The sequence below is a fragment of the Olegusella massiliensis genome (assembly GCF_900078545.1).
Lineage (GTDB): Bacteria > Actinomycetota > Coriobacteriia > Coriobacteriales > Atopobiaceae > Olegusella > Olegusella massiliensis.
Window position 1 is genome coordinate 692,058 of the sequence record NZ_FLLS01000002.1, and the last position, 115,343, is coordinate 807,400.

At 50.5% G+C, this 115,343-nt stretch carries 95 protein-coding genes, 10 tRNA genes, 1 pseudogene and 1 other annotated feature (2 of these 107 cut by a window edge); of the genes and pseudogenes, 31 read left to right on the forward strand and 75 right to left on the reverse strand.

The features are described 5' to 3' along the window. Positions 1–609: pseudogene (locus BN4314_RS08260) on the reverse strand (NAD(P)/FAD-dependent oxidoreductase); its annotated part reaches 447 nt to the left of the window's first position; the annotation flags it as partial. Between the two features lie 182 nt (positions 610–791). Here BN4314_RS08260 and BN4314_RS03335 point away from each other — a divergent pair. Continuing rightward, positions 792–1,226 (forward strand): hypothetical protein, encoded by a 435-nt coding sequence (locus tag BN4314_RS03335; RefSeq protein ID WP_068539785.1) that lies wholly within the window; start codon positions 792–794, stop codon positions 1,224–1,226. 178 nt (positions 1,227–1,404) lie between these two features. Here the strand turns inward: BN4314_RS03335 and rpsJ are convergent, their stop codons facing one another. The 21 genes from rpsJ to BN4314_RS03435 all read right to left on the reverse strand — a co-directional run bounded on the left by rpsJ (position 1,405) and on the right by BN4314_RS03435 (position 21,433). After that, a complete protein-coding gene (rpsJ, locus tag BN4314_RS03340; protein WP_021734654.1) occupies positions 1,405–1,713 on the reverse strand; it encodes a 30S ribosomal protein S10 in 309 nt (102 codons plus the stop codon). Positions 1,714–1,756: 43 nt separating this feature from the next. Continuing rightward, on the reverse strand, positions 1,757–3,856 hold the full coding sequence (fusA, locus tag BN4314_RS03345) for an elongation factor G (protein ID WP_068539787.1): 2,100 nt from the start codon (positions 3,854–3,856) through the stop codon (positions 1,757–1,759). 34 nt (positions 3,857–3,890) lie between these two features. After that, entirely contained in the window at positions 3,891–4,361 is a 471-nt protein-coding gene (rpsG, locus tag BN4314_RS03350) for a 30S ribosomal protein S7 (RefSeq protein ID WP_021734602.1), read from the reverse strand. 76 nt (positions 4,362–4,437) lie between these two features. Then, complete coding sequence (rpsL, locus tag BN4314_RS03355; RefSeq protein WP_021734454.1) at positions 4,438–4,809, reverse strand: 30S ribosomal protein S12; 372 nt, start codon at positions 4,807–4,809, stop codon at positions 4,438–4,440. Between the two features lie 113 nt (positions 4,810–4,922). Further along, a complete protein-coding gene (locus BN4314_RS03360) occupies positions 4,923–5,147 on the reverse strand; it encodes a hypothetical protein (protein ID WP_148424852.1) in 225 nt (74 codons plus the stop codon). Between the two features lie 404 nt (positions 5,148–5,551). After that, positions 5,552–9,973: a DNA-directed RNA polymerase subunit beta' gene (locus tag BN4314_RS03365; RefSeq protein ID WP_068539791.1), complete on the reverse strand. Its 4,422-nt coding sequence runs from the start codon at positions 9,971–9,973 to the stop codon at positions 5,552–5,554. A gap of 5 nt (positions 9,974–9,978) precedes the next feature. After that, positions 9,979–13,488, reverse strand: coding sequence for a DNA-directed RNA polymerase subunit beta (gene rpoB, locus BN4314_RS03370; RefSeq protein ID WP_068539793.1), 3,510 nt, complete (start codon positions 13,486–13,488; stop codon positions 9,979–9,981). A gap of 490 nt (positions 13,489–13,978) precedes the next feature. Beyond that, positions 13,979–14,359 (reverse strand): 50S ribosomal protein L7/L12, encoded by a 381-nt coding sequence (gene rplL / locus BN4314_RS03375; RefSeq protein WP_021626915.1) that lies wholly within the window; start codon positions 14,357–14,359, stop codon positions 13,979–13,981. Between the two features lie 82 nt (positions 14,360–14,441). After that, positions 14,442–14,963: a 50S ribosomal protein L10 gene (gene rplJ, locus BN4314_RS03380; RefSeq protein WP_068539795.1), complete on the reverse strand. Its 522-nt coding sequence runs from the start codon at positions 14,961–14,963 to the stop codon at positions 14,442–14,444. Between the two features lie 54 nt (positions 14,964–15,017). Continuing rightward, positions 15,018–15,151 (reverse strand) — a sequence feature (ribosomal protein L10 leader region). 282 nt (positions 15,152–15,433) lie between these two features. Then, positions 15,434–16,141 (reverse strand): 50S ribosomal protein L1, encoded by a 708-nt coding sequence (rplA, locus tag BN4314_RS03385; RefSeq protein WP_068539797.1) that lies wholly within the window; start codon positions 16,139–16,141, stop codon positions 15,434–15,436. A gap of 91 nt (positions 16,142–16,232) precedes the next feature. After that, on the reverse strand, positions 16,233–16,661 hold the full coding sequence (rplK, locus tag BN4314_RS03390) for a 50S ribosomal protein L11 (RefSeq protein ID WP_021734674.1): 429 nt from the start codon (positions 16,659–16,661) through the stop codon (positions 16,233–16,235). Positions 16,662–16,757: 96 nt separating this feature from the next. Further along, complete coding sequence (gene nusG / locus BN4314_RS03395; protein WP_068539799.1) at positions 16,758–17,306, reverse strand: transcription termination/antitermination protein NusG; 549 nt, start codon at positions 17,304–17,306, stop codon at positions 16,758–16,760. Positions 17,307–17,308: 2 nt separating this feature from the next. Continuing rightward, a complete protein-coding gene (gene secE, locus BN4314_RS03400; RefSeq protein WP_068539801.1) occupies positions 17,309–17,677 on the reverse strand; it encodes a preprotein translocase subunit SecE in 369 nt (122 codons plus the stop codon). A 91-nt stretch (positions 17,678–17,768) separates the two neighbouring features. After that, positions 17,769–17,844 (reverse strand) — tRNA-Trp (locus tag BN4314_RS03405). A 15-nt stretch (positions 17,845–17,859) separates the two neighbouring features. Further along, positions 17,860–18,009 (reverse strand): 50S ribosomal protein L33, encoded by a 150-nt coding sequence (gene rpmG, locus BN4314_RS08010; RefSeq protein ID WP_021734649.1) that lies wholly within the window; start codon positions 18,007–18,009, stop codon positions 17,860–17,862. A 303-nt stretch (positions 18,010–18,312) separates the two neighbouring features. Continuing rightward, positions 18,313–19,527, reverse strand: coding sequence for an elongation factor Tu (gene tuf / locus BN4314_RS03410; RefSeq protein WP_021734590.1), 1,215 nt, complete (start codon positions 19,525–19,527; stop codon positions 18,313–18,315). A gap of 92 nt (positions 19,528–19,619) precedes the next feature. Further along, a tRNA-Met gene (locus BN4314_RS03415) sits at positions 19,620–19,696 on the reverse strand. A gap of 37 nt (positions 19,697–19,733) precedes the next feature. Next, positions 19,734–19,809 (reverse strand) — tRNA-Thr (locus BN4314_RS03420). 3 nt (positions 19,810–19,812) lie between these two features. Then, positions 19,813–19,896 (reverse strand) — tRNA-Tyr (locus BN4314_RS03425). Positions 19,897–20,350: 454 nt separating this feature from the next. Continuing rightward, positions 20,351–20,425, reverse strand: a tRNA-Thr gene (locus BN4314_RS03430). A 75-nt stretch (positions 20,426–20,500) separates the two neighbouring features. Further along, a complete protein-coding gene (locus BN4314_RS03435) occupies positions 20,501–21,433 on the reverse strand; it encodes a 1-phosphofructokinase family hexose kinase (protein ID WP_068539803.1) in 933 nt (310 codons plus the stop codon). Positions 21,434–21,931: 498 nt separating this feature from the next. On the opposite strand from BN4314_RS03435, the gene BN4314_RS03440 reads away from it, so the two are divergent. The 8 genes from BN4314_RS03440 to nagA all read left to right on the forward strand — a co-directional run bounded on the left by BN4314_RS03440 (position 21,932) and on the right by nagA (position 28,651). After that, positions 21,932–22,372 (forward strand): PTS sugar transporter subunit IIA domain-containing protein, encoded by a 441-nt coding sequence (locus BN4314_RS03440; protein ID WP_068539804.1) that lies wholly within the window; start codon positions 21,932–21,934, stop codon positions 22,370–22,372. Continuing rightward, the gene (yajC, locus tag BN4314_RS03445) at positions 22,372–22,665 is read left to right on the forward strand and encodes a preprotein translocase subunit YajC (RefSeq protein ID WP_021734458.1); all 294 of its coding nucleotides are present in this window, start codon (positions 22,372–22,374) and stop codon (positions 22,663–22,665) included. Before BN4314_RS03440 ends, yajC begins: the two co-directional genes overlap by 1 nt. 59 nt (positions 22,666–22,724) lie before the next feature. After that, the gene (agaV, locus tag BN4314_RS03450) at positions 22,725–23,207 is read left to right on the forward strand and encodes a PTS N-acetylgalactosamine transporter subunit IIB (RefSeq protein ID WP_021734650.1); all 483 of its coding nucleotides are present in this window, start codon (positions 22,725–22,727) and stop codon (positions 23,205–23,207) included. A gap of 151 nt (positions 23,208–23,358) precedes the next feature. Then, positions 23,359–24,156 carry a PTS mannose/fructose/sorbose/N-acetylgalactosamine transporter subunit IIC gene (locus BN4314_RS03455; protein WP_021734580.1) on the forward strand — a complete coding sequence of 266 codons (798 nt, stop codon included), beginning with the start codon at positions 23,359–23,361 and terminating at the stop codon, positions 24,154–24,156. Beyond that, positions 24,146–25,216: a PTS system mannose/fructose/sorbose family transporter subunit IID gene (locus tag BN4314_RS03460; protein WP_021734521.1), complete on the forward strand. Its 1,071-nt coding sequence runs from the start codon at positions 24,146–24,148 to the stop codon at positions 25,214–25,216. Before BN4314_RS03455 ends, BN4314_RS03460 begins: the two co-directional genes overlap by 11 nt. 125 nt (positions 25,217–25,341) lie before the next feature. Further along, positions 25,342–26,070: a GntR family transcriptional regulator gene (locus BN4314_RS03465; protein ID WP_021734700.1), complete on the forward strand. Its 729-nt coding sequence runs from the start codon at positions 25,342–25,344 to the stop codon at positions 26,068–26,070. 115 nt (positions 26,071–26,185) lie between these two features. Further along, a complete protein-coding gene (agaS, locus tag BN4314_RS03470) occupies positions 26,186–27,355 on the forward strand; it encodes an SIS domain-containing protein (protein WP_021734688.1) in 1,170 nt (389 codons plus the stop codon). Between the two features lie 126 nt (positions 27,356–27,481). Then, a complete protein-coding gene (gene nagA / locus BN4314_RS03475) occupies positions 27,482–28,651 on the forward strand; it encodes an N-acetylglucosamine-6-phosphate deacetylase (RefSeq protein ID WP_021734622.1) in 1,170 nt (389 codons plus the stop codon). Positions 28,652–28,891: 240 nt separating this feature from the next. Here nagA and BN4314_RS03480 read toward each other — a convergent pair whose 3' ends face one another. Then, entirely contained in the window at positions 28,892–29,743 is an 852-nt protein-coding gene (locus BN4314_RS03480) for a class II fructose-bisphosphate aldolase (RefSeq protein WP_068539806.1), read from the reverse strand. Positions 29,744–30,083: 340 nt separating this feature from the next. Between BN4314_RS03480 and BN4314_RS03485 the strand changes: the two genes are divergently transcribed. Then, entirely contained in the window at positions 30,084–30,890 is an 807-nt protein-coding gene (locus BN4314_RS03485) for a DeoR/GlpR family DNA-binding transcription regulator (RefSeq protein WP_068539807.1), read from the forward strand. Positions 30,891–30,973: 83 nt separating this feature from the next. Here BN4314_RS03485 and BN4314_RS03490 read toward each other — a convergent pair whose 3' ends face one another. The 11 genes from BN4314_RS03490 to tatA all read right to left on the reverse strand — a co-directional run bounded on the left by BN4314_RS03490 (position 30,974) and on the right by tatA (position 43,191). Beyond that, positions 30,974–31,573, reverse strand: a complete 600-nt coding sequence (locus tag BN4314_RS03490) for an NYN domain-containing protein (protein WP_232309711.1) — start codon at positions 31,571–31,573, stop codon at positions 30,974–30,976. A gap of 1 nt (position 31,574) precedes the next feature. Then, positions 31,575–32,471, reverse strand: a complete 897-nt coding sequence (gene rlmB / locus BN4314_RS03495) for a 23S rRNA (guanosine(2251)-2'-O)-methyltransferase RlmB (protein WP_148424853.1) — start codon at positions 32,469–32,471, stop codon at positions 31,575–31,577. 39 nt (positions 32,472–32,510) lie between these two features. Beyond that, complete coding sequence (gene cysS / locus BN4314_RS03500) at positions 32,511–33,983, reverse strand: cysteine--tRNA ligase (protein ID WP_068539811.1); 1,473 nt, start codon at positions 33,981–33,983, stop codon at positions 32,511–32,513. Positions 33,984–34,050: 67 nt separating this feature from the next. Further along, positions 34,051–34,542: a 2-C-methyl-D-erythritol 2,4-cyclodiphosphate synthase gene (gene ispF, locus BN4314_RS03505; protein ID WP_068539813.1), complete on the reverse strand. Its 492-nt coding sequence runs from the start codon at positions 34,540–34,542 to the stop codon at positions 34,051–34,053. Between the two features lie 42 nt (positions 34,543–34,584). Further along, complete coding sequence (ispD, locus tag BN4314_RS03510) at positions 34,585–35,388, reverse strand: 2-C-methyl-D-erythritol 4-phosphate cytidylyltransferase (protein WP_021734761.1); 804 nt, start codon at positions 35,386–35,388, stop codon at positions 34,585–34,587. After that, positions 35,385–36,461: a DNA integrity scanning diadenylate cyclase DisA gene (gene disA / locus BN4314_RS03515; RefSeq protein ID WP_021734518.1), complete on the reverse strand. Its 1,077-nt coding sequence runs from the start codon at positions 36,459–36,461 to the stop codon at positions 35,385–35,387. The genes ispD and disA overlap by 4 nt, the downstream gene beginning before the upstream one ends. 690 nt (positions 36,462–37,151) lie before the next feature. Then, complete coding sequence (locus BN4314_RS03520) at positions 37,152–39,770, reverse strand: ATP-dependent Clp protease ATP-binding subunit (RefSeq protein ID WP_068540788.1); 2,619 nt, start codon at positions 39,768–39,770, stop codon at positions 37,152–37,154. Positions 39,771–40,000: 230 nt separating this feature from the next. After that, on the reverse strand, positions 40,001–40,594 hold the full coding sequence (locus tag BN4314_RS03525) for an HD domain-containing protein (RefSeq protein ID WP_068539815.1): 594 nt from the start codon (positions 40,592–40,594) through the stop codon (positions 40,001–40,003). A 126-nt stretch (positions 40,595–40,720) separates the two neighbouring features. After that, entirely contained in the window at positions 40,721–42,232 is a 1,512-nt protein-coding gene (gene lysS / locus BN4314_RS03530; RefSeq protein WP_068539817.1) for a lysine--tRNA ligase, read from the reverse strand. Positions 42,233–42,375: 143 nt separating this feature from the next. Next, the gene (gene greA / locus BN4314_RS03535; protein ID WP_021734488.1) at positions 42,376–42,849 is read right to left on the reverse strand and encodes a transcription elongation factor GreA; all 474 of its coding nucleotides are present in this window, start codon (positions 42,847–42,849) and stop codon (positions 42,376–42,378) included. 141 nt (positions 42,850–42,990) lie between these two features. Then, positions 42,991–43,191 (reverse strand): twin-arginine translocase TatA/TatE family subunit, encoded by a 201-nt coding sequence (gene tatA / locus BN4314_RS03540; RefSeq protein WP_021734732.1) that lies wholly within the window; start codon positions 43,189–43,191, stop codon positions 42,991–42,993. A 104-nt stretch (positions 43,192–43,295) separates the two neighbouring features. Here tatA and BN4314_RS03545 point away from each other — a divergent pair, with 104 nt between their 5' ends. Both BN4314_RS03545 and BN4314_RS03550 read left to right on the forward strand, forming a co-directional pair. After that, entirely contained in the window at positions 43,296–44,258 is a 963-nt protein-coding gene (locus BN4314_RS03545; RefSeq protein WP_021734619.1) for a spermidine synthase, read from the forward strand. 461 nt (positions 44,259–44,719) lie between these two features. After that, positions 44,720–45,937: a hypothetical protein gene (locus tag BN4314_RS03550; protein WP_021734455.1), complete on the forward strand. Its 1,218-nt coding sequence runs from the start codon at positions 44,720–44,722 to the stop codon at positions 45,935–45,937. Between the two features lie 326 nt (positions 45,938–46,263). Here the strand turns inward: BN4314_RS03550 and BN4314_RS03555 are convergent, their stop codons facing one another. After that, positions 46,264–47,454: a DUF389 domain-containing protein gene (locus tag BN4314_RS03555; RefSeq protein WP_021734757.1), complete on the reverse strand. Its 1,191-nt coding sequence runs from the start codon at positions 47,452–47,454 to the stop codon at positions 46,264–46,266. Positions 47,455–47,693: 239 nt separating this feature from the next. Here BN4314_RS03555 and BN4314_RS03560 point away from each other — a divergent pair, with 239 nt between their 5' ends. Further along, the gene (locus BN4314_RS03560; RefSeq protein WP_051333049.1) at positions 47,694–48,425 is read left to right on the forward strand and encodes an N-acetylmuramoyl-L-alanine amidase; all 732 of its coding nucleotides are present in this window, start codon (positions 47,694–47,696) and stop codon (positions 48,423–48,425) included. Between the two features lie 62 nt (positions 48,426–48,487). On the opposite strand, the gene BN4314_RS03565 is transcribed toward BN4314_RS03560, so the two are convergent. Together BN4314_RS03565 and BN4314_RS03570 are read right to left on the reverse strand one after the other, a co-directional pair. Continuing rightward, entirely contained in the window at positions 48,488–49,543 is a 1,056-nt protein-coding gene (locus tag BN4314_RS03565; RefSeq protein ID WP_068539821.1) for a zinc ribbon domain-containing protein, read from the reverse strand. 120 nt (positions 49,544–49,663) lie between these two features. Next, the gene (locus tag BN4314_RS03570) at positions 49,664–50,266 is read right to left on the reverse strand and encodes a class I SAM-dependent methyltransferase (protein WP_148424855.1); all 603 of its coding nucleotides are present in this window, start codon (positions 50,264–50,266) and stop codon (positions 49,664–49,666) included. Positions 50,267–50,625: 359 nt separating this feature from the next. Between BN4314_RS03570 and BN4314_RS03575 the strand changes: the two genes are divergently transcribed. Then, positions 50,626–52,482: an elongator complex protein 3 gene (locus tag BN4314_RS03575; RefSeq protein ID WP_068539823.1), complete on the forward strand. Its 1,857-nt coding sequence runs from the start codon at positions 50,626–50,628 to the stop codon at positions 52,480–52,482. A gap of 52 nt (positions 52,483–52,534) precedes the next feature. On the opposite strand, the gene BN4314_RS03580 is transcribed toward BN4314_RS03575, so the two are convergent. The 6 genes from BN4314_RS03580 to BN4314_RS03605 form a co-directional block, all read right to left on the reverse strand. Further along, positions 52,535–54,157: an amino acid ABC transporter ATP-binding/permease protein gene (locus tag BN4314_RS03580; protein WP_232309712.1), complete on the reverse strand. Its 1,623-nt coding sequence runs from the start codon at positions 54,155–54,157 to the stop codon at positions 52,535–52,537. Between the two features lie 32 nt (positions 54,158–54,189). Next, complete coding sequence (locus BN4314_RS03585) at positions 54,190–55,926, reverse strand: ABC transporter ATP-binding protein/permease (protein WP_021734498.1); 1,737 nt, start codon at positions 55,924–55,926, stop codon at positions 54,190–54,192. A gap of 123 nt (positions 55,927–56,049) precedes the next feature. Further along, on the reverse strand, positions 56,050–56,772 hold the full coding sequence (locus BN4314_RS03590; RefSeq protein WP_021734661.1) for a GntR family transcriptional regulator: 723 nt from the start codon (positions 56,770–56,772) through the stop codon (positions 56,050–56,052). 218 nt (positions 56,773–56,990) lie between these two features. Next, positions 56,991–57,067: transfer RNA gene (locus tag BN4314_RS03595), tRNA-Pro, on the reverse strand. A 17-nt stretch (positions 57,068–57,084) separates the two neighbouring features. After that, a complete protein-coding gene (locus BN4314_RS03600; protein WP_021734564.1) occupies positions 57,085–57,987 on the reverse strand; it encodes a 4-(cytidine 5'-diphospho)-2-C-methyl-D-erythritol kinase in 903 nt (300 codons plus the stop codon). Between the two features lie 2 nt (positions 57,988–57,989). Further along, entirely contained in the window at positions 57,990–58,286 is a 297-nt protein-coding gene (locus BN4314_RS03605) for a Veg family protein (protein WP_035097674.1), read from the reverse strand. A gap of 209 nt (positions 58,287–58,495) precedes the next feature. Between BN4314_RS03605 and BN4314_RS03610 the strand changes: the two genes are divergently transcribed. Next, positions 58,496–59,596, forward strand: a complete 1,101-nt coding sequence (locus tag BN4314_RS03610) for a M24 family metallopeptidase (protein ID WP_068539826.1) — start codon at positions 58,496–58,498, stop codon at positions 59,594–59,596. 240 nt (positions 59,597–59,836) lie between these two features. Here the strand turns inward: BN4314_RS03610 and rdgB are convergent, their stop codons facing one another. After that, complete coding sequence (gene rdgB, locus BN4314_RS03615) at positions 59,837–60,475, reverse strand: RdgB/HAM1 family non-canonical purine NTP pyrophosphatase (RefSeq protein ID WP_021734476.1); 639 nt, start codon at positions 60,473–60,475, stop codon at positions 59,837–59,839. 136 nt (positions 60,476–60,611) lie between these two features. Continuing rightward, positions 60,612–60,687: transfer RNA gene (locus BN4314_RS03620), tRNA-Val, on the reverse strand. A 47-nt stretch (positions 60,688–60,734) separates the two neighbouring features. Here BN4314_RS03620 and BN4314_RS03625 point away from each other — a divergent pair. The 3 genes from BN4314_RS03625 (at position 60,735) to BN4314_RS03635 (ending at position 64,734) form a co-directional block, all read left to right on the forward strand. Further along, positions 60,735–62,318, forward strand: coding sequence for a Mur ligase family protein (locus BN4314_RS03625; RefSeq protein WP_068539828.1), 1,584 nt, complete (start codon positions 60,735–60,737; stop codon positions 62,316–62,318). A gap of 34 nt (positions 62,319–62,352) precedes the next feature. Continuing rightward, entirely contained in the window at positions 62,353–63,285 is a 933-nt protein-coding gene (locus tag BN4314_RS03630; protein ID WP_021734624.1) for an HAD family hydrolase, read from the forward strand. Positions 63,286–63,474: 189 nt separating this feature from the next. Continuing rightward, on the forward strand, positions 63,475–64,734 hold the full coding sequence (locus tag BN4314_RS03635) for a 5-bromo-4-chloroindolyl phosphate hydrolysis family protein (RefSeq protein WP_021734537.1): 1,260 nt from the start codon (positions 63,475–63,477) through the stop codon (positions 64,732–64,734). Between the two features lie 122 nt (positions 64,735–64,856). Here the strand turns inward: BN4314_RS03635 and BN4314_RS03640 are convergent, their stop codons facing one another. After that, positions 64,857–66,047, reverse strand: coding sequence for a toxic anion resistance protein (locus tag BN4314_RS03640; protein WP_021734774.1), 1,191 nt, complete (start codon positions 66,045–66,047; stop codon positions 64,857–64,859). Positions 66,048–66,282: 235 nt separating this feature from the next. Further along, on the reverse strand, positions 66,283–67,497 hold the full coding sequence (locus tag BN4314_RS03645; RefSeq protein ID WP_021734609.1) for an iron-containing alcohol dehydrogenase: 1,215 nt from the start codon (positions 67,495–67,497) through the stop codon (positions 66,283–66,285). A gap of 260 nt (positions 67,498–67,757) precedes the next feature. Between BN4314_RS03645 and BN4314_RS03650 the strand changes: the two genes are divergently transcribed. Together BN4314_RS03650 and BN4314_RS03655 are read left to right on the forward strand one after the other, a co-directional pair. After that, entirely contained in the window at positions 67,758–68,903 is a 1,146-nt protein-coding gene (locus tag BN4314_RS03650) for a hypothetical protein (RefSeq protein ID WP_021734508.1), read from the forward strand. Beyond that, positions 68,900–69,889, forward strand: coding sequence for a hypothetical protein (locus BN4314_RS03655; protein WP_068539830.1), 990 nt, complete (start codon positions 68,900–68,902; stop codon positions 69,887–69,889). The genes BN4314_RS03650 and BN4314_RS03655 overlap by 4 nt, the downstream gene beginning before the upstream one ends. Before the next feature lie 50 nt (positions 69,890–69,939). Here BN4314_RS03655 and BN4314_RS03660 read toward each other — a convergent pair whose 3' ends face one another. Then, a complete protein-coding gene (locus BN4314_RS03660) occupies positions 69,940–70,191 on the reverse strand; it encodes a hypothetical protein (RefSeq protein ID WP_068539832.1) in 252 nt (83 codons plus the stop codon). Positions 70,192–70,345: 154 nt separating this feature from the next. Here BN4314_RS03660 and BN4314_RS03665 point away from each other — a divergent pair. After that, positions 70,346–70,420 (forward strand) — tRNA-Glu (locus tag BN4314_RS03665). A 56-nt stretch (positions 70,421–70,476) separates the two neighbouring features. On the opposite strand, the gene BN4314_RS03670 is transcribed toward BN4314_RS03665, so the two are convergent. The 5 genes from BN4314_RS03670 to mfd all read right to left on the reverse strand — a co-directional run bounded on the left by BN4314_RS03670 (position 70,477) and on the right by mfd (position 77,140). Further along, positions 70,477–70,561, reverse strand: a tRNA-Leu gene (locus BN4314_RS03670). A gap of 91 nt (positions 70,562–70,652) precedes the next feature. Further along, positions 70,653–71,663: a Ppx/GppA phosphatase family protein gene (locus BN4314_RS03675; protein ID WP_068539834.1), complete on the reverse strand. Its 1,011-nt coding sequence runs from the start codon at positions 71,661–71,663 to the stop codon at positions 70,653–70,655. Further along, positions 71,663–72,511 (reverse strand): FtsB family cell division protein, encoded by an 849-nt coding sequence (locus BN4314_RS03680; RefSeq protein WP_068539835.1) that lies wholly within the window; start codon positions 72,509–72,511, stop codon positions 71,663–71,665. The genes BN4314_RS03675 and BN4314_RS03680 overlap by 1 nt, the downstream gene beginning before the upstream one ends. A 172-nt stretch (positions 72,512–72,683) precedes the next feature. Further along, positions 72,684–73,619: a nucleoside triphosphate pyrophosphohydrolase gene (gene mazG, locus BN4314_RS03685; RefSeq protein ID WP_187369539.1), complete on the reverse strand. Its 936-nt coding sequence runs from the start codon at positions 73,617–73,619 to the stop codon at positions 72,684–72,686. A 35-nt stretch (positions 73,620–73,654) separates the two neighbouring features. Then, positions 73,655–77,140: a transcription-repair coupling factor gene (gene mfd / locus BN4314_RS03690; RefSeq protein WP_068539837.1), complete on the reverse strand. Its 3,486-nt coding sequence runs from the start codon at positions 77,138–77,140 to the stop codon at positions 73,655–73,657. Between the two features lie 31 nt (positions 77,141–77,171). Between mfd and BN4314_RS03695 the strand changes: the two genes are divergently transcribed. Continuing rightward, on the forward strand, positions 77,172–78,149 hold the full coding sequence (locus BN4314_RS03695) for a YitT family protein (protein ID WP_082911155.1): 978 nt from the start codon (positions 77,172–77,174) through the stop codon (positions 78,147–78,149). Positions 78,150–78,263: 114 nt separating this feature from the next. Here the strand turns inward: BN4314_RS03695 and BN4314_RS03700 are convergent, their stop codons facing one another. The 6 genes from BN4314_RS03700 to BN4314_RS03725 form a co-directional block, all read right to left on the reverse strand. Then, on the reverse strand, positions 78,264–79,106 hold the full coding sequence (locus BN4314_RS03700) for a phosphatase (protein ID WP_068539839.1): 843 nt from the start codon (positions 79,104–79,106) through the stop codon (positions 78,264–78,266). 41 nt (positions 79,107–79,147) lie between these two features. Then, positions 79,148–80,338 (reverse strand): pyridoxal phosphate-dependent aminotransferase, encoded by a 1,191-nt coding sequence (locus BN4314_RS03705; protein ID WP_068540795.1) that lies wholly within the window; start codon positions 80,336–80,338, stop codon positions 79,148–79,150. Between the two features lie 221 nt (positions 80,339–80,559). After that, complete coding sequence (gene ftsH / locus BN4314_RS03710) at positions 80,560–82,626, reverse strand: ATP-dependent zinc metalloprotease FtsH (RefSeq protein ID WP_068539841.1); 2,067 nt, start codon at positions 82,624–82,626, stop codon at positions 80,560–80,562. 61 nt (positions 82,627–82,687) lie between these two features. Beyond that, positions 82,688–83,239: a hypoxanthine phosphoribosyltransferase gene (hpt, locus tag BN4314_RS03715; protein WP_021734775.1), complete on the reverse strand. Its 552-nt coding sequence runs from the start codon at positions 83,237–83,239 to the stop codon at positions 82,688–82,690. A 32-nt stretch (positions 83,240–83,271) separates the two neighbouring features. Next, positions 83,272–84,852, reverse strand: coding sequence for a tRNA lysidine(34) synthetase TilS (tilS, locus tag BN4314_RS03720; protein WP_187369540.1), 1,581 nt, complete (start codon positions 84,850–84,852; stop codon positions 83,272–83,274). A gap of 130 nt (positions 84,853–84,982) precedes the next feature. Next, positions 84,983–85,408, reverse strand: coding sequence for an Hsp20 family protein (locus tag BN4314_RS03725; RefSeq protein ID WP_021734475.1), 426 nt, complete (start codon positions 85,406–85,408; stop codon positions 84,983–84,985). 260 nt (positions 85,409–85,668) lie between these two features. On the opposite strand from BN4314_RS03725, the gene BN4314_RS03730 reads away from it, so the two are divergent. Continuing rightward, positions 85,669–86,121: a hypothetical protein gene (locus tag BN4314_RS03730; protein ID WP_068539843.1), complete on the forward strand. Its 453-nt coding sequence runs from the start codon at positions 85,669–85,671 to the stop codon at positions 86,119–86,121. Between the two features lie 71 nt (positions 86,122–86,192). Here BN4314_RS03730 and BN4314_RS03735 read toward each other — a convergent pair whose 3' ends face one another. The 3 genes from BN4314_RS03735 to clpB form a co-directional block, all read right to left on the reverse strand. Further along, positions 86,193–86,435 (reverse strand): hypothetical protein, encoded by a 243-nt coding sequence (locus BN4314_RS03735; protein WP_021734596.1) that lies wholly within the window; start codon positions 86,433–86,435, stop codon positions 86,193–86,195. Positions 86,436–86,447: 12 nt separating this feature from the next. Then, the gene (locus BN4314_RS03740) at positions 86,448–87,869 is read right to left on the reverse strand and encodes a PASTA domain-containing protein (protein WP_068539845.1); all 1,422 of its coding nucleotides are present in this window, start codon (positions 87,867–87,869) and stop codon (positions 86,448–86,450) included. A 107-nt stretch (positions 87,870–87,976) separates the two neighbouring features. Continuing rightward, positions 87,977–90,583 carry an ATP-dependent chaperone ClpB gene (clpB, locus tag BN4314_RS03745; protein ID WP_068539847.1) on the reverse strand — a complete coding sequence of 869 codons (2,607 nt, stop codon included), beginning with the start codon at positions 90,581–90,583 and terminating at the stop codon, positions 87,977–87,979. A 317-nt stretch (positions 90,584–90,900) separates the two neighbouring features. Here clpB and BN4314_RS03750 point away from each other — a divergent pair, with 317 nt between their 5' ends. Then, positions 90,901–91,875, forward strand: a complete 975-nt coding sequence (locus tag BN4314_RS03750) for a type I phosphomannose isomerase catalytic subunit (protein WP_082911156.1) — start codon at positions 90,901–90,903, stop codon at positions 91,873–91,875. 29 nt (positions 91,876–91,904) lie between these two features. Here BN4314_RS03750 and BN4314_RS03755 read toward each other — a convergent pair whose 3' ends face one another. The 5 genes from BN4314_RS03755 to dnaK all read right to left on the reverse strand — a co-directional run bounded on the left by BN4314_RS03755 (position 91,905) and on the right by dnaK (position 96,749). After that, positions 91,905–92,519 carry an HAD family hydrolase gene (locus tag BN4314_RS03755; RefSeq protein WP_068539849.1) on the reverse strand — a complete coding sequence of 205 codons (615 nt, stop codon included), beginning with the start codon at positions 92,517–92,519 and terminating at the stop codon, positions 91,905–91,907. Then, on the reverse strand, positions 92,519–92,941 hold the full coding sequence (locus tag BN4314_RS03760) for a heat shock protein transcriptional repressor HspR (protein WP_021734705.1): 423 nt from the start codon (positions 92,939–92,941) through the stop codon (positions 92,519–92,521). Before BN4314_RS03760 ends, BN4314_RS03755 begins: the two co-directional genes overlap by 1 nt. Further along, positions 92,931–93,884, reverse strand: coding sequence for a DnaJ C-terminal domain-containing protein (locus tag BN4314_RS03765; RefSeq protein WP_068539851.1), 954 nt, complete (start codon positions 93,882–93,884; stop codon positions 92,931–92,933). Before BN4314_RS03765 ends, BN4314_RS03760 begins: the two co-directional genes overlap by 11 nt. A 105-nt stretch (positions 93,885–93,989) precedes the next feature. Continuing rightward, positions 93,990–94,829, reverse strand: a complete 840-nt coding sequence (locus tag BN4314_RS03770) for a nucleotide exchange factor GrpE (RefSeq protein WP_082911157.1) — start codon at positions 94,827–94,829, stop codon at positions 93,990–93,992. A 12-nt stretch (positions 94,830–94,841) separates the two neighbouring features. After that, positions 94,842–96,749 carry a molecular chaperone DnaK gene (gene dnaK, locus BN4314_RS03775; protein ID WP_068539855.1) on the reverse strand — a complete coding sequence of 636 codons (1,908 nt, stop codon included), beginning with the start codon at positions 96,747–96,749 and terminating at the stop codon, positions 94,842–94,844. A 462-nt stretch (positions 96,750–97,211) separates the two neighbouring features. Here dnaK and yfcE point away from each other — a divergent pair, with 462 nt between their 5' ends. From yfcE to BN4314_RS03805, 5 genes are all read left to right on the forward strand, one after another. Then, positions 97,212–97,769, forward strand: a complete 558-nt coding sequence (gene yfcE, locus BN4314_RS03780; protein ID WP_068539858.1) for a phosphodiesterase — start codon at positions 97,212–97,214, stop codon at positions 97,767–97,769. Positions 97,770–98,813: 1,044 nt separating this feature from the next. Further along, the gene (locus BN4314_RS03790) at positions 98,814–100,298 is read left to right on the forward strand and encodes a glycoside hydrolase family 32 protein (RefSeq protein ID WP_068539862.1); all 1,485 of its coding nucleotides are present in this window, start codon (positions 98,814–98,816) and stop codon (positions 100,296–100,298) included. A gap of 23 nt (positions 100,299–100,321) precedes the next feature. After that, positions 100,322–101,620 (forward strand): glycoside hydrolase family 32 protein, encoded by a 1,299-nt coding sequence (locus BN4314_RS03795; RefSeq protein WP_068539864.1) that lies wholly within the window; start codon positions 100,322–100,324, stop codon positions 101,618–101,620. A gap of 28 nt (positions 101,621–101,648) precedes the next feature. After that, positions 101,649–103,064: a sucrose phosphorylase gene (gene gtfA, locus BN4314_RS03800; RefSeq protein WP_068539866.1), complete on the forward strand. Its 1,416-nt coding sequence runs from the start codon at positions 101,649–101,651 to the stop codon at positions 103,062–103,064. A gap of 14 nt (positions 103,065–103,078) precedes the next feature. Beyond that, the gene (locus tag BN4314_RS03805; protein WP_068539867.1) at positions 103,079–103,978 is read left to right on the forward strand and encodes an HAD-IIB family hydrolase; all 900 of its coding nucleotides are present in this window, start codon (positions 103,079–103,081) and stop codon (positions 103,976–103,978) included. Between the two features lie 75 nt (positions 103,979–104,053). Here BN4314_RS03805 and BN4314_RS03810 read toward each other — a convergent pair whose 3' ends face one another. From BN4314_RS03810 to BN4314_RS03845, 8 genes are all read right to left on the reverse strand, one after another. Then, on the reverse strand, positions 104,054–104,860 hold the full coding sequence (locus BN4314_RS03810) for a Cof-type HAD-IIB family hydrolase (protein WP_068539869.1): 807 nt from the start codon (positions 104,858–104,860) through the stop codon (positions 104,054–104,056). A 40-nt stretch (positions 104,861–104,900) separates the two neighbouring features. Then, positions 104,901–106,424, reverse strand: coding sequence for a glycoside hydrolase family 32 protein (locus tag BN4314_RS03815; protein ID WP_068539870.1), 1,524 nt, complete (start codon positions 106,422–106,424; stop codon positions 104,901–104,903). 57 nt (positions 106,425–106,481) lie between these two features. Further along, positions 106,482–107,432, reverse strand: coding sequence for a carbohydrate kinase family protein (locus tag BN4314_RS03820; protein WP_021734647.1), 951 nt, complete (start codon positions 107,430–107,432; stop codon positions 106,482–106,484). 92 nt (positions 107,433–107,524) lie between these two features. Further along, entirely contained in the window at positions 107,525–109,489 is a 1,965-nt protein-coding gene (locus BN4314_RS03825; protein ID WP_068539873.1) for a PTS beta-glucoside transporter subunit IIBCA, read from the reverse strand. A gap of 363 nt (positions 109,490–109,852) precedes the next feature. Beyond that, complete coding sequence (locus tag BN4314_RS03830) at positions 109,853–110,845, reverse strand: LacI family DNA-binding transcriptional regulator (RefSeq protein ID WP_068539875.1); 993 nt, start codon at positions 110,843–110,845, stop codon at positions 109,853–109,855. 10 nt (positions 110,846–110,855) lie between these two features. Beyond that, the gene (locus BN4314_RS03835) at positions 110,856–111,812 is read right to left on the reverse strand and encodes a homoserine O-succinyltransferase (RefSeq protein WP_068539878.1); all 957 of its coding nucleotides are present in this window, start codon (positions 111,810–111,812) and stop codon (positions 110,856–110,858) included. Positions 111,813–111,932: 120 nt separating this feature from the next. Beyond that, complete coding sequence (locus BN4314_RS03840) at positions 111,933–113,546, reverse strand: helicase HerA-like domain-containing protein (RefSeq protein ID WP_068539880.1); 1,614 nt, start codon at positions 113,544–113,546, stop codon at positions 111,933–111,935. 304 nt (positions 113,547–113,850) lie between these two features. Next, positions 113,851–113,940 (reverse strand) — tRNA-Ser (locus BN4314_RS03845). Between the two features lie 138 nt (positions 113,941–114,078). Here BN4314_RS03845 and tadA point away from each other — a divergent pair. Further along, entirely contained in the window at positions 114,079–114,540 is a 462-nt protein-coding gene (gene tadA / locus BN4314_RS03850) for a tRNA adenosine(34) deaminase TadA (RefSeq protein WP_068539882.1), read from the forward strand. A gap of 281 nt (positions 114,541–114,821) precedes the next feature. Continuing rightward, positions 114,822–115,343: the 5' portion of a magnesium transporter gene (locus tag BN4314_RS03855; RefSeq protein ID WP_068539884.1), read on the forward strand. 1,314 nt of this gene lie beyond the right edge of the window; 522 of the gene's 1,836 nt are visible here — the first part of the coding sequence; it begins with the start codon at positions 114,822–114,824; its stop codon lies off the right edge, out of view.

The window sequence follows — 115,343 nt, forward strand, 5'->3', positions numbered from 1 at the left end:
AACACCAGCGGCGTTAATCACGCTGCGCGCGCTGATAACACCTTAGGGCACACTCAGCTCAAACGTCCCCGCCGATGTACGTGTAACGGCGGTCACCTGAGCGCGAAGGCGCAGTTCAACACCATTGCGCACGGCAACTTCTGCCATCGCAAGCGCAAACTCCCACGGATTGACAATAGCAGCAGAAGGTGCCCAAAGAGCCCCGACAACGGCATCAGACAGCTCAGGTTCTAGCTCATGTGCACGTGCGGCATCCACGAGTTCAATATCTGGCACACTATTGGCACAACCGCGCTGGTAGAGCGTCTCAAGGGTGGAGAGATCTGCTTCATTAAATGCAACAACAAGACTGCCGCATTGCTCATAACCAACATCAAGTCGCTTGCAGATATCACGCGCAAGTCTGACACCGCGCACATTTAGCTTACCCATCCAGGTGTCAGGGGCAGGATCATAGCCTGCATGAAGAATAGCGCTATTGGCTTTTGTCGTACCTGCTGCGACGTCGTTTTTTGCTTCCAAAATTACAACGCTTTGGTCGTAGCGCGACAATTCATATGCGCATGCGGCACCAATAACACCGCAGCCAATGATGGCGACATCGTACATGGCTCCCCCTCACAAGCGCTATGCAAAAGCACGATATAGTGCAGCACTATAATCTGCCATGCAAGCCATACCACTTCTCCACCTTTACTTAGAGCCGTCTTAATAGTGCTCCAATCAGTCGTTTTCTTTGTATACTTAATACTACGAGTGAATACACCTTTTCCGAAGGAGGTATCCCGCCAATGGCTGTTCAATTTATACCTCGGGTTAAACTTTTTGCTCCATTTGCAATTGCTTTAGCAATTCATTGCTATGCGCTTGCCACAAACGAGTTTGGTGGCACTTCACTCATCTATAGGACGCTTACGCTTATCTCGTGGAACGGACCTGTATCACTCCTACAGATTAGTGAGCTATTACAGCGTTTAATTTGTGTCTACTTTTCCTTTGTAGTATGGGAAGTGCTCAAAGACGAAAATGGTTTGCATCGCATAATAGCCGCCGTGGTACTACCGTACATCTACGCCTTAATTTGCGTAATACCTGCTGCATACATCGCATTGCCCAGTGTTCCTGTGGTGGTACGGTATGTCGCTATTGTTGCGGGAATAGCGCTGCTACTGCTTCTTGCCTTAACTTATAATCGTGAGGCCACTGACACTGAATTAGCTGTGTAGACACACGCTCTTTCGCTTGTACCTAAGGCATCCTGACCACCCGCCTAGCGGGTGGTTTTTTCTCACGCTGCTCACACATATGCATTGATGGTTAGCTCACCAGGCAGAACATAAGAAAAAGCCCCGCCTCTTTTTGGAAGCGGGGCTTTAGTGTACGAGCAAAATTACAGCTATCTACTTAGAGCTTGATCTCGATATCGACGCCTGCGGGAAGGTCGAGGCGCATAAGCGAATCAACGGTAGACGCGCCAGGATCAACGATATCAATCAGACGCTTGTGGGTAAGCATCTCAAACTGCTCGCGGCTGTCCTTGTCCTTATGCGGCGAACGAATGACAGTGTAGAGATTGCGTTCGGTGGGCAGGGGGATAGGACCTGCAACCTTTGCGCCGGTCTTTTGAGCGGTCTCGACAATAAGCTTGGCGGACTGGTCGACGACCTCGTGATCGTAGCCCTTAAGGCGGATCCTAATCTTCTGGCTTGACACTTTTGGTACCTCCATCGGTGAGCGTTATGCTCGGTCGTTGACTTTAAGAAGCGTTGCCGCCGTTCTTGGCGATAATTTCATCCCTTGTGCTCTTGGGGACGGGCTCGTAACTATCGAACTGCATGGTATAGCTTGCACGACCCTGAGTCTGAGAACGCAGGTCGGTAGCATAGCCAAACATCTCACCTAGAGGCACCTTGGCGCGAATGACCTTGACGTTGCTGCGGTCTTCCATGCCCTCAATCTTGCCGCGACGAGAAGAGAGATTGCCCATGACATCGCCCATGTACTGCTCGGGGGTCTCGACATCGACACGCTCAACGGGCTCAAGCAAAATGGGGTCAGACTGCTGCAAGGCCTTCTTGATAGCCATAGAGCCGGCGATCTTAAAGGCTGCCTCAGAGGAGTCAACCTCATGGTAGGAGCCATCAACGAGGGTAACCTTGATATCCTGAACGGGATAGCCAGCGATTACGCCGCTCTCGAGAGCTTCACGGATGCCCTTGTCAACAGAGGGAATGTATTCCTTGGGGATAGAGCCACCCACAGTTGCGTCGATGAACTCGTAGCCCTTGCCCTCCTCATTGGGCTCCATGTCGATGATGGCATCGCCGTACTGACCACGTCCACCAGACTGACGAACAAACTTACCCTGGACATGCTTGACCTCGTGACCAGCGGTCTCACGGTAGGCAACCTGGGGCTTACCCACGTTGCAGTCAACCTTGAACTCGCGGCGAAGACGGTCAACGATGATCTCAAGGTGCAGCTCACCCATACCAGCAATGATGGTCTGACCAGTCTCATGGTCGGTATGCACCTGGAAGGTCGGGTCTTCCTCAGCTAGCTTTTGCAGGCCAACGCCCATCTTCTCTTGCTCGGCTTTGCTCTTGGGCTCAACGGCAACGTCGATAACGGGCTTTGCAAACTCGATGGACTCAAGCACGATGGGGTGCTTCTCATCACAAAGAGTGTCGCCTGTCGTGGTGTTTTTGAAGCCAACGCATGCAACAATGTCGCCAGCGGAGCACTCTTCGCGGTCAACACGATCGTTTGCGTTCATCTCAAGAATGCGACCCAAGCGCTCGCGACCACCCTTGTTGACGTTGTAGACATAGCTACCAGCATCAGCACGGCCAGAATAGACGCGGAAATAGGTCAACTTACCCACATAGGGATCGGTCATAATCTTAAATGCCAAAGCTGCAAAGGGTTCCTTAAAATCAGCTTTGCGCTGCTCAACCTCGCCAGTTTTGGGGTTAGTACCCTCAGTTGCAGCGATATCAAGCGGGCTAGGCAGGTAGTCAACGACTGCGTCAAGCAGCTCCTGAATGCCCTTATTCTTGTAAGCAGAGCCAACAAAGACGAGGTTTAGATCGTTTGACAGGATACCTTTACGGAGAGCTGCCTTGAGCATATCGACGTCGATATCCTCTTCCATAAGGACTGCTTCCATAAGTTCATCGGAGTAGTTAGAAGCAGCATCAAGCAGCAGTTCGCGCTTCTCATTTGCCAGCTCAACGAACTCCTCAGGAATGGCATCCATAACCTCAGGATAAATCATGCCCTTAGCATCTTCCTTGAAGTCCCATGCCTCCATGGTGACGAGGTCAACGATGCCCCAGAAGTTGGACTCAGAACCCATGGGGATCTGAGCTGCAACGGCATTAGCACCCAGGCGCTCCTTCATCGTATCGATAGCATGGAAGAAGTCAGCACCCACGCGGTCGAACTTATTGATGAAAGCAATACGGGGAACGCCATAGTTGGAAGCTTGACGCCAAACGGTCTCAGACTGAGGTTGAACGCCTGCGACAGCGTCAAAGACGGCAACTGCGCCATCCAAAACACGCAAAGAACGCTCTACCTCGGCGGTAAAGTCAACGTGACCTGGGGTGTCAATAATCTGAATGACGTGATCTTTCCAGAAGCATGTAGTTGCAGCGGAGGTAATGGTTACACCACGCTCCTGCTCCTGCGCCATCCAGTCCATGGTTGCTGCACCCTCGTGGACCTCACCGATCTTGTGGGTTTTGCCCGTGTAATACAGAATACGCTCGGTAGTGGTGGTTTTACCTGCGTCGATGTGCGCCATGATGCCAATGTTGCGCAACTGCTCGAGGCTATATTTGCTTTTAGCCATAAAAGAATGCTCCTCAGTATCTTATCGACGCGGATTAGAAGCGATAGTGCGAGAAGGCACGGTTGGCTTCTGCCATCTTGAAAAGATCCTCGCGACGCTTGACGGAAGCGCCAACGCCATTGGAGGCGTCAATGATCTCGGCAGCCAAGCGCTCGGCCATGGTCTTCTCCTTGCGAGCGCGGCTGAAATTGACCATCCAACGGATAGCAAGGGTGGTTGCGCGACGGGAGTTAACCTCCATAGGCACCTGATAGGTAGCGCCACCCACGCGCTTGGGCTTGACCTCAAGGGTCGGGCGGATGTTGTCCATAGCCTTCTTGAAGACTGCAAGAGCATCCTCGCCAGCTTTCTCCTGGACAAGGTTAAATGCACCATAGACAATGCGCTCAGCAGTGGCCTTCTTGCCATCAAGAAGCACCTTGTTGATTAGCTGAGTAACGAGACGGTTGTTGTAAACGGCGTCAGGCTGGACCTCACGACGAATAGCTGCTGCACGACGCGGCATGTGAATCTCCTAAGCGACGAAACGAATGCTAATAGGTGGCTGGATGCATGATGTAGTCCCAGCCGTGGGCTCAAAACTACTTTGCGCGCTTTGCGCCATAGCGAGAACGAGCCTTCTTGCGGTTCTGAACAGCTGCGCAGTCGTAAGCGCCGCGGACAATCTTGTAACGGACACCAGGAAGGTCACGAACACGGCCGCCACGGATTAACACAATGGAGTGCTCCTGGAGGTTGTGGCCCTCGCCAGGGATGTAAGCTGTGACTTCGATGCCGTTGACAAGACGGACACGAGCCACCTTACGAAGTGCCGAGTTAGGCTTTTTAGGGGTGGTAGTGAAGACACGGGTGCAAACGCCGCGCTTCTGGGGATTATGCTGGAGGGCGGCGTTTTTTGACTTAGCATGCTGCTGTACGCGACCCTGACGGACGAGCTGGTTGATTGTAGACAAAGCTCTCTCCTTCGTACCCAATCGAAATCTACAAGGCTAACGCGGTATGCGTCGCCATTTTTATTCAAGGGCAGGGCAGCACCCCCATCCCTGGATTGACGCAAGGAGTAAATCTACGCTGATATCCCGCTGTTGTCAAAAAGCCACGCATCCGGGCGTATACTTCTTCCATCGAGCTTCCACAAGCTGGGGTTCTGCTTTCCTATCTGTAGGCTCTGCTTTCCTATCTGTAGGCTCTGCTTTCCTATCTGTCCTTCAAGCGGTGTGGTTTTGCTTCTTAAAAAAGGCCCAGTTTTGTTCATGGCAACTTTTTTATTCTCACGAATATCAAACGCCACGCTTTGTTTCACTTTTTTAGCCAAACGCCACGTTCTATTTCACACCCTTTCACCCCAAGTGCCTAACGCCACGTTCTATTTCACTTTTTTAGCCAAAAGCCACGTTTCATTTCACCCGAAAAAAATCTACCTGGGCAAACGTCACACCCTTTGAAACGAAGTGTGGCTTTTGACTTTTTTTCTGAAACGAAACGTGGCTTTTGGCAGGCAGGACCACTCTGCTTGAAATGATTCGTGGCGTTTGACAGGCAGAGCCGCTCCATTTGAAACAGAACGTAGCTTTTGGCAAGCAGAGCGAATTTGGCATGAAGAAAGCCTCCCCTTTCTCGTATCCAAGAAAAGGGAGGCAGGTCGCACAGAACTTCTGGCTTATAAATCTCATCTAGCAGGCAAGCAACTCTGCCTTACTCTTCATCCTCGCGGCGTTCAACCTGAGAGAGAAGATCGTGCAAGGAACCAAGATCCTCGTTGATGACTTCCTCATCACTCTGGTCACCAGTACTGCCGCCAATCAAATCCTCCTGGGAAAGAATACCTGGGGTGGCAGGTGCAGCGGTACCCAACATCACATCAGCATCAGGCGAGAAAACCATGTTAAACAGCTGAGAGAGATCCTCACTGTCAGCTTCGTCCTCATCAGGCTCGAGGATATAAAGAAGGTTGCGGGCCTCAAGACCCTCACGCAGCTCTTCAATAGCCTTGGCACCGATACCATCGATGTGCAGTAGGTCATCCTCATTTTTGCCAATCAAATCCCCAACGGTCTCAATACCCACCTCGGAGAATTTGTTGGTCCAACGCTGCGATACGCCCAGATCATCGTAGAGGTACAGCTTGGCGTCCTCACTAGAAAGCGTGCGGCCGTTCTTGGAGTAGACACCGCCGTAGCCAAAGTCATCGCCAACCCAATCGAGCTGCTTGGGCAGCTTCTCCTCGATACCCTTAAGAGTGTCGGGAGCCCACTCCGGCAGAGTATTAGCCATAGGAGAGGTGGGGCCATCAATCTTTTGGCCATGATAGGTAAGCTCGACAGAGTTGTAAGCAGCAAGACCGGTACCTGCGGGGATGCGCTTGCCAATGATAACGTTGGACTTGAGATCCAGCAGGTGATCGGTTGCGCCTTCAATGGCAACCTCAGTCAAAATACCTGCGGTGCGCGAGAAGGAAGCAGCGGAAAGCCAGCTATCCACGGTACTTGCAACCTTGAGTGTACCCAAAATAACAGGCTCAGCCTCAGGCGCGGTACCACCAGCCAAGGTAATATTGCGCACGCTATCAGCAAACTCATAGCGATCAACGTACTGGCCGAGCAAATACGTAGAGCTACCAGGATTGGTAACGCGGACGCGACGCAACATCTGGCGGGCGATAACCTCGATATGTTTGTCGTTCAAATCTACACCCTGCGAAGTATAGACATCCTTGACCGACTTGACGAAGGTGTGCATCGTCGCCTCAATATCGGTAAGCCCACGAAGCTTGCGGAAGTTAACAAAGCCGCGCGTAATCTGATCACCAGCACGCACAACCACGCCATCTTCCATGCCAGGCATGAAGCGAGCAGAAGCAGGCACGCGCCACTCCTCCAGCACGCGAGTCTCGTCATCAAGATCCAGCAGCTGGATAAGGTATTCGGTCTGCTCGGGCGTAATACGCAGACGACCAGAGTATGGAGCCAAATCTGCCTCGCGGCCCAAAATCTTCTCGTTGACATTGCCAACCACGTCAAACATGCGGGCAACCGTAGGAAGACCCTGCGTAATATCGTCCGCACCAGCAACACCACCAGAGTGAATGGTACGCATGGTCAGCTGAGTACCCGGCTCACCAATGGACTGAGCAGCAATGATGCCAACTGCCGTACCGATGTTGACAGGACGACGAGTAGACAGATCCCAGCCATAGCACTTCTGGCAGACACCATACTTAGACTTGCAGGTAAGCAGGGCACGAAGCTCAACTTTACGCAGGCCAGAGTCATACATGCGCTGGAGCTGAGCGACAGACTCGACATATTCGCCAGCAGCAACAATAACCTCACCCGTATCGGCTGCGACGATGTCATTGAGCGCACAGCGGCCAACAAGGTCGGCGTCGACTGCACTCTCGCCTGGCTTAACGAGGTCATAAGAAACGGCCTCATCAGTACCGCAGTCCTCCTCGCGGACAATGACATCTTGAGCAACGTCAATCAAACGACGAGTCAGGTAACCGGAGTCGGAGGTGTGGGATGCGGTATCTACCAGACCCTTACGTGCGCCATAGGTAGAGATGAAGTACTCCAAGGGCTCCAAGCCCTCACGGAAGTTGGACTTAATAGGCAGGTCGATTGTCTCACCAGACATATCTGCCATCAGGCCGCGCATACCCGCAAGCTGACGCAGCTGCGTCTTGGAGCCTCGAGCACCCGAGTCCGCCATCATGTAGATGGGGTTGTCACCAGAGAAGCCCTCAAGCATCTCGGTACCCAACAGCTCAGTACAAGCAGTCCACGCATTAACAACCTCATTGTGTCGCTCGAGCTCGGTCAAGAAACCGTCCTCATAACGCTCATTAATGGTGTTGACGCGCTCCTGTGTCTCGGCCAAAACATCAGGCTTATCCCCAGGAATAACGGCATCCCAAACGGAAATGGTCAGGCCTGCGCGCGTTGCGTAATGAAAACCAGTAGCCTTGATGGCATCCAAGATTGACTCAACCGCAGCGGTGCTATAGCGATCGCAGCAATCGTTAACCAAAGCAGAGATGTCGCCTTTTACCATCTTGTAGTTCATATAAGGATAATCAGGCGGCAGGCATTGACGATTGAAGACGACACGACCAACTGTTGTCTCAAAGCGCTCAGCATGTTCACTGACGTCATATTCCTCAAAGCTCTTCTTAGAGGTCATAACGCGGAAAATCTCTTTGTCGCCCTCTTCGATATTGGCATCCGCAGCATCAATACGCACCACGATGGGCTTGTGAAGATCCATCTCGGGATTGCCATCATAGGCAGCCAAAACGTCCTCGAAGTTAGCGTAGGCGTGCGGTTGCTCGCCCTCGGGAAGCTCGTCTGAGGTGGTGAGATAGTACACACCAAAAACCATATCCTGAGAAGGAACGGTCAGCACCTTACCCGATGCAGGAGAGCGCAGGTTGTTAGAGGACAACATCAAGACGCGAGCCTCAGCCTGTGCCTGAGTAGACAAAGGTACATGAACAGACATCTGGTCGCCGTCAAAGTCAGCGTTAAAGGGCGCACAGACGAGCGGGTGCAAATGAATTGCTTTGCCCTCAACCAAGACTGGCTCAAAAGCCTGGATGGATAGGCGGTGGAGGGTTGGTGCGCGATTAAGCAGAACAAGGCGGTCTTTAATGACCTCGTCCAGTACGTCCCAAACAATGGACTCGCTGCGATCGATAGCACGCTTTGCACCCTTGATGTTTTCAACACGGTTGAGTTCAACCAAGCGACGCATTACAAAAGGCTTAAACAGCTCGAGCGCCATGGTAGAAGGCAAGCCGCACTGGTGTAGCTTGAGTTGAGGGTCAACAACAATGACCGAACGGCCAGAGTAGTCAACACGCTTACCCAGCAAGTTCTGACGGAAGCGGCCCTGCTTTCCCTTAAGCGCCTCAGCAAGAGATTTGAGGGGACGACCACCACGACCAGAGACGGGACGGCCGCGGCGACCATTATCAAAGAGCGCGTCAACAGACTCCTGAAGCATGCGCTTCTCATTATTGACAATGATGGCAGGAGCATCGAGGTCCAGCAGGCGCTTAAGACGATTGTTGCGATTAATGACTCGACGATACAAATCGTTGAGGTCGGACGCAGCAAAACGACCGCCGTCCAGCTGAACCATAGGACGCAAATCTGGCGGAATAACAGGGATAACGTCGAGAATCATATCTGCAGGATCGTTACCACCCTTGAGGAAGGCATCGACAATCTCCAGACGCTTGACAGCGCGATCCTTCTTTTGCTTTTGAGAATTCTCATCAGCAATGATGGCACGAAGCTCCTCGACCTCAGTATCAAGGTCAACATTGCGCAAAAGCTCGCGAACAGCCTCAGCACCCATTCCACCCTTAAAATAGATGGAATAGTAATGCCTCATCTCAGTAAAGAGTGATTCATCGGAGATGAGCTCACGAGGCTCCAGCTGCATGAACTTGTCATATGCCTCACGACGAAGCTTCTTTTCGTCATCATACTCAGCCTCAAGGTCGGCACATCCAGCCTTGACCTCCTCAGCAGAGAGAGGCTCAACCTCGCTAAACTCATCATCTGATGCTTCACCCTGAGCGATGAGACGAGCGATCTCGTCATCGCGCTCAGCATCAAGCTCTTCAAGATCAGCGGCGAGCTCTTCTTTTAGATCCTCTGCATCAGCCTCACGAGCCTCAGTATCAACCTCGGTAATCACATAGCTGGCAAAGTAGAGAATGTTCTCCAAATCCTTACTCTTGACATCAAGAAGACGGGCCAAGGGGAAGGAAGCAGGGCTCTTGAAATACCAGATATGAGACACAGGAGCTGCAAGCTCGATGTGACCCATGCGCTCGCGACGGACCTTAGAGGTTGTAACCTCTACGCCGCAACGCTCACAGGTAATACCCTTAAAACGAATACCCTTATACTTGCCGCATGCACACTCCCAGTCCTTGACAGGACCAAAAATCTTCTCGCAGAAAAGACCGTCTTTTTCGGGCTTGAGTGTACGGTAATTGATAGTCTCCGGTTTCTTTACCTCACCGTAAGACCAGCTACGCACCTGGTCTGCGGAGGCAAGGGAGATCTTGATCGCGTCGAAATCGGGTGTATCGAAATCTGCCACGTTCGCTACTCCTTATCGTCGATGCTGTTGGAGGCCAAAACAGGCTCCGCGGCGGGAACACCAATGAGATCATCTGTGCTGTTTGCAGAAGCAAAGCTATCCACAACAGACTTGACCTGATCCTCGGCGGAAACCGGGGCACTTGGTGCCTGCTTTTTGTAGGTAATAGGCTCAATGTTGAGAGCCAAAGAGCGGATCTCCTTCACCAGAACCTTGAAAGACTCGGGAATGCCAGAGCTAGGGATGTTTTCGCCCTTGACGATGGATTCGTAAGTCTTGACACGACCATTGGTGTCGTCAGACTTGACGGTCAGAATCTCACGTAGGACATTTGCTGCACCGTAAGCGTACAGTGCCCAAACCTCCATCTCACCAAAGCGCTGACCACCAAACTGGGCTTTACCACCCAAAGGTTGCTGGGTAACCAAGCTGTACGGACCCGTGGAACGAGCGTGGATCTTGTCGTCTACCATGTGGCCGAGCTTGAGGATATAAGAGGTGCCCACCGTAATGGGATTCTTGAACTTCTCACCCGTACGACCATCGTAGAGAGGCATTTTGCCCATATTATTGAGCTGCGGGATAAAGGCCAAATCCTCAGCATCTGCAGCATCCATGTGCTCGCCGTAAACATGCTTGGCCTTATTCATGATGTTGATATTGGAACGATGCTGAGCCTCGGAAACCTCAACGTCGGACGCGCCGTCAAAGACGGGCGTAGAGATGTAGAAGGGACCCTCAACAACCCTATCAGAATCAGCGTTGTCAATATCCCAACCATGAGCTGCAGCCCAACCAAGGTGGCACTCAAGCAACTGGCCAACATTCATACGAGAAGGAACGCCCAAAGGATCCAGCAAAACATCGACAGGCGTACCATCTGCCATGTAAGGCATATCTTCTACCGGCAAGACATTACAGACAACACCCTTGTTGCCGTGACGACCAGAAATCTTGTCGCCCTGTTGAATCTTGCGACGCTGAGCAACGAAGACGCGAACAAGCTCGTTAACTCCAGGCGGGAGGTCATCGCCGGCCTCACGGCTAAAGCGGACCACATCAACAACACGACCATATGCGCCATGGGGCATCTTGAGGGAGGTATCGCGAACATCGTGGGCTTTGGCGCCAAAGATAGCGCGAAGCAAGCGCTCCTCAGCGGTCAGTGCAGTCTCACCCTTGGGGGTAACCTTACCCACCAAAATATCACCAGGACGGACTTCAGCACCAATGCGAATGATGCCATCGTCATCGAGGTTGGCAAGCATGTCTTCAGAAAGGTTAGGAATCTCGCGGGTAATTTCCTCGGGACCGAGCTTGGTATCACGTGCATCAATTTCGTGACGAGAAATGTTAACCGAAGTCAGCAGGTCTTCACGAACAACACGCTCAGAAACAATGATGCCATCCTCGTAGTTATAGCCTTCCCAAGGCATGTAGGCAACGGTGAGGTTAGCGCCCAGCGCCAGCTCACCATGGTCGATAGAAGGACCGTCAGAGAGTGCTTCGCCTGCCTCAATCTGCTGACCCACCTGAACGACAGGACGATGATTGATGCAGGTAGACTGATTGGAACGCTGGAACTTGGGAAGTTCGTAGGTCTCAGGGCTCTGAGCAGTATCAACCACTACATGGGAAGCATCAACCTCAACCACTGTACCGGCATGCTCGGCAACAACCAACTCACCAGAATCTTTAGCAGCACGGCGCTCAAGACCAGTGCCAACAAAAGGAGCAGTGGTGCGCAGCAAAGGCACAGCCTGACGCTGCATGTTTGCGCCCATCAAAGTACGCTTTGCGTCATCGTGCTCCAAGAAGGGGATGAGATTTGCTGCGACTGAAAGCATCTGACGTGGCGAGACGTCCATATAGTCGATTTCCTCAACGGGCACCTGCTCGGGTGCACCGAAGGAACCGTCAAAGTTGCGGGTACGAGCAACTACCGCATCAGGCTCGTAGAGCTCACCGTTGGAGTGCAGCGCAACAAAACGACCGGTCTTGGAATCTGTGGGGACATCAGCAGGAGCAATCTTGTGATTCTCTTCCTCGTCTGCCGTCATCCAGTCAATTTCGTCGGTAACCTTACCATCGACAACGCGACGATACGGAGCCTCGATAAAGCCGTATTCATTGACATGCGCATACAGAGCAAGGGAACCAATCAGGCCAATGTTGGGACCCTCGGGCGTCTCGATGGGGCACATACGAGAATAGTGAGAGTTGTGAACGTCGCGAACAGCAGTCGGCACATTGGTACGACGGCTGGAGCCAGACTTATGGCCTGCAAGACCACCAGGTCCAAGCGCTGAGAGACGACGCTTGTGAGTTAGACCTGACAACGGGTTATTTTGGTCCATAAACTGAGACAGCTGAGAAGAACCGTAGAACTCCTTTATAGCTGCCACGATGGGACGAATATTAATCAACGACTGAGGTGTGATGTCATTGGGATCTTGGCTGGCCATACGCTCACGAATGACACGCTCCATACGGCTCATGCCAATACGGAATTGGTTTTGCACAAGTTCGCCAACAGTGCGCACACGGCGGTTGCCGAAGTGGTCAATATCATCAAGTGTGTGATCTGCTTCACCCGCGTGCAGCGCGAGCAGGTACCTAAGGGCAGTAACGATGTCTTCAGCAGTAATGACACGAGAATCGCCATCAAGACCAAGCTTCTTGTTGATCTTGTAACGACCAACGCGCGCAAGGTCATAGCGCTGGTTGTTGAAGAAGAGGCCATCAATCAGCGAGCGAGCAGACTCAACGGTAGGAGGCTCGCCAGGGCGCTGACGACGATAGATCTCAAGCAGAGCATCATTACGATTGGTAGAAACATCGCGCTCAAGAGTACTGCGGACAACATTAGAATCGCCCAACAGGTTCAAAATCTCATCATCATCCTCCGCGATGCCCAATGCACGCAGGAAGACGGTTGCAGACTGGCGACGCTTGCGGTCGATAGAAACTACCAAGTGACCGTGCTTGTCAATCTCAAACTCCAGCCATGCGCCGCGAGCAGGAATAAACTGCACGTGGTGTACGTCCACACCATTGTCAACCTCATGAGAGAAGTAGACGCCAGGCGAGCGGACAAGCTGGGAGACAACGACACGCTCGGTGCCATTAATGACAAACGTGCCACGCTCGGTCATCAGGGGGAAGTCGCCCATAAAGACGAGCTGCTCTTTAATCTCGCCAGACTCTTTGTTAAGGAAGCGCACATTGACAAAGAGAGGTGCCTGATAGGTAATATCCTTGGCGCGACACTCGGCAATAGTTGCCGGAGCATCACCAAACTGGTGGTCACCAAAGGTGACCTCCATTGTGCCCGCGGAGTTCTCAATCGGAGAGAACTCAAAGAGCGACTCGGCGATACCATCGCCCATGAAACGCTCGAACGACTCCTTCTGAACTGCGATGAGGTTAGGCAGCTCCATAGACGCGGGAATCTTGCTGAAGCTAACCCTGCTACGCTCGGACTGCAGGTGCTGGGAAGACTTTGCGGTAGACACCAGGCGTATCCTCCTTAAAAGAGTAAAAGATGGCACTTTTCGCAATCTAATAAAGTACCGAAGAGTTCCGCTTTCGTCAAGAATTTGCTTGACTTTATTGGATAAAAATACTAGAAGAACGTTTTCGCAGGTCAACTGTGGAGGCGATGTGTCGACAGTTTGCCTATCCTGCCGCGCTTATACGGTGTCGGCAGTTTACCTGCCCTGCCACGCTCATTTTGCCACGCTCATAAACAGATGGAGCATCTCTCGGTTTTCAAAATGTTTTTACCTGGGCTTTTGTTGGCCGCAAGGTCGAGGAACGAACCATCTATATGGTATGTGATCGAAGAATGAACCATCTAGCGCTCGGGCAGCCTGCTCGCGACCCATAAATGACTCGTTACACAAAAAGAGTCCGAGATAAATCTCGGACTCTTTAATCTGTGAAGTCCTAGCGGCTTCAACCACTAGCTTTCACCCGAAAAAGCCATTTGCTAAAAGAACAAATTTACTTCAGGGTGACGGTAGCACCAGACTCCTCGAGCTCCTTCTTGGCAGCCTCAGCGTCGTCCTTGTTGGCGCCCTCGAGCAGGACTGCAGGAGCGGACTCAACCTTCTCCTTTGCCTCCTTCAGGCCAAGGCCGGTGAGCTTGCGGACAACCTTGATGACAGCAATCTTGTTGCTGCCGAAAGCGGTAAGCTCAACGTCAAAGTTGGTCTTCTCCTCCTCAGCGGGAGCAGCAGCGCCAGCTGCAGGAGCAGCAGCAACAGCAACGGGAGCAGCTGCAGAAACGCCAAAGACGTCCTCCAGCTCGTGAACCAGCTCGGAAAGCTCGAGAGCGGGCATCTCCTTTAGGGCCTCAATGATCTCTTCTTTGGTGACAGCCATGTCATTTCTCCTTTTATGTTGGGCACGCAGGTGCCCTAGTTAGCAACAAATGCGCTTTGTGCGCGACGTACAATCATACGAGCTATGCAGCGTTCTTCTGATCGGCGATAGCCTGAAGGACAGTAGCAAGGCCTCTTGCGGGACCTGCGGCGACCTGGGCAATACCGGACAGCGGGCTGCCGATAACGTAAACGAGCTTAGCGATAAGTTCATCACGACCGGGCAGTTCTGCGTAAGCCTTGGCACCCTCAGCATCAAGAGCCTGACCATCAGCAATAGCGCTGATAAACTCGATCTTTCCGAGCTTCTGGGCCTGCTCCTTCAAAGCTTTTGCGGTGTCGACAGGATCCTTATCAAAGAAAACATACGCGCAGGTACCCTGCAGCGACTCGCTGATGTCGGGCTTACCTGCCTCTTCGAGAACAATCCTGACAATGTTGTTCTTGTAGACCTTCATGTGTGCGCCCGCCTCGGTGAGGCTACGACGCAGCTGTTGGGTCTGCTTGACGGACAGTCCGCGATAATCAATGACAAACAGGCCTTGAGAAGCCTCAACATCAGCCTTGATCTTCTCGAACATGTCCTTATTGGACTGAGCTGGCATGAGTTACACCTCCCTTGCACGCAATCGGGCACGCGCCGCCGGTGCTGGCGGGCCCTGCATACGCAAAGACCCCACCTGGCGTGCCAGGCGGGGTCTTAGAAAGTGCATTCTAATGACCACCTCGGCAGGCGGGTCTCCCCTTTAAGCCTTACGGCACCGGCTGTCTCTGGCAGCGGACGTGCTTTTTACCGTTAGTCATTCTTGCACGCAAGACACAACCCGTCAAGTCGGAGGTTTTGCGTGCCGACGAAATGCTGCAAAGGGTCACAATTTCTGCGTGTTTCGAGTGCGCTGCATTAGAGACCACTGCGTTATGAGGCAAGTCATACTAGCAGTTTTACCTAAGGATGACAGATAAAATGACAGAGCCAACGCTGCGCACAGCTGAGGCGCTCTGCTTGACAAAAAAGAGCCCCGCAGCTCTTAGATGAACTGCGGGGTGCTAAAGCTTGCAAATGCGAAGCCGAGACTTAGGCCTCGAGGAAGTCACGCGTAATGGAAGAGTCAATCTTGATGCCAGGGCCCATGGTGGAAGAAACCACAACGGACTTGACATAACGGCCCTTTGCAGAAGAGGGCTTCACGCGCAGCAGCTCGGTGAGGAGAGCGCCGTAGTTCTCTGCAAGTTTGGACGCCTCGAAGGAAACCTTGCCCATTGCAACATGGCAGATGCCATAGCGGTCAGCACGGTACTCAACACGACCAGCCTTAAGCTCGCTCACCATCTTTGCAACGTCCATGGTAACCGTACCCAGCTTGGGGTTGGGCATCAAGCCACGAGGACCAAGTATGCGGCCGAGACGGCCAACTTTGCCCATCATATTGGGAGTAGCGATGACTGCGTCAAAGTCGATATTGCCCTTTTGAATCTCGGCAACAAGATCATCAGCGCCCACGATGTCAGCGCCGGCCTCCTGAGCTTCGCGAGCCTTCTCGCCCTCAGCAAAAACAGCAACGCGGACAGACTTGCCGGTGCCGTTGGGAAGGCTGATAGAGCCGCGAACGTTCTGATCGGCCTTACGGGTATCAACGCCCAGACGAATTGCAATGTCAACACTCTCATCAAACTTTGCACCTGCAAGGTCTTTGACGAGATTCATTGCCTGCATGGGGGTGTACAGCTTGCTCGGATCAAACTTTGCTGCAGCCTCGTTGTATTTCTTACCGTGCTTTGCCATTGTTCCTCCTTGTGGTCAACGGGCGGCATGCCCTCCCACATCAACACTCGCTCACGGCCAATCCGCTTGCGAGAAAAACTACTACGTAAAGCTACTCAGCAATGGTGACGCCCATGGAGCGAGCGGTGCCCGCAACAATCTTTTTTGCAGCGTCAATATCATTGGCATTGAGGTCGGGCATCTTGATTTCAGCAATCTTGGTCAGCTGCTCATCGGTAAGCTGGCCAACCTTGTCGCGCTGGGGCACGGCAGAAGCGCTCTTGAGACCAAGTTCCTTTTTGATAAGGAAGGCTGCAGGAGGAGTCTTGAGAATAAACTCAAAAGTACGATCCTCAAAAACAGTAATCTCAACGGGCACTACGTCGCCCATCTTGTCCTTGGTCTGCGCATTGAATGCCTGGCAGAACTGCATGATGTTAACCTGAGCAGCGCCCAGAGCAGGACCAACGGGAGGTGCAGGATTTGCCTGACCAGCGGGAATCTGAAGCTTAATAAAGTGTGTAACCTTCTTTTTGGGCATTGGATGCCTCCTGTGTAAGTCTCGAACTTGCTATCTGCAAACGGATACCGAGAAGCAATCCTCACCGATGTCGGAACCCGTGTTGAAGCCAAACTACTAATTAATCGAAGCGACCTGATCCATGGTGAGCTCGACGGGTGTCTCGCGGCCAAAGATGGTAAGCATTACCTTAATCTTGCCAGACTCGGGCATAATCTCAGAAACGGTACCGTCAAAATCAGCCAAAGGACCAGAGACGACGTGAATAGACTGTCCTACCTCAATATCAGTGGTCGTAATCTTGGCAGGAGTAGAAGAGTCACTGCGAGGATTGATGCGACGCATAATCTTGTTGTACTCGCTACGACGCAAGGGCGTAGGCTTGCCACCGATGCCAGCAAAACCCGTTACGCCAGGGGTATTGCGGACGACAGCCCAGGTGTTGTCATCAATCTCCATGCGCACAAGGACATAGCCAGGAAAGACCTTCTCGTCCTTGGTGATACGCTCGCCACCTTCCTTGAGCTTGGTAACCTCCTCCATAGGAATCTGAATATCAACAATCTGATCCCTCATGTTGTGGGTATCAATACGGTGTTCAAGGTCAGTTTTGACTTTGTTTTCATAGCCTGAATAGGTGTGAACGACATACCAACGCTTTGCCATGACTACCCCCTCAAGCCTGTAAAGCCAACCAATGTGGAGACAAAGCCCATATCGACAAGCCAGACACAGATACCAAAGATAACTAAGGTGACAATGACGCCAACAGACCAATTGCGCAACTCGTCCTTAGAAGGCCAAGTAACGCGATGCATCTCAGACCTCACGTCAGCAAAGTAGTTGCGAATGCGACCAAAAAAACCGGTCTTTTTTACTTTGGCGGGTTTTGCAACCTTAGAAGATAAAGGTTTGGCAAGATGCTGCTTTGCCTTGGGCTCCTCAGTGCTTGCCGCAGCCTGAGCCTCGGCAACCCTCTCACGCTCTGCGGCACGGGCTTGGCGGGCGCTTCTCTTGTTACGATCCTTGTTCGACATTCGCGAACCTCTTCCGGGCTCTCATAGGTAAAACTTCATCTTTATCATGCAAACCGGCCAGCACCCAAGGGGTGATAGCCGGTGGTATTTCTGGCAGGCCAGGAAGGACTCGAACCCTCGACATACGGTTTTGGAGACCGTCGCTCTACCAACTGAACTACTGGCCTATGTCTGACCCTATTTTAGCGGGTCTCCCTGTGAAGGGTATGCTTGTGGCACCACGGGCAATACTTCTTCATCTCAAGACGATCAGGATTGTTCGACTTGTTCTTCTTGGTGGTGTAGTTGCGACGCTTGCACTCAGTGCAGGCGAGAGTAACCAGTGTACGCATAACTCCTCCTATTACAAAGCCACAAACGTGACTCGTTAGTGACGCGGTTGAAAACATTAGCAGCTTATGCAGCATTTTGTCAAGAAATGATTAGTCTGCTTGCATACATCACAGAATTATCAAAGCTTGAAGGTGTCCAGATACTCTTGCAGAGGGCTGTATGAGGTTCAAGGCAAGCTCTTTTACATAAAAACCTTGAGACTTGGATAAATCTGCTTCCAAAAGGATAAATCTGCTTTCCCACTCTGGCATAAAAAAACCCGGCACCACAGGGATGCCGGGCTGTGACTATCTACAAACGTACTAGTCGATGATGGTGGAGACACGACCGTCGCCGACGGTGTGGCCGCCCTCGCGGATAGCGAACTTGAGGCCGGGCTCCATAGCGATGGGGTGAATCAGGTCAGCCTTGATGGTGACGTGGTCGCCAGGCATAGCCATCTCAACCTTGGTGCCATTGGCGTCGGTGAGCTCCTGAATGTCGCCAGTGACGTCGGTGGTGCGGAAGTAGAACTGAGGACGGTAGCCAGAGAAGAACGGTGTGTGACGGCCACCCTCGTCCTTGGTCAGAACATAAATCTCACCAGTGAATGCGTGGTGAGGAGTAACGCTGCCGGGCTTGCAGAGGACCTGACCGCGCTCGATGTCCTCACGCTTGACACCACGGAGCAGGATACCAACGTTGTCGCCAGCCTCGCAGAAGTCCATGGTCTTACGGAACATCTCGATGCCTGTAGCAACAGACTTCTGGGTCTCCTTGATACCAACAATCTCGACAGGCTCGTTGAGCTTGAGCTCGCCGCGCTCGACACGACCGGTAGCGACGGTACCACGACCAGAAATGGTCATGACGTCCTCGATAGCCATCAGGAAGGGCTTCTCGTTGTCACGGGCGGGCGTGGGGATGTAGGAATCGACTGCATCCATGAGCTCCCAGATGCACTTGTACTCAGGAGCATCGGGATCGGTGCTGGTGGACTCAAGAGCCTTGAGAGCAGAACCACGGACGATGGGCAGGTCGTCTCCGGGGAAGTCATACTCGGAGAGGAGGTCACGGGTCTCCATCTCAACGAGCTCGATAAGCTCGTCGTCGTCGACCATGTCGCACTTGTTCAGGAAGACGATGATGTAAGGAACACCGACCTGACGGGCGAGCAGGATGTGCTCACGAGTCTGAGCCATGGGGCCGTCGGTTGCTGCGATGACGAGGATTGCGCCGTCCATCTGAGCAGCACCAGAAATCATGTTCTTGATGTAGTCAGCGTGGCCAGGGCAGTCAACATGAGCATAGTGACGGCTCTCAGTCTGGTACTCAACGTGAGCAACAGAAATGGTGATACCACGCTCGCGCTCCTCGGGAGCCTTATCGATCTGATCGAAGGCCTCAAACTTAGCCCAGCCCTTGAGGGAGAGGACCTTGGTGATAGCGGCCGTGGTGGTCGTCTTGCCGTGGTCAACGTGACCGATGGTGCCGATGTTTACGTGTGGCTTGCTACGATCGAACTTCTCCTTGGCCATTGCCATCCTCCTTCGGGAAACAGCCTTTTGGCCGCCCTTCTAAAACCTGACCTGCTTATGTCATGCGGTGGGAGAAACCACCGCTTGAACTCTGGTACCGGTGACTGGATTCGAACCAGTGACATCGCGGGTATGAGCCGCGTGCTCTAACCAGCTGAGCTACACCGGCATTTCGACGAAAACGTCGTCCTGCTTGAAAACAGAAATGGAGCCCGCGACCGGATTTGAACCGGTGACCTCTTCGTTACCAACGAAGTGCTCTACCTACTGAGCTACACGGGCACATGGTGGGGATGTCTGGACTCGAACCAGAGAACCCATAGGGAGCGGATTTACAGTCCGCCGCAGTTGCCGCTGTGCCACATCCCCATTCTGTTTTCATTGCCCCCGTGCTTGCACGAATGCATTAATCACGTTAGCGGAAGAAATACTACGGTTCAATGCTTTTCTTGTCAAACAAAAAATATCCATTCCACGGTGCCGGGCGTCTCTATGAGTGGCGATTGGAGTCATGCCAAAGTCGCGACACAGATATACAAGCAGAGCTGATATTGCCTTTAACCTGCAGTTTTATCGTCAAAAGCAGGAGACTCTTCGATGCTGGCTTTCCATGCCGATATTAAGCTTTTCTTTCACAGGCAGTTCACAAAGCATGTTTTCTGCAGGCATAAATCGCCTGCAGAAAAAGCGCGAACAAAAGATGCGTCAGAAACTACTTGCAGCTAAAAAAGCACGGCATCCTCAGTTGGTGTCACTTTTCTGTCACGACGTGCCACTTCAGCATGAAAAAAGGTCAGAGCCCAAGCCCTGACCTTGTATTTTCTGGAGCCAGCAGAGGGAGTCGAACCCCCAACCCACGGTTTACAAAACCGTTGCTCTGCCATTGAGCCATGCTGGCTTGCGTCGCACATTATGCCATAAGCTAACCCAACGCGTTGCTGAGCATGACGAAGAGTCCATATTCCAAGAAAAACTACGCAAGACGTTCAATCTGAGTGCGCTTTGCCAGCTCCATAGCCACCGCAAGCTCAAAATGCCCCGTCTCGGGCGTAAGGCAGTTTGCCGTAGCACAGCCCATCGCAAATCGTAGCTGCTCGGATGGTGCGTCTCCCCGTGCAATAGCAACATCAAACGCACCAATCATCGTATCGCCTGAACCCACTGGATTTACTTGCTCGATAGCAGGCGGAGTACCCCGAAACACGCCCTCGTCAGAGCACATCACTGCTCCGTGAGCACCCAGCGACACGACGACCTCTTCTATTCCTCGTGCATGCAACTCGCGTGCGGCTGCAACCACCTCGTCAAGCGAGCAGGGCTTGTGACCCAAAATAGCTGCAATCTCATCCGTGTTTGGTTTGATTAAGAAGGGCTTCCCTTCAACACCACGCACCAAGTAGTTTCCCGATGTATCCAAAACAGCATGCGCACCCATTTCGCGCACAATACGCACGAGTACGGCATACACGTCATCCAAAATCCCAGCTGGGGCTGAGCCCGAAAATGATATGACTTTGCATTTTGCCGTAATTTCACGAAGCTTCTCTTTTAGGTGTTCAAACTCAGTAGCATGTATCGAACGCCCTGGCTCGAGAAACTCGGTCGAGCGCCTATTAGGCTCAAGAAGATTAATACAGCAACGCGTCTCAGCCTCAACACGAACGAAGTCTTCTTCTACCCCGTCTGCTGCGAGCAACTCACAAAGCAGGCGCCCGTTGTTGCCTCCTACAAAGCCCGTCGCAATAACTTTTTCGCCACAGGTATGCACGGAACGTGCGGCATTGAGGCCTTTTCCGCCTGCCGTATCAATGCACATCGCGACACGCTGCACCTCTCCTACGCGTATAGGCGCCTCGAGGGTATACGCCTTATCAATTGAGGTATTAAGGGTGACCGTTGCGATCATGACACGCTTCTCCTTACTGCATTACGTCTATGTGCATCGCGTATATACACAATCTCGCGCGTATATCACAAAATCTTATTTCTGATGACGAACATTTTTTGAGAATTGATACCAGCTGAGCTGCCATAAAGTATCAAAATTGCAAGCGATCTTTCAATCAAGCCAATAAAACCTACGCTGCCAATAAAAGACGAGGTACATTATTCTCGTTAAACATACCAACTTGCAATGTGGTATCTATAAAAAATACCAGTTTACCTGCATATTTACCGTGAACGGTCAAACAGGACCGTTCACAGTAATGAGCTGGTTCTTTTTTCTAAACCCAGATTGAAGTGAAAGCTCGCTGGTTCTATTTTTGTTTCAGTGGAAATGTGGTGCCTACCAGTTTTCACAGATTTTTCTACATAACTGCCATATTACGGGCACGGATGCTTTATCTGCTTTCCCTCGTTTGTACATAAGACGATGACACAAGAACAAATGAAAGGTGACACCATGGTCGGTTGCATCCTTACAGGACACGGTGAGTTCGCGAGTGGGCTTGGCAGCGCGGTTGAAATGATTGCTGGTCCCCAGGACAACCTAACGGTTGTAACTTTCCGTGAATCTGAGGCGGGTGACTACGCAGATCGTATTGCTGTTGCTATTACAGATTCGGTTGCAAAGTATGGCAACACGGTAGTTTATTGTGACCTTATGGGTGGCACGCCTTTTAACCAAGCAATGCTCATCTCCCAAGAAGTCCCCGGCGTAGAGGTAGTTACTGGTACAAATCTACCCATGCTACTTGAGTGCCTGACATCCATTAGTAACGAGACCACAGCACCAGGGCTCGCTGCGCTTGCGCTTGAGGCTGGTCAAGAAGGCATCGCAAATCCTGTACTTGGTGTTGGTGCGGCTAACGATATGTACGACGCGGAAGAGGAGGGTATCTAATGACTCACAGCTTCTGGCAACAGGTTCTTTCTTCATCCGTCGCCCTTCTGATACTTTTTGCAATCATTACGCTGGTCTACGCCCTTGTGAGCTACAGCAAAGGTCGCAAGCAGCGCAATTACTACAAAGAACTTCACCGTAATCTCAAAGTGGGTCAGCAGGTGGTTTTTGCTGGTGGCTTGATTGGCGTGATAACGCGCATAGGCACCGAAACCTGTGACATTCGTCTCAAATCCGATGCAGAGGTCGAAGTTTCTCGCTTTTCTATTCAGCAAATTGGCGGAGTGAAATAGCTCCGCGCGGGCATACAGCTCATCAAAAGTCTGCAGTAGCGGACGGAAAGGGGCACATAATGGCAGAGCCCAACATCGTATTGGTCCGTATCGATAATCGTCTTATTCATGGGCAGGTTGCTACCCAGTGGACTGGCAGCGTGGGAGCAAATCTCCTCCTTGTTGCCAATGACGAAATTGCTACCAACAAGATGCGCCAAAATCTCATGAACATGGCAGCGCCCGCAGGTGTTGCGACGCGTTATTTCTCTATTCAAAAGACCATCGATGTCATCCATAAGGCTGCACCTCGTCAGCACATCTTCATCATCGTTGAAAATCCTCAGGATGCCCTGCGCCTTGTCAAAGGTGGCGTGCCTATTAAAAAACTCAACATTGGCAATATGCACATGTCCAATGGCAAGCGACAGGTTGCGACCACAATCGCTGTTGATGATGCGGATGTTGCCGCTTTTAAAGAACTTCAAGATGCGGGTGTTGAACTCTGGATTCAGCGTGTCCCCAGCATTCCCGCCGAAAACACCGACAAGCTCTTTAAGTAGGAAAACCTTTCGAACCGTTTTTACACTGAGCCAAACGTTGGCACTTGTGCAGACCTTATTTTGGTCATTCTGCCTGACGAGGGCCCCGGCAGGCATATAGACAAGCACTATAAACTTTTTTAATTTGTTAGCACAGGAAAGGGAGGTAGGGATGGAATATTCAGCTTTGCAAGTCATTCTGGTCTTCATTGTTACGTTCATCGCAGCAATTGACCAGTTCAGCTTCCTCGAGTCGCTGTATCAGCCACTCGTGACTGGCATGGTTATCGGTCTCATCCTTGGCGATCTTCAAACTGGTCTGATTGTTGGTGGCACGTACCAACTGATGACCATCGGCAACATGCCTATCGGTGGCGCACAACCCCCCAACGCAGTTGTCGGCGGCATTATGGCTACCGTTCTTGCCATTTCTCTTCATCTTGAGCCGAACATCGCAGTTGCTACTGCAATTCCGTTCTCCCTGCTCGGCCAGTACGGCGTTACCCTGCTCTTTACTCTTATGTCCCCGTTGATGAGCAAAGCTGACCAATTTGCAGCTGCTGCTGACCCCAAGGGCATCGAGAAGATCAACTACCTTGCAATGGGTTTGCTTGGCCTCATCTTTGGCGTCGTTGTCACCTTATTCTTTATTGGTGGCGCCACAATGGGTCAGGCTGTTGTCGATGCAATTCCCGCTTGGCTTTCCGCTGGTCTCTCTGCAGCTGGTGGCATGATGCGTTTTGTTGGTTTTGCAATCCTGTTGAAGTTTATGATGAACCGCGACATGTGGGGCTTCTACTTCTTGGGCTTTGGCATGGCACTGATTGTCTCGGGTATCCCTACCCTCGCAACCCCCGCCCTGCTCATCCTCGCACTCATCGGCTTTGGTTTTGCTTACTGGGATTACCAGCAGAACACCGAGCTCAAGGGTGCTGCAATCTCTGACGGAGGTGACGAAGATGGCATCTAATGAGGAACTCACTAGCTATAAAAACCTTGAGCAGGCTCCCGATCTTGATCAGAAGACCCTAAACAAGATGGCGTGGCGCTCTTGCTTCCTCCAGGCTTCCTTCAACTACGAGCGTATGCAGTCGGCTGGTTGGTTGTACTCCATCCTTCCTGGTCTCGAGAAGATCCACACGGACAAGGACGATTTGTCCACCTCGATGACTCACAACATGGAGTTCTTTAACATCCACCCCTTCCTTGTCACTTTTGCTATGGGCCTCATCCTATCCATGGAGCAAAAGAAGGTTGACATCCCCACCATTCGTGCGGTCCGCGTTTCTCTTATGGGTCCTCTTGGCGGCATTGGCGACGCTCTTTTCTGGATGACTCTTGTGCCTATTACGGCAGGCATTTGCTCCAATATGGCCATTAGCGGCAACGTCTTTGGTCCCATTCTCTTCCTTATCATCTTTAACTTGGTTCAGTTTGCTCTGCGCTTTGGTCTGATGAACTGGTCCTACAAGATGGGCATGTCTGCGCTCGATAGCCTCATGGCAAATATGCAGGCCTTCACCCGCGCAGCTTCCATCCTCGGTGTCTTTGTCGTTGGCTGCCTTACCGTCACCATGGGCGGCACCCAAATCAAAGCAGTCATCCCCAACGGCAGCACCCAAGCATATGTTGCTCACACTGCAACCGTTGCTAACGATGAGGTCCCAAGCTTTGAGATTATCAAAGCAGGCGATGATGGTGTCACGCTCTCGGGCATGAATGACAAGGATGGCAATCCTCTCTCTGGTACCGATGCAAACGGCAACCCCGCCACTGCAGGCGCCGTTGATCTTGGCAATGGTATGAGCGAGGTTACCTATATGGAGATGGTGGAATCCCCCGTCAACATTGATATTGCAAACATCCTTGACAGTATCTGCCCCAAGCTTATCCCAATGGCAATTGTTATGCTGCTCTATTACTTGTTCTCCAAGAAGAACTTCACGCCTATGAAGGGTATCGTGCTCGTACTCATCCTCGGCATCTTGGGCGCTGGTCCCTTTGGCCTCTGGCCAAGCATTTGGGGCTAGGTTTTCCTAGTACGTCCCTGCAGGACGCACGGACATATCCTGTTCGTGCGTCCTCTTTTTCTTGCACCCCTGTCAAAATATTTTTCCTCATACTCGTACATAGAGCACTTGAAAGGAGGAGAAAGGTGACTATCGTATCTCGCAAACAGCCTCTCTATGACCAATTAGTTGATATCCTCAAAGAGAAGATTGAAAACGATTTGGAGCCTGGCGACCTTCTTCCTTCTGAACGTGAGCTTTCCCTACGTTACGGCCTATCTCGCACAACAGTGCGTCAGGCAATGGGTGAACTTGAGACTCTAGGCTTGGTAAAACGTGTGCACGGACGTGGCACCTTTGTGGCTCATTCCGAAGCTGAGGTAACCAATCTCTCTGCCATGTACAGCTTCACCGATCAAATGCGTCGCGCTGGCCGTCATCCTCAAACCAAAATCTTGGAGTTCAAGCTGGCGGAAGCACCCAAGCAGGTTGCAGAAAAGCTTGGTCTTCGCCTGGGAGAACACATCTACCAGCTCAAGCGTCTAAGGCTGGTTGATGAGACCCCCATGATGCTGGAACGCACCTATCTACCTGCAACACAGTTTATAGGCCTGAACTACGATGAGGTCTCTACAAGGGCTTTGTACGAAGTAATGGAGCAGGAATACCACCAGACAATTCGCCTAGCACAAGAAGACTTTAGTGCAAGTATTGCTCGTTCGGATGCAGCTACCTATCTAGACATTCCTGAGGGGTCGGCGATCTTAAAGCTCGTACGAATCACTTTTAATGAGAAGAACATACCTATTGAATTCACCCGTAGCGTTGCCCGTGCTGATCAATTCAATTACCGCATTACTCATTTCAGAGGCTAAGCAAAAATGCTGTTGAGATTTCTAGGCCATATAAATCTTGGTTTTGCTTGTCCTCTCTCAATCCCTAAGACAGAAAAAATCGTCAGCTTTGCTGGATTAAAGGAAGCGTGATTACATGTACAAAAAATCGATTGATGAGCTCATCGCTCTCGGGGCTGACATCACGACCCAAGAAATTGGGCAGCAGCCCGAACTTTGGGAAGACACGCTCTCTATTTATGACAACAACATTGAGGCTATTACCGAATTTGTTGTGAGAGCAAAGGCCCTCGGTGGAGACCGTCACACCCATGTTATCTTTGCAGGCGCCGGAACTTCTGCGTATGCGGGCGACACCCTGGTCCCTTATCTGCGCCGTCAGGGTGATAACGATGCATTTATCTTCCAAGCATTGCCAACCACCGATATTGTTTCTGCACCTCGCGATTTCCTGCGTCCTGAGGATCCTACCGTACTTGTCTCCTTTGCTCGTAGTGGCAATAGCCCCGAAAGCCTAGCAGCAGTTGAACGTGCAGGCCAGGTTGTTGAGAATATTCTCTACCTCAATATCACTTGCGCACCCGATGGTAAACTTGCCACACAGTTTGCAGAGCGTAGCGATGGTCTAACTCTGCTGATTCCTCGTGCTAACGACCGCGGTTTTGCAATGACTGGTAGCTACAGCTGCATGACTTTACTTGCTGCTCTGATTTTTGATACCTCATCTTATGAAGACAAGGCCGCTTGGATTACGCAGGCTGCCAAGATGGGTCGTGAGGTTATCGAGCGTGAAGATGAAATTTGCAATTGGCTTGAAGGTGACTTTACTCGCATCACCTATCTAGGCTCTGGCGCTCTTGGCGCAATGACTCGTGAAGCACAGCTCAAGATTTTGGAGCTAACCGCTGGAAAAATTGCAACCTCGTTTGATACTTCTATGGGCTATCGTCATGGACCCAAATCCTTTGTTAACGAAAAAACGTTGGTCTTTGACTTTGTAAGCTCCGAACCTTACACCCGTCAGTACGATCTCGATATTCTCAACGAAATTGGCGGTGATGGCATCGCGAAGCACACTGTTGCCATCCAACAGCAAAGCACAGCAAACTATACGGGCGAGTCTTTTGACTTTATAGGCGACCGTCCCCTGCCTGAGCTCTATCTGGTGCTACCCTACATCTTGTTTGCCCAGACCATTGCACTTAACACCTCAATCAAGGTTGGCAATACTCCTGATACGCCTTCTCCTACAGGCACGGTCAACCGTGTTGTGAAAGGTGTGAGCATTCATCCCTTTGAGTCCTAAGCAGCTTGCTTTTGTACCGTTTGCAGACCCGCGTTGCTTCGACTCTCACATCGGAGCCGCGGGTCTTTTACCCTAGTATGGATGTCACTAATTCCCTAGTCTCTGGCGAGACAGAAATGAGGCGTTATGAGTACCTATGCCATTTACGCTGATAAGTTTGTGCTGGCAGGAAGGCTGGTGGGGCCTGGTTATTTGCCCGTGGTTGATGGCAAATTTGGCAACTTTAGCTACGAGAAGCCTGCGTGTGAAATTTTGGACAAGACGGGCAAGTGGATTGCTCCTGGCCTCGTGGATATTCATATCCATGGTTTTTATGGTCATGCAACCACTGATATAGATGCTGATGGTATCAATGAATCCAGTCTTGGTTTAGCAAAGTTTGGTACGACGGCTTGGTGTCCAACAACTTTTACCAACCCCACAGAAACCATCGGCCGCGAGGTGGCTGCCATTGCTGAGGCCAACTGCAAGCGGGATGCCAACTTCTTGGGTGCACGCATTGCGGGTATCTTCCTCGAAGGACCCTTTTTTACTATGAAACACGTAGGTGCGCAAAATCCTGACTATCTTATTGATCCTCAATACGAGATTTTTGCCGATTGGCAAGAAAAAGCTCAGGGCCTTATAGTCCGCAGCGGCCTTGCTCCCGAGCGTGAGGGCTCGGTTGAGTATATCTCCCGTCTGTCTGCCGAGGGTGTCACCTGTGCTATTGGTCATTCTGATGCAACCTACGAACAATGTCTCAAGGCTGTTGACGCGGGCTGCACTACTTTTTTGCATACCTACAACGGAATGCGCGGTCTACACCACCGCGAGCCTGGTGTAGTAGGTGCGGCAATGACAACTCCAGATACTTTTGCTGAGGTCATTGGTGACGGTAAGCATGTGAACCCTGTCTCTATCAAGGTACTGATTGAAACCAAGGGCTGGCAACACACACCTCTTATTACCGACTGCTTGGGTTGTGGAGGCCTGCCAGAAGGTCACTATATGAGCGGCGGCCTACCCGTTGAAATGCGTGATGGCGCCTGCTATCTCACCGAGGGTCATAATGCTGGCAGTTTGGCTGGCAGCGTAGCACGCCTTATTGATGTGGTTAAAAACCTCTACGACTGGAATTTGGTCACGGCGGAACAAGCTATCCGCATGGCCTCTGAGGTTCCCGCTCGTGCAACAGGTATAGATCACAACGTGGGCTTTATCATGCCTGGTCGCAATGCTGATTTTATCGCGCTCAATCCAAACATGACGCTTGATGCCACCTATATCTCCGGCTCACTTGTTCCTGTAGAGTAGACAATGCGCTACCATGCATGGTGAGCTCGGTAGAGTATTACTGATGAAGTGAGGCACCCTCGCGTTCGCAGAATAATTCCCCCCATTCTACGCTCGCGTGCCAAAGCTCCAATGCTTCCGCATTGGAGCTTTTTTATTACGCAAGAGTTAGGTTTTCTTTACAAAGTGAGCGCCCTGTGCTGTTCCTATACAGGAACTACACAGGGCGCTACGCACAGGAGCTTCCAGCTTCCCCAAGCACTATGCCTTGTTGGTGGAGCCGAGGTTGTCCATGTGACTCATAACAACTGCTTTAATGTTTTCCATGCCCAAAGCTGCGGGCTTTTTGGGATCAAAGTTGGCTGGATTGTTTGCCATGTAATCCATATAGCCTTTGGAATAAGCCTGGCGAAGCTCGGTAGCATAGTTCACTTTGCAGATGCCATTTTGAATAGCCTCGGCAACTTGATTGTCAGGTACGCCAGAAGTGCCGTGCAGAACGAGGGGAATTTCCAAACGGCTACGAATGGCCTTGAGCACGCCCTGCTCAATATGAGGAGTGCCGTGATAAACGCCATGAGCAGTTCCCACCCCTACCGCAAGGCTCGTGCAATGGGTGCGTGCCACAAACTCCTCTGCCTCGTCGGGATCAGTATAAGGATTTTCGCCTGCGACCATAGGGCCATCGTCTTCCTTACCGCCGACTTTGCCGAGCTCTGCTTCAACAGGCAAATCAATCGCCTGGGCAATCCTAGTAACAGAAGCAGTCAAAGCGATATTGTCCTCAAAGGGAACATGGCTGCCGTCGATCATAACCGAGGTATAGCCCGCACGAATTGCCTGGGCACAACGATCAAAGCCATCCCCATGATCAAGATGCAGTGCAACGGGAACACTTGCAGCCTCGGCAGCAGTGCGTACCATGGCAACAAAGTAATCAAGACTCGCATACTTCACAGAACCAGGCGTGGTCTGCATGATAACCGGCGAGTGCTTCTCCTGCGCCGCTGCGACAACTGCCATAACAAACTCGAGATTTTCGACATTAAACGCACCAACTGCATAATGACCGGACTGTGCGTCGAGCAGCATTTGCTTGGTATCAACAAACATGGGACACCTTTCTTTTCGAAATGAGCTTGCTTTATACTTTCGTTACCGCAAGACTTGCTTGCTTATAGGTAAAATAAACAAGCAAGAAATACTGCCTGTATTCTAATAACTACGTCTATTTTAAGGGATTTTGGTTTTAATTTTTGACTACATTTATACAGGTATATAGCGTAATTTGACAATATTTGAAATGCTGTGATAGACGTTTGCTTTCCTTTGTATGCCGCGGAATAGTTTTCCGAGGTTTTTTGCCTTAACGTAAGAAAAAGAAAGCTATAAACTTATTTTGAGAAAGAAAAGCGAAAGCACATCTCCTTCATATTTGTAAAAAGGAATGCAAATGGCAGAGCAGCTCACGAAAAATACAACGTCTACGAGCCATTCTTTTGTCGAAGATCGTCGCAGCGAAATCATGAATACCCTCGAGCAAAAAGGGAAAGTCCGTGTTGATCAGCTTGCGGCACTATTCGGTGTCTCGCGCGTGACCATTCGCGGGGATCTTGATGCGCTGAGCCGCGATGGACGGCTCAAACGCACGCATGGAGGAGCAGTTGCCCTTTCAAAAACCGTAACCACTTCAATACAGGAGCAACGCATCAACGTTAATGCCGAAGCAAAACGTCGCATTGCTCTCCGGGCAGCACAGCTGGTACCTAATGGGAGCTCGATTTTGCTGGATTCTGGTACCACTGCAATCGAGCTTGTACGCGCCTTAAATAATCACAAGAATCTGACGGTGGTTACCAATGATCTCAGCGTCGCTGATTTGGTGGACCGCTCCATGCCCGCAGCTGATGTGATTTTTCTTGGTGGGCTGCTGCGCAAAGGACACCGCTATGTCAGCGGTCCTCTTACTTTGCGCTCGCTCGATTCGCTTCGCCCTGATATTGCTTTTGTATGCCCTACTGCCTTTGTTCCCCAGCGTGGGTTTATGACAAACAACCAAGCAATGGCCGCCCTCAAGGAGGCGTTTTGCCACTGTGCAGACAAGACTTATATTTTGATGGACTCCAGCAAACTCGGCGCAACGGGACTACTACGTTTTGGAGATGTCAGTGACGTCGATGCCATCGTTACCGAAGCCGACCCCGCTGGCCTCATTGCTGCTGCAGCTGAAAATGGAGGTGCCCAGCTTATCGTGGCATAGCGCTTGGACACAGCACTCTCACAGACACTCTGGCATGGTGGCCTATGCTGCTGCAAACCCCCAAACAACGGCGACAAGGCGGGTTACTCGCGCCCGAGAAGAGCGTTAAGTTTGGCACGCGTCTGAGGGTCCAAGCGGTCTTCAACAGTCATGCGAGCATGTGTACGCGCGTCGAGCTCACGTGCAACCTCATGATCAACGTGTTCCATTTCTTGCACAAGCAAAGCACTCGAAATCTTGGTAACTGACGATGCATAAGGACCCAGTCCAGCCGTCGAGCGAATTGTCCTGTCGGAAGTCACCAACGCAACATCTCTGCCCGCCCGACGCGCCTGTGAGCAATAGCGCTCAATAACTGAATCAGCACTTTCACCTTGCTCAGAAAATACAATATTGATACCAGCAGCCTTCATTATGGGGCGCTCGGGTGAGAGATTTTGTGCACCGTCATACACAATCACAGCCTCGTAGCTGCCCTGTGCATATGCAGCAACATCGGCAAGCAGAGCTTCGCGTGCACGTTCAAAAGGGTCAGCGTCAATCGAGCCACCACCTGCTGCACGCCCGCTACCACCAGCAGACATGTGTACAGGATAGCCATCCTCATCTATCAAATCTTCGTAACGGGGAGTTGCGCGTAACACGTTATAGCCATCAACAACAAGCAGGGCTTTTCTTGCCACGCTACTCAGCCTCCGAAACCCGGCGAAGCCACTCATAACACATCACAGTTGCTGCCTGCGCTACGTTAAGTGACTCAATATGTCCACGCTGAGGCAGTTTGCAGCCAAAATCACAGTGCTCCATCACGAGACGGGATACACCACTGCCCTCAGATCCCATAACTAACGCAAGACGTCCTCCCATAGGAGCAGACCACACACTATCCTCAGCATGCTCAGTTGCGGCACAGGCCCAAAAGCCCACTTCCTTAAGTTTATCAAGCACTGCTGGCAGATTGGCTACCTGCACTACAGGGATATGCATAACGGCGCCAGCAGAGGTTTTATATGCACCAACACCTACACCAGCTGCGCGCACCTTAGGGATGATGACGCCAGCAGCTCCCACAACTTCGGCAGATCGAACGATAGCACCAAGATTGCCTTGGTCAGTGACATGATCGAGTATGACGACGAGAGCGTCTTTGTCGCCAGCGCGTTCAATCACATCGGACAATGAAGCATAACGATAGGGCGCCACCTGACAAGCAATACCTTGATGTGCACCATGTGAGGACAGCGCATCGAGACGTTCGCGCGGAACTTCCTCAACAGGAATACCTGCAGCAGACAATTGCTTGACAAGACTTTCTAATGACGCATCGCCTGTAGCAACCAACGCCCGCTTTAGAGGAACCCCCGCTTTAAGTGCTTCAGCGCAGGCACGACGGCCCTCGATATAGTCTGTACCTAAGCGATGCTCGCTCGGACGACGAGCAGCTGTATGACGATTGTCGCCATGATGCTCAGGACGTCTACCACTCGCATTGCGCGTATTGACGCGCCTTGAGGCGTTCTGCTTGTCCAAACGAGACGAACCCTGACGAGCGGCTTTTCTTGGCTGCTTATTATTCAAAATCTACACCCCATCTCTAAGCGCATAGCACTAGAGAATCGATTACTTCTTTGTACGAAGACGAGCACCGGCTGACGTGTCTTCAACTACGAGCCCCAGCTCGGCAATGCCATCGCGAATGGCATCGGCGATACCCCAGTTTTTCTGAGTGCGGGCAACTTGGCGAGCAGCCAGCAGTGCTTCTGCCGCCTCAGTCGCAGAATCACCAGCATAGCCCGCCTGCTCACGCGCAAGATCGATAAGACCCGCAGGCAGCTCTTCTTCATTGCGGGAAAGCTCGATACCCAACACCTCAGCAAGCTCGATAATGGCATCGGAAGCCCGCAGTGCCAGTGCAGTCGAAATTTCAGCACCCGCAGCATCAAGATAGCTATTTGCAGCTGTAACCAGCGCAAAGATTGCCGCTAAACCACCAGCAGTGTTAAAGTCATCGTCCATTTGGATGACAAACTCACGGTGAGCCTCATCAATAGCGGCACCAAGGGTGCGATCCTGCTGGGTCAAAGTGCCATCCTGGGGAGCATTCTGTGCTGCCCAGCGTAGATTTTTAACGCACGTCTGTAAACGCTCAAGCGTCCCTACAGCACCGTCCAAGCGCTCAAAAGAAAAGTCCAACGGTGAGCGATAGTGAGTTTGCAACATCAAGAGGCGCACTGCTCCTGCAGGATACTTATCCAAAACTTCCTTGAGCGTATAGAAATTGCCCAAGCTCTTAGACATTTTTTCGCCCTCAACGCGCAACATGCCTGTATGCATCCAAGTATGGGCCAGGGGTTGACCCCAGGCACAATAGGCCTGAGCAGTCTCATTTTCGTGATGCGGAAACACCAGGTCGGCACCGCCGCCGTGGATATCAATGGGAGTACCTAAGTAATGATGAATCATTGCGCAGCACTCGGTGTGCCAGCCTGGGCGACCTTCACCCCAAGGCGATGGCCACGAGGGCTCACCTGGCTTTGCGGCCTTCCATAACGCAAAATCCAAAGGATCACGTTTGTCGGTATTTTCCTCAACACGCGCACCCACCTGCAGCTGATCAATGTTGCGACCAGACACCATACCATAGCGATTGTCACTACGTACAGAAAAGTACACGTCTCCCGATTTGACCACGTAGGCATGACCACCTTCAATCAGAGTTGAAATCATGTCTTGCATGGCAGCAATCTCGCGCGTGGCACGGGGACGAATGTCCGGATCGAGCACGCCTAAACGGTGCATTTGCTCGATAAAGGCGCAGGAATATTCCTCAGCAACCTCAGCAGCAGTGCGGCCCTGCTCATTTGCCCGATTGATAATCTTGTCATCCACATCAGTAAGGTTTTGAGCAAAGGTGACTTCATAGCCTTTGTAGGTGAGATAGCGACGAATCACGTCAAAAGCAAGGAAGGTGCGACCATTGCCAATGTGAATCTGATCGTAGACTGTAGGGCCACAGACGTACATGCGCAGCTTGCCAGGCTCGATGGTCTTGAGTTCTTCTTTACGGTGATTTTGGCTGTTGTAGACGAGCATAAAAACTCCTCGATAGTAGTCGTGTGTGCTGATTTTAACGCGCTTGTACAACGGGCGGATTCAGGACCTATTTTTCGTCAAGCAAAACCACAGCCCACGCAGCAATTCCTTCGCCTCGACCCACAAACCCCAGATGCTCGGTCGTGGTGGCCTTGACGCCCACCTGCTGCAAATTCAGATGCATCGCAGTAGCAAGACGTTCGCGCATCATCTGACGATAGGGTGCCAAGCGCGGTGCTTGGGCAGCAACCGTACAGTCCACGTCCATAATCTGCCAGCCATTGTCGAAAAGCAGAGTACACACGCGTTGGAGCAGCGCAATCGAATCTGCATCTTTATATGCCGGATCGCTATCGGGAAACATCTGTCCGATATCGTTGGCGCCTTCAATGCGAGCAGCACCAAGCAGAGCATCCATCAGGGCATGCGTTACCACATCGGCATCTGAATGTCCCGCAAGCCCACGCTCTGACTCCACGGCAGTGCCGCCTAAAATACAGGGGCGTCCTGCCGCAGCATCAGCAAAAGCATGCACATCAAAGCCATGTCCAATACGCATATATAATCCTTTCAAAGCCAACGCTAAGCCAGCTCAATCTTCTTAAAAGCCACAACCTTCTTGTGACAAGCGTTGCTCAAGGAGCGCTTCTGCCAAGAGAGCATCTTCAGGAAGCGTCACTTTGAGATTGTTCTTTCCGCAGTCTACACACGCAACACGTCCTCCTTGTCGCTCAACAAGGGACGCATCGTCAGTGCCTATAAATCCCTCCTGCGCTGCTAAGCGATATGCCTCAAGCAAGGCCTCCCGGTGAAAAATTTGAGGCGTCTGAGCGCACCAATAAAAACTTCTGTCAGGGGTCGAGATAACTGTTGTTCCTTCCACAAGCTTGAGCGTATCAATTGAAGGGGTGGCAGCAATCGCACCAACAAGCAGAGTATCTTGCTGTAGCCGATCGATGCATGCCTCGAACGCTTCGGATTGCGCAAGTGGTCGCGCCCCATCATGCACGGCGATGAGTCCGCAATGAGTGGGAACACGACTCAAGCCATGGGCCACTGACTCCTGACGAGTTGTCCCACCTTCGACATAGCAAATGGGATGAATCAGAGTAAGCGTATCTTCGATGAGATGCTGGGTCTGTGCAATATATCCTTTGGGCGTCACCACAACAAGTGAGCATACCGAGGCTGCGCGATCGGCCGCTAGGACCGACCAACACAAGATGGGCATGCCAGCAAGCGCTACATATTGCTTGCCCGCAGGGTTGCCAAAGCGCCGACCGAGCCCTCCCGCAACTATAATTGCGCAGGTAGACCTATCAACATCGCCGTCACCTTGGCGCTGCTCCTGCGCAGCGTTTGCGACCTGTGCGTCCTGCTTGCAAAGCTCATCGCAGTAACTCATACACGGTTCCCCTGCATACGCTGCAACGTATCAAGCAAAATATTGGGATTGCGCACACCTAAATCACCAACATGTTCGGGATGCGCTGCAATAGCGTCAATCAAGCGACGCAGTGATCCATACTCATTGACGAGTTTGTCAGCTACACCATCACGCACAACCGAAACATTGCTCAGCGTGCGCAGACCCAAAGATGTCACAGGCGAATCTTCACTACGATCTTCAAAGCCCAAAGCCGCAGCGACTGTCTTTGCCGAACGCATTTCTCCATTGCGCATCTCGTGGAAAGCACGACGTATCGCACGGGCATTTTCCTCGGTAGAATCAGCCGCATAGTCACGAATCATCAGGGTGTACGTCTCGTCCATGTCACCCACAAACTCATCACGCTGCATCGCAATGGTACGTCCCTCCGACCCAAGCTCCGAAATAACACCGCTCAGCTCCTGTGATTCGGTCATCAGCACTTCAAAGAGGTAGAGAACGTCAGTAACATCACGTATCGTAACGTAATCATCAAGCTCGAGGGTTGTCAGGCGAAGCAGACCATGATCAAGCCGCGTACGCGTATTTTGCATCGAGACTAGTAGTTGGTTGACCATGCCCATCAACTCGGAAACAGTGCGCATTTGAGTACCGTGGCCATCAATAAAGAATGTAACCACCTGGCGACGCTGCGACACAGAAATCACTAATGCCTTGGTCAGCAAGCTCATGCGTGCAGCTGTACGGTGACGCATGCCCGTCTCGGATGTTGGTAGAGATGGGTCGGGATTGAGGTGATAATTCGCACGCAAAATCCTTGTGAGATCCTTGTCAATTACGATGGCACCATCCATCTTTGCGAGTTCAAAGAGGCGGTTTGCCGTAAACGAGATATCAAGTTTAAAACCATCATCACCGGCAGCGATAACATTTTCTACGTCACCGATACAGATCAGTGCACCAAGATGAGCAGCAATAATCATGTCAAGCGCATGGCGAAGAGCTGTGCCGGGGGCGGCTTGACGTATTGCTTCATCAAGACGCTCAGCGGTAGTTTTTTCGTTGTCAGTTGGCGCGAGAATGTCCATGCATTACCTCCATATGCGAAGACGAGCTGCGTCGATTCTGTTCATACCCTTACTAGTATAAGACGGTCTGAGGCTCCAAACAGCGGTCTCTTCCTCTTCCCCAGTCTTCTCATGATGGCATGTAGCCGCCACTGTCTTTACTTTCGTCTTGCTGAACCCTATGCGCCCTCAACGTTCTCGTATCAGAAGATACCACCATGCTGCAAGAAAAAGATCATCATACTCAGAGACAAACTCAGGCGTTCTGGTTTTAATGCAATGGATGAGTTGACTGCCAGCTCTATCCCAAGCTGGCGTTGCATTAAATAGAAGCAGAGCGTACGAGAAATATTCATATCTGCACGAGCAGTCTGCTATGTTGATGCGAAGTGCCAAAAGCTACGTTGCGTTTCGTGCCGCTTCAAGGCAGGTGCCAAAAGCCACGTTCTACTTCACTTTTTTAGCCAAAAGCCACGTTTCATTTCACGCGAAAAAATCTACCTGGGCAAACGTCAAGCCCTTTGAAACAGAACGTGGCGTTTGACAAACGGGAGCACGACTTTTGAAATGATCTGTGGCGTTTGGCAAGCAGCTCTTGTCGAAGTAGGACGAGAGCATGTTACGTTCCGCGCGCCGATTTATCTAGATGCTCGGCACAGCAAAAAGGGACCCTGCACAAGCAGGACCCCGTTTTGCTTCATACAAAGGTGGCTATTCAGCCGATCCTTCGAGAGTACCTCCGCTTACAGGGGCGCGACCCGAAGCTCCGCCACCAGCACCAAGGTTCCAACGTTCACGGGCACGTGGCGCATCAAGATGCGTTCTCTCTTCCAGCTGAGGAATCTCACCCTGGCGCTTGGAAAAGACAATCTTTTTTTCACCGTCGACTTCAGCGGTATCGACGCAAATAATGTCACCTGCGCCGTAATTACCCTGTAGTAAAGCCTCAGCCAAAGGATCCTCGATAAGCGTCTGGATTGCACGACGTAAAGGACGGGCACCATAAATCTTGTCCGTGCCCTTAGCTGCTACAAAATCGGCCGCTGCATCACTTAGCTCAATGGACATACCCTGCCCCACCAGACGTCTGCGCAAATCGCCAACCAGCAGCTCAACAATCTGACGTAATTGCTCACTCGTGAGCGATTTGAAGACCACAATTTCGTCAACACGATTGAGGAATTCAGGACGGAAAAGCTTCTTGAGTTCAGCTTCCACACGGCTGCGAATTTCTTTATCTGACAGCCCATCGTCGCCTTGGCTCGTAAAGCCCATAGGAGACGTATGGGCAATCTCACGTGCGCCAATGTTAGAGGTCATGATGATGACCGTATTTGAGAAGTCTACCTGTCGTCCTTGGCCATCGGTGAGATGACCTTCATCAAGGATTTGAAGCAAAATATTAAAGACGTCAGGGTGGGCTTTTTCAATCTCGTCGAAAAGCACAACTGAATATGGACGACGGCGCACAGCTTTGGTAAGCTCACCACCTTCGTCATAGCCCACATATCCAGGAGGAGCGCCAACCAGCTTGGACACAGTGTGCTTCTCCATAAACTCGCTCATATCAAAGGAAATCAGCGCGTCTTCGCTGCCAAAGAGAAACTCTGCGAGCGACTTTGCCAACTCAGTTTTTCCTACACCCGAAGGTCCAAGGAAGATGAAAGAACCACCGGGCCTTCGCGGATCCTTGAGCGGCGAGCGCGAACGACGAATCGCACGGCTTACCGCACTAATTGCCTCGTCCTGACCAATAACGCGTTGATGCAAGGCATCCTCACAACGCAAGAGCTTTGCAGCCTCTGCCTCAGTGAGATTAGATACCGGCACACCCGTGATATCGGATACGACATCGGCGATAGCCTGCTCATCAACTGTGACCACATTGAGAGCTTGCTTTGCACGCCACTCTTCCTCAAGCTGATCGCGCTTGGCAGAAAGACTTTTTTCCTCATCACGCAGGCGGGCGGCCTCCTCGTACTCCTGCGCATCCGCCGCCTCATCTTTTTTTGCGGCAAGCTGCGTTAGCTCTTCATCAACGCGCGCAAGATCGGGCGGCAATGACATCTTGTGAACACGAGTACGGGCACCTGCCTCGTCAATAACATCAATCGCCTTGTCTGGCAAAAAACGATCCTGAATATAACGATTAGATAAGGTTACTGCAGCTTTGAGGGCTTTTTCCGTATAACGCACGTGATGATGTTTTTCATAGCTGCTGCGCAAACCAGAAAGGATCTCTAGCGTATCAGCAATACTGGGTTCGCCAATATAGACAGGCTGGAAGCGACGCTCAAAAGCAGAATCTTTCTCAATATGCTTGCGATATTCTTCCGCAGTAGTTGCGCCAATAACCTGAATTTCACCACGTGACAGAGGGGGTTTCATGATGGAGGCTGCGTCCATCGATCCTTCCGCTGAACCAGCGCCTAGCACTGTGTGAATCTCATCGATAAACAAAATGACATCGTCGGCAGACTCCACCTCAGCAATAACCTTCTTTAGGCGATCTTCAAACTCACCGCGGTACTTTGAGCCTGCAACCATGGCCGCCATATCAAGTGTCCAGATTTGCTTGCCACGCAAAATATCAGGCACATTGCCTGCAGCAACTAGCTGAGCAAGACCTTCAACAACAGCAGTCTTGCCAACACCAGGATCACCCAAAATAAGAGGATTGTTCTTTTGACGACGAGCCAATACCTGCATCACACGCTCGGTCTCGCGATCGCGACCAATCACGGGATCAAGCTTGCCTTCAGCAGCGAGCTTGGTAAGGTTGCGACCAAAACGTTCCAGCAGCGAATCGTCATCGTCCTCATCAGGGCGCTGACCTGCAAACATTTGTCCAAAACTCACAGGAGCAGACTGATGATGCGACTCGCGAGGTTTGTCTTTATTAACGAGTTCTGCCACCGCATTGCGTACCGCGTCAGCCGAAATACCCATACGACCCAAAGCGGTCATCGCAATACCGTCACCCTCGCTCACAATTCCCAGCAAGAGATGTTCGGTTGCGATATACGTTTGTCCATGTGCCATGGTTTCGCGATAGGCATTTTCTAGCACACGCTTTGCCCGTGGTGTAAAGGGGATGTGTCCACCGGAGCCTGGTTGCAAATCCTCGCTAGAAATCTGACGAATAGTTGCTAAAGTTTCCTCATAGGTCACATCGAGTGACGCGAGAGCCTTGGCAGCGACGCCATCGCTTTCTTTAATCAGCGCGAGCAGCAAATGCTCCGTTCCAACATACATTTTGCCCAGACGCTGAGCTTCGTCTTGGGCGAGGCTCATAACTTTCCGAGCTCGATCGGTAAATTTTTCGAACATGCTCACACTGCCCTTCTGCGCCGCCATGTGCAACACAATGCTGCTGTGATGGTAGCGTCAGCTTCTTACTGGTAGTCTGTTCACGTTTACCCACATAAGCAGCTAAGTAAACACTGTGGCGCACTTTGTATCAAAAAGACGGGTGCCATCCCTGACATCCGTCTTTTATTTCACTTCGTAGGAAAGCAGCACAGCACATACAAGCGACTGTACAGCCATACTCTGACTGCTTAGTTAAAGGCCTCACTCGTTGCTACAAGCTCCTGCTCAGCTGCAATAATGCTCGCAAACAGTTCATCGAGCGTCATGCCATTGAGTTCGGCACCATGTGCGATAACATCACGATCACAGCCAGCAGCAAATTTTTTGTTTTTGAATTTCTTCTTAAGGCTCTTAATTTCAAAATCGGTCACAGAACCCGAGGGGCGCATGCGAATACACGCATTGATTAGGCCGCTAAGCTCATCAACTGCATAAAGTACACGTTCCATCTTGAGCTCGGGTGCAGGCAGCTCAGGGTTGATGTCATAGTTGTGGGTCTGGATAGCATGTGCAAGCGCGGGGTTAGCACCCGCTTCGGCAAGCAACTCGGCCGTCTTGACCGTGTGGAGCATATCGTCTTGCCACTTCTCCCAATCAAGGTCGTGGAGCAAGCCTACCTGACCCCAAAAATCAACATTTTCAGGATCGTACTTCTCAGCGTAATAACGCATCAGGGCCTCGACCTGTTGACCATGCAAAATATGATATTCATCTTCGTTGTACTGCTTAAGAAGATCAAACGCCTGCTCGCGCGTAAGACCACTTTCAAGTTTGTCTGCCATGCTTCCCCCTTTTGCTTTGAAACCCTGTAGCTACGTTTTGTGGTAGCTACAGGGTTCTCAGATTTACTTAAGTATAAACGCAAGCGCGGAGCAGACGACACTCCTGCGCTGCATTGTTGCGGCAATTTAACGATTCTCAGGCTTCATGTGTGGGAAGAGAAGCACATCACGAATCGAAGGTTGATTAGTCAAAAGCATAACGGTGCGGTCGATACCAATGCCAATACCACCCGTAGGAGGCATACCGTACTCGAGTGCGCGCACATAGTCGTAATCGTACTCCATGGCTTCATCATCACCTGCGGCCTTTGCAGCCACCTGTGCCTGGAAGCGACCTTCCTGATCAACGGGGTCATTGAGTTCGGAGAAGGCATTGGCATACTCGTGACCAGCAATAACCAACTCAAAACGGTCGGTCAAACGCGGCTCATCATCCTTGCGCTTTGCCAGCGGTGAGACCTCAACGGGATAATCACAGACAAAGGTTGGATTGACAATCTGACTTTCGCAGAGCTCATCATAAAGAGTAAAAATGAGCTTACCAGCACCCCAGCTTGGCTCCCATTCAAGACCATTTTTCTCAAGAAGCTCACGTAGATGCTCAACGGGTGTGTCAATGCTGACCTGCTCACCTACGCGCTCGGAGACAAGTTCGTTCATGGGAGCAGAACGCCACTCACCCGAAAGATCGATGGTGTACTCACCAAAAGGAATTTGCTCACTCTCGTTAACAGCGGCGTTGCCCGCCTTAATGAAGCCCTCCGCAAGGCGCTTCATCCCCTCAAGATCATTGTAGGCGCAATAGGCCTCCATGCTGGTGAACTCGGGGTTATGGGTGAGGTCCATACCTTCATTGCGGAACTGACGGCCCATCTCCCAAACGCGCTCCATACCACCTACAATGAGTCGCTTGAGATGGAGTTCGGTAGCAATACGCAGGTAAACTTCCTGATCCAGCGCATTGAAATGTGTAGTAAAAGGACGAGCGTTAGCGCCACCGAGGGTCTCCTGCAAGATGGGCGTCTCAACCTCGAGGTAGCCCTGCTCCAACATATAACTGCGGAAGGCAGACAGGATGCGCGAGCGCTTGACAAAAACATCTTTTACCTCGGGGTTCATGATGAGGTCTACGTAACGCTGGCGATAACGAACTTCCTTGTCGGTAAGACCGTGGAACTTCTCAGGCAGCGGACGACAAGCCTTAGAAAGAATCGTGATATTGGTCGGCGAGACAGAGAGCTGGCCACGACGAGTACGCACTACGGTGCCGGTCGCCTCAATGACATCGCCCAAGTCGAGCATGTCGAGGATGCCCCACTTATCCTCGCCCAGCACATTAATGCGGCAAAATAGCTGCATTTGACCCGTGCAATCCTCGATCACGATGAAGGAAACTTTACCCTGCCCACGCTTTGCTCGAATGCGACCACCAAGGGTCACCACGTCATCTGTGTCGCCGCCATCTTCAAGATCAACATAACGCTTTTCAAGCTCAGCGGCATGCGCGGTGACATGACTTTGAATGGGATAGGGATTGATACCCTGATCCAGAAGAGTCTGACGTCGTGCGCGACGTTGAGCTCTCTCGTCGTTTACGGATGGGGCAGCTTGTTGGGTGGTGGCGTCCTGCTCTGCCATGTGAGCGTTCCTCTCGTAAAAATAAAGGCCCACCTGCGTAGTGTGTGCAGGTTCAAAGGCCTTAGCTTTAGCTATAACGCAGTATATAACGCGCCACCAGCCCAAGTCCATGAGCTGCCAGCGCGTGAAGATGCGGCGATGTTTTAGCGAGTAATGTTGGTAATGGTGAGGTCACGTGTCTTACCAGAGGGGGTAACGTAGCTAATCTTGTCACCCACAAGATGACCCATACTAGCTGCACCGACAGGGGATTCGTTGGAAATCTTATTCTCAAGGGAGTCAGTCTCGGTGGTGCCAACGATGGTAAAAGCAACCTTTTTGCCCTTGGAATCTTCGAACTCGACTGTGCAGCCCAGCGATACAGACAGCTCACCAGCGCCTATCTCAACCACACGAGCAGTCGAAAGAATCTGACGAATCTCGTTAATACGAGCTGCGTTTTTTGCCTGCTCTTCCTTAGCGGCATCATACTCAGCATTCTCGGAAAGGTCTCCTTGCGCGCGAGCCTCCTTGATTGCCTCAATAATCTCGGTGTTCTTGTCGCCCTCGCGATACTCGAGCTCCTCAACCAACTTATTGCGGCCCTCGGGAGTGAGCGTCATCTCAGTCTTTGCCATGTGCTGCCTTCTATATGTCGAAATGGGTGGTACTAGTTGATATTGTATGATTGCCACGAGAATCAAGCTCAACAGAGCAAAACGCAGCCGCCCGGCCTTGCTCAAGCAGTTGCATCTACACGACGAATAATCGCCGATAGCTTACTCGGTATCTTTGATATCCTTGTCATCGGTCTTTTCGGCATCAGCCTCAGAGCTTTCACCCTCATCCATGCCCTCACGGACATTTTTGACGGTCTTGCCTAGTGCAGAACCAAGCTTCGGAAGATTCTTGGGCCCAAAGATGACCAATGCAATGATGAGAATCACGAGTAGCTCGGGAACGCCCATACCAAGTATCATGTTTAACCTCCGTGGGTGCGACCATCGCGTTTGCGATGTGTTTGCAAGCGTGTAGTATACCGCATATCTTTATATACTCACAATTTCTCTGGGGGTGAATTTGCATGCCGACGCTGCTTTTGGTACTGATTGTGGCTGTGAGTGCGTTAGATATATTCATCCTGTGCCTACCATGGTTACTGAGAAAACGTGGGGTGTGGTTGTGGTGGCACACCAAATTTGGTCCAGCGCTGGTATTTGATTCACAAGATGATGATGGAACAACCGTGCGCCTGCTAAATGTTCGGGGGAAATACCAATCGGTAGCCTATGTAGATCCTGATCTACGCTGGGAGCTCGCTTGTATTTATCACAAGTATTTTGCTGAAATTGTCGATATTGTGGGTCTAACGGGAAACTCCCACACCACTAAATCTATAGATCAGGCGGGAAAAACTACAGATCCTCAGCCTCTTTTAGACGCCAAGGATTGCTCTTCTTCCTGTCTCAGGCATGTGCCTCCCTCAGATTGCTTACGCCAGGCTTCTTCAGAGTTCAAACCAGCTGCTGTAGTTATTGGTGGTGGCGGATACTCTTTTCCTAAATGGTTGGTCGCACATTGCCCCTGTTTGCATACGGTAGTTGTAGAAATTGACCCAGCAATTACCAAGATTGCGCGGAAACATTTTTTTCTTAATGAGCTTCTTGAGGAATTTCCCGATAACGTCCCTGAACTCATTTGTGATGATGGCTGGGCATGGCTGCGAAACTGTCATCGAAGTTTTGACTTAATCGTTAACGACGCCTTTAGCGGAAAACATCCGCTCGGTCCTCTCGGAACGGCTGAAGGCGCACGATTGATACATCAGCATTTGACAAGTCAAGGCGTCTACCTCGCTAACGTTATTGCACCGCTGGAAGGCAAGGGATCTAGACATTTGCAGGATACATGTCACACCTTTTGTGCTGAATTCAAATATGTGTGGCTCATTCCAGAGGACGAGGAAGATCCAAACATCATTGCTAACAATTGCCTCATCGCCAGCAACCACCCTTGGCCCATCTCCCATCGTTACCTCCTGTCTTAGCTAACCCTGTTCTATCTAACAGTTTCAACCCTATCATCTCAATCAGCTTCGGTTCTACCGTCTAGATCCTCTTTTATCTCACTTACTAAGCCACATTCCTGAGTTTTAATGACCCCTATTCGCTCTGACGTGCGATATGCGCCATTTATTGACAAAATAGATTAGAAATTTATGCCTCATTTTCTGTAACACTGCTCTTACCTGCTATTTTGTAAAAGTGTACAGGCACGTCAAAACCCGAGAAAACACCTGCTTTGTATTTTGGTCAATCTACCTGCAAAAACATCACTTACTTAAAACTAGACAATGGCGCATATCGTCATTTAGAGCGAATGAGGGTCTATTTTTGTTCTCTTCGCATACAAGAAGCACCGTTCAGTGAAATTGTTAGGTTTGATTTTTGGCTTGGGTGGGTATGGTCTGCATATAAACTTTCAGTTTGAACACAAAGAGGTTATCTATTGCAGCCGCCACAGCAGCCGCATATTGTTCTCTCGCACACAAGCGCCTTGTGGTACCACCGCCTTGCTGCTGCAGGAATATTTTCTCCGCCTTTTTCGTGCAATTACAAGACTCTTGAATCGGCAAAGGATTGTTTGTCCAAGGTACCTCATTTAGACAAATCTTGGTTCCACATTTCAACAACAGATCTTGCTGCTCGGTCTATCTATATCCAGGAAGATGTCGAAAATTTTTTGTTGGAGCATCCTCACGAAGACCCATGGGCAGCACTGGCAGCTTCTTCCCTACTACCTCATAATTTTCAGCCACTAAAGAACATAGAGCTCCTTTGCAATTCATCGGCTCATCGCCATTGGCGCAATAATGTGGCCGTCCACCGCCACTCTACAGCGCTCCCTAAGGGATCGGTTTTGCGAGCTGGAGTTGGTTTGTACGTAGCGTCCCCAGAGTTTACGATTTTCCAGATGGCGCGCTATCTCAAGGATGTGCATTTATTAGCAGCACTTATTACCGAATTTTCCGGGTCTTACGTCTTGTTACCTCAAGGGCTATTGTGCTGTTCGCGCTATACAGCTGAAGGGAAGACGCCAATACAAAGTGGCCGTTTGATTGGAGATGGCTATGTTGAATGTGCGCCTCTCATCTCAGTAGATAATCTCAAACATCTTCTAAACAAATATCCAGAGCTACCTGGAAGTACACTTGTTGAAAAAGCCCTTAAAGCCAGTGGTAATGGCAGTGAATCTCCTTTTGAAACTGCAGTGAGCGTTGAGTTGCAGCTCATTCGAAGTCGTGGTGGTGCAGGTGCAGGCTCGGCACGATTAAATAAAAAAATACCTTTTAATGAGATAGAACAACAAATGGCAAATGGCCGCAGTCATGCTCGCGCAGATATCTTGTTTGTTCGTCCCGATGGTAAACGAATAGACGTTGAGCCTGGAGGAGTATTCGGACACTCAGGCAAAAAGGCGATGGACTTAGATAGACGTCGGCGTCATGCGCTTGAACATGCAGGCGTAGAAGTTATTGACATCACATGGGATGAATATGCCAACAGAGATGTGTGGGAAACCATTTGTCGACGAATAACGAATCACCTTGGAAAACGTTTTCATGTGCCATCATTATCGATACAAAATAAACAACAACTGGTTCATGATGATTTCTGTAATTGGAATTGCATGCGAATATTCCCACCAGATGCATGGCGAAGATAGCACCTAGCTTAAACTCTGATTCAAATGGGCTGACCACAGGTTGACTGAAACCCCTATTCGCTCTGACGTGCGATGTGCGCCATTTAGCAGCCATTTTTATTTAATATTTGATACAGATTCTCCACGGTATAGTCATCTACCAGCGGTTTTATATACCTCTTAAGGCACGTCAAAACCCGAGAAAACACTTGCTTTGTATTTCAGCCAATCTACCTGCAAAAACATCACGTGCTTAAAATTAGGTAATGGCGCACACCGTCATTTAGAACGAATAGGGGTGGCCGACTGGGCCGGCCACCCCTATTTTGTGAAAAAGGGATTGGGAATTATTTTGTGGCTGAGCTTTCTGCTGTTGCTGAGGGAACTGAGACTGCATCATGAGGTTTTGCGGCATCGGTATCTGCAGGCTCATCGCTAACCGTTGCGTTCTCCCCGTCTTTTGCCTCAACCTCAAATCGCAATTCATCGAGTTGCTTGATATGCACGCGCAGCAAGCCTCTTATCTCAGATTTCTTCAAATTATCCAACTCTTCTTTTGTCTTGAGCGTCGCCACCAAACGCTGAGAGAGCGCATCCGATTTGCTGTCATATGCATTAACCGCACCGACCCTATATGAGACAAAACCTGGACAAATAGCTTCCAGTTCCTGCGTAGTCTGCCTTACCTCATAACTATCTTGCACAATAAACGCTTCACCCGAGTTCTGCGCCATCGTCTCATTGACCGCATGAACCGTCAGAAGCACGCAGGGGATGAGAAAAACTAGCGTTCCAATCGCTACACGCCGACGCAACACTATTGACCTGTGCATTGCTGCTTTGTTCTCTGCAGTACTCACCACTCCGTCCCCATCTAAATCTCGTTTGAGGGGAGTTTTCAACAACATTATTACCACCTGGGCTGACACCGCAATAAATAATGCGTTCAGCAAAAACTCATAAAAGGCACCGGCGAATAGCGTGAACTTTGCCATCGCAATACCATAACCAGAAGCACATAAAGGTGGCATCAGCGCAGTCGCTACTGCCACACCCGAAAGCAATGTACTCGGCTCTTGATCGCGCGAAATTCCAAGTCCACCCGCAAAACCTCCCGCCAAAGCAATCAGCACATCCCAAATATTGGGATGTGAATTAGTCAACAGCTCAGAGGTCTCATTTGAGATAGGAGAAAGTACAAAGTACAAAGTCGACGTAACGAGGCAAATAATCACCTGCACCACAAAGCCAACCAATACCTCACGCAACATGCGCAAATCGGCAGTCGCCACTGCATACGCAAAACCCATAACTGAGCCCATCAGCGGACAGATGAGCATGGCGCCAATAACGGCTTCGGTGGAATCCATATTAAGACCCACCGACGATATCAGCATTGCCACGATGAGCAAGCATAGATGGGGCCCATCAATTCGCGCTCCAGCCTGCACGCGGCGACGAATCACCTGGTAACTAGCTCGCCCATCGCGCACATTTACAAATTCCCGGAGAAGCCGCGTGAGATTTGTCGCAACCACGCCGCCCCCTTTCGTTGATTTTAAAATCGAACAGTCATGCAACAGCCATGTTCAATTGTAGGCATAGTCAAGGAGGTCTAATATCTTTGATGAGTTGGTAACGCAGAGAACTCGCAGAGCGCAAACCCGCAACTGAAAGTATGCCCATGCTCTTTATAAGACGAAACTCTTGGTTTTACCTGGTTCTTATGTGCCTTTTGAGTATCTCAATTGCCAGTATTCTCACCGGATGTGGCACCATGAATAAAACGCGCGATGGCTCAGGGGTTACAAGCGCTAGACCCCAAGCACAGAGCTCCGCAGCACATGGCTCCGTAGCACAGGGCTCCGCAGCACATGCCGCCTCTTCCCCTGCCACTCCGAGCGCCAAAGAGCTCCGTGCAAAGCTCAACATTAGCGAAGACTTCCGCAGCGCGTTTGACCACGGCCCAAAGCCTATCTCCAGCCAACTCTATATCGTGATGCACGACACTGAAACTAACGCTGATGCAGCTGGAGTCGTGAACTCTTGGGAGGCCAGCGGAAAGCTCGTTGCAGCACATTTTGTTGTCAACAAGGACGGCTCTATCATCCAATGCATCCCGCTTGACCGTATTGCACATCATGCGGGTTTTGGCGACACGGGGCACAACGACTATTTTGGCACCACAGACGAAAGTCGCGATGACAAAGCGGGGACCGAGCCCATTGGTTCTTGGGCTTCAGACTATGGTATGAATTCGTATTCAATTGGCATTGAAATGGTGCACGCCAGCACCTATGGCGAAGAATATCCAGAAGCCCAACTTGCGGCTGTTGACCAGCTCATTGCCTATATCGATGCATATTTTGCTGAAGAAGGTCAGACAACACCAAGCAAAATTATCGATCACAAGGCATGGCGGTCGGGCAATTCAGACACCTCATCCGAGTTTGCGACATACCTCAACAATCTCCAGGCAACTCGTACTCACGATGGAGGCACGCGCTAGGGTCGCACTAGATTCACGCAGGCCAATGCAGGTATATGTTAAATCCTAACCCACGTTTTTATTTACCTTTTTGTCGGTTGCGCCTTGGGATACAGCGCGTTGAACTCCTCAAAGTACTTATTTTTGTTAGTTGAGTCATACACTGACTTGAGTATCTCTTTAATTTCATCGTCGTGATCTTTGGAATTGGCACCATAGGAATTCACCTTTGACCACGCGCGGTTGATAACATGAATACGCTGGTACAAATCCTCCGCAAGCGTAGTCATATTCTTATAGTCATCGCTATAGGGCGAGTCGCTCGGCACAGTCATTGCCGCTATATCGTTTTTCAGCTGGAGTAAATCCGACTCAATGGTGGCGGCAGAATTTGCAAGCTCATTACGCGTGTTCATGTCAGACTTGAGATAGTTTTCGTTAAAATCACTCGAGCAATTCCTCACCGCATCATCATATCCACCGATGCTTATATAGATTTCGCTCAGTTTCTTGTAGCAATCCAAAGCGGGCGCCGAAGGCTCGTCGTTGCTTGTATCAGGTTTTATTTCAGACGTCTCAGTTTTTGCATCCTTGGTATCTGTCTTTGGCGCAGCAGGGGCAGCTTTTTCTGAGGGAGGCTGTACCATATTCTCATCGGACTTTTCGCTGGGCCAAAATATAATCGCCACCACAGCGCAGGTAGCAAGCACAAGCACAGCTATGGCCACCGCAGCAATAATTGTGCTTCGGTCACGACGCGGAGACGCAGCTTGGCGGGCAGCCACGGCAGAAACAGGAGCATTAGCTGCCGCAGGTATATATTCGGTCGGCGCATTATCCGCCACCAAAAAAGCTTCATTCATGCTTGTGTTATCTACAAAAAGACCTGAATCATCTAAATCATCCGTCACTTCTTGAGCGGCAAAAGCTTCGCCATTATCCTCAAGTATTTGCTTGGTTTCGTCGCTAGACAAAGGTTGCGTAAGGTCATTGGATGCGGCAGGGCTGGATGCAGAATTGGCGGTATTTTCCGGATTTGCCGTATCCCAAGCATCAAAATCAACAGCTACCCGCACGCCACAGCTAGGACAGAAAATTGCCTCTTTATCAAGCAGAGCGCCACAGTTTGTGCAATACATCATGCCCTCCTCACCTACCACTGGTCTATCCCAGCTTATCGCAATGTAAAACTCATAGCCTATACAAGACTGAGGAGCAGTACTACAAACGTAATTACGCTATTCAACCCTGCCTAAATCTTACGAGAGTTTCTTCTTTCGAAATACCAAGTACCTATTGAGATCTCCGGTACGTCCGTCAGCTGAAAAGCACTCCTGTAGTTCTGCTAAATCAGAAGAAGCATCCACAAGTGCGTCAATTTCTACCGCATCAAAATGATGACAATAGCGCCAGACATCAGAACGCTCCTGCCATCCCAACAAAAAATCGTTAGGTTCTAAATCACTCTGCGTTATGCCTAGTTTATCTAACGCCTCGGCAGTAGTTTCTTGAGCACGACTAGCAAGCTTAGGGTTATTCATAAACTGCCAAAATGAGAGAGCGCAGGTGCCACCTGGGCGCGTAGCTCCAAGCAACTCTCGAATCAGAGTAACTCGAGCGGCATGGGTAGGCACGTGGTGCATAAACCCAAAACAAAGCGACAAATCAACGGCTGGAAAATTTGAATCCCGCAAACCAGACGTATGCTTGTTTATGAGCTCTTCAACAATATCTATTTGTGCAAATTGAACATCCCAAGGAAGCGAAAACGCGCTATGACGTGCAAGGGACACACAGTTATCAACTGCATAGTATGCAACGGAGACATGAGCTTGCGCCGCATCATTACTTTTTGCAGACACACAAGAGGTCTTTAACGTGTGCGCGAGAAAATCCCCAAAACGCAAATTGCCACATGCCACATCCAACACAGATAGCATCGGTGAATCGCAAAAAGATATACCAGCAAGCTCGGTAACTCTTTTCCACCCCTGCCACGGTGCCTGGCGCGTTTGTGAAAATGAAGCAGCTTGAGCCTGGTAAAACTCTGTATTTATGCGGTTCAGCCGTCGCGCAATTTCGATATTCACTGTCACATCCCCGCCCCCAAGTAGAACTAAACTTCCAAACCCACCGTACGATACATGCTAGCGCGAAATTCGCGTTTATCTTGCCTTGCCTATAATTGCATCCTAAACAGACTGAAGTACGGGAGAGACGCATGGAAGAACTCTTGCTGGATATACTTGAACACCTACGCGCGCTGCCAGCAGAGCGCACGGACGATGCGTTAACGCGGTCTGAATTAGATGCTCTTTGGCGCAAACATAACCGCGGAGTGCACAACAACGAAAAACATCTCTCAAAGCGCTTCATCTTGCCTTTTTATCAAAAAATAAAGCAAGAGAATCCTGAGCGCTGGGCGTACTGGAATATTGACAGCGCACTTGAAAAGCGCCTTATTCGTACCATCCAGATGAAGCCTCATCGCACGGGGTCAGGGGTTGCAACCATCACTGTTATTACGCGCCCTCAAACTTGCTCGAGTAATTGCTTATACTGCCCCTGCGACCTACGCATGCCCAAAAGCTATCTTGCCAACGAGCCTGCCTGCCAACGCGCAGAGCATAACTTTTTTGACCCTTATCTGCAGGTTGCCGCTCGTCTACGCGCATTATCGCAAATGGGACATTCCATCGATAAAATCGAGCTCATTGTGCTCGGCGGGACCTGGAGTGACTATCCGCGCGCTTATCAAACTTGGTTTATTCGCGAGCTGTTTCGTGCCCTCAACGATTGGCCTATCGCCAAAGAAACCTTGCGTCAACGCTATGACCACTACCGTAAGTTAGGTCTTGCAAATAGTCCTGCTCAGCTCAGCAAATTTGTAGAGACACAGCAAGTTTTGGTTAATCAAGGCAAGAAAAGTTTTAATGACGCATTCCGTGATTTATATCAAAAAAGTGAGGCTCACCAAAGCGCTTCAAAGTACATGAGCGCACAGATGAATGAGCTTTTTGCCGAGCAGCTACGCAATGAACGGGCACAGCATCGTGTGGTAGGACTTGTTATCGAAACACGTCCTGATACCGTTACCCCGCAAAATCTCACGCTTTTTCGCCAAATGGGCTGCACGAAAATTCAGATGGGCATACAGAGCACCCGACAAGCCATACTGGACGCCAATCAGCGCTATACCAGCTTGGAACAGATTCACCGGGCCTTTAACCTTATTAGGCTTTTTGGTTTCAAAATTCATGCGCATCTGATGGTGAATTTGTTGGGTTCCACGCCAGAATCAGACAAACAGGACTTTCTCGCATTTGCAAATACTCCCACTTTTTTGCCTGACGAAATCAAGCTTTACCCCTGTGCGCTGGTAGAGGGAACACAGCTGGTAGAGCATTTCAAGGACGGTTCGTGGCGTCCATATAGTCGAGACGAGCTTGTTGATGTGCTTGTAAGTGATGTCCTTGCAACACCGCCCTACATTCGCATTTCTCGCATGATTCGTGACATTAGTGCAGATGACATTCTTGTAGGAAATAAGCATACCAACCTACGCCAGATGGTGGAAAACGAGATCCGAAATGCGGGTAGGGCGGGTCTTGTACAAGAGATTCGTTTTAGAGAAATTTCCCTCGACAAGATTAACTTGGCTGAACTCGTGCTGGATGATTTTACCTATGAAACCACCGTTACAAACGAGCACTTTTTACAGTGGGTTACCCCCGAAGGTCGAATTGCAGGTTTTTGCCGTTTGTCTCTTCCTAAGTGGAAACTCCTTTGTGATGGAAATGTCGATGCCCGAGCAGATGAGCTACCTGTCGCACCAGGACAAGCAATGATTCGTGAAGTACACGTCTATGGTCAAGCAGTACGCCTTGGTCAAGCGGATGTTGCTACTCAGCACAAAGGCTTGGGCCGTCAGCTGGTTGAATGCGCATGCGATATTGCCCGCAGCGCAGGGTATGACAGTATCAACGTCATTAGCTCAGTAGGCACCCGCGCCTACTACCGGCGTCTCGGTTTTGAGGATGCAGGGCTCTATCAGCGCCGAAAACTCATAGCAGATTAAAAAAGCATGCTGCGACATTACCTGTGCAATTAGCCTTAAGACATATCACACATCAGGACATCCGGCCATTCTCAACAGAGTAGATATCATCGGCAATCCGCAGGGTGGATGCCCGATGAGAAACGAGCGCTATCGCCTTGCCATCAGACGACTCCTTGAGTGCCTTGAGAACAACTGCTTCATTCAGGCTGTCTAAATTGCTCGTCGGCTCATCAAGAAGAACAAACGGCGCATCATGCAAAAATACCCGTGCAAGCCCAATCCGTTGCCGTTCCCCACCCGACAAGGTACTTCCCAGCTCACCGACCAGTGTGTCATATCCTTCAGGCAACGTCATGATGAACTCATCAAGTGAGGCCTTTCGGCACGCCTCCCGAACCTCTTCGTCCGTTGCGTCAAGCCGTGCGATACGGACATTGTTCATAATCGAGTCATGGAATAGATCCGTATCTTGTGTCATGTAACTCTCCATGGCACGCAAATCCTTGGTATTTATCCTGTTGATGTACTTACCCGAAACGCTTACTGCGCCACCATCTGCTTCCCAAAACCGCATCAGCAATTTGAGTAGCGTGGACTTGCCACTTCCGCTCTTACCGATAATCCCTACGATCTTACCTGGCTCGAAACGCATCGATATGTCCTTAAGTACCTGCGTTCCACCATACGAGAAGGACAGCTTGTCGCAGCGCGCTTCGGTAAACGATGTGGATTCCTCTCCCACAACGTCTACAGTCTCTGGAACCTCATCGAGAATATCCAACACCCTGCTGCCAGCTGCAATCGTACTCTGAAGGGTTGTCCCCAAACCAGCCAATGCTGCAACAGGTCCATAGGAGGAAAGCAGGGCGAGGACAGAAATGACAACACCAGAGAAATCTAAAGCACCTGTGTCATATAGATAAAGAGAACTGATAAGCATGAGCACGTCAAAGATCAAAATTACCGTATAAGAAATAGCCGTATTGCAACCAGTAATCTTACTCAACGTTCCTTGAACTGCTTCCAGTTCATCACTCATCACATCCATCTGCGCTCGGCGTCGTTTACCCTCACCAAATTGAATTGTCTCATCAAGGCCACGGATGCTCTCGAGCACAAACGATGACAGCTCACCAGATTGATGGCGGATGTCATCACAGATAGCGCCACTGATCTTGGAGACAACAGCGGGCACCAGCACTCCAACCGCTAGAAACGCAACAAGTGCCAGTAGTCCCAGCAAAGGATTGAAGCTACCAATGAATAGGCACATTACGGTCTCAGTCAGAATAGCAATACATATCGGCGAGATGGTGTGTGCATAGAAAACCTCTAGGAGCTCCACGTCAGAGGTAATAAGTGAAACAAGGTTACCTTTATCCCTACCCTCAAGTTTTGCTGGACACAGCCTCCTTAATGCCTGAAACACTTTGTCTCGTATGATCGCAAGTAGTGTAAAGGCAATGTAGTGATTCATCTTTTGCTCGATATAACGCAAAACGGCACGAAAAAGCGCCAGTAAGGGCAGAAGCACGAATATCGTGCCAAGGGGAAAGGGTGTTTTGTAACCAAGTGCGGCAAGTAGCGCATAGCCACCAAGCACTGATATAAATTGCACCGCTAAGAACGCAAATGTTCCTGCAATTACGGCGAGGCACATATGACCCGTCAGTGGTCTTACCAGGCCAAGCATCTGTAGGAGAACCCCAACTTTGCTTCTCTTTTTCATTGTGTGGCCTCCAATCCATAGGATTCGAGTTCTAGTTGGGTACGCCAGAGATGTTCATAGACATCGCATGTCTTTATAAGCTTTTCATGAATACCCGAGCCGACAAGATTGCCACCGTCCAGTACGTAAATACAGTCAGCATGTTTGATATTTGCAAGTCGATGAGAAATCATGATGATGGTCTTGGTGTTCCGCATCGCAAAGACGCGTGACAAAACCACCTGCTCGCTTTCGATGTCAATGCTGCTAGTTGCCTCATCAAGTACCAAAACTGGCGCGTCATGCAATATTGCTCGCGCAAGAGCAAGTCTTTGGCGCTGTCCACCGGAAAGGTTCTTTGCTTCCTCAAGAATGAGTGTGTCCAAGCCCTGCTCACCTAAAAGAAATTCCTTGAGTTCGCATTCCTCGAGCACTTGCCACAATTCTGCGTCGGTTGCGGTACGTTTGGCCACAAGAAGATTCTCTCGAACACTACCCTTGAACAACCTGCTGCTATGGCTAATGTACGTTAGGGTGCTCATAAGTGACGGGGTCACCACGTCAGTCACAACTGTGCCCCCAATCGTCACGCTTCCTGTTTGAGGCACTGCTCGCCCCATCAACAGCGCCGCAAGCGTCGACTTTCCGGAGCCGCTCTCACCCACAATGCCGATAAAGCTGTTCTCAGGTGCGCGTAGACTAACCCCATGAAGAACTTCTCGCTCTGTGTTGTAGGAGAAATGTACCTTGTCAAAGACGACGGTATAGTCTTCACCGATTGTCTTTTCCGCCTGCTCGGGCTCGGACAGATCCAGGAAATGAAAGATCTTGTCGCTTGCAGCAAGTCCATTCATCGCCACATGAAAGTAGCTGCCCAACCTGCGCATGGGAAGAAAAAAGTCCGCGGAGAGCAGAATCATAAAGAGGCAGCTTGCCAATCCAATGCTGCCAGCCACGAATGCACGACAGACGACGAGTATTCCAAGTGCAGCACCACCATACGCAAAGAAATCCATGATGATAATGGAGTTCAGCTGCATACTGAGCACTTTCATCGTTACAAAACGAAAGTGTTCGGACTCCTTGTTCATCTCCTGATTTTTACACTCGTCAGCTTGATAGACTTTGAGCGTAGTCATGCCCTGTAAGTTCTCAAGGAAGGTGTTGCCAAGCTGCGTATACTGTCCCCAGTACTTGGCAAGAAGCTTTTTTGCCAGCCTCTGCACCATCACGATGGCTCCAGGAATCAGCGGTACGCACACAAGAAGGACTGTCGCCGCATACCAACTTCCTGCAAAACCAAACAGAAAGAACAGTGTGATTGGTGCGAGAAAGGCATAAAAGAACTGCGGCATGTACCGACCAAAATAGCTCTCCAGCTGGTCAACACCCTCTACGGACTCTTGGACTATCTCTGCAGTGCTCACCTGTTCTGCATAGCGACTGCCCAGCCTCAACAGCTTGTCATAGATAAGGTCACGCAATCTGCGCTTAACTGTCTTTGACGCACGCCAACTTGCCTCTTCGGCAAGCTTGTCTGTAAAGAAACGCACGACAACGGTCACGGTGATAAGTGCAAGGACTCTGGGCAGCGCCGCCATCCCCCACTCGTGTGCGTAAAAGCGCTCAATCGTAACCGCAAAAACAGCAATCATTGCAGCATTGCAAACCAAGGTCACCCACTGAAGCAGTACGTTAGCTACGATGTGTTTTCGACTCTCAGGACAGAGCTCAATCAATCTCTTATCGAACATGCATACCTTTTCCTATGCCAGCTTCAGTAGTTTTCTATACTGGCCTTACTATTAGCACCCACACTAAAAGCGACATCAACATTACAATAGCCAAAATTGCAGCAGCGCATGATACAAATTGCTTTAGACAGGAAGTGAATCAGAATCTATCGTCTGATATTCAGAAAAATTACCTGGGAAGCGTGAAATTACGTACTCAAAAGGTCGCCCATCGTCAAGGTAGCCAACCTGCTCAACTTCAAGAAGGGGTTCGTTTTCCTTCATTCTTAAAATCTCACGCTCTTCCTCAGTGGGCATCACGGCGCGCAATGTTTTATGGAAACTATCAGGCGTCACTTCATAATTGTCAGCAATCCAAGGACGTATGCTAGTCTCCGCCGAAGTCAAACGTATATCACGGAAAATCTCTACCGGATAGTATAAGTACTGCACATCAAGCGGCGAGCCCTGATACAAATGTGAGCGAGAAATATAGAAAGTAAAAGAGTATTCATGTAAGCCAAGCTCGCGAACGATGGTTGAATTAGGCTTGAGTACAGTAAACTCATGCACCTGACATTGAGGTTTCCCAGAGAGACCTTGGCCTAAATCGCGCGAAAGCGAAACCGTATTGAGGGGCTTCTCAAATACGGGTGTAGCAACTTTTTTAACGTAGACACCACTCCCACGCTTACGTGAAACAAGACCTCGCTTCTCAAGCTCATCAGTTGCCTGCTCAATCGTCGTGCGACTAACATGGTATTTCTTAGTCAATTCAACAACCGTAGGGAGCTGATCGAATGGACGAAGCTCTCCACGTTTTATTGATTCTTCAATTTCTTTGACGATTGTGTGGTATTTGGCCACAGGGCAACGCTCCTATCCAACCTCTACAGCTCGTTCATTATATATGAGCGTGGGTTCTGAGTGTTGCCCAGAACCCACACACTTTGCCTTTTCACTATCTAGGAAAAACTTTTACCCAAGCGTCTTTACAATACTAGGTACGCATTTTGCTTGATGCCTAGAAATACCTCCTAGACAACAAAAAAGTCATCGCACAAAGCGATGACCTAAAGTATCCATGGTCGGGTTGACTGGATTTGAACCAGCGACCTCTCGGTCCCGAACCGAGCGCTCTACCAAGCTGAGCCACAACCCGTTTGGCGAAAAGGTATTTTAGCAGACTTCTACCTTGCGCGGGGCAGCAAAGCTGGTCTCATAGGACCACCACCCTCGTTTTTCCGCATCAGCAGCAATTTGCTGTGCCGCCTCATGTGTCCTACAAGGCGCAAAAATACAACTCCCCGACCCTGTCACCAACGCCGTTATAACGCCTTCCTGCGCCAACAGCCACTCTTTTGCCAACGCATCTTCTGGTAAAAGCCGACGCGCCACCGGGTCCAAATTGTTGGCAAGTAGAGCCAACACGCGATTCACATCCCCTGCCCGCAGTGCCATGAGCATACCCTCGAGATCCCCGCGCGCTGGTGGGTCGCGGTCAAAATCCGCATAGGCCTCAACTGTAGACACACCATCTTTAGGCTTCACTAATACCACGGGTTGCGCTGGCAAATCCGCATAGCTCTCTTGCAGCACATCACCTGCACCAGCTAAATACGACGGCTGTGGATTCAAGAAAAACGGTACGTCTGCACCAATACGCCGCGCCACAGACACCACCCGCGGATCATCTACCGCAACACCCCAAAGTGCACAGAGTGCTCGCAGAGTGCCTCCCGCATCAGACGATGATCCACCCAGACCAGCTCGCATAGGAATTTCTCGCCAAACATGGACATCTACCAGCGGCTCCACACCAAGCGCTTCAGCCAGCAAAAGCACTGCTTTTCCAACATTACTTCGCTCGGCAGGCACGCCTACGCCAGGCTCTACAGTCACCGACAAAGTATCTGCCTGACGCACAAACACCTCGTCATACAAAGCAAGCGCCGCCATTACCGAATCCGCGCGGTGATAGCGACGCTCATCTAACTCAGTATGCACACCCAAATGTAAGTTGACCTTGGCGGGCGTAAACACCCTCACGCAACTCTCGCTCGTGCGCGCCAAGTCATCCATAGCTACTCTTCCTCAGGAAACATGTACTCCAAAAAACGCTCGCCAGAAATTGGATCATACAACTCGACCGTTCCTGTTAACACATCAACATACTGATATGACTGGCGAGCAGTACGACCACGGCGCTCTTCAACTTCAATCACAAAAAGTGAAGGGTGCACGTGTAGCAAGATGCCCGTACGCTCAATAATGCGCGAACGGCCCATGTTGGCACGCACGCGCAGACGTTGCCCCTGCAATGTAGCAAGAGCTTCTTTGATATGATCGACCCTGTTTGCAGAAGGGACCTCGTTATCCACCATGCTCCTCCATCAACGAAGACAGACGCCTTCGCATACTTTTAGCTATATACATGCGAATCTATATTTTACCGCGCTTTTAACATGTTCACGAAAAAGATGGACCGTAGACTACTTTTTTTCTACGTCACCACATGAGCTATCCACACCAACCAACATCATCGCCGCGCTATACTCAGCCCGACAGATTTTTATACGAAAGGACAACTATGAATACGCTGCACGCAAAACGCATCGCCGCAGTCAAGCAGAACCTCGCTGCGATGAAGCTTTCCCAAGCACTCATTTGTGACCCACTTTCCATCTGGTATCTCACGGGTTACTATACCGAGCCTTTCGAACGCTTCTTGGCTCTCTATCTGGGCACAGGCGAGCAGAACCAACGTCCTGATACGCTTTTTTGCAACGTACTCTTTCCCGATGCAAGCTCATACTTTGATCACGTTGTAACTTTCTCGGATACCGACAATCCCATCCCTTTAGTTGCTGATACATGCGATTCCACCCAGACGCTCGGTATAGACAAAATACTCACCGCTCGCTGGCTGTTACCACTCATCGATACTCAAGCAGCCGCTGGTTTTTGCCTTGCATCTGAAGCCATCGATGCTGCGCGTTCCCTTAAGGATGCCTCCGAGCAGGATCTCATGCGCGAAGCATCTCGTGTCAACGATGAGGCAATGTCGTGGTTAGCGGCACAGGTGCGCCCCGGTGTCACCGAGCGCCAAATTGCCGATGGTCTACTTAAAGAATATCGACGTCTCGGAGCTGAGGACCACTCGTTTACACCCATCGTGAGCTTCGGTGCAAATGCTGCAGATCCTCACCATGAGCCAGACGATACGTTTTTTCAGACTGGCGATATGGTACTTTTTGATGTGGGATGCAAGCGCAATTGCTACTGCTCAGATATGACACGTGTCTTTTTTACTGCCACGCCCAGCGAGCGCCAATTGCTGATATACAACACTGTGCGCCGCGCAAACGAGGCGGCAGCGGCCGTTGTCAAACCTGGCGTCACCTTTGCCGAAATTGACCTCACAGCACGTAAGGTTATCGAAGACGCTGGCTTTGGCCCCTATTTCACGCATCGTCTGGGCCATCAGATTGGCCTACAGGATCACGAGCCGGGAGACGTTTCTGCATCTCACCACGAGCCAGTCCAAGTGGGCCAATGCTTCTCTATCGAGCCAGGCATTTATATTCCAGGCGAGATTGGTGTTCGCATAGAGGATTTGGTCATTGTCACTGAGGCTGGTTGCGAAGTTATCAACCACTATCCACATGACGTGCAGGTGCTTGCAGTCTAGTTAAGCGCTTCTTTTTTTAAGCACCACAAGCGGATTTTCCAGCGTATCGAACCTGCCTTCTTCGCATTGTTTGCGCAAAGACCCGAAGCGACGCGAAAACCGCCACCAAAAACGTTGCAACCTCAGGTTGCAACGTTTTTCTCTTGCCTCTATCTACCTGGACTTTTTCGAAGAGATGCAGGTAGGTGGGAGATATTGCAACCTGAGGTTGCAACGTTTTTTGACCATGGAAATTTGCGCTTATAGCTGCGAAGCCAGATGATCTAGTGCGCGCCGCCGGTGTGAAATAGCGTTTTTCTCGTCGGCTGTAAGCTCAGCCATAGTTTTGCCTGGCGTATCATCTGGGAAGAAGAGCGGATCATAACCAAAACCGCCGTCACCACGTTCCTCATAACCCACCCAACCAGGACAATCACCGTCTCCTGATAAAATCTGACGGCGTCCATCATCGGCATCTCTCACCAAAACAACCGTTGAGTGAAAATGAGCACGCCTGTTTTCATCGGAAACGTTTGCCAGTTCACGCAGCATCTTTGCATTGTTTGCTGCATCATCACCATGCACACCCGCCCAACGAGCCGAGTAAATACCAGGAGCTCCGCCGAGTGCATCCACACACAAACCCGAATCATCTGCCACAGCATACTCAAGGCCCGTCTCATCTAATGCCGCACGTGCCTTAATCATCGCGTTGTCAAAAAACGTATCTCCATCCTCAATAGGATCGGGAAAATCCCCCAAGTCTCCCAATGCCACAAAGCACATTCCTGGCATCATAGGTGAAAGAATTGCCTCTATCTCGGCCACCTTGTGCGCGTTTCCCGTCGCAACCACCACGGTTTTTGACGAAGGTAGCTCAGAAATACGAATGCATGCCATATTTGCCCTTCCAGATCTAACAGCGCCATAGCGCCGCAAACAACCAACCATTAGTAGGGTTCTGCGCTGGCAGTCCACACAACAATCTGCCTACAAAAAACCCGAGACCACAGAAGCCTCGGGTACACTAAGCATCTGGTGGGCGATGAGGGATTTGAACCCCCGACCTTGTGCGTGTAAAGCACCTGCGCTAGCCACTGCGCCAATCGCCCATAACCCGCGTGTCCGCGAGTGCTCTCGAGAGTGTATCATGAGATGCATGAATACTACAGTGCTAAATATCGCCGAGTTACTAAAAACTCACGGACTCCTAACCGCGGGCACCCAGCTCTTTGACCAAGAAGAGCAGGTTATTACTAGTGCAGACTGCGATTCTCGTGTTGTGAAAGCACATCATCTTTTCATTTGTAAAGGTTTAGCCTTCCGCACAGCATATCTAACATCAGCCCTAAAAAAGGGTGCGGTCGCTTATCTTTGCGACGAAAGTTACGCCTCGAAGCTGGCAGCTATCGCGCCAGGAGTTCCCGTACTTGTCACTACAGACAGCGGCCTTCGTCGCGCAATGGCACTTGTTGCAGCAGAAGCCTGGGGACACCCTGACCGCAATTTGAACATTGTGGGTATCACAGGCACCAAAGGTAAATCAACCACTGCCTACATGTTGCGTTATATCCTTGACGCTGGTGCCGATGGCAAAGGTGAACTGGGGTCGACCGCATCAGTCATTGGCTCTATTGCCACCTATGATGGCGTGGTTAATGAGGAGAGCCACAACACCACGCCCGAGGCCCCTGACCTATGGCGTTACCTGCACAACGCATTAACAACTCAGCACAACCCCATGGTGATGGAGGTTTCAAGCCAAGCACTAAAATATGATCGTGTTGACGGATTGAACCTCAATATTGCCTGCTTCCTCAACATAGGTCGCGATCATATCTCCCCACGTGAGCACCCAAATTTCGAGGACTATTTTTCCAGCAAGCTGCGTATTTTTGAGCATGCAAAAACAGCGGTCGTAGGGTTGGGAACTGATCATTTACCTGAGGTGCTCACTGCTGCTGCACCTTGCACCAAGCTTGTCAGCTTTGGCGTTGCCCACACAGACGCAGCCGCTCCCAGCGCCGCTGGCATCACCGCCGACATTTGGGCTGACCACATTACGTCAAGCGAAGGCACGGTAGATTTCGCTGTGCACACACCTGCCTGGACCGCAATTATGCATCTTGGCATGCCTGGCCTCTTTAATGTCGATAATGCTTTATGCGCAATTGCTGTAGCCCAACTGTTGGGCATCAGCCGCAATCAAATTCGTGCTGGCCTTGCCCGCTGTCGTGTACCGGGTCGTATGGAGCTTTTGGACTCGCCTGACGCACGCCACGTAGCCGCCATTGTTGACTATGCACACAACAAACTCTCCTACCAGCGCTTCTTTGCTTCTGTAAGCAAAGAATTTCCTGGTCGCCGCATTATTGCGGTCTTTGGAGCACCAGGCGGAAAAGCTCAAGAACGCCGCCAGGAATTACCCCTTGAAGCGTCAAAATGGGCAGATGTTCTCATTTATACTGAAGAAGATCCCGCACATGAACGCGTTGAAGATATCAATGCGGCGCTGCTTGCGGCAACTCCAGCCACACAGCATGCCGAGTCGATTCCCAGTCGCCCTGATGCCATCGCCCGCGCAGTCGAGCTTGCTTATGCAGAAAAAACACCTGCCCTGCTTTGCTTGCTCGCTAAAGGAGATGAGACCCGTCAACACGTAGGCGACGAATTTGTGCCCTGCGAGACCGACGAGACTCTTTTTTTACGTGCTATGCATGCACATCTAAGCCAACAATCCTAGTGCTACCGTCCGTTGTGTCCTAAAGGAGAAATGTATGCCAGCTCTGTCTCTGCCGACGTTCCCCTCTACTCCTGCTTTGCTTCCTGATTTTTTGCAAGAGCGCTTTGGACGCATCAAGCACATTTTTAGTGACACAGACGCCACCATGGTTACCCATGGTTCAGCGCTCTGTGACTCAGCAGGCAATCCATCTGTCGCACTACCGCAAGCTCTTGTTGCTTTGCAGCGTATGGGTATTGACGTAATCCCCTGCACTGGTCGCAGCCGCGCCATGATTCGCGAGGTTATACGCATGCTAGGGCTCCCCGGCTGGATTGGTGAGATGGGCGGCATTCTTTGCTTGCATGAAGGCACCACCAGCGATTGGCAGTACTTCACCGCAGACATGACCTTTGATCCTCGCTGCGGGAAAACCCCGCATGAGATCATCTTAGAGACAGGCATTGTTGAGCGCATGCAAAAGCGCTGGTTTGACTCTCTGGAGCTCTACAATGACAACGGTATCGGCTACCAATATCGCGAGGTATCAGTCGCGTTCCGCGGTGCTGTGATGGAAGATGAAGTTCGCCAGATGATGGATGAGACGGGATTGCCTCTCTACCTTGCAGATAATGGTATGGTCACGCGCATTACTGGCGATACCATCTTGCCTACCGTTGCAGGTGAGCGCCTTGAAGACGTGCATACCTACCACATTACACCGCGCGGACTCGACAAAGGTTCAGCTGTCGCGCGCTACATCGAACTGATGGGTTGGAATCCTGAGGAATGTCTTGCCTGCGGTGACTCTCCGGCAGACTGCGAAATGGCAAAACAGGTAGGCACCTTTGTGCTCATGCGCAATGGCATCCATAATCCCAAATCACAGGCCGTGCTTGCAGATGCAACAAACGCTTTTGTATCTGCTCGTCCAGCAACAGACGGTTGGTGTGATATGGCACATCTGCTCGCCGCGCTTCATTCATAGCTCGCGACTTCCTAACCAAGCAGAGCATGCTTTTTGTTGGAGTTTTGCTTCTTTCATTTAAACTTATGAGGTCATTTTCTGCTGGTTGTGCTTAATAAGCTCAACTGCCATAAAATAAAAGCAACGCGTCATAGTGACGCAACCAGTTCACAATTTACGCCAGCTTCGCTGACGACACAAAGAGGGACTATGACCAACAAGCAGCCTTTCGATCAAGAAACGCCAACTTACGAAACGCCAGGCCCTGGCTATCCACCTCCTCCTGATGTGCTTGATAGCCTCAATGACCTAGGCTCAACCGTTATGGGCAAGGTGAACGAGGCAGTCGAAGCTGCCGACTTTGCTGGCCTTTCGGCCTCCGTTTCAAAGTCAATCAAATCTGCAAGTACCTCATTTTCTCAAGCATTGGCAGGTCCTAGCCCCTACATAGTACGTGCACGCGGCAAAAAGACCACCGCTATGGCAAAAATGCTGGGCTTTGGCTACTTAGCGCTTATGAATGGAACGATAACTTTCGCCCAAATCCTTAGTTTGCCAGAGGAGCCCTTCATTTCAACCTTTTGTGCCGTCGCTACTTTTGGTGGCCTTACGTATTTGTTTGGCAAGCTCACAAGAAACGCCCATCGCGACCGTAAGCTCCTTCAATATCTTGAAAGACTTGCGCGCATTGCTAGTACGCGGCAAGCATTGACACTTGAAGAAATTGCCTTCCGAATGGGAAGTTCTCTCGATGAAGTCACAAACATGGTGCAGGCAGGTATTTCTCAGGGCTATATCCCTCATGGCCGTATTCGCCAGTCTCTTGATGGAAAAACCGTTTTATATTTGACCGACTACGCCTTTAAAGAAGCGGGCGGCACTGATTTGCCAAAAACCAAACAAAAGACTTCTGAGCGTATTGCTGCACGTAACAAAACTGCAGCTCCTGCTCCTGAAACTGCTGCTGGGAATGATACGAGTGATGCTACAGAGATTGCAAGCGAGACTCCTATCAATCCAAAAGTGACCGATGCGGTAGCAAAAGGTAAGGATTATATTCAACGCATTCGTTTAGCGAATAACATCATCCAAGAAAAGGAGATGTCGGACAAACTGGATGTGCTTGAAAAAAATGTACGCCGTATTACCGCACGCGTTAATGAGCGTCCCGATACGGTCGACCAGCTCACACAGTTCCTCAACTATTATTTGCCCACTACCGGCAAGCTTGTGGATGCCTATGCCGACCTCGACAAGCATGACGAGCATGGCCCTAATGCTGAGGCTACGCGCAGGGAAATAAAGACGACCCTTGATGTTATTAACGAGTCTTTCAATAAGCTTGCAGATGACCTGTTGCAGGATGCGGCATGGGATTTACAGGGCGACATGCATGTACTGCGTACTATGTTGACCCAAGACGGTCTTGCTGATGACCACGGACCCCGTGCTGATTCACGCCCTCTCTAGGGCTGCGGCAAGACCAAGCAGTTCAAACGGTTCAAGCAACAGAGCAACATATAAAGCTGGGCACTCAAAAGCGCCCAGCTTTGTCTTTCAGTACAAACGTCTATTGCTCTTGTGCCAAGAATCTAGTGTGAAGAAGCCTCAAGGAGCTTTTGTTTGAGCGCGCCTTCAATCTGGGCAAGCTCGGTCTCAGCAGCGATACGCTTCTCGTGACCTTCCTTTTGGATGGCCATAACCTCATCAAGTGTCGACATGAGTTGTTCGTTGGTGTGGCGTAGTGTCTCGAGATCAACGATGCCGCGCTCGGACTCTTTGGCCGCTTCTACGGTAGCGACTTTGAGCTGATCAGCATTATGCTTGAGCAGATCATTGGTCATCTCGGACACGGCACGCTGAGCCTGTGCCGCCTGAGTGGCATGTTGCACACCCAAAGCGATAACCATCTGGTTTTTCCACAAGGGGATGGTGTTGACAATGGTCGATTGAATCTTTTCAGCCATGACAGCGTTTGAGTTTTGCACCAAACGAATCTGCGGGAAGGTCTGCAAAGCCACTTGGCGCGTAAGTTCCAAGTCGTAGACACGCTTCTCAAAACGGTCACACTGCTGCGCCAAATCGCGCGCTGCCTGGGCATCTTCTGCCAAGCCACTTGCCTGCGCCTTTGCCTGCGCTGCGGGCAAATCCTCCGTGCGAACCTTTTCTAGCTTCTGCTTACCTGCAAGTACATACATTGTTAGCTCTTTGAAGTAGATGACATTGTAGTCATACATGTGATCGAGTTGGTCAACATCTTTAAGCAGCTGAATCTGATGCTTTTGCAATTCGTTCGAGATGCGCTCCACATTATTTTCTACGGTGGCATAACGAGCCTTGAGCTCCTGTAACTTGTTGCCTTGCTTTTTAAAAAAGCCTAAGAAACCTTTTTGGTCGGTCTCCTCAGGGTCAAAGCCCTTGAGATCAACGATGAGCTGGGTAATCTCGTTGCCTACACTTCCCAAGTCCTTGGTACGGACGGACTCCAGAGTACGATCAGAGAAGTCGGCCATCTTTTTCTGCGTGCCCACTCCATATTGCAAAATTGCGCCAGATTGAGCAAGGTCAATTTTGCCTGCAAACTCATCGACCTGCTTGCGCTCAGAATCAGACAGCATCGAATCATCGACATTAACGGTTGAAAGCGGTGTCACTGCAGGAGCCGGCTGGCTCAGATCGGTGCCAAACTCAAGCGTAGGCGCACTTGGTTTTGGAATTGTTGTCGAGGGAGCCTGACTCGGCTCATTGCCAAAATCAAGGATGGGGCTTTCGTCCACTGCCATATCGGAACCTTTCTCTGAGAGACTCAAAGCAAAAATCACGTGGATTGTGCTGGATACAGTATGCCCCGTTCGGCAACTTTTTTGCGCCTCAACTTGGTAGATGGGATACATTTTTAACGCTGGTGCCTGCCAGCTTGCCGCAACGCCCCTCGCAACAAAAACCAGCCGCACCCACAACGAATACGGCTGGCACAATTACGCGCAACTTCGTGCATCACACAACATGACGAGTGGCTTAGAACTCCACAGGCTGGTCGTAGTAGACACACTTGAGGAGCTGCTCCATCTCCTCCTGGGATGGCTGACGGGGGTTGGAGCCAGTGCAAGCATCGCCGATTGCGTTTTTGGCAACCTCGGGGAGCTTCTCAAGGAACTCGTTTTCATCGATGATGGAGGTCTCAGCCTTGACGCCACCCTGGCCATAGTTCTTGATGGCCTGGGGGATGTCGAGCTTGTCATTCAGGTCGCGGATGTACTGCACGAGAGCGGCAACGAGCTCTTCGTTGGTCTCACCCTTAAGGTGCAGGATTTCCTTTGCCACAAATGCATAACGCTCAGCAGCACGCTCGTCCTTAGCGTTGAACTGGATAACCTTGCCAAGATACATTGCATTTGCGCAACCATGGATGATGTGGCCACCAGAGAAAGCAGCACCGGTCTTGTGAGCCATGGAGTGAACGATGCCAAGCAGACCAGAGGAGAATGCGATACCTGCGATGCACTGGGCGTCGTGCATGTGCTGACGTGCCTCTTTGTCACCCGTGTAAGAGACGGGCAGCCAGCTGGTGATCTCACGGATACCGTGCAGAGCGTTGCCGTCAGTGTAGCAAGAAGCAACGGTAGAAACGTAGGCCTCAATGCAGTGGGTCAGAGCGTCCATACCGGTGTGTGCACAAAGCTTTGCAGGCATGCTGTAGGTGAGCTCAGGGTCAACAATTGCGACATCGGGGGTAATCTCGAAGTCAGCGATGGGGTACTTAATGCCCTTATGGTAGTCGGTAATGATCGAGAATGCGGTAACCTCGGTCGCGGTACCAGACGTGGAGCTAATTGCACAGAAGCGAGCCTTAGTGCGCAGAGTAGGTAGGCCAAAGATCTTGCACATGTCCTCAAAGGTGCACTCGGGATACTCGTACTTGATCCACATTGCCTTTGCAGCGTCGATGGGGCTACCACCGCCAACAGCGATAATCCAGTCGGGGCCAAACTCGGACATAGCCGCAGCGCCCTTCATCACGGTCTCGACAGAGGGGTCAGACTCAACACCCTCAAAGAAAGCGACCTCAAAGCCAGCCTCTTTAAGGTCGGCCTCGATGTCCTGCAGGAAGCCACCGCGACGCATGGAGCTACCACCAGAGACGATTATTGCCTTAGAACCCTTGAAGTTCTTGACCTCGTGACGAGCGCCCTCGCCAAAGTAAAGGTCGCGGGGATTCGTAAACCTACCCATTGTTGTTCCTCTCCTTTTGGCCGCATGTAACGCGGCAAATATACCTGCAATCCATATCATTTTTGCTACGGATTGTTGTGCGGAAACCCATAAATCCGCATGTACTTATAGTCTAGCCTGTCTCTGATATTTTCAGAATCATTGCATAATTTTGCGCGTTTACAGAAAAATATGCTTTTCTACCGAATACTTCTTGATTTATATAAATGTACAAGGAATAGTAGTCATGTTGACTAGAATTTGCATCTGAGAGGGCGGAAATGTCATTTGATGCCCATGCCGAAGACTACCAGAGATTAAAGCTGCGCTTGGCACAAACACTCGATTCTGCAACTCCTACAGAACTGCAACAAGCATACGACAACTTTGACAAGCAGTTCGTGCAATCGCGAGATACTATTCCCCAAACTGACAATGACCGTGCCTTTAATCTTGTGGCACGCGCAGCAACGTTGATTGACCGTCAGCTCCCTTTTTCGGAAGAACAGCGTGCGCGCGAGATTATCGACCGCGCACACGGCCTGCTTGCCGAAGCGGTGTTACTAGATCCGCACAACGCTGATGCTCGTCGTATGATTGCCGCCTCTGAACAACCAGGATTTGCTGCCTATTACCAGTGGCTTGATGCTGGAGAAGCTCAGGTGCGTGAGCAATGTCACAAGCAGCGTATACACGCTGGGGACAACTTGCCCAAACATTTGCGTGAGCTTGCAGAACACTTGGCGATGCGACCGTATTTCCGCTGGCTCGCAACCATGGCATCCCAGGCGGTCATCTGTGGGCGTAATCGTGAGGCACTAAAGCTTTGTGCTAAAGCACTGGATGCCGACCCGCTCGATATGGGAGACGTGCGCTGCACTGCAGCTATCGCTTTTGCAAAGCTTGAGGATTCTAGAGGCTTTGCTGCACTTGAACAAAGTTTTATCACCACACCCCGTAACGCTGGTGGACCCAACGCGTGGCTCTCCCTTGGTCGAATGGCACTCGCATACAAGCAGTGCGACTTTGAAACAGCTGAATCCAACCTTCAACATGTCATAACTACCTATCCGCATGCAGCAGCAACCTTTATTCGTCAGCATGAATTGCCCGATGGTGTATTTGCACGACTGCCCGTAGCTCCTGGCAGTGAGGATGAGCTGATTGTGGCGCTATCCGAGGCAACCGTACTTCTACAAGAAGGACGCGAGCAGGGCGCACGCGGACCCTTTGGTTTGTGGCTCGCTGAAACAGCCACCGAAATGGCCCCCTCCTGTGAGGCTGCAGAAATTGCCCAAGCGCGACAGCAGGCAGAAGAGCGTTTCCGCATACTGAGCGATCTTGCTCATAACCAAGGCAACTCCAATAAGAACAATTCGAGTGAGGATAATGACAGCTCGCCTACACCCGAAGGAGGCTTGCTGTGAAGACCCATGAAGAACTGATTGCGCGTCTTGCTCAAAGACGCAGTGCCAAGCTTGGAAACCTCTCAAAAAGTGGATTTGAAGAGCTGCTGCGTGCCGTCCAAGCAAAGCCCAAGTCTTTTATAGATGATCCCCGCGATGAAGCATTTTCCGTATTTATCGATGCCCTTGAGCGCTATGAAAAATCTGCTGAGAATGCTGATTTTATTGATGCGGATGATGCGTTCTTTGCTGCGCGCAGCCGTAGGCTCAATCGCCTTATCGCCGACTGTGATCGTGCGCTCGCCCTTGATGAAAACTGCGCAGACGCCTCTTTGTGCAAGCTGCTTGCACAAGACTTAGCGGGTGATGATCTCATCGAGCAGCTCTTCACATTGCGCCAGAATCTAGCGCATAACATAGAGTCCGAACCACTTCTTAGCCCTCATGATGATAGTGAGGATGTCTGGGACGACGTGTTTACGCATGGTATGTTGAGGGTTCAATCGGCCCTTAGTCGTGCGCTTTTTGATACCGCACGCTACCGCATGGCTGAAGATGCCTGTAGACAATTGCTCGATATGGCACCGAGCGATATGCTTGGCGCACGCCATACCTGCGCGCTAATCCTTGCCCGGCTCGAAGATGAGGATGCGTTTGAGGAGCTTGATGTTCACTATGGTCGCCATGGCGATTCATGGTCACATCTTGCCCGCGTGATATTGCTCTTTAAGCTCAATCGAATTTCTGCAGCAAAACGCGCGTTGCTTGGTTACTCAAACCTCGTTGAGGGTGGTGCTTATGCGCTTTTGCGCCCTGTGCTGGTAGATACCTACATTCCTGACCGTCCCGGGCTTCCTGCCTGCAGCTTTTCGGAGGCAACACTAGCCACACACGAAGCAGATCCCATCATTGTAGATACACCAGATTTAGTACCTTGGGCAGAAGAAATCCCGCAGATAAACTCTGCCGCTCGTAATTGGGCTGAGCAAAACGATTTTGACTGGTGAGTATTTACACAAGCAGTGGCGCCCAAACAGGAAGTTTACTACCCCTAAATTTACATTCCCGTGCGTTTTCGCCACTCTTCACGGAACTCCTCAACCTCTTCATCTGTCGTGCGGTGGGTTGGAGTTAATCCTTCTTTGCGGAATTGCTCGCGGATTCTTGCTTGGTTTTCCTTGTTTTGCTCATCTACCATTCGATTAAAACGATAACTCTGGATTGCCCTATATATGAAATAGGGGCTAATTAAAATCACGCCGACGATTCCAAGAATGCCCATCCATGCAAGATACGATACATATGACATAAGAAATCACACCTTTAAAAATCAGTGCTTATTCGTAAAATCATTTTAGTCAATCTACACAAATGGTAAAACTCACATTGAAACTGGTGGGATAAAAAATCTTTTATTCCTGCACTACCAGTAGAGCGATGTGCATGGTATACTCTTTGACCGCGTCCCCATCGTCTAGCGGTTAGGACACCGCCCTTTCAAGGCGGCGACACGAGTTCGAGTCTCGTTGGGGGCACCATTTTTGCATTACTGACCGCCTTCGGGCGGTTTTTTCTTTTAGAGTGTGTTTTAGACTGGTAGGGGCGGTGGGACTCGAACCCACAAGACCAAGGTCGGCGGATTTTAAGTCCGCTGCGTATGCCAATTCCGCCACGCCCCCATATATACAAGAACAACGCATGAGCGAAAGTTGTGTGGCAGATATTATAACAAGCCAAATCACAGAGTGAGTTCCAACTTTGCACAGATTTTTAGTCGAAATGAGTAAAGTTGGGTCTCCAACCCACAACTGTCGTCTCTTTTCGAATAGCTGCGTCCAGCGTCAAGGACATGCCAACGAGCAAATCTGATTCACTTACTGTCAGTGTCTCACAGCCCGTCTGTTTCATAAGCTCGCTTATAGCAACGCTTCCCGCAAGAATAACTGGCGCACGCTTTGCTTGCAGACCAGGAAGCTTTGCTCGCTCCTCTACAGTCAGACCTGCAAGTTTTTCTTCTAAAGCACAAACCTGCTGATAGTCAAGCTCGCTCAAATGTACGCGCGCACTATCGTAGGGTTCCAATTCAAGTGTCATAGCCACGAGCGAAGTTGCCGTACCACCACAGGCAAGCAATTTTTCTGCCTGCAAGTGCAAGCTATGTGCCTCAGCAATTACGGGTGCAAATTGTTCTGCTGCAAACTCATGTGCTGCACGCAAATCCTCCACACAAACCCGCTTTTGCTGGGAAAAATAACGATCGGTCAACCTGCGACAACCCACGTTGGTTGAGCGCACCAGCCCCATATCAAGCCCTGCTGCCGACAACATGCCCCAAGCAAGCTCGGTTGAGCCGCCCCCATTGTCTGCTACCAATAATTTGTGAGCAAAAAAATCCTGTGCAACACCCAAGAAGGTTAGTTGCCCCTCAACTTCACCAGGAATCACTTGGGGAAGAAGACCTAAGGCCTGCAGACGATATAACAGCTCATCAGAGTTTTCCGCATCACGAGCAGCACTCGTAAGTGTGCACACCGCCCACTCTGCCCCAGCCTCTTGAGCTGTCGCAACATAGGCAGCAATACACTCACTTACGCGATTGATAGCTGCAGAATCTAGCCTACCTGTCTTATCCACACCTGCACCAAGGTTGACAATGGTAGATTGCTTGGTGAGCGCAACCACACGCCCCTTGTGCACTCGAGACAAAGCCAGACGCGCTGTCACCGTACCAATATCAATAACTGCCAACAGGCAATCAGCAGCATCCCCATCTGTAGCCATTAGCCTAAATCCTCCCTGTGATACTGGAAGATAAAGTCGAGAAGTTTTTGCTGAAAAGACCCCGTATTGATGGTTTTGGTCTCCTCAGTTGGCTTGCGCGCATCCTGAGAACTTACGGTCTCGTTGCTTTTTTTGCTATCGCCACTGCCATCTAGGCCCTCAACCACAACACCCGTTTCGCCCTGATTGACATAGCCACGTTTACGCGCTTCGTCCTCAATGCCTTCGCTCGTTTGTAGGCGCTCAATATCACCCAACAGCTCACCATTTTTATCTTTGAGCTGAGTGTAGTGTGCTTTGAGATCCTCCTGAGTACGACGAGCCACATAATAATCGCGCAGGGGAGGATATACCGCAAAGACAAGCAAAGCCACGATTGCAAGCGCAATACAACCTTTGATGCGGCCAGGTGTTGCCGTCACAAAACCAACAATACGCGCAGGAATGCTCTGTCTCGCAGACGCATGTTCTCGGCGCTTTTCTTGCCTCAAACTCTGCTCTGCCCTCACGCTACGACGCACAGGCACACGCTTATCGCCCTTGGAGCTCATGTCTGCAACACCCGAATGAGGCGCATCCGTCTTGTGTTTATGAAAAGAAAAAGAAGGCTTAAAACCCGCACCAGAACGTTTGGAGCGTTTTGGCTGAGGCACATTAACAACCTCACCAGGCAAAATACGACGCGGACCCTCGGGCGGAAGCTCATCGAGAGGGCTTGGATTGTTACGTGTAGCAGTTTTTGCAGCCTCAGCCTCACGCTTCACCGCTGTGCGGCGCGCGCGATCACGCTCGTCGGTATTCGAACTGCTATAACGCAATCCGGGTAGCTCAATGTTGCCCTGGCTCATGTCTGCTGCTTCGTTTCTGCATCGTATTTGACCAGCCATCGCGAAATCCGTAACTCGCGATACATTCATTATGCCGCAGCCACACGCTGTATTGTGACAAGGTTGAAAGACTAGACCATTTTTCCAAGCTCACATCAAATCAATAGTACCCACGAGGCACAGCAAAACCATGCTATGCACGCTCTTCTTGTTTGCTCTGCAGCCAAAAATCTTCAAGTTGAGCAGTAGAAAGATCAGAAATATCCTTATCATTGGCCGCTGCAAGTTCTTCCATGCGCGCCCAACGACGACGAAACTTACGATTAGAAGCTGCAAGGGCTGACTCAGCATCAATGCCCTGCCAACGCGCAACGTTTACCAATGCAAAAAGCAAATCACCAAATTCCTCAGCAGCAGCATCACTTCCCTGCTCTTCTGCCTCAAACTCTGCGCGCTCTTCAGCAACCTTATCCCAGACGCCTGCTAAATCATTCCATTCAAAGCCAGCCTTTGCTGCTCGTTTTGAAATCTTTTGAGCTTGCGCAAGTGCCGGCAAGCTCATCGGTACAGAGTCAAGGAGACCTTGCTTATCGTCAGCGTCCCCGGCTGCTGCGCGCTCATCTTGCTTTACGCGATCCCAGATATCGAGTACTTTTCCTGCAGAATCAACCGCACCCAGCGCCGCTGCATCGCCAAAGATATGAGGATGACGACGTATCAATTTTTCGTTGAGCTCACGACACACATCATCAATATCAAAAAGACCACCACGACCACCCGATATACCGCCATCCGCGGCAATCTGTGAGTGAAGCAACACTTGTTCAAGCACATCACCCAGCTCTTCGCGCAGATGAAGCTCATCGTTGTCCTCGATGCATTGCACTGCCTCGTAAGCCTCTTCAATCATGTTGCGCGTAATGGAATGATGCGTTTGTACCTTGTCCCAAGGACAGCCATCGGGCTGGCGCAATCGCCAAATCATGCGCACAAGACGGTCGAATTGTGGATGCATTGTGGGAGCGCCTTCACGTGCAGCAATCTGTTCATCAATAGTTCTTGCAAGACTGGCACTATCATCAGGGATAAGAGATGGCCTTTGCGTACCCTCAATGTTTTGCTTTGTCATAGCTACCTCTCTATACGCGGATGCGACACGTGATGCTATTGCTCATCTTCTTCTACATCATCATTGCCGCCAACCGCTTCAAGTACACCGAGTGCAGCAGGCATGACCTGTTCTTCCGACTTGTGGAAGGGGTAGATGAGTTTGTTCGTCTGGGGATAATACAGTCCGCGACGCTCACGCACACGCAGTGACAGCTCACGGCTCAGCTTGATACCAATATAAGTCAGCCTACTTGCTGCCAAAGAAACCGACGCTACGCCCAAGCGCGATGCGCGGATGCGAATGCGCGCACGGTCAAAAAGATTTTTTGCTGCCAGCGGCATCGCGCCGTAGCGCTCCTCAAGCTCAATTTGCAGCTTATCGACCTCAGCTAATTCTTCAGCGCCTGCCAGCTTGCGGTAGGTCAGTACACGACGATCAACCTCAGGCAAATATTCTTCTGCCAAGAAGTAATCTGCAGGTAAATTGATAGCAACGTCGGGTTGAGCAAGATTCTCTTCGCTCGTCTCGCCTCGTGCTTCAGCAACTGCCTGACTGAGCATCTGTGTAAAGAGATCAAAACCAACGCTCGATAAATTACCATGCTGCTCTGCACCCACAAGCGACCCCGCACCGCGAATCTCCAAGTCACGCATAGCAATTTTCATGCCGCTGCCGAGTTCTTGATACTCATTGATAGCGGTGAGGCGGTCAGTCGCCTCGGGCGTGAGGGGCTGCTCAGGAGGAAACATAAAGTAGGCATACGCCTGAGTATGTCCACGCCCTACACGGCCCTTGAGTTGGTACAACTGTGCCAAGCCTAGGCGCTGTGAGTCTTCGATAATCAAGGTATTGGTATGTGGATTATCAATACCACTTTCGATGATAGTTGTCGCGATAAGAACATCAATGTCATGCGCTTCAAACTCCATCATGACATCTTCAACCTTAGAAGCTGTCATCTTGCCATGCGCCACGCCAATGCGCGCCTCGGGCGCTGCTTCCATCACGCGAGCAACCGCATCGTCAATAGTATGTACGCGGTTTGATACGTAATATACCTGTCCCTTGCGTGCCATTTCCTCACGTATCGCCGCTGATACCACGTCAGGATCATACTCCCCTACACTCACCATAACAGGCAGCCTACCTGGAGGAGGTGTCATGATAAGACTCATATCACGCACGCCACTCATCGCCATTTGCATCGTACGTGGAATGGGCGTAGCCGAAAGCGTGAGTACATCAACTTGCTCTCGCAGGTTTTTGAGCTGCTCTTTGTGTTGGACGCCAAAGCGCTGCTCCTCGTCAATGATAACAAGGCCAAGGTCATGGGGATTAACATCTGCCGATAGCAGACGATGCGTACCGATAAGCACGTTGACTTTGCCCTCTGCAAAGTCTGCTATGGCACGGCGTGTCTTTGCGGGAGTCACAAAGCGCGATAGCACGCACACATTCAGATCAAAGGGAGCAAAGCGAGCAAAGAAGGTCTCATAGTGCTGTTGCGCCAAAATCGTCGTAGGACACAACACCATGACCTGCTTGCCATCTTGACAGCACTTAAATGCAGCTCGCAAAGCAACTTCGGTTTTGCCAAAACCTACATCACCACACAGCAGGCGGTCCATCGGACGATTGCTTTCCATATCCGCTTTGATGTCAATGATGGCAGATCTTTGATCAGCTGTCAGCTCATAGGGAAAATTGGCTTCCATATCAAGCTGCGCTGGCGTATCTGGTGCAAAGGAATAGCCCGCAACTGTTGCGCGACGCGTATAGAGATCCACCAAGTCAAAAGCGAGCTTTTTTGCTGAAGCGCGCGCCTTGTTGGTCGCACGACTCCAGTCAGCGGTATTAAGTCTTGTCAAACGTGGAGATGCGCCGTCGGCACCTACATAGCGTGTCAGACGATCAGCTTGCTCTATAGGCACAAACAACAAATCGCCTGCTGCATATTCCAGGCGGAAGAAGTCCGATGGTGCGCCAAAGTCGCTTCTGCGCTCAATTGCAGCAAAAAGCGCAATACCATGGGTTTCATGCACCACATAGTCCCCTGGCTTAAAGGGAAAGCTCACTTCAGTAGGATCGATATGCCGGCTGCGATGACGTTTGCGTTTGGCTATACGCGAAGTTAAATCAGACACAGAAAGCAGTGCAAGACGAGCCGAAGGCAAGACAACACCCGCAGGCACAGGTGCATCAATAAAATTCACCATACCTGCCTTGAGCGGACGAGCGGACGCATTGGCATCAGGCGACTCTATGGGCACTTGATTTTCGGGGTCAGCGCCAAGCGTTTCGCAAAAAGCAATATGCTCTGCCGAGAAAGTCTGCTTCAACGCTTCACGCGCACGGCGATCGGGCATAGCAAAAAGCACCGTGCTACCGTTGTTGAGCAACTCGCGAACACGACCAAGCAAACGTGTATCTGTACCGGCGATGCCAGGCTGCTTAACTTCAATCTGGGCGGTTACCGTACCTCCCGTACGAAGAATAGACGAGAGCGACAAGCGTTGTTGCTTACCAAAATCTAGATTGCGTGGCGCGGTATAGAGTTCGGAAATATCAATACGCTTGGCATTGGCTGTGGCACTCACCTCTTCATAGCTACGCATGCAATCATCAAATAACGCGCGAGGCTCCGCAAGAACAACCAGCATATCTTTGCTCATATGCTCCAGCGGACTGCTCGTTTTGCCGTAAAGCTGAGGGAGATAACGTTCAAGCGTTGGATCAGCTGCACGTTGCTGAATCAGCTCCACATCAGCAGCAATATCGGTTGAATCTTGTGCAGCGTTATAGAGTGCGCGACTCGCATTGGCAACGGTACGGTCGGTAAGCGCCAACTCGCGGCATGGTACTACCGTCACGCCCTCGAGCTCACCAATGGTTTGCCCTGTTGAGGCCACCATGCGACGCACGCGGTCAATCTCATCACCAAAAAATTCAATACGCACAGGGCTTGTAGCTTGGGCTGGAAACACATCAATCGCATCACCATGCGCATAAAAGAGACCGGGGGTGTCGACTTGTCCTGCTTCTCCCGCATCGGAATAACCCATGCTCACAAGCACGCGCGCGGCATCACTAAACTCGACTTCATCGCCGATATCAAATCGTTTGCTCGCAAAATAATCCGTACCATATGGTGGTACGCGACGAAGTAAGGCATGGGCGCTCGCTACCACAAGGACCTGCTCGCCCACAGAAAGTTTGGCTACTGCTTGGCAGCGCGCACCAATTACTGCTTGATTGGGCTGCTTGTCAGACCAGGGGTAATCCCGCCGATCGGGATAACGCAAAACGCGCTCTTGCCCCAACCAAGCAGCAAGCGAGCGAGCGGCAAGGTCAGCCGCATCCTCACCTGGCACTACAAAAAGACAGGGTCGTGGATTTTGCGCCCATAGTGCAGCCACCATCAAGGGGCGTGCAGACTGCGCAAGCGCAAGCGTCGCGTCTTTACCAGCGCACAACTCCTGCAAGAGAGGTTTTAATTCGGGGGCAGCCAACAGGCGCCGAGCAACACGATTTATTAGCATAAGAACATGGTACCATTCAACGAAGTCAGCGATGGGTGGGGCAACAGAAAGGGATGCTATTTTGAGCGGTAAGCTCACCGATAAGGCACTGGAATTTGCGCGCTACCGAAGCGTACGCAGAATAGTCACCAGCATTGCTGTTGTATGTTCTGCTCTACTTCAGGCATTTGTATTACAAGTATTTATCCGACCTTCGGGCCTTCTGTCCAGTGGCTTTACAGGACTTGCAATTCTCATAGACCGCATTGCTTCCTTGGGCGGTCTTTCCTTTCCAACTTTTGCGGGTATGATTGCGCTCAATATACCCGTGGCACTTGTATGCTGGCGACACATTTCACATCGTTTTGTTATTTTTTCAAGTATACAAGTCGTCCTTGCATCAATGTTTTTGCAATTGCTGCACTTTCAGCCATTGATGAACGAAACCATACTCAATGTTGTTTTTGGCGGCGTGCTATACGGTCTCTCTATCGCGGTTGCCCTGAAAGGTGGCGCATCTACTGGCGGTACTGATTTTATTTCTATGCTTGTGGCCAAACGTACCGGCAAGACCATTTGGTCGTATGTTTTTGCTGGTAATTGCCTTATGTTGGTGGTTTTTGGATGGCTTTTTGGCTGGGAAAACGCTGCGTGGTCCATCATTTTTCAGTATCTCTCAACTCATACAATTTCGGCTTTTTATCATCGCTATGAACGTGTGACGTTACAAATTACCACGCAATTGCCCATGCAGATTCTTACTGCCTACCAATCACGCTATCGCCATGGCGCTTGCGTGGTGAATGGTTACGGTGGTTATTCACATAAAAAGATGTGGATGATTACCACCGTCATTTCCGCCTATGAGCAGGACGAAATCATACACCTCATCCGAACAGTCGATTCGCGTGCCGTCATCAACGTTATGCGCACTGAGACCTTTGTTGGCGGTTTTTATCGTGGTTCAATTGACGAACCCGTACCGACCGCATTGCCTCGCGATGATGGTGAAGTCACCATTGAGGGTTAAGGGCAATCAGGGATTGCGAGTCTCGCTGCCTCACAATCCCCAAATTTTTTGCTTAATGCCACTCTGACAGGCTTATCGTTTATTTCTATAGTGCTGCCTTGGCCTCAGCCTCTTTTATGCAGGCGGAATAATGGTGCCTGCCAATGCAAGGCCCGCATCACTTAATGCCTGCTCAAAGACTTTGGCTGAACGTGTTGCAATTAAGTCAGCTGGAAAATCAATCTCATCTAAAAGCAGAGGAGCCTGCTGCAGACGACCCACGTTATAGGATATATGTGCATCAGTATTGACCGCAATCTGCACGCCCATCTCAGCGCAACGCTCAGCAATCTTGCGGCAATTATCGCGCACATGAGGGTCGTAATACTCAGCAAAGCTATGCTCATTAATTTCAATGACCTTGTGCAAATCGCGTGCCACCGTCAGCAGCTCGTCAACATCAAACGGTACTCCTGAACGGCCGGTATGTCCTAAAATGAAGACTTTGGGATCTTCAAGTGCGTGTACATACATTTCTGTGGTCTCTACGATACTCGCGTTGTTGGTAAAGACTTTGCCATGTACGCTGGCGATAACGTAATCGCACTCCTCAAAGACATATTCCTTAAGTGTTATTGGCTTAATAGGGGTATCAACGATATTTTTGTCATAGGTCGTATCCCAACCAAACAAGTGACCGTCAAGATCAACAATATCTGCCTCACAGCCATGCAACAAACGCACACCATGCCAGTCACGCGGCCAGCAATGAAAATTAGCAAAGTACTGGAAATTGCGCATATTGCGGCTCTCAAACAGCATGTCCGAAAAGTGCTCGCTGATGCCTAGTAGTTCCAAGCCACAATCAGCTGCTGCACGTACATTTTCCTCGACTGTCGAATAGGCATGACGGGAATAAACGGTATGCGTGTGCACATCACAAGCATAGCGTCGCTCCTGCGTAGATAAAGCTGTCATACGTACTCCCCCCTTATCTTGTTTGCATGACAATCGCTGACTTATCTGTCCTGCTCGTAACTTTCCTTGAGCTGCTTCCAAGCGGGCATCGAATTAACAATAGTCTCATAGCTAACGCAATAACCTAAACGCACCCAGCCTTTGCAACCAAAACTGGTGGAAGGCACTGGCAGAAGTTCAAAGGATTTGGCACGCTCAAAGAAGGCTTCATCATCAGGTTCAAGCGCCTGAACCCATAGATAGAAAGCTCCTTGCGGCTCAATAAAGTGATAGCCCAGCTTGGAAAGACCTGAGGTAAGAGCAGCGCAATTCTTTGTATAAGCATCGACATCCGCAGGCAGTTCAACACAATCTGCAAGCACACGTTGGAAAAGCGATGGCGCGCAGACAAAACCCAACTTACGGCCAGCCCCGGCTACTGCAGACACAAGACAATCGTGATCGGGGTTTGATTGAGGCACATACACCCAACCAATACGCTCACCTGGCAGTGATAACGCTTTGGAATAGCTATAGGCCACAATAGTGCGATCATAATAGCCAGGGACCCAAGGCACCATTGCACCGTAAACAATTTCGCGATAGGGCTCATCAGAAATCAGATATATTGTGCTGTCGTACTCCTTCTCTTTGCGCTGGAGTACATCTGCAAGATCGGCAAGATTATTGGCAGAATAAACGGAACCCACAGGGTTATTGGGAGAGTTGATAAGTATTGCTTTGGTACGAGGTGTAATAGCTGCACCAACTGCTTCTGTATCAATTTGGAAGTCTTTTTGGTTTGCAGGAACCTCGATACACGTAGCACCTGCAGTCTCAATCCACACGCGGTATTCGGGAAAATAAGGAGTAATTACGATAACCTCATCACCCGCGTTGACCACGGCATGCAAACTGAGTGTTATTGAGGCTGCAGCACCGCAGGTTAGATAAAGATCATCAGCGTCAACCGTGCATTCGTAGCGACGCGCAAGAAACTCAGCAACTTTTTTTCTCACAGACGGCAGACCATTGCTCGGAGTATAACCATGCAGCTGCATGCTTGGGAGCTCTAGTGCGCGTTCAATCGAGGCTCGTACCTCAATGGGAGCGGGAGCTGACGGATTGCCAAGCGAAAAATCAAAGACTTTTTCGGCGCCAATCTTTGCTTTACGGGCAGCACCATATGCAGCAATTTCACGGATAGAAGATTTGGAGGCACCAAACGAGTAGCTTTGTTGGTTGATAGACATGCAAATCCCTTCTGACGACGCATGTACTACCATTGTAGCCCCTTTACTTTGCACCACCGTCTGCCTTGATTTTGTGCGTAATACCCTCACGAAGCTGGGATTACTTATGTAGACACAAGTGTGCTTTTCACCGCAATAAAACTACCCCCAAAAATCCGCAATGAAAACGCTTGCAGATTTTTAGGGGTAGTTTTTTAGTTCCCTGATACGGCTCTACCTCGTTACACATCAGACCCGAGATTGGGCTCTGCCTCATGTGTATTGTCATCAGACAAAGCGTTGTTTTCAGGTTCGAGAGAATCATTTATGCTGGGTCCAAGATCACAATCAGAGTTTGAAGGGATTGCGGTAGTCGCCTCCTGAGCGGAGTACTCATCCCAAGTCCCTGCCAAAAGCGCATCCAATACGGGACCCTCAACTGTCTCACGCTCCAACAAAACCTCAGCCATTTGATCCATCTGTTTGCGGCGAGCACTTAGCACCGACGTTGCACGATCATGTGCTTCGCGCATGATGCGCTCCACCTCGTCATCAATACGCTTAGCTGTTTCCGCAGAGTAGTCCTGCTTGTCAGCTAAATCGCGACCAAGGAATACCTCATGTTGAGCCTCGCCAAATACCTGAATACCGAGCGAATCGCTCATGCCATAACGCGTTACCATGCTGCGTGCAAGCTTGGTTGCGCGTTCAATATCATTGCTCGCGCCTGTCGTGATGTCATCACAGAACAGTTCCTCAGCGGTACGACCGCCAAGCAGCGTTGCCAAGTCATCCAGCATGGCATTGCGCGTCTGCAGGAAATGGTCTTCCTCAGGAAGCTGCATCGTATAACCCAGCGCCTGACCACGGGGAATAATCGTAATCTTGTGCACAGGATTAGAGTTTTCCAGTACATGACCAACCAGCGCGTGTCCAGACTCATGATAGGCAATGGTTTTACGCTCTTGTTCGGTCATTACGCGCGTACGGCGCTCGGGACCAGCAATAACACGCTCCATAGCTTCCTGAATTTCTGACATACTCACCTGCTCTTTATGTAAACGAGCAGCAAGCAAAGCAGCTTCATTCATCAGGTTGGCCAAATCAGCGCCCGAAAAACCAGGGGTCAGCTTTGCGATGCGTTTGTAATCAACATCTTGAGCTAAGGGCTTATTGGCACCATGTACCCGCAGAATTTTTTCACGGCCAACGACATCGGGTCTGTCCACCGTCACCGTACGATCAAAACGCCCTGGGCGCAATAAAGCGGGATCCAAGACATCGGGGCGATTGGTCGCAGCAATCAAAATAACTGCGGTGTTGTCCTCAAAGCCATCCATTGCCACCAACAGCTGATTTAACGTCTGTTCGCGTTCGTCGTGTCCGCCGCCCAAACCAGCACCGCGCTGACGTCCTACCGCATCAATCTCGTCGATGAATACAATGGCAGGAGCTGCAGCTTTTGCCTGTTTAAATAAGTCGCGTACGCGGCTCGCTCCAACACCCACAAACATCTCAACAAAGTCCGAACCTGAGATGGAAAAGAAAGGTACGCCCGCCTCACCAGCAACTGCCTTGGCAAGCAGGGTCTTGCCTGTTCCTGGAGGTCCCACCAGCAGTACACCGTGAGGAATCTTGGCTCCCATTTTTTGATAGCGCTCTGGTTCCTTGAGGAAGTCACGAACCTCTTTTAGCTCCTCCACAGCCTCATCAATGCCTGCAACATCACTAAACTTCGTCTTGGGCCGTGACTCTTCTGTAGTGAGCGCTTTGGTCTGGCCAAATTGCATTGATTTGCTATTCTGGCTGGCAATTTGCCTCATGAAGTACACAAAAACTAGCACAAGCGCAGCCGTTGGCAACGCTGACACCAAAATCGTCTGAAACAGGGAGCCATCACTTGTATCAACCTTAAACTCCACTTTGGGATGCTTTTCCAGCAGATTGTTTAGGCTGTCAGCACCCACGTAGTAACTCTTAAACTGCCTCAGTTCCTTGGTGTTGCCTTTAGACTTTTTGCTGGAATGATACTTGCCAGACAGGCTACCGTCTTCTGTCTTGTAGGTAACCTCAACTACACGCCCATCCTTGACCGCAGCCACAAACTGACTGGTAGAAAGTGTTTCTTCTTTTGCTGCGGACCTCAGATTATTAAACATGCCAAAAGCAAGATATGCGCAAAAGGCCAACGCAACAATAAGATACGCGGGACTAATGCGACGACCATGGTGTGGGTCAGGCGTCCCATTAAACGGATCTTCTGGAAGGTTTGGCTCACGCGGATCGTCGGGGAAGTGATTTTCGGACACGAATAAATCTCCTTACTAAAACGCACCTGGGACTTTGTAGCAGCGCGTCCCAATGGTAAAGCTAATCGCCATAAACCTCGGGTTTGAGTACACCAATATAAGGAAGGTTACGATAGCGCTCAGCAAAATCGAGGCCATAACCAACAATAAATGAATCGGGCACATGGGTGCCTACATAGGTCGGAGCAACCGCAGGCTTTTTGCCCTCAATATCCTTAACCGCAAAGGTGGCAACACGCACTGATGCTGGATTGCGCGACTGCAACATACGAATCAGGTAGCTCAGCGTCAAACCAGAATCCAAAATATCCTCAACAATAAGGATATCCCGACCTTCAATCTTGGTATCAAGGTCCTTAACAATGCGCACAACGCCAGAGGACTTCACGCCATCGCCGTAACTTGACACAGCCATAAAGTCGACTGACAGCGGACACTCTATTGCACGAATCAAATCGGCGGTAAAAACAACCGCTCCACGCAGCACGGCCACCAACAAGGGGTTTTTGCCCTCATAGTCTTTGGTAATCTCGGCGCCCATGCGGGATACGATAGTACGAATATCATCCTCAGAAAGCAGAACGCTCTCGATATCAGGATGTTGCTCTGCCATGATTTCCTCCTTTGGCATGTGGTACTGCCACACTAAACCTGACTGCTCGGCAGGTCATCTGTTGCAATAATGTCCAATTCTAGCAGCTCACGCGTATGAGACGTGCAACGGACACGCTCATCCGCCCGTATACCCGCAATCCAAACAATCTGCCCTCTTGGACCTGTGCGCAAAATCGGCACGCTCGCTCGATCTGCAGCTGGAATCTTTGCTTCATTGAGCAGGTCAGAAAGCTTTTTTGACTGTCCATGCATTCCCAAAGGACAAAGCACATCCCCCGCGCTTGGAGCATCTACCCAAAGGCGTCCTCCCCGCTCAGGATCGACCCCACAGGCAGCAGCATCTAGCAGCACCGATGCACCAGCCCATTCTTTACCATGCGCACGCGCTAAGGCAACAGGATCCGCACCGCGCGGAACTGTGGCAAGTCGAGCCACCAGCGTACGCCCATCTGACACGTTCAAGATGCCACGCGCATCAGGCGCTGTTTTGATGACATGAGGAGAAGGAACCTCCAGCCAGGCAGCAAGCTCACCAGCCGCCTTAATACGACGCGTTCTCACAAAAAGCAGACCATATTCCACGCGAGCGTCAATGCCTTCTATCACCTGAACAGAGCCACTACCCGCAGCAACCAACTGTAGCAGCGCACTAATATGTCGCGCTTCAACACGTGCGCTTGGCGCTAAACGCACGATAAGCTGCTTGACCACACGGCGCGCAATCACCACTTCAGATGCCGCAAGTCTTCCTGCATCAAGCGCAATCATTCCATCAGCCTGCCTTCGCGTCAGTTCGCGCAACGCTCGTGCAGCCAGCTGGGACAAATATGCATCCTCATCAGACAAAATATCGCAGGTCGCAGCCAAAGTAGTACTCAGGCGCACATTCCGCTCCTTTGCTATAGGCAATAGCTTGTGGCGTACATAGGAACGCAAATAGCGCGTGTCTGCATTAGTCTTATCCTCGCGCCACAAAATCCCTTGCATAGTCAACAGATTGCAAAGCTCATCATGCTCAAAATCCAATAACGGGCGCACAATGCGGTTACGTCTGCGCGGAATAGAAGCAAGCCCTGCAGGGCCCGTTCCGCGCAATGCATTCATAAAGAATGTTTCAGCGCGGTCATCTGCGGTATGGGCCGTTAAAATTCGAGCAGCCGACCGAGGAGTTCCAGCCTTATCCGAAAGCATATTGGCAAGCTCTGCCGCTGCTGCATAACGCAACTCGCGCCCCGCATTTTCTACGTTGCCATCCCCCGCTGCAGCGAGCGCTGCAACATCAGCACGTCGCACCGTACAAGGAATCCCATAACGCAAGGCCAACTCGCAAACAAACTCTTCGTCCTCCTGTGCATCAATACCGCGCAATTGATGATTGACATGCAGCACATGGAGACGTTCCCGCGCAATATGCGCTTTGCCACGTCCATCAGCTATATCAAGTGTAGAGTTTGCCGCCAACACAAGCAGAGCAGTCGAGTCGGCACCGCCCGAGACCATGAGCACCACTGGTGCCTTTAAGTCGCTGAGCTCATCTTTCGGCATAGGTATCCCTTGCACAGCACTCCGCTTTGGGGTGATATCTGCATATCTGCTCGCAACGCTTGGCATCAACTCAACCTTTCTTTGCGTGGAAGTCCTAGTCTACTGAACTCGCCGCACACAAAAAACTCCACGCAAAAGAAAACGGCCCGAGACCAAATCTCGGGCCGTCCAACCACATTCAGTACACAATAAACATTTAGTCAATCGAAACTTTAGTGACGTTGTTTTGCTCGACCTGCTTGGGCACATTAATGGTCAATACGCCCTCGGCAAGCTTGGCACTAATACCTGCGGTAGCTGCGTCCTTAAGATATACCCCACGGGTTGCATGCCATTCGCTCGTTTCCTTGTGCAGATAATTCTTGGTCTTTTGCTCATCAGACTCTACATGGTTTACCGAAACCGAGAGGCGTCCTTCATTGAGCTCGACATCCACCTCGTCCTTCTTTACACCAGGTACATGAGCAGTTACAACGTACGCCTCGCCGGCATCCTCAACGTCCATCTTGAACACGCCATCATCGGAAGTTGTGGGCATCTTAAAGAGCTCATCCCAATCAGCAAACGGCCACATCGATCGAGCGAGTCTGTTGTAATTGTTGTAAGGAATCATGTTCGTCATGACAATCACTCCTTTTTACGTGCGACACAACACTTGCTGTGTCTTTGCTTGTCGTTATTAAGTATTCCCAGAACTGAAGTCTTTATACATCTAGACAAAGGTTTTCTTATCTACACATACGCAACAAATCTAAGTCTCTCTATATAAGATATCAAAATCTATCTTCTGAGAGCTTTATGCGGAGCAAGAATTTTGACTCAGAACTGCGCTAAAATGACGATGAATCAGCAACATCGGAATTCACAGCAAGAAGGGCGCATATGAGCGACCTCAAACAGATTTCCACCAATACATCTACTCCTGCTGGCAAGCAACCGCCCACTCCTGTTGCAGCAAACAGGCAGACCTCTGCACATCCTGCCTATGTCCGCCCCCATAAGCCTCATATCACTCAAGACGCTATCGATGATCTCAGCCAAGACGATGGTTTTAATGGGAATCGCAGCTATACGCACGACTCAAATATCACCGTGAGCGGTGCAACACCTTTTGCAGGCCGTTCTTATCGACGCTCACGCGCTGATATTGGCAAACTCAAGCAGGACTCACATTATGGTCAGTACCTACAAATTCCCAAAGGCAAGCGCTCAATTTTTGTATCACGTGAACAGGCTCGTCGTCGCAATTCAATCATTGCGATGGCCCTCATTGTGCTGGCCTTATTGGCTGTCATTGCCTTTGCCATCAAACTAATTGTGAGCAGCGTCCACTAAGCCAATCCTTCGCTGTCAGTGGTTAAGTAAGCACCCTGAAAGAGATAGGAGTGTAGCGCTCTTTCGACCTGCTAGCGCCATGGATCGCTTTGGAAGAGTGGTTCGGGTTCAGCTGGCCTATCTGAAAAGGGATCATATCCGTCATCATCTTCGTTTTCCGCACGTAGATAGCAAGAATTTTGCTCTTGAGGTAAGGATTCGGTGGCCTGAGAAGCAGGTTTTACAACGGAGTTTGCCATGCGTTTTGATATCGCTTCAGTGTTCGCAGTTTCAGGCTGTATCCCAGCTGATCCAGGTTCTTTTTCGCCTGTCATTTGCCAGTCCTCCTATGTATACATATCGACATAGGCTGCAAAGTCACAAATATTGCCGCCATTACCCGACATGTCATAATCACCATACAGACTCGTGGGTGCATACGTGACAACTACACGCACTTCATCGGAATCTTTCTTAACCTGAGCAATCAACACCGTCCAGGTATAATCGCCCTCGGTACCACTCATACAACTAAATTTACGGCCGTCCTTTTTTGGTAAGTCTTTAGCCTTAGATGGCAGGGTTATCGTATCTTCGGTGCAACTTGCACTAGCACTGCTCAGTCCACATTCAGACATGACTGCATAGATTGCATCACTATCCAAGCTCTTTGCCGAGCTTGGAATCTCCGAAGAGGCATACTCGTAGCGCACGCCACTAAAGTCTGCACCGCCCGAAACGACATCTCCTTTCGAGACATGGTTTTTATTGACGCTACCAGCCTCGCCGTGCCCACCGTCTTTGGAACCAGACGCATCAAGGTTATGGTCAAAAGGATCGGAACACAGTCTCAGATTTGACTGTCCATTGGAATACAGTGCCTGCGCATCACCACGAGCATCTATGTAACCGCCCTTATAAGCAAACCCCTGCATACCTAAAAACTCTGCAACATCACTCGGGCGATGGCGGAAATACTCCGCAAATTGCTTGATGCCTGAGGGATAAGGATAAGACACACTCAGTGTAACCTTGGTATCTTCTTTAATCTCGCTGCCTGCTTTAGGCTCAGTGGCAACAACACTGTGACCGTCTTTGTCTGATTTGACATAGTCTTTCTTATAAGAAATACCCATGTCATCAAGGGCCTTCATGGCCTGCTGTTCGGTTTTACCTACAAGGTCGGGCAGCGTACGTACCGTCGCGACAGTCAACTTAATCTCCTGATCGGAGGTAAAAGTTGTTCCTGCCTTTGGCTCAACCGCCAATACCCTACCTGCTTCTTTTGTAGAGGGTTGACGTAAAACTTTTATGTTGTTTGCACCAGCATCTTTAAGCTTTTGCTGCGCATCTTCCAGCCTCATGTCCACAAGCTCGGGCATCACGCGAGCTTCGCCAACCCAGATAGTCACCTCTGTGCCTTTTGCATGACGCTCGCCCGCAGGGGGCGTCTGCTCTACAACTAAACCAACGCCCGTATCGGTAACTTTTGTTTTTTCGTTTACCTTAAATCCCAAGTCAGCAAGCTGTTTTTTTGCTTTGTCTACTTTTTCATGGCGCACCGAAGGAATGGTATGGCCACCCCAAAGCTCTGCTCCATACGAAACAAAAGCGACAGTTGCAGCCAAAAGAACAGCAAGGAGCGAAAAAGCCACGGCCAAACGCTTGTGAGACTTTGTTCGCTGACGCTTGGCTTCGGCCTCAACCGTAATGTTGTTTACCTCGCGAATATGGGGGCGCACTGTTGTCTCATCATTGCTGTTATTCATTTTGTGCCTTCACAAATCGAGCCGCAGTTCGAATAGCTGCCATTTGACAACTATAACCGAGCTGCGGCTTTATCGCATAGCAGAGCATAACTAGAACAACACAGAACTTAAGATTTTGCGCTATCTCCCAACTTCTGTGCGACCAGTTTATCGCCCTCACCCACATCTATTTGCACGGTATCGCCCTCATGGAGCTCGCCTGCAATAATAAGGTTTGCAACGTTATCAACTACCTGTCGTTGAATCAAACGCTTCAGGGGACGCGCTCCGTAAATCGGATCCAGACCATCAAGAGCGAGCGACCCAACAGCGCGTGGAGTCAGTTGCAGTGTAATGCGCTCGTTGGCCAAACGCTCACGCACATCAGCCAGTTGGATATCAACAATTTTTTCAATATCGTCCAAGCCAAGCGCATGGAACATCACCACGTCGTCAATACGATTGAGGAACTCTGGCCTAAAGGTGGCACGCAAAGCCTCATTAACCTGACGTTGTGTCTCCTTGGGATCAGTAGTCGCATTTGCCTCTGCAATAAACTGGCTGCCCACGTTACTTGTCATGATAATGATGGTGTTTTTAAAGCTCACCACACGACCTTGTCCATCAGTTAGACGCCCATCATCAAGCACCTGCAACAACACATTAAAGACATCGGGATGGGCTTTTTCCATCTCATCGAGCAAGATAACCGAGTATGGCCGACGACGTACTGCTTCGGTAAGCTGTCCACCCTCGTCATATCCCACATATCCAGGAGGAGCACCAATCAAGCGCTGGACTGAGAACTTCTCCATATACTCGGACATGTCGATACGAATAAGCGCGCGCTCATCATCAAAGAGATTTTTTGCAAGCGCCTTTGCTAGCTCGGTTTTACCCACACCTGTCGGCCCAAGGAAGAAGAAACTGCCAATAGGCCTATTAGGATCAGCTAGACCCGCACGGCTACGACGCACTGCCGCGGCAACCGCAGATACTGCTTCATCTTGACCAACAACGCTCTTATGCAGTTCATCTTCTAGATGCTTGAGCTTATCCATCTCGCCTTGCATCATCTTGGATACTGGTACGCCAGTCCAGTTGGAAACCACCTCAGCAATCTCGTCAGTAGTAACTTCCTCTTTAAGCAGACCACCGGATTCTTGCTTGGAGGCAAGTGCTTGCTCTGCTTCTTCGTATTGGGCTTGGAGCTGCGGAATCGTGGAGTAACGCAGTTCGGATGCACGTGCCAAGTCACCCTCACGGGTTACCCGCTCCATCTCGCTGCGCGTAGATTCAATTTGTGCTTTGAGGTCCTGCACGCGGTCAATCGCCACGCGCTCGTTTTGCCAATCTGCTTTGACACTATCAAGTTTCTCACGTGCCTCAGCAATCTCGCGACGCAGGGTTTCCAGACGCTCTTTGGAAGCAGCGTCCTCTTCTTTCATTAACGCCTGTTCCTCGATTTGCATCTGAGTAAGCTGACGTTCCTGTGCATCAATATCTGCCGGCATACTGTCGAGCTCCATACGCAGGCGACTTGCAGCCTCATCTACGAGGTCAATTGCCTTGTCGGGCAGGAAACGCTCTGATATGTAGCGGTTAGACAAATCTGCTGCTGCAACTAAAGCTGCATCGGTAATACGCACACGGTGATGCTGCTCGTAACGCTCTTTGATGCCACGCAAAATCGAGATGGTATCTTCCACAGTTGGCTCGGACACCAACACTGGCTGAAAACGACGTGCTAGCGCTTGGTCCTTCTCGATGTACTTACGATACTCATCAAGTGTGGTTGCCCCGATAGCATGAAGTTCACCACGGGCAAGAGCGGGCTTCAGAATATTGCCCGCATCCATTGAACCTTCGGTCGCACCAGCACCCACAATGGTGTGCAGCTCATCGATAAAGAGAATGACCTTTCCATCACTCTTCTGTACCTCTTTGAGAACAGACTTCAAGCGGTCTTCGAACTCACCACGATATTTTGCACCTGCTACCAGCGCAGACATATCAAGCTCAACAAGATCTTTGTCCTTGAGAGTCGAAGGCACATCGCCCGTAACGATACGTTGGGCCAAACCCTCAACAATGGCGGTTTTACCAACACCAGGCTCACCAATGAGCACAGGGTTGTTCTTGGAGCGGCGGCTCAGCACTTGAATCGTGCGGCGAATCTCCTCAACACGACCAATCACGGGATCAAGTTTGCCCTGACGAGCAAGGTCGGTCACATTGCGTCCAAACTGCTCGAGCGCCTTAAGTTGGGGTTTTGAATCCTGCGAAGTCACTCGCTCATCCCCCCGAAGCTCATCGTACGCAGCCCGTACACGCTTGGCTGTTACTCCTGCTGTCTTGAGCACAGAACCAGCCGCATCCCGGTCATCACAAAGTGCAATGAGTAGGTGCTCAGTTGTTACATAAGAGTCACCCATTTGAGAGGCAAGCTTCTCAGCAGCGTCAAGTACTTTAAGCAGATTATTACCAATACTCATTTGACCGCCAGCACCAGTCACCTTGGGCTGACGTGCGATAGCGTCACTAACCACAGATTCAAGTTGTGTCGGATCAACGCCAATGCGCTCAACAATTGCTCTTAAATTTTGTTCATTGGAGTCCAGTAAAGCCTTCAGCAGATGAATCGACTCCATCTGACCTGCATCTGCATCCGCCGCGATACCCATCGCTGCCTGCAGCGCTTCTTGTGCGCTGACTGCCCATTTATCGATTCTCATATGAGCCTCCCTTTTGCCTTGCACCTGCCTCAGCTGCGACTTTTTTCGAGCTTACGTCAGCTCTTGGCACGTGCTTGAGCACCTCTCTGTTTATCGATGACAGTCTTCCCACTCAGACAGCATCCTAATCATATCTAAGTCTCTTTATATAAGATTTTCTAAACTTAATAATTTAGCTTTATGGATTCCGTCTTGAGCATATTTCTGCTTTTTATAAAATGCGCTACCGTGAAGAGGGAACGTGCAAATGAGCGGCAAGTCCCTTGGCAAGCAAAGCTCTGTGGCTCAGTTTTGACACGGCTGATAAGGAGTAAGCGATGCAGGAAATGATTCGTCTAAAACCGGCACTGGTAAGCAAAATCTGGGGCGGCACACGCCTTGGTAGTCCTGCGGCTGGACAGGACAATTATGGAGAAGCATGGACTCTTTCTGCCCGCGATGATTATCCCAGCATCGTGGACACAGGCAGCGATGCTGGCAAAACCTTGGTCGAACATCTTGTTGCACACCCAAGCGCTGCTGGTAGTAATGCTCATGTTATGGAAGCCTTCCCCACGCTCATCAAATTCATTGATGCCGCAAGCCCTCTGTCAATTCAGGTGCATCCTGATGATTCCTATGCCCATAGTCACGGTATGCCCTATGGCAAAACCGAAATGTGGGTCATTGTTGATGCCGACCCTGGTTCCTTTCTCTACCTAGGTCTTCGTGAGGACATGACCCCGAACGAGTTTGCTGCAGCTATTGCCGATAACAGCATCGAAGAAAAACTCAACCAGGTACCCGTCAAACCAGGTGATGTCTTCTTTATCCGTGCGGGCCTACTCCATGCAATTGGTGGTGGCATTTTGCTTGCGGAAGTGCAGCAAAATTCCGATACCACGTATCGCGTTTATGACTTTGGTCGTGTTGATTCCCACGGCAAGACGCGAGAACTCCATATCGAACAGGCAAAAGAAGTTGCTTTGCTCGAGCAACCCGGCTATTTAGGTGCACCTGTGCACCCCAGTGAAGTTGCTGGAGGTACCCGGCAACTCCTAGGCCAAGGCACGTGCTTTCGCACGGAACGCTGGATTTTAAACGATACAGCAGAGCTTCCCATAACCGATAAAAGCTATGTTGCATTGATGATGCTTAATGGCAACGCTCAGGCCAAGCTGGGTGAGCAGATTGAGCACATAAAGACTGGCGAAACCTGGTTTATACCTGCAGGTAATGCAACTGTGCACGTCACGCCTACAGATGGTGTCTGCACTCTCCTGTATGTATGTGTCCCCTCACAAGAGGCATAGTTCTGCTTGCTGGCGAAAAACTCTAGGCACTAGTATGCGATACCAAGTGTTGTGCTGACATAGTTTTCAAAGGCAGCTACATCGCCGTTATATACATAGCCCGTCATGCCGGCAACTTCTGCACCTGCGCAGTTGTCGGCATTGTCATCAATAAAGAGACAGGTTGTGGGCTCTAATTGATAACGCTCACATAAGGTCGTAAAGATAAGTGGATCAGGCTTCATAATGCGCTCAAACGCCGATACTACAAAGCCATCCATCAGGGGCATACAGGGAATGAGCTCACGAATCTTCCACCAACGAACGCCCGCATTAGACAGTAGAAAGCAGCCATACCCAGCAGCATGCAAGCGTTCTACCTGCTGATTCATAAGCGGTAGAGGCGTATGATGTTCATGCCAGTGCATGCAAGTTTGATGTAGGGGTTCCCACAGTCGCTCGGGCAACTGACGCTGAGCAATCATTTCCATCGTGGCATCACTGATAGTACCCGAATCAAGCAAAGCCCAGCTTGGGTGTAAAAATAGAGCATTACGAATAAGCAGAGCATCCTGATCGTTGTCAACATAGAGATGAGAGTACAGCTCAGGATTAAAATCCATGAGCACGCCTCCCATATCAAAGACAAAGTTTGTGATGCTCACTACCAGTCCTTTCGCTCCCCATCGTCTAGCAAACCACGCATGACTTGTTCGGGGCTACCTCCATCATAGCGAGCGAGTGCTACGATACGCTCTTGCATGCGGAATTCATGTACCTCATCCTCAAGCTCTCGAATACGTGCGCGCATCTCATCGTTTTCATTCGTGAGTGCTTCGGTGCGTTCACGCATGTCGAGGATGCGCACAACGCCCGCCAGATTGATACCCTCATCAGTCAGCTTGCTAATAAGGTTAAGCCGCTCAATATCATGCTGCGAATACAGACGTGTGTTGCCGCGTGAGCGACCAGGATTCACCAAACCCTTTTGTTCGTACACACGGAGGGTCTGGGGGTGCATGCCCGTCAATTCAGCAGCAACGCTAATCATGTAGAGGGGCTTATTTTTGCCGTCACTACGAGACATAGCGCTCAACATCCTTTCGGTATTCACGGTGGTCAGCATCGCGCAAATTCGAAAGTGCTTTGCGCTCATCAGCAGACAAACTTGTCGGAACCTTGATGCGCACGGTCACATAGAGAGCGCCCTTATTATTTTTGCTTTTGACATCAGGTGCACCCATACCACGGAAGCGGAAGGTTTTACCGTCCTGTGTTCCCGCAGGAACCTTAAGACGCACAGTCTCACCTGCCGGAGTGGGAACTTCAACCTGTGCGCCAAGCGCTGCTTCAAAGATAGAAATCGACAGCTCCATGCGCACGTCGGCGCCATCACGCTTCCAAAGCGGATGTTCTGCCACACGCGTTGTCACTACAAGATCGCCACGGGCGCCACCATTGGCGCCAAATTCGCCACGACCGCGATACCGCAATTTCCCGCCATCAACTGCCCCGGCAGGCACTTTAACCGTAAGACTTTGTCGTTCTCCCGTTGAAGGAATGGTATAGCTTACTTTGCGTTGAGTGCCCACAAAAGCTTCTTCTGCGGTCACGCTTACATCTAGCGTAAGGTCACTGCCTTTGGATGGACGATTTTGCGCACGGCCTGCACCCTGTCCATTAAAGATTGAACTAAAGTCAAAGCCGCCAAAAGCGCCATCGCCACCGCGCATGCTGCCAAGAATATCTTCCCAGTTCATGCCGCCGCCATAGCTATAGCTACCTGCAGCGCCCGCACCGCCAAATCCAGCTCCTGGAATACCACCAAAGGTCAAAAGCTGATCATATTCCTTGCGTTTTTGAGGATTGGACAGGGTGGTATATGCCTCGCTGACTTCTTTATATTTAGCCTCATCGCCACCGCGATCAGGATGGTATTTGGCTGCGAGCTTACGGAATGCCTTCTTGATTTCGGCGTCGGAGGCATTTTTGCTCACGCCCAAAACGTCGTAATAATTCTTTTCTGCCATGGCGGAAGCCGCCTCCTTTCATTACATCGTGCTTGCTTGTGCACTGCGCATCTGAAAGATGCCAAATATCGGACACCCGCAAGCAGGTGTCCGACAAAATAAAATCTAAGCCTCACGAGACTCTGCAGCGTCTACATCCACATCAGTCGCCGCATTATCTTCCTTAGCAGAGTCAGGACGTTTAGGGCCACCAAAGGTTACCTGCACCATTGCCTCGCGAATAACCTTGCCACCCATGCGATAGCCGCGTAGATACACTGCAGAAACTGACTCATCGTAGGCCTCTGTATCCTCCACGCGACCCACCGCCTGATGTTCTAACGGATTAAAAGCATCACCTAGAGGGTTAATGACCTCAACACCTGCCTTACCCAAGATGGATACCATCTTGTCGTGGACAGCCTGCACACCAGCAACAAACTGATCAAACTGGTTGTCCTCGGCGTCCTCCTGCGCAGCCTTAGCAGCATGCTCAATAGCACGCTCCATATCGTCTAACACAGGAAGCAGGGAAACCACCAACTTTTCACCTGCACGATCACGCTCGTTAAGTCGCTCCTGAGCAGTGCGACGGCGGAAATTATCCCAGTCTGCCTGAAGTCGCAGCAAGCGTTCAGTGGCATCCGCTGCTTCTTTTTTTGCAGCGTCGATTTCATCTTGGGCGCCATCCAACTTATCCTGCAACTCACTGTGCGCTGCCTCAGCAGCTTTGGCGCGCTCGGCCTCCTTAACGGCAATTTCTTCTTCTGCCGCCTGAGTGCCTGCACGCTTTGCTGCTTCAACGAGAGCCTCTTCGTCCAGCTCGGCCTCGGCGCCCATCTGGTCGTCGTCGACCTCGACTGGAACTTTCACGCCGTTCTCCTTTAGGTCCTGCCCGTTGGGGGCGGGGGCGGAAGTAGTCTCATCGACTACTTCCTCTACCCTCTTTTTTTCCTTCTCGGACATGTTGGCCACCTACTAGTTCTGCTTGTTGTCGTCATCGACAACCTCATAGTCAGCATCAACTACGTCGTCAGCACTTCCACCGTCGGTAGGCGCACCCTGCGCTGTCTGAGCATCAGTTGCGGAGTACACAACCTGAGCCAGATCCTGAGCTGCTGTCTGGAGCTGCTCGCTTGCGGACTTAATTGCATCAATATCAGTACCATCCAAAGCCTTGCGAACAGCGGCGATGCCATCTTCGGCCTTCTGCTTGGTGTCAGCAGGCACCTTATCGCCAAGCTCCTTTAAGGTCTGCTCGGTAGAGTAGGCAAGGGAATCGGCCTGATTGCGTACCTCAATCTCGTCCTTCTTGGCCTTGTCCTCCTCAGCGTGGGACTCTGCATCCTTGACCATGCGGTCAACTTCCTCGTCAGACAGTGCCGTCGAGCCGGAAATGGTGATTTGCTGCTGCTTGCCCGTGCCGCGATCCTTTGCGGTGACCTTGACAATGCCGTTGGCATCGATATCAAAGGTAACCTCAATCTGAGGCACACCACGGCGAGCCATGGGGATACCCGTAAGCTGGAACTTGCCCAAGCTCTTGTTGTCGCGAGCCATCTCGCGCTCGCCCTGCAACACGTTAATCTCAACGGAAGGTTGATTATCTGCTGCGGTGGAGTAGACCTCGGTCTTGCTGGTAGGAATGGTGGTATTGCGATCAATCATCTTGGTCATGATACCGCCCATGGTCTCAACACCCAAAGAAAGCGGGGTAACGTCGAGCAGCAAGATATCGGAAGCACCAGAAGCACCAGAAAGCACGCCACCCTGGACTGCAGCACCATCGGCTACAACCTCGTCAGGGTTAACGGACATGTTGGGCTGCTTGCCTGTCATCTGACGGACAAGCTCCTGAACAGCGGGCATACGAGTAGAGCCACCAACGAGAATAACCTCATTGACCTGAGAGATCTGCAACCCGGCATCCTGAAGCGCCTTGGTAACAGGAGCCTTGCAACGGTCGAGCAGGTCGCGAGTGATCTTTTCAAACTCTGCGCGGGTCAGGGAGTAGTTGAGGTGCTTGGGGCCAGTAGCATCAGCAGTAATAAAGGGGAGATTAATCTCGGCCTGCTGAGCAGAAGAAAGCTCCTTCTTTGCATTCTCAGCTGCATCCTTAAGACGCTGAAGAGCCATGGGGTCATTGCGGAGGTCAATACCGTTATCCTGCTGGAACTTGTCAGCCATCCAGTCAATCACGCGCTGATCCCAGTCATCGCCACCGAGGTGGTTGTCGCCGTTGGTTGCAAGAACCTCAACGACACCGTCGGCAAGGTCGAGCAGGGAAACGTCGAAGGTACCGCCACCTAGGTCAAAGACTAGAATCTTCTGATCGATGTTCTTCTTGTCAAAACCATATGCGAGAGCTGCGGCTGTGGGCTCGTTGACAATGCGCTGCACGTTAAGGCCCGCAATCTTACCTGCATCCTTAGTCGCCTGACGCTGAGCGTCATTGAAGTAGGCGGGGACGGTAATGACAGCGTCGGTGACGGTCTCGCCGAGGGCTTTCTCAGCGTCAGCCTTCATCTTGCCGAGAACCATAGCGGAAACCTGCTCGGGGGTGAAATCCTCACCGTTGATCTCAACAACAGCACGCTGGCCAGCACCAGCTTTAACCTTGTAAGGAACGGTCTTGAGCTCGGAGCCAACCTCGTCATAGCGACGACCCATGAAACGCTTAATGGAAAAGACCGTGTTGGTAGGGTTGGTAACAGCTTGGTTTTTTGCAGCCTTACCGACAATACGGTCTCCGTCGGCACGGAAACCCACGACGGACGGAGTAGTGCGATCGCCCTCGGCGTTCACAATAATAGAAGGCTCGCCACCTTCAAACACTGCCATTGCTGAGTTAGTGGTACCAAGGTCGATGCCAAGAATTTTGCTCATAATACTTCCTTTCCTTCTCTCTCTGCCTAAAGACCGAGAGTTTTAATACATTTTGGTGTCGCCGAGTCGCCGACGCCTTTGCCATACAAGGCAATTGTTCCCGCGTTATCTAATTTTATACATAATCTAAGTCTCTACACATTAGATTTTTTGTATTCATCAATTTAAGAATTCTTAAGCCTCATTTGCTTAAGAAAATATAGCGTTCATTACTCAAAGACAGTCATATTCACGACGCCCCATAATCAAACGACGTCTTACACAAAGGATGCTCGAGTACATGTCTCAAGCGTTCGAAGGACATTCCACTTGCAGGTAAACTACATCTCGCGCAAAGAACGCCCGAAGCCGGGGTAATGGCCTGCAGAAAAAAGGCCGCGCTCAGTTCAAAAGATTGGCTGAGGGATGGGGCTGATTGATGCATACTGAGTAGGACTACTTAAAAGAGAAGGGACACCCACGATGAAGCTTCTCATTGCGTCTGATATTCACGGGGCTGCGGCTTGGTGTAGGAAGTTGATGTCTGCCATTGAACAAGAACAGCCCGACCGTATAGTACTGTTGGGCGACTTGCTTTATCATGGACCACGCAATAACGTGCCCACCGATTATGCTCCGCGCGAGGTTATTGCAATGCTTAACTCCATTGCGACGCAGGTTGTGGCGGTCCGCGGTAATTGCGAGGCCGAGGTCGACCAGATGGTGCTGGATTTTCCCTGTCTTGCTGAAAGTGCTGTGATTTTGGATAGTACCGCCGAGGGTAACTTACATGAGCTATTCCTCACCCACGGCCACATTTGGGGCGCTGGACGAGATAATTCTATCGACCGCCTCCCACCTCTGCCGGCACACACCAGTCTCGTCTATGGCCACACCCACATTAAAGCAAACGAAGCCAGTGCAAAACGTCCCGATCTATGGCTATTTAATCCCGGCAGCATTGGTATCCCCAAAGACGGAAGCCACAGCTATGGTCTCTACGCAAATGGACACTTTGAACACCGTATTTTGAACGACTAGTTAAATTCCAGGCCTGCAGCAGGCCCACCCTTCCAAACCTGCAACAGATCCAACCTTCCAAACCTGCGGAAGACCAACCCTTCCACACTTGCAGAAAGTCCAACCTTCCAAAGCTGCAACATCCCCAATCGCGAGACTGAAAAAATAGAGACGCTCAGAGGCCGTTTGAGGCGTCTAAAAATACTTGTGTGATGTTTAGTACCTCAACACAAAAAGCTTTAAAGGTGGCCTAACACCACGGTAGAGAAATTTGACTCAAAAACACCCCTTTTGAACTGCAGTTTTACACGTGCTTATACTCAGCAGGATACAAACGAGACAAAATATTGCATGGCTAAGCAGCGCTTTCTTGGGTCCTGATAAAAGCTGTTTTCATTTTTTAGCCCCAAAAACATCCACACTATTCTTATTTAAGTTTATAAAACTGCAGGTTGAGATATAAATATATAAATAAACACTAGAATAGTGTGGATGTTTTTTTACTCGTTTATCGTGATTAAAGCTATATCCTCTTTGTCACATGCATCTCGTCTGCATATGACTTCCCCACACACTTCCAAAACACGCATTTCACCCTCGCACATCTAGACTTTACACAGTTAAGCCCTCCATACCTAAACACCCTACACTTAAGGAATAGTTAGTTTGTTGGTTGGTTAGTTAATATTTTTGGCCCCGTGGAGTCCTTTTTGTCCACGTTCCTACCAAAAAGAGCTCCTCGGGGATTGTGCGCGATGCACGCGGTGAGCGAATGCACACGATTGACATCGTCCCTATGATTCGCGCCATCTATGCCGTTTGCGACACCCTTGCGCTTCGTAGCACATATGTGGTGTCTTCTACCTGTGCGCCCTACAGCATTTACGTGGTTTACGCTGACCACTTTATTTATTCAATGCGAGCTTCTAACCACTCGCACAATCTAGGTACCATTCACCGTCATTTGCCTTAATATGGAATCGTTCTCAGATAGGATTGTGTGCAAGTATATCGATAAGTCGCCAATGCCCCTAAAGCTCGGCGGCACATGGAAAGGACCCCCGCATGAGTGATGAATCTTGGCGTCCCAAACTCCACCTTGCCCCCTATAAAGGCTCAATCAGCGACCCCAACGGTCTCTGTCAATTTCGCGGAACCTACCATATCTGCTGCCAGAACGCCCCTGAGTATCCTGGCAACTTCGATAGCCCTCATGGCTGGGGACACTACGTCAGCCGCGACCTCATAAACTGGGTCTTCCTCGGCTGCCAAGTCATGCCCGATTGCCCTTCTGACAAAGACGGATCCTATTCTGGTGGCGCATATATCGCCACACCCGCAGATGGTGCCGAGCACGACGGCGAAGTCTGGTACTACTACACTGGCAACGTCCGTCTACCCGAAGGTGATGGCACACTCTCGGGTCGCCTTGCCAACCAAACGCGCATGCGTAGTTACAACGGCATCCACATGGGTCCCAAGGAAGTCATCCTCGACAACTCTGACTACCCTGCCTATTGCTCCAATCACGTTCGCGATCCCAAAGTTTGGAAGCAGAACGACTCCCTTCATATGCTCCTTGGCGCGCGCACGTGCAATGATAGCCGCGGTGCCGTGTTGTGTTATCACTCCGATAATGGCGTACATTGGGAACTCGAAGGCTCTGTCACCAATACCGACAGTGAACCATTTGGCTATATGTGGGAGTGCCCCGACCGCATTACTCTGACCGACACGCAGGGCACGGTTCACGAGTTTCTTGCCACGTGCCCACAGGGCACAGACGAGCTTGGCCTGCCCTACATGCTTCAAAATGTGCACGGCAATGGCTACTTCCCTATTGATGGATCGCTCTTGGATCTGTTACACCAAGACCATGAGCTCATGCGTGCACAGGCACCACACCCTGCTATCGATCAAACCACTTTTGTCGAATGGGACCACGGTTTTGACTACTATGCGTGTCAAAGCTTCATCGATGACAAGAACCGCACACTCCTCATAGGTTGGATGAGTCTCCCTCACGACAAAAATGATGTTCGCCCCTACGACAACCCCACGGATACGTGGCGCGGCTGCCTAACGGTTCCCCGCGAACTCACGCTCAATGCCGAGGGGCACATCCTACAAAATCCTGTTGCTGAAATCGACTCTCTCCGCGGTGAATTTGTCCCCTTTGATGGTGCAAGCGCAACCATCCCCAAAGTTTCCGACCTCGTAATCTCCTCTATTGCAGGCGATGGCACACTCCGCTTTGATGAGGCACTCGAGCTGCGCTTTTCCAACGGCGAAGCGGAGCTCATCTTTACTGACGACACCGTGGGCCAAGGTCGCAAAGTCCGCCGCACCAAGGTTGACGCCCTCCATGACATCCGAGTCATCATGGATACTTCCGTCTTTGAAATCTTTATCAATGGTGGCGAGACTGTTTTTGGCACCCGCTACTTCACCGAAGCAGACAGTGTCCACGTCAGCATGGATTTTCCTGAGGCTCAAGCCTGCTGGTATCCCATGTCTCCCATCAGCATTAATTACGTCGTAGACCGTTAGACATTAAAGTTTAGAGGGCTCACATGCAAAGCATCAACTTTCATACGCAGCGTGGTTGGATAAACGACCCCAACGGTTTCATCTACTACAAGGGTGAGTACCATCTCTTTTACCAATACTTTCCCCATGCAACACAGTGGGGCACCATTTGCTGGGGTCATGCCATTAGCCCCGATCTCGTCAATTGGGAACAAAAAGATATTGCACTCTTTCCTTCAAAGCCTGCTGATCAAAACGGTTGTTTTTCGGGCAGCGCCGTCGAGAGTGGTGGCAAACTACGCCTCTTTTATACTGGTGTGCACTACGATGAGTTTGATCCCGAGAATATCAATAAATGTATTCCTGATTGTTTCACCTCAGCACAACTCACCATTGAGTCATCCGACGGGCAAACCTTCAACAACTTTGATGACAAGCATGTCATCATCCCGCCCATTGATGACCCCGAACTCGGAGACGCCACTCATACGCGTGACCCAAAAGTATGGCAAGGCACGGATGGTTGGTATCTCATACTGGGCAGTAATGTACATCGCAAACAGGGAGAAGTCCTTTTTTACAAGAGTCGCGACCTTATGAACTGGGAGTATGTGGGTCGCACGCTTATGGATCCCCAGCTAGGCTGGATGTGCGAGTGTCCCGACCTCTTTGAGGTTGAGGGTGGCACCGTATTACTTGCATCATTAATGGGCTATGAGGGTGGCAAGGACGACCAAAGCGTTTGCTTTGTTGTTGATTACAACAAAGACGATTGCTCAATTAACTTTACGGGAGAGCGCCGTCTTACCGATTATGGCCATGATTTCTATGCCCCCCAAACCACTACTGATGCTACAGGTCGTCGCGTAATGGTGGGCTGGATGCGCATGCCCGAACCCATCGACAATCAGTGGATTGGCATGTTCACCGCTCCACGTGTCGTCGAGGTTATCGATGGTCACACATACTTCCGCCTGCACCCCAATATCCGTCGTGCACTAACGCAGCGCACCAATGCACCCGCGTGTCACCGCCCCTACCTTTTTGGTACGACCCTGCGCGAAGGCGATCATATCGACATTGGTGGCTTGCGCGTATGGCAAGATAAAAACCGCATTCACGTTGACCGTAGCAAGGTGTATCGCCCACGTGAAAACTTTATGCACATGCACTCCGAAACGCCCGAGGTTGGCCCCGAGAACAAGATTGAGATGCTGTTACATGGCCATATTGTTGAGATATATGTTAACGACGGCGAATATGTCATCAGCAACATGGTCTACGGATTAGGAAATTCGCTGTCAACCAACTCGTCAGCTGACTTCACCATTTTGGGTCTTTAGGATAAGCAAAACAGCTATAGGGAGTCCTATGAAGTTCGAAAACAAAATCATGCTCATCACCTACGCCGATAGTCTCGGTGAAAATCTCCAAGATCTTGAGCATGTGCTTACTCAGTATTTTGACAAGGCTGTTGGCGGGGTGCATATCTTGCCCTTCTTCCCCAGCTCTGCTGACCGTGGTTTTGCGCCTATGCGCTACGACATCGTCGATCCTAAGTTTGGTAGCTGGGATGATGTGCGCCGTATAGGCGAGAGTCGGTATTTGATGTTTGACTTTATGATTAACCACATCTCCCGCCAGTCGCCCTATTTCCAAGACTTTTTGGAGAAGAAAGACGACTCGGAGTTTGCCGATTTCTTCATCCGCTACAAAGACTTTTGGCCAGGAGGAGCCCCTACCCAGGAGCAGATTGATGCCATTTACAAACGCAAGCCTAAAGCTCCAAGCATCGTGGCAGAATTTGCTGACTGCAGCAAAGAGGATGTCTGGTGCACGTTTGGCGAGGAGCAAATTGACATCAACATTCGCTCTGAGCGCGCTCAGCGCTTTTTCCGCGAAACCCTCGTACATATGGCCCAAAATAATGCATCCATCATTCGCTTAGATGCCTTTGCATATGCCGCCAAACAAGCAGGAAGTAACTGCTTTTTTGTTGAGCCTGACACCACTAGACTGCTTCAAAGCATGCAAGAGGTGCTTGACCCATACCAAGTCATGGTGCTGCCTGAAATTCATGAGCACTACAGCATTCAGATGCAAGTTGCCGATAAGGGATACTGGATTTACGACTTTGCTCTACCCGTACTGACTCTGCATGCTCTCTACTCCGGCAAGGGTAACTATCTTGCTAATTGGCTCAAAATGACTCCCAAGCACCAGTTCACCACCCTTGATACCCATGATGGCCTTGGCATTGTTGATGTCAAGGACCTGCTTCCTGACGAGGCAGTTGACTACACCAAAGAAAAGATGTTCTCCGAAGGTGCCAATGTAAAGAAGGTATACAACACCGAGGCGTACAACAATCTTGACATTTATCAGATCAATACCACCTACTATTCGGCGCTGGGTAACGATGATGATGCGTATCTGCTTGCACGCGCAATTCAGTTCTTTGCACGTGGCGTACCCATGGTCTACTACGTAGGTCTCCTTGCAGGTAGTAATGATATCGAGCTACTCGAATCTACCAAGGAAGGTCGCAATATCAATCGCCACTATTACCGCGTCGGTGAGATTGAACATGAGGTAGAGCGCCCTGTTGTACGCAAACTGCTCGAGATGATGGAACTGCGCAATACTCATCCCGCTTTTGATATCGAAGGTGAACTCGAAGTGAGTGCAACGGAGGATAAGCTTTGCATCCGCCGCAGCTCAGGCGATGCTTGGGCTCAACTTACTGCCAACTTGACCACGCACAGCTTTGAGATTTCGCATTCTTAGCAAAGGAGCAGTACATGCTACCCGCAAACTCGCACAATCTCCAAGGTATTGGTGCGGCATTTTACGACCTAGATGGCACTATTTTGGATTTAACCTACATCTCTCAGCGCACCATTGCTGCAATGGAAGCAGTGCATGCGGCAGGTTGTGTCAACGTGATCTCCACGGGTCGTAACTTTCCCATCGTGCCCGATGTGGTTAAACTTCCCTGCATTGACTACTACGTCACCGTCAATGGTGGGCAAATTCTTGATGCGGATGGCAATCACCTGCTAAGCAAAGCAATTCCCCGCACTATGGCACTTGAGCTGACACATTGGCTACATTCCCGCGGTGCGGGCCTCAATGCGCTCACCTCAACAGGAGCTTATTTTGAAAATCGCCTCGTATCCTACATGACCCAAGCGGTACATCGCATCGACAGCGAAAGTACCTTAAGCGATGAGGGTCTTAGCGATGAAATCACAAGCCAGCCCAATCGTTTTACCGTCGAAGACATCGAAGCTCAAATCCTGGCAGTTGATGACAAGACGAACTTTGTCGAAAAAATGGGAGCCTGCTTTGACACAGCAACAGAACTTGCTTGCAATGTGGCCGAGCTCGAGAAGCGCGGTGATTTGCAGATTGCCACGGTAACTCCCACAGAAATTGAGATTACGCTCAAAGGTGTTGAAAAGGGTTCTGGCATCGAATGGATACGCAAGGAGCTTGGCCTCAACAAGTCCCAACTTGTAGCTTTTGGTGACTCGGGCAATGATTTGCCTATGGTGCCTTATGTAGGTACCTTTGTGGCGGTACGCAATGCTTCTGATGAAGTCAAAGCTCAGGCCACGTGTATCGTCGATAGCATGTGGGAAGACGGCGTTGCCAAATGGCTCGAGCACGCGCTTGAAGGCAAGTGGTACGAAGTCTAGCATCACCATACATAACGATAAGAAGGGTGCTGCATATTTCTGCGACACCCTTCTTTTTACGGTTAAATTGAGAGATTAAAGTTCAAAAAGTTTAGCAAGGGTACGCGCGACACCGGACTCATCATTGGTCCACTCGATGACATCAGTCGCCGCTGCCTTTACTGCAGGCACCGCATTTGCCATAGCAAAACTTCTGCCAACAGCCCCAATCATATCCAAATCGTTATAGCCATCACCAAAAGCAACTGCGTCATCAGAAAGCAGGTCAAAATGCTCACACAAACGAGCAACACCTGCTGATTTCGATGCGCGCTTGCTCATGATTTCACAAAGCGTCTCACTAGAGCGAACCACATTGAGATCGGGATAATGCTCGCCCACACTCTGCTCTGCTGCGCAGATATTATCAGGGTCGCCCATCAACAAAAACTTATGGACGCCTGTAGCAGAAAATATCCCCTCGATATCGGTCGATGCACGTGCACAAGCATGTATGAGTTTTTCTTCGTGTTTCACACGAGGATCGTCAGGATTGGCCACAACCCACTCATCAAATCCGTAGGTATTTACGCATATATTCGGTAAGCTCTCCGTAAGATAGGCATAAATCTCCCGTGCTTCGTCTATAGGGATGATTTCACTCGCAAGAGTGCGCCCCATCTCGTCCAACACATACGCCCCTGAATAACACACAATCGGTCCTTCAAAACCCAAGCTCCGTTGAAAAGGACGGAGGCCCTGAGGTGGACGAGCAGACACCAAACACACAGGTACACCCATAGCAACGAGCGCTTGAACAACAGGCGCATCTGCTGCTATGGGCTGATGATCTTTATCTGCGAAAGTACCGTCAACATCAGAAAAAACAATTTTTGGCTTCACGGCTTAGCTCCTTATAGCGCAAACCTTAGCTATCTGGAGCTTACCCAACATTTGCAAAGCCAAAAGCACCCATCTCCCACGCCGAGTACTGGGCCTGTAAAGTTGATGTCACGTATAGGTTTTTAATATCGAGGGGATACCAGCGCGTAGTCATGGTCTTTTCCCCACCATTGATATAAATCTCAATGACCGAGGTATCCACCAAAATACGCAAATCGGTAACACGACCCGCACTGAGGGCAGAAAGTGGTAGACGACGGTTGGTGCGCCAGCGCCCCGACGGACTTTGGAAGTCCAGCTCAAGCATATCCCCATGCAAGAAAAGTTCCAAATCAGAGCCAATAATCACACGACCCTCACCTTGGATAGCTTCAATTAACACATCGGCTGTGCCATTGGGGAAGTATGCAGCTTGTGCACCTGTTACATCAAACATATCGCAAACCGTCTGCGAACCAACATAGCCCGTAGCCCCAGGAGCTGCTTCTGCACTAAATTCCACAGGATCCTCGCGCAGTGCCTCAGTTTCCTTAACAGGCCAAAAGCACACCCGACCTGCTTCATTCAGCGAAAGTTCACGTGGTAGAGTCAGCGTATGCATCCACTCGCGCGTTGGCGTCTCATACTGAAACTCGATGTCTGGCAGGCCAATCCAGCCTACGTAGAGCACGCGCCCCTGTTCATCTTCAAAAATCTGTGGACAATAAAAATCAAAACCATAATCCGTTTCGACAAAATCATTCTCATCAAAGCAGGCATACGGTTCCGTTGCATCCATCTTGTCCGCATCTTGGCTAAGCAAATCAATGACCTTGCCATCCACAGAGAAGTAACCGCAGTTGTGAATGTTTTGATACTTAAAAGGCTGCTTGGGGACACCTTGAGGGCAAACGAAAAGAAACTCGCGATTCCCTAGACGCGCTACATTAGGGCACTCCCACATGTAGCCAAAACCACTTTTGCTATAGGCCGTTGCTGAGCCTTCTAGCTCCCATGTATAACCATCGCTTGAACGATAAAGCAAAACCGCTCCACGGCTGTCCATTGTGCGCGCACCCAGCAACATGTGCAAAAAACCGTCCTGTTCCCACACTTTGGGATCACGCACATGATTGGAACAATAGGCAGGATAGCCCGCGTTGTCGAGCACACAGACCTTCTTGCTAAAATTATTACCGTCCTCAGAAATGACGAGATTCTCGTTGGCTAGACGTCCGGCAAAGTCATAGTCATAATCGCCAGGCTCAAGCACGTTGCCTGTGTAGTAGCACCAAAGCTTACCGTCTTTGACGAGTGCAGAGCCAGAATAGGCACCATTGCGGTCAAGCTCGCAATCGGGGCGAATCACCTCACCATGGAAGGTCCAATTAATGAGATCCGTGCTTGTCCAATGACCCCAACCGTGGCCGACTGCGGGCCACCTTGGTGTGTATTGGTGAAACCAATGATATACACCATTGAGCTGTGACAAGCCATTAGGATCAGTTAAACCGCCTGTAGGAGTTTGCAGATGGAATCTCAAACGCCAATTATGCTTAGGGTTCCAGTTGATATCTACAGCCATGGTGCGCCCTCGATTCGGATATAGCGTATATACAAAAGTGCTGGTACTCCATAGAGCTTAGGTAAGCACCTCAAGCACTTCGGCACGCTCAGGCATCGCAGGGATACCACCACGCTTGCGAACACAAAGTGAAGCTACCGCATTGCCCATACGAGCCATCTTCTTTGCATCGTCGAGCATAACGTCTGCAGGAGTCAAACCACTCTCTAAGAAGGCAGCAAGGAAGCCTCCCCAGAATGAATCCCCCGCTCCTGTGGTGTCCACAGCTTCGGTTTTGAATGGAGGAACCGTAGCTACACCGTCTTTGGTGCATACCAATGCACCTTCAGAACCTAGGGTTACACAGCATACGTCAACATTGCCTGACACAATCTTTTTTGCGGCCTCCGCAGGGTCAGCAATATCGGTTAATAGTTCGCACTCGTTGTCACTCATTTTCATAATGTCCATGTAGGGCAACACAGCACGCATCTGCTCTATAGCAGCAGAAACACCAGGCCAAAGGTTGGCGCGATAATTAGGATCGTAGCTCATCACACAACCAGTAGCCTTGGCAGTCTCCAGCGCTGCAAAGGTGGCAGCACGAGCGGGTTCGTCGGTCAGTGAGAGCGATCCGATATGAAAGATTTTGCTCTCTTCGATAATCTGAGAATGCACCTCTTCTGCAGAAATTTGCGTATCTGCCCCGGGCTTACGCGCAAAGGAAAAAGAGCGGTCTCCTTGCTCATCAAGCGCAACAAAAGCCAGCGTCGTGAAGTAATGAGGGTCCACCAAAAGACCGTGTACATCAATATTGTTGGCTACCATCGTAGCGCGCAAAAACTCGCCATGCATATCGGCGCCAACTTTGCCCAAAAAGGCGGTCTGATGTCCTAGACGCTGTAGTGCTACTAGCACATTTGCAGGAGCGCCGCCAGGATTGCGTTCAAAGAGTTTTTGACCAGCGTCAGAAATACCTGCGTCCGTAAAGTCAATAAGTACTTCACCGAGGGCAGTAACATCAATCATGACGTGCTCCTTTTTTAAGAGTTCTTCATTCCAAGAAGGGGCAGTCGCACGCAGCGACCGCCCCAACAGTTGCTCATTCTTAGCCAAGCACCTTACGTGAGCTCAATAAGCGGGGCACCAGCTTTAACCGTGCCACCGGTATGAGTATTGATCTGTTTGTATTCATCGGTGTTGGTAATAATGACCATGGTCATCGTATCAAGGTTAGCTGCCTTAATAGCGCCAAGGTCAACGTCCATCAGCAGGTCGCCCTTCTTGACTGCTGCACCCACGGTAGTATGCGGCGTAAAGGGAGCACCCTTGAGGTTGACGGTGTCAATGCCAATGTGAATCAAAATTTCTGCACCCTCATCGGAAAGCAGGCCGATTGCATGGCCAGTTTCAGCAAGGACGGTAATGGTGCCAGACACAGGGGCATATATTTTGCCATTGCTAGGAAGTACTGCGGCGCCATCGCCCATTGCCTTGCTAGCAAAAACAGGGTCAGATACCTGGTCGAGAGCGACTGCCTGGCCTGCACAAGGAGTATAAATAACCTCAGCATCGGTGAGAGCAGCGACACCTTGGTTAGACTGGGCAACACTTGCAGCAACTACTGCGGTCTGGTTGGCAGCAGCCTGAGTGGAAGCTATAGCCTGCTCGGGCAGATTTTTGCCCTGCTTCTTTACATCAGCGTCATCAGAGTAGATGGTCCAGGTGATACCAAAGGCAACTGCAAAGGCGGCAGCAAACATGATGATGTAGCCCACGGGATTTGCAATGCAAAGCAGAATACCAAAGATACCCGTAACACCGGTGCCAGCTGCGGAAAGGTTGGTGAAGTAGCAAATCACGCAACCAACTGCAGAACCAACCATGCCTGCGGCAAAAGGCTTGACCTTGGGCAGGTTAACACCGAAGATGGCAGGCTCAGTAATACCAAGCAGGCAGGAGATGCCTGAAGGAATGGCTAACGCCTTGGTCTTGTCAGACCTCGTCTTAAGTGCAACAGCTAGGCAGGCACCGCCCTGTGCGATGTTTGCCGCAGAGGCAAGAGGTAGCCAGTAGGTAACGCCATGCTGGGCAATCATCGAAACGTCAATAGCGGTATACATCTGGTGCAAACCAGTAACAACTGAGGGGCTGTAGATAAGGCCGATAATTGCATTACCAATACCTAAGGGCATAGCGAGCAAAGCCATCAGCAAACCAAGGATTGCATTCTCAAGGTATACAAAGATTGGGCCGATGAAAAGAATGGTGATATAGGCAGCTGCAGCAACAGAGAGCAGTGGTGTCAGGAAGAGGTCAAACATCTCGGGAACAATCTTGTGAAGACGCTTCTCAAAGAAGCAAAGAATCCAGACGCCCACAAGAATGGGGATAACGTGACCCTGATAGCCAACCCAATCGATGTTATAGACGCCAGGGATAACATCAAAGCGAATCATCGAGCCATCAGCGATTGCAGACGACGCGGCATATGCGTTGATGAAGTCACCGCTAATAAGCAAGGCACCCAGTGATGCGCCGAGATAAGGATTGCCACCAAAGACGGTAGCAGCAGAAAAACCGAGAAGAATCTGCAGGTTTGCAAGTGCGCACGCATTAATCAAGCCTGCAATCTTCCAGTACACATTGCCTGAAAGGTCAACGCCTGGGAAGAGGAAGGGAATTGCTCCCATGATTCCCATGAGCATACCAGAGGCGACGATTGCAGGGATGATGGGTACAAATACGTCAGAGAGAACCTTGATGGCCGCCATAAACTTGTTTTGATTCTGGGCAGCAGCCGCCTTCACGTCAGCCTTGCTGGCTGCAGAGATGCCACCTTGGCTGGTAAATTCGTCATAGACTTTATCGACGGTGCCTGTACCAAAGATAATCTGCAGCTGACCAGAAGCCTCAAAGTTACCCTTTGCACCAGGGATATCTTCGAGTTTCTCCTTGTCAATTTTGCCGTTATCGGCAATTACGAGACGCAGACGGGTGGCGCAGTGAGCAGCAGACACGACATTTGACGCGCCTCCTATCGCCTCCAACGTAGCCCTTGCAGCCTCTTTGTAATCCAACGCCATAGTTCCTCCCTTTTCCTTCAACAGAAAACTGTCTTAGGCTTGTGTGAAATCGTTCTCACAACTCCTTACCAGAGTAAACTGATGTCTTCACAAAGTGCACACCATTTGCCGAGCGCGTACGAACGGTAGTATTTTTTCGGCGAATGGTAGGGCGTTCTCGCTTATCTCTTGTCAGAGCAGCAGAACTTACACCGCGACTCCTTGTTGTAAAAATGTTGATGTCTATATGTTGCTAGCATCTAGCTCCCCGGAAAGAAAGGATTACTTTTATAACTAAGATGCAGCTCCTGAGCGTTTTTAAAAGGTGGGACCTATGAACACACATGCGAACGGCATTTTACGCCGATTTTAAGAACCCATCCCTCAATCAGGACGCTGGGTGGAGTCCCCCAGAACAAGCTTGAAACCCATCTTGGTTTCGCGCGGAGCTGCTTCGCCTTGCTCCATTGCCTCAAGCAACATGCGAGCTGCCTCAACGCCGCTCGTGCGATAGTAGTAATGAGCCGTGGTCAAACTGGGGCTCACTACTTTAGCGAGGGTAGAGTCTCCCAGACCGGTCACGCGGATATCGTCTGGCACCCTGTAGCCCTTGTTGCGCAAATAGGTCAGAGCGCCGGCGGCGATCTCGTCGGTTGCACACACAATTGCATCGGTTTCGGGATGGGCTTCCATGATTTTGGTGGCACAGGTATAACCAGACCACGCGTTAAATTTTCCCTGTTCAATCGGCGCTGCTGCCGCATCAAAACCCTGATGTTCAATCGCATCAAGAAAGGCTTTGCGGCGCAAATAGCCTGTCGCATAGTCCCGCTCGGGAACCGCAATATAGGCAGGGTGACTACTTCCTACCGTGCAGCACAAAGTGAGATCGTAGACACTGTTGTAATCATCAAAGTAAATGCAGTTAACGCCTGTAACGCACTGTCCTAACACCACCAAGGGTAATTGGAGATCTTTAAAAAGTTTCTTATGTTCATCAGTAATAACCGTACCAATGAGAATGATGCCGTCGCTTTGACCTTGCTCAATAAAGGACTTGAGATAGGATAGTTCGCTATCCACATCACCATCGGTATTAGCAAGCACAGTACTGTAACCCGAAGCGCTAAGAATAGAGGTAATGCCCGCAACTTCACGTCCAATGGATTCGGAGCTAATCTTGGGAATGATGACATCTACAAAATGCGTCTTGCCCGTGCGTAGAGTACGCGCCTGTCGCGAGGGTACATATCCTGTCTGCTCGATAACACGAGCGATGCGTTCGCGCTTTTCCTCACTAACATAACCATCATTGAGGTAGCGCGATACCGTGGCTCGCGAAACATTTGCCATCTGGGCAATCTCATTGATGGTCATACCCTGCTCCTTAGAACTTCTCGGTATGCTGCACCTGGAGCTCGCGGATTACCTCAGGAATACGCTCAGGCTCATATGGCGTCATCTGATAGACCCAGTTGAGCCAGTTACGGTACAGCAAATTGGCATGAGCGCGCCAAGTAAAGATGGGTTGCTGCTCGGGATCATCGTCAGGAAAGTAGTTCTCGGGCAGACGAATAGGCAATCCTTGATGGAAGTCACGCCAATACTCATCAGCTAGCGTATCACGACCGTACTCAAAGTGACCTGTGACATAAATCTCATGAAAGCTTGGCGAAGCAATAAGAGCAGGGCCCGAGCTAAACCCCTCAGAGAGTACGTGAAGTTCAGGATGCTGAGCCAACTCGCCCACATCGATAGCGGCATGACGAGAGTGTGGCATATGATGCACCTCATCAAAACCATTAGTAAGGAAGCTATATTCATCACAAAGTCGCTGTGGGAACACACCAAAAAGTTTGGCACCTAGCTGGCGCTTGGGAATTTTATAGAGATGATAGAGGCCTGCCAGTGCACCCCAACATAAATAGAGGGTGGAAAAGACGTGCTCCTGACTCCAATCGATGATTTCGCAGAGCTCATCCCAGTAGTCCACTTCTTCGTAGGCCATCTGCTCCACGGGGGCGCCTGTAATAATAAGACCGTCGTAGTTTTTATCCCGAAAAGCATCAAAGGTATCGTAAAACTTGACCAGGTGATCCGCTGAAACGTGTGTGGACTTATGAGTCGACACGCGCATAAAATCACAGTCTACCTGGAGGGGTGTCTTTGAGATGAGGCGAAGAATTTGCGTCTCGGTCTCAATCTTGGTGGGCATAAGATTGAGGATGGCCACCTTAAGCGGACGAATATGCTGAGCGTCTGCAATCTCTTCTTCCAACGCAAAAATATGCTCTTCGTGCAAGGTCTTTTTGGCCGGAAGACCGTCTGGAATATTAATAGGCATGGGTGGTTCCCCTCGCAATGTACAAAATATCAGCAATCATCAGCCCGTACACAACGCACGAGCTGTCACACTGTAACGCAAACGCGTGACTTTTATAAGACGGAACTTCCATTTTGAAGCTTAAAAAAGGCCTTTCTTCAAGCTTCCCAGCAAACCCCGAGTCAAAGTTGTTGCAGCAGTACGAGCAACAGAGACGCCAATACTTGCAATTTGCCGCTGGCGTCGCTCAGCCTCGCGTTCTGCCTTGGCTGCTGCCTTCTCCGCCGCCTTTTTCGCTTCTCGAGCCTCGCGCTCTGCCTCTCGCTGAGCTTCTCGAGCTTGGCGCTCTGCTTCGCGTGCTGCTTCACGCTCTTGTCGCGCCTCTTCTTTTTCTTGTTCACGCGCGGCTTTTGCCTCTTGGGCAGCAGCAAGCTTTTCTTTTTGCGCATCTTCTGCTGCTTGGGCCTCAGCTGCTATTTTGGCGTTAAGCAATTCATAGGCGCTTTCGCGATCAACAGTTGTGCCATACTTCGTGGCAAAAGGTGAATTTGCGGTCAGATAACTATGGTCGGCAGCGGGAGCCGCCGCCATTGAGCACCCTGGCGCAACAATATAGGCACGCTCGACAACCTCAGGAATACCTTTGGCATCCAAAACGCTCAGCAGAGCTTCGCCTGTACCAAGCTCACCGATAGCTTTTGAGGTATCGAATGCTGCGTTTACACGGAAGCTTTCAGCCGCAGCCTTAACCGCTCGTTGCTCGGCAGGAGTGTATGCCCTAAGTGCATGTTGTATACGATTTCCCAGTTGCGCTAGCACTGCCTCAGGAATATCAGCGGGGCTTTGAGTAATCATCCATACGCCTACACCCTTGGAGCGGATGAGCTTAACTACCTGCTCCACTTTTTGAACAAGCGCGCGCGGTGCATCATTAAAAAGCAGATGTGCCTCATCAAAGAAAAAGACCATTTTGGGCAGAGGAGCATCCCCAACCTCGGGGAGACGTTCATAGAGTTCGGAGAGCATCCAAAGTAAGAAGGTCGAATACAGCAATGGGGACTGCACAAGACGCACGGCATCTAAAATGTTGACAAAACCATGCCCGTCAGCATCAGTGCCAATCCAATCAGCAATATCAATAGCTGGTTCACCAAAGAAGCTTGTACCACCCGCATCTTCTAGCTGCAGCAACGCGCGCTGAATAGCACCCACGCTTGCACTGGATACATTTCCGTAGGCAAGTTTGAGCTCGTCTGCATGTTCGCCCACCCAGCCAACCATAGCGCGTAGATCTTTGAGATCAAGCAGGAGTAACCCACGGTCATCAGCCACATGAAAGACAATATTGAGCACGCCTTCCTGCACATCGGTAAGCCCCAGCAAGCGTGAAAGCAAGAGGGGGCCCATCTCGCTGATAGTAGTGCGCACGGGCACGCCCTGCTCACCATAGATATCCCAAAAATGCACGGGGCTTGCGTGAAAATCGGGAGTCGGGACACCCGTTTGTTTAAAGTGCTCAGCAAGCTTATCGCTCATCTGCCCTGCCATCGCCATTCCAGAAACATCACCTTTGATATCAGCCAAAAACACTGAAACACCTGCATCGGAGAGGCTCTGAGCGACTGCTTTGAGAGTTACTGTCTTACCTGTGCCTGTAGCTCCTGTAATGAGGCCATGGCGATTGCACATCTCGGGAAGCAGGTAGACAGGTCGAGTGCCTTGTGCGAGCAAAATTTTGCCTTCGCTGGTATACATAGTGCTTCCTTTCATCTTTCAAACCCGTGCATTCCTTGTGGCCATATGCAGCTCAGATCCGCGTCTCATACAATCTTGTGTGCTACTCGAACCTGCGTGCTGCTCGAACTCGCTCTTCATTCGAACCGATTTATCGCCTAGCGCAATGGCTACTGACGCATATGATTCAACCAAAGCTGCGTTCAAAACTAAGAATATAGTAAAGAGTGTATATCTAGTTGCGCTTTCTCGGTGCAAGAGCACTTGTATGCCTAGATGCAACGGGCTATAAAAAACCCCGCCAGGTAGACGGGGTTGAACATGCTGGCGGAGGGAGAGAGATTCGAACTCTCGGGACGCGAACGCGCCCGACGGTTTTCAAGACCGTTGCATTCAACCGCTCTGCCATCCCTCCAAAGGATGTGCACTATCCTAGCGCAAGAGCTTTTTGCGTGTGCGCGACATCATAGTAGTACTGATAATTGCTGCACAGAGAGCGCATTAGCTACATTAGGAAACATAATAAATTGCGCGTAGCAACGTAGGAGCAAAGATGAGCGAGATCGACGAATACTGGATGCACATTGCACTTGAAGAAGCTGCTGTGGCAGCAAAAGAAGGCGAGGTGCCTATCGGTGCCTGTCTCGTCGCAGATGGCAAGCTCATTTCACGCGCTCACAATCGCCGAGAGACAGATGCAGACCCTGCAGCACATGCAGAATTTCTTGCTATGGAAGAAGCGGCGCATAAACTTGGCTGTTGGCGTCTCACGGGTTGTACCGTCTATGTAACTTTAGAACCTTGTTTTATGTGTGCTGGTCTGATGATTAACGCTCGTATTGACCGTTGCGTCTATGGAGCTGTTGACCCCAAAGGCGGCGCCCTTGGCACGCTATACGATCTGAGTAATGATGCACGTCTCAATCATGCTTTTACTGTAACTGCTGGTATCTGCGCAGAAGAATCGGCACAGATACTCAGAAATTTTTTTCGAGACAGGCGAAAAAAGAACTAAGCTGCATTGCAAAGCTAGCTGCCCAACTTCTGCCATATCCAATTTTTTTTGCATGCATGCGCGGTAAACGCCCATTTTGCGCTAACGGTCTAAAATCGGCGTGTACAATATTTTATGGAAAGCAATTTGCGCCGTCGTGCGCACACATAGAAAGGCCATCGATGAAACCTCGACCTCACAGTCGATGACCCCAGGGTGTCCTTGCTGGTCACATCTTGGGGTGCCACTCGTCGGCAGCCGCAGCTGAGCTTTACTGCCCTAACCAGCCAAGGAGTCCCTTTATGATTTATCTCTCTCAAATGGTAGGAAACCCTGTATACGACCTCGAAGGTGAGCAGATTGGTCGAGTCAACGACCTTGGAATCGCTACGGGTGAGGTGTTTCCTCGCGTTACCAGCCTTGCAATCGTTGGACCAGGCAAAACGCCTTTCATGATTTCCTGGCGCAAGTATGTTGATACCTTTGATGAATCCGAAGTACGTCTGAGGGTTATCAAAACAGATATTCGTTTCTCGTATCTCCAGCCCAATGAGGTTCTTATTGCACGTGATCTCTTGGATAAACAAATTGTAGATACCCGCGGCATGCGTGTTGTTCGCGTCAACGATCTTAAGTTTTCAGATACCAGCTCCTCCCAGCTACGGCTGCTGGGTGCTGAGGTAGGCGTGCGCGGTCTTTTGCGTACCCTCTCCCCTCACCTCGAGACTATAGCCCTTAAACTCGCAAAAACCTTTGGCAAGTCCTTACCCGAGCGTATCATCGCTTGGAACTACATGAACCTGCTTGACCGCGACTTATCGGAT

Coding starts and splice junctions, on each gene's coding strand:
- BN4314_RS03455 (WP_021734580.1), top strand. CDS start 23,359: ATGGAATATTCAGCTTTGCAAGTCATTCTGGTCTTCATTGTTACGTTC.
- tadA (WP_068539882.1), top strand. CDS start 114,079: ATGAGCGAGATCGACGAATACTGGATGCACATTGCACTTGAAGAAGCT.
- secE (WP_068539801.1), bottom strand. CDS start 17,677: ATGTCGAACAAGGATCGTAACAAGAGAAGCGCCCGCCAAGCCCGTGCC.
- BN4314_RS03840 (WP_068539880.1), bottom strand. CDS start 113,546: ATGTATACCAGCGAAGGCAAAATTTTGCTCGCACAAGGCACTCGACCT.
- BN4314_RS03460 (WP_021734521.1), top strand. CDS start 24,146: ATGGCATCTAATGAGGAACTCACTAGCTATAAAAACCTTGAGCAGGCT.
- BN4314_RS03830 (WP_068539875.1), bottom strand. CDS start 110,845: ATGACCATCAATGAGATTGCCCAGATGGCAAATGTTTCGCGAGCCACG.
- rplA (WP_068539797.1), bottom strand. CDS start 16,141: ATGGCAAAGCACGGTAAGAAATACAACGAGGCTGCAGCAAAGTTTGAT.
- BN4314_RS03560 (WP_051333049.1), top strand. CDS start 47,694: ATGAATAAAACGCGCGATGGCTCAGGGGTTACAAGCGCTAGACCCCAA.
- BN4314_RS03610 (WP_068539826.1), top strand. CDS start 58,496: ATGAATACGCTGCACGCAAAACGCATCGCCGCAGTCAAGCAGAACCTC.
- BN4314_RS03805 (WP_068539867.1), top strand. CDS start 103,079: ATGCTACCCGCAAACTCGCACAATCTCCAAGGTATTGGTGCGGCATTT.
- BN4314_RS03700 (WP_068539839.1), bottom strand. CDS start 79,106: ATGACAGCTTTATCTACGCAGGAGCGACGCTATGCTTGTGATGTGCAC.
- BN4314_RS03835 (WP_068539878.1), bottom strand. CDS start 111,812: ATGCCTATTAATATTCCAGACGGTCTTCCGGCCAAAAAGACCTTGCAC.
- BN4314_RS03580 (WP_232309712.1), bottom strand. CDS start 54,157: ATGCTTGGCCTGGTAAGACCACTGACGGGTCATATGTGCCTCGCCGTA.
- BN4314_RS03335 (WP_068539785.1), top strand. CDS start 792: ATGGCTGTTCAATTTATACCTCGGGTTAAACTTTTTGCTCCATTTGCA.
- tatA (WP_021734732.1), bottom strand. CDS start 43,191: ATGATACTTGGTATGGGCGTTCCCGAGCTACTCGTGATTCTCATCATT.
- clpB (WP_068539847.1), bottom strand. CDS start 90,583: ATGAGAATCGATAAATGGGCAGTCAGCGCACAAGAAGCGCTGCAGGCA.
- yfcE (WP_068539858.1), top strand. CDS start 97,212: ATGAAGCTTCTCATTGCGTCTGATATTCACGGGGCTGCGGCTTGGTGT.
- nagA (WP_021734622.1), top strand. CDS start 27,482: ATGAGTACCTATGCCATTTACGCTGATAAGTTTGTGCTGGCAGGAAGG.
- BN4314_RS03675 (WP_068539834.1), bottom strand. CDS start 71,663: ATGGCTACAGATGGGGATGCTGCTGATTGCCTGTTGGCAGTTATTGAT.
- lysS (WP_068539817.1), bottom strand. CDS start 42,232: ATGGCAGAGCAGGACGCCACCACCCAACAAGCTGCCCCATCCGTAAAC.
- BN4314_RS03735 (WP_021734596.1), bottom strand. CDS start 86,435: ATGACAGGCGAAAAAGAACCTGGATCAGCTGGGATACAGCCTGAAACT.
- rplK (WP_021734674.1), bottom strand. CDS start 16,661: ATGCCCAAAAAGAAGGTTACACACTTTATTAAGCTTCAGATTCCCGCT.
- rplL (WP_021626915.1), bottom strand. CDS start 14,359: ATGGCTGTCACCAAAGAAGAGATCATTGAGGCCCTAAAGGAGATGCCC.
- gtfA (WP_068539866.1), top strand. CDS start 101,649: ATGAAGTTCGAAAACAAAATCATGCTCATCACCTACGCCGATAGTCTC.
- BN4314_RS03765 (WP_068539851.1), bottom strand. CDS start 93,884: ATGGCAGAAAAGAATTATTACGACGTTTTGGGCGTGAGCAAAAATGCC.
- rpmG (WP_021734649.1), bottom strand. CDS start 18,009: ATGCGTACACTGGTTACTCTCGCCTGCACTGAGTGCAAGCGTCGCAAC.
- mazG (WP_187369539.1), bottom strand. CDS start 73,619: ATGACAAAGCAAAACATTGAGGGTACGCAAAGGCCATCTCTTATCCCT.
- BN4314_RS03645 (WP_021734609.1), bottom strand. CDS start 67,497: ATGGGTAGGTTTACGAATCCCCGCGACCTTTACTTTGGCGAGGGCGCT.
- BN4314_RS03740 (WP_068539845.1), bottom strand. CDS start 87,869: ATGAATAACAGCAATGATGAGACAACAGTGCGCCCCCATATTCGCGAG.
- ispF (WP_068539813.1), bottom strand. CDS start 34,542: ATGCGTATTGGACATGGCTTTGATGTGCATGCTTTTGCTGATGCTGCG.
- BN4314_RS03705 (WP_068540795.1), bottom strand. CDS start 80,338: ATGTCTATCAACCAACAAAGCTACTCGTTTGGTGCCTCCAAATCTTCT.
- BN4314_RS03680 (WP_068539835.1), bottom strand. CDS start 72,511: ATGAGCCAGGGCAACATTGAGCTACCCGGATTGCGTTATAGCAGTTCG.
- BN4314_RS03485 (WP_068539807.1), top strand. CDS start 30,084: ATGGCAGAGCAGCTCACGAAAAATACAACGTCTACGAGCCATTCTTTT.
- BN4314_RS03600 (WP_021734564.1), bottom strand. CDS start 57,987: ATGGATGACTTGGCGCGCACGAGCGAGAGTTGCGTGAGGGTGTTTACG.
- BN4314_RS03660 (WP_068539832.1), bottom strand. CDS start 70,191: ATGTCATATGTATCGTATCTTGCATGGATGGGCATTCTTGGAATCGTC.
- BN4314_RS03795 (WP_068539864.1), top strand. CDS start 100,322: ATGCAAAGCATCAACTTTCATACGCAGCGTGGTTGGATAAACGACCCC.
- BN4314_RS03820 (WP_021734647.1), bottom strand. CDS start 107,432: ATGATTGATGTTACTGCCCTCGGTGAAGTACTTATTGACTTTACGGAC.
- BN4314_RS03825 (WP_068539873.1), bottom strand. CDS start 109,489: ATGGCGTTGGATTACAAAGAGGCTGCAAGGGCTACGTTGGAGGCGATA.
- dnaK (WP_068539855.1), bottom strand. CDS start 96,749: ATGAGCAAAATTCTTGGCATCGACCTTGGTACCACTAACTCAGCAATG.
- BN4314_RS03770 (WP_082911157.1), bottom strand. CDS start 94,829: ATGTCCGAGAAGGAAAAAAAGAGGGTAGAGGAAGTAGTCGATGAGACT.
- rplJ (WP_068539795.1), bottom strand. CDS start 14,963: ATGCCAGCTCAGTCCAATAAGGACATGTTCGAGAAGATCAAGGCTGAT.
- BN4314_RS03630 (WP_021734624.1), top strand. CDS start 62,353: ATGCCAGCTCTGTCTCTGCCGACGTTCCCCTCTACTCCTGCTTTGCTT.
- BN4314_RS03545 (WP_021734619.1), top strand. CDS start 43,296: ATGCCGACGCTGCTTTTGGTACTGATTGTGGCTGTGAGTGCGTTAGAT.
- BN4314_RS03480 (WP_068539806.1), bottom strand. CDS start 29,743: ATGTTTGTTGATACCAAGCAAATGCTGCTCGACGCACAGTCCGGTCAT.
- BN4314_RS03695 (WP_082911155.1), top strand. CDS start 77,172: ATGGGTGGGGCAACAGAAAGGGATGCTATTTTGAGCGGTAAGCTCACC.
- greA (WP_021734488.1), bottom strand. CDS start 42,849: ATGGCAAAGACTGAGATGACGCTCACTCCCGAGGGCCGCAATAAGTTG.
- BN4314_RS03625 (WP_068539828.1), top strand. CDS start 60,735: ATGAATACTACAGTGCTAAATATCGCCGAGTTACTAAAAACTCACGGA.
- cysS (WP_068539811.1), bottom strand. CDS start 33,983: ATGCTCGTCTACAACAGCCAAAATCACCGTAAAGAAGAACTCAAGACC.
- BN4314_RS03520 (WP_068540788.1), bottom strand. CDS start 39,770: ATGTTCGAAAAATTTACCGATCGAGCTCGGAAAGTTATGAGCCTCGCC.
- BN4314_RS03440 (WP_068539804.1), top strand. CDS start 21,932: ATGGTCGGTTGCATCCTTACAGGACACGGTGAGTTCGCGAGTGGGCTT.
- BN4314_RS03725 (WP_021734475.1), bottom strand. CDS start 85,408: ATGACGAACATGATTCCTTACAACAATTACAACAGACTCGCTCGATCG.
- BN4314_RS03585 (WP_021734498.1), bottom strand. CDS start 55,926: ATGTTCGATAAGAGATTGATTGAGCTCTGTCCTGAGAGTCGAAAACAC.
- BN4314_RS03640 (WP_021734774.1), bottom strand. CDS start 66,047: ATGGCAGTGGACGAAAGCCCCATCCTTGATTTTGGCAATGAGCCGAGT.
- agaV (WP_021734650.1), top strand. CDS start 22,725: ATGGCAGAGCCCAACATCGTATTGGTCCGTATCGATAATCGTCTTATT.
- BN4314_RS03790 (WP_068539862.1), top strand. CDS start 98,814: ATGAGTGATGAATCTTGGCGTCCCAAACTCCACCTTGCCCCCTATAAA.
- BN4314_RS03575 (WP_068539823.1), top strand. CDS start 50,626: ATGGAAGAACTCTTGCTGGATATACTTGAACACCTACGCGCGCTGCCA.
- BN4314_RS03635 (WP_021734537.1), top strand. CDS start 63,475: ATGACCAACAAGCAGCCTTTCGATCAAGAAACGCCAACTTACGAAACG.
- mfd (WP_068539837.1), bottom strand. CDS start 77,140: ATGCTAATAAATCGTGTTGCTCGGCGCCTGTTGGCTGCCCCCGAATTA.
- rpsG (WP_021734602.1), bottom strand. CDS start 4,361: ATGCCGCGTCGTGCAGCAGCTATTCGTCGTGAGGTCCAGCCTGACGCC.
- tilS (WP_187369540.1), bottom strand. CDS start 84,852: ATGCCAAGCGTTGCGAGCAGATATGCAGATATCACCCCAAAGCGGAGT.
- BN4314_RS03760 (WP_021734705.1), bottom strand. CDS start 92,941: ATGTCTCGTAGTGACGGCAAAAATAAGCCCCTCTACATGATTAGCGTT.
- BN4314_RS03525 (WP_068539815.1), bottom strand. CDS start 40,594: ATGGCAGACAAACTTGAAAGTGGTCTTACGCGCGAGCAGGCGTTTGAT.
- yajC (WP_021734458.1), top strand. CDS start 22,372: ATGACTCACAGCTTCTGGCAACAGGTTCTTTCTTCATCCGTCGCCCTT.
- BN4314_RS03750 (WP_082911156.1), top strand. CDS start 90,901: ATGCAGGAAATGATTCGTCTAAAACCGGCACTGGTAAGCAAAATCTGG.
- fusA (WP_068539787.1), bottom strand. CDS start 3,856: ATGGCTAAAAGCAAATATAGCCTCGAGCAGTTGCGCAACATTGGCATC.
- ispD (WP_021734761.1), bottom strand. CDS start 35,388: ATGAGTTACTGCGATGAGCTTTGCAAGCAGGACGCACAGGTCGCAAAC.
- BN4314_RS03435 (WP_068539803.1), bottom strand. CDS start 21,433: ATGATCGCAACGGTCACCCTTAATACCTCAATTGATAAGGCGTATACC.
- agaS (WP_021734688.1), top strand. CDS start 26,186: ATGTACAAAAAATCGATTGATGAGCTCATCGCTCTCGGGGCTGACATC.
- tuf (WP_021734590.1), bottom strand. CDS start 19,527: ATGGCCAAGGAGAAGTTCGATCGTAGCAAGCCACACGTAAACATCGGC.
- hpt (WP_021734775.1), bottom strand. CDS start 83,239: ATGGCAGAGCAACATCCTGATATCGAGAGCGTTCTGCTTTCTGAGGAT.
- nusG (WP_068539799.1), bottom strand. CDS start 17,306: ATGGCAAAGCGTTGGTATGTCGTTCACACCTATTCAGGCTATGAAAAC.
- BN4314_RS03730 (WP_068539843.1), top strand. CDS start 85,669: ATGAGCGACCTCAAACAGATTTCCACCAATACATCTACTCCTGCTGGC.
- disA (WP_021734518.1), bottom strand. CDS start 36,461: ATGGACATTCTCGCGCCAACTGACAACGAAAAAACTACCGCTGAGCGT.
- BN4314_RS03565 (WP_068539821.1), bottom strand. CDS start 49,543: ATGTATTGCACAAACTGTGGCGCTCTGCTTGATAAAGAGGCAATTTTC.
- BN4314_RS03815 (WP_068539870.1), bottom strand. CDS start 106,424: ATGGCTGTAGATATCAACTGGAACCCTAAGCATAATTGGCGTTTGAGA.
- rdgB (WP_021734476.1), bottom strand. CDS start 60,475: ATGGCATGCATTCGTATTTCTGAGCTACCTTCGTCAAAAACCGTGGTG.
- BN4314_RS03650 (WP_021734508.1), top strand. CDS start 67,758: ATGTCATTTGATGCCCATGCCGAAGACTACCAGAGATTAAAGCTGCGC.